The sequence below is a fragment of the Actinoplanes ianthinogenes genome (assembly GCF_018324205.1).
Taxonomy (GTDB): domain Bacteria; phylum Actinomycetota; class Actinomycetes; order Mycobacteriales; family Micromonosporaceae; genus Actinoplanes; species Actinoplanes ianthinogenes.
This window is the reverse complement of record NZ_AP023356.1, coordinates 2,471,726-2,585,143: the sequence shown is the minus strand read 5'-3', so window position 1 is coordinate 2,585,143 and position 113,418 is coordinate 2,471,726. Positions and strand designations below refer to the sequence as shown.

General features: G+C 70.8%; 122 protein-coding genes and 2 pseudogenes (2 of these 124 only partly in view). 42 read left to right on the top strand and 82 right to left on the bottom strand.

The genetic code is table 11. The features are described 5' to 3' along the window. On the top strand, positions 1-644 hold the 3' portion of the coding sequence (locus Aiant_RS11955; RefSeq protein ID WP_189335237.1) for a TolB family protein. 274 nt of this gene lie to the left of the window's left edge; the window shows 644 of its 918 coding nt (coding positions 275-918); its start codon lies off the left edge, out of view; it ends in the stop codon at positions 642-644. A gap of 18 nt (positions 645-662) precedes the next feature. Then, on the top strand, positions 663-1,355 hold the full coding sequence (trmB, locus tag Aiant_RS11950) for a tRNA (guanosine(46)-N7)-methyltransferase TrmB (RefSeq protein ID WP_189335236.1): 693 nt from the start codon (positions 663-665) through the stop codon (positions 1,353-1,355). Positions 1,356-1,398: 43 nt separating this feature from the next. Here trmB and Aiant_RS11945 read toward each other — a convergent pair whose 3' ends face one another. Next, complete coding sequence (locus Aiant_RS11945) at positions 1,399-1,851, bottom strand: hypothetical protein (protein WP_189335235.1); 453 nt, start codon at positions 1,849-1,851, stop codon at positions 1,399-1,401. A 604-nt stretch (positions 1,852-2,455) separates the two neighbouring features. Here Aiant_RS11945 and Aiant_RS11940 point away from each other — a divergent pair. Beyond that, positions 2,456-4,657 (top strand): sensor histidine kinase, encoded by a 2,202-nt coding sequence (locus tag Aiant_RS11940; protein WP_229831172.1) that lies wholly within the window; start codon positions 2,456-2,458, stop codon positions 4,655-4,657. Between the two features lie 7 nt (positions 4,658-4,664). On the opposite strand, the gene Aiant_RS11935 is transcribed toward Aiant_RS11940, so the two are convergent. Continuing rightward, positions 4,665-5,198: a hypothetical protein gene (locus Aiant_RS11935; RefSeq protein WP_189335233.1), complete on the bottom strand. Its 534-nt coding sequence runs from the start codon at positions 5,196-5,198 to the stop codon at positions 4,665-4,667. Between the two features lie 88 nt (positions 5,199-5,286). Between Aiant_RS11935 and Aiant_RS11930 the strand changes: the two genes are divergently transcribed. Together Aiant_RS11930 and Aiant_RS11925 are read left to right on the top strand one after the other, a co-directional pair. Then, positions 5,287-6,690, top strand: a complete 1,404-nt coding sequence (locus Aiant_RS11930; protein ID WP_189335232.1) for a selenium-binding protein SBP56-related protein — start codon at positions 5,287-5,289, stop codon at positions 6,688-6,690. Then, positions 6,687-7,322: a hypothetical protein gene (locus Aiant_RS11925; RefSeq protein ID WP_189335231.1), complete on the top strand. Its 636-nt coding sequence runs from the start codon at positions 6,687-6,689 to the stop codon at positions 7,320-7,322. The genes Aiant_RS11930 and Aiant_RS11925 overlap by 4 nt, the downstream gene beginning before the upstream one ends. A gap of 187 nt (positions 7,323-7,509) precedes the next feature. On the opposite strand, the gene Aiant_RS11920 is transcribed toward Aiant_RS11925, so the two are convergent. The 4 genes from Aiant_RS11920 to Aiant_RS11905 all read right to left on the bottom strand — a co-directional run bounded on the left by Aiant_RS11920 (position 7,510) and on the right by Aiant_RS11905 (position 10,329). Beyond that, entirely contained in the window at positions 7,510-7,857 is a 348-nt protein-coding gene (locus Aiant_RS11920) for a hypothetical protein (RefSeq protein WP_189335230.1), read from the bottom strand. Next, positions 7,791-8,132, bottom strand: a complete 342-nt coding sequence (locus tag Aiant_RS11915; RefSeq protein WP_189335229.1) for a hypothetical protein — start codon at positions 8,130-8,132, stop codon at positions 7,791-7,793. Before Aiant_RS11915 ends, Aiant_RS11920 begins: the two co-directional genes overlap by 67 nt. A 237-nt stretch (positions 8,133-8,369) precedes the next feature. Next, positions 8,370-9,296: a DMT family transporter gene (locus Aiant_RS11910; protein ID WP_189335228.1), complete on the bottom strand. Its 927-nt coding sequence runs from the start codon at positions 9,294-9,296 to the stop codon at positions 8,370-8,372. 370 nt (positions 9,297-9,666) lie between these two features. After that, positions 9,667-10,329, bottom strand: a complete 663-nt coding sequence (locus tag Aiant_RS11905) for a hypothetical protein (protein WP_189335359.1) — start codon at positions 10,327-10,329, stop codon at positions 9,667-9,669. A gap of 190 nt (positions 10,330-10,519) precedes the next feature. Here Aiant_RS11905 and Aiant_RS11900 point away from each other — a divergent pair, with 190 nt between their 5' ends. Continuing rightward, positions 10,520-11,266: an alpha/beta hydrolase gene (locus Aiant_RS11900; protein ID WP_189335227.1), complete on the top strand. Its 747-nt coding sequence runs from the start codon at positions 10,520-10,522 to the stop codon at positions 11,264-11,266. On the opposite strand, the gene Aiant_RS11895 is transcribed toward Aiant_RS11900, so the two are convergent. Then, positions 11,263-12,168, bottom strand: coding sequence for a proteasome assembly chaperone family protein (locus Aiant_RS11895; protein WP_189335226.1), 906 nt, complete (start codon positions 12,166-12,168; stop codon positions 11,263-11,265). The genes Aiant_RS11900 and Aiant_RS11895 overlap by 4 nt on opposite strands. Positions 12,169-12,406: 238 nt before the next feature. Between Aiant_RS11895 and Aiant_RS11890 the strand changes: the two genes are divergently transcribed. The 5 genes from Aiant_RS11890 to Aiant_RS11870 are packed head-to-tail and all read left to right on the top strand — an operon-like array spanning position 12,407 to position 16,486. Next, positions 12,407-13,081 (top strand): EcsC family protein, encoded by a 675-nt coding sequence (locus Aiant_RS11890; protein ID WP_229831170.1) that lies wholly within the window; start codon positions 12,407-12,409, stop codon positions 13,079-13,081. Positions 13,082-13,113: 32 nt separating this feature from the next. Beyond that, positions 13,114-13,710, top strand: a complete 597-nt coding sequence (locus Aiant_RS11885; protein ID WP_189335225.1) for a fibronectin type III domain-containing protein — start codon at positions 13,114-13,116, stop codon at positions 13,708-13,710. 33 nt (positions 13,711-13,743) lie between these two features. Further along, positions 13,744-15,321, top strand: a complete 1,578-nt coding sequence (locus tag Aiant_RS11880) for a Na+/H+ antiporter (protein ID WP_189335224.1) — start codon at positions 13,744-13,746, stop codon at positions 15,319-15,321. Next, positions 15,318-15,581 carry a UBP-type zinc finger domain-containing protein gene (locus Aiant_RS11875; RefSeq protein WP_189335223.1) on the top strand — a complete coding sequence of 88 codons (264 nt, stop codon included), beginning with the start codon at positions 15,318-15,320 and terminating at the stop codon, positions 15,579-15,581. The genes Aiant_RS11880 and Aiant_RS11875 overlap by 4 nt, the downstream gene beginning before the upstream one ends. Further along, positions 15,581-16,486 carry a ketopantoate reductase family protein gene (locus tag Aiant_RS11870; RefSeq protein ID WP_189335222.1) on the top strand — a complete coding sequence of 302 codons (906 nt, stop codon included), beginning with the start codon at positions 15,581-15,583 and terminating at the stop codon, positions 16,484-16,486. Before Aiant_RS11875 ends, Aiant_RS11870 begins: the two co-directional genes overlap by 1 nt. Here Aiant_RS11870 and Aiant_RS11865 read toward each other — a convergent pair. Both Aiant_RS11865 and Aiant_RS45625 read right to left on the bottom strand, forming a co-directional pair. After that, the gene (locus Aiant_RS11865) at positions 16,483-17,739 is read right to left on the bottom strand and encodes a glycosyltransferase family 4 protein (RefSeq protein WP_189335221.1); all 1,257 of its coding nucleotides are present in this window, start codon (positions 17,737-17,739) and stop codon (positions 16,483-16,485) included. The genes Aiant_RS11870 and Aiant_RS11865 overlap by 4 nt on opposite strands. After that, the gene (locus Aiant_RS45625) at positions 17,736-19,763 is read right to left on the bottom strand and encodes a glycogen debranching enzyme N-terminal domain-containing protein (protein WP_229831168.1); all 2,028 of its coding nucleotides are present in this window, start codon (positions 19,761-19,763) and stop codon (positions 17,736-17,738) included. Before Aiant_RS45625 ends, Aiant_RS11865 begins: the two co-directional genes overlap by 4 nt. Before the next feature lie 200 nt (positions 19,764-19,963). Between Aiant_RS45625 and glgX the strand changes: the two genes are divergently transcribed. From glgX to Aiant_RS11810, 9 genes are all read left to right on the top strand, one after another. Beyond that, positions 19,964-22,075, top strand: coding sequence for a glycogen debranching protein GlgX (gene glgX / locus Aiant_RS11850; protein ID WP_189335220.1), 2,112 nt, complete (start codon positions 19,964-19,966; stop codon positions 22,073-22,075). After that, positions 22,075-24,342 (top strand): malto-oligosyltrehalose synthase, encoded by a 2,268-nt coding sequence (gene treY / locus Aiant_RS11845; protein WP_189335219.1) that lies wholly within the window; start codon positions 22,075-22,077, stop codon positions 24,340-24,342. Before glgX ends, treY begins: the two co-directional genes overlap by 1 nt. Before the next feature lies 1 nt (position 24,343). Beyond that, complete coding sequence (treZ, locus tag Aiant_RS11840) at positions 24,344-26,077, top strand: malto-oligosyltrehalose trehalohydrolase (protein ID WP_189335218.1); 1,734 nt, start codon at positions 24,344-24,346, stop codon at positions 26,075-26,077. Positions 26,078-27,030: 953 nt separating this feature from the next. Then, entirely contained in the window at positions 27,031-28,020 is a 990-nt protein-coding gene (locus Aiant_RS11835; RefSeq protein ID WP_212846959.1) for an IS481 family transposase, read from the top strand. 850 nt (positions 28,021-28,870) lie between these two features. Beyond that, the gene (gene yidD, locus Aiant_RS11830) at positions 28,871-29,071 is read left to right on the top strand and encodes a membrane protein insertion efficiency factor YidD (protein WP_189333480.1); all 201 of its coding nucleotides are present in this window, start codon (positions 28,871-28,873) and stop codon (positions 29,069-29,071) included. A gap of 45 nt (positions 29,072-29,116) precedes the next feature. Then, on the top strand, positions 29,117-30,376 hold the full coding sequence (locus Aiant_RS11825; RefSeq protein WP_189333156.1) for a transporter substrate-binding domain-containing protein: 1,260 nt from the start codon (positions 29,117-29,119) through the stop codon (positions 30,374-30,376). After that, positions 30,373-31,398, top strand: a complete 1,026-nt coding sequence (locus Aiant_RS11820; protein ID WP_189333157.1) for a hypothetical protein — start codon at positions 30,373-30,375, stop codon at positions 31,396-31,398. The genes Aiant_RS11825 and Aiant_RS11820 overlap by 4 nt, the downstream gene beginning before the upstream one ends. Positions 31,399-31,479: 81 nt before the next feature. Beyond that, positions 31,480-32,202 (top strand): PP2C family protein-serine/threonine phosphatase, encoded by a 723-nt coding sequence (locus Aiant_RS11815; RefSeq protein ID WP_189333158.1) that lies wholly within the window; start codon positions 31,480-31,482, stop codon positions 32,200-32,202. A gap of 69 nt (positions 32,203-32,271) precedes the next feature. After that, the gene (locus tag Aiant_RS11810) at positions 32,272-35,193 is read left to right on the top strand and encodes an EAL domain-containing protein (protein WP_306415836.1); all 2,922 of its coding nucleotides are present in this window, start codon (positions 32,272-32,274) and stop codon (positions 35,191-35,193) included. 38 nt (positions 35,194-35,231) lie between these two features. Here Aiant_RS11810 and Aiant_RS11805 read toward each other — a convergent pair whose 3' ends face one another. Both Aiant_RS11805 and hrpB read right to left on the bottom strand, forming a co-directional pair. Further along, a complete protein-coding gene (locus Aiant_RS11805; protein ID WP_189333160.1) occupies positions 35,232-36,005 on the bottom strand; it encodes a methyltransferase domain-containing protein in 774 nt (257 codons plus the stop codon). Between the two features lie 25 nt (positions 36,006-36,030). Further along, a complete protein-coding gene (gene hrpB / locus Aiant_RS11800; protein WP_189333481.1) occupies positions 36,031-38,574 on the bottom strand; it encodes an ATP-dependent helicase HrpB in 2,544 nt (847 codons plus the stop codon). A 201-nt stretch (positions 38,575-38,775) separates the two neighbouring features. Between hrpB and uraD the strand changes: the two genes are divergently transcribed. From uraD to Aiant_RS45620, 7 genes are all read left to right on the top strand, one after another. Further along, positions 38,776-39,327, top strand: a complete 552-nt coding sequence (gene uraD, locus Aiant_RS11795) for a 2-oxo-4-hydroxy-4-carboxy-5-ureidoimidazoline decarboxylase (RefSeq protein ID WP_189333161.1) — start codon at positions 38,776-38,778, stop codon at positions 39,325-39,327. Continuing rightward, the gene (uraH, locus tag Aiant_RS11790; RefSeq protein ID WP_189333162.1) at positions 39,317-39,676 is read left to right on the top strand and encodes a hydroxyisourate hydrolase; all 360 of its coding nucleotides are present in this window, start codon (positions 39,317-39,319) and stop codon (positions 39,674-39,676) included. The genes uraD and uraH overlap by 11 nt, the downstream gene beginning before the upstream one ends. A gap of 14 nt (positions 39,677-39,690) precedes the next feature. Then, complete coding sequence (gene pucL / locus Aiant_RS11785) at positions 39,691-40,542, top strand: factor-independent urate hydroxylase (RefSeq protein WP_229830733.1); 852 nt, start codon at positions 39,691-39,693, stop codon at positions 40,540-40,542. Continuing rightward, a complete protein-coding gene (locus tag Aiant_RS11780) occupies positions 40,539-41,894 on the top strand; it encodes an 8-oxoguanine deaminase (protein ID WP_189333164.1) in 1,356 nt (451 codons plus the stop codon). Before pucL ends, Aiant_RS11780 begins: the two co-directional genes overlap by 4 nt. Before the next feature lie 124 nt (positions 41,895-42,018). Next, the gene (aceB, locus tag Aiant_RS11775; RefSeq protein WP_189333165.1) at positions 42,019-43,554 is read left to right on the top strand and encodes a malate synthase A; all 1,536 of its coding nucleotides are present in this window, start codon (positions 42,019-42,021) and stop codon (positions 43,552-43,554) included. Between the two features lie 62 nt (positions 43,555-43,616). Further along, on the top strand, positions 43,617-44,753 hold the full coding sequence (locus tag Aiant_RS11770) for a DUF6986 family protein (protein WP_189333166.1): 1,137 nt from the start codon (positions 43,617-43,619) through the stop codon (positions 44,751-44,753). 36 nt (positions 44,754-44,789) lie between these two features. Continuing rightward, complete coding sequence (locus Aiant_RS45620; protein ID WP_229830672.1) at positions 44,790-45,308, top strand: hypothetical protein; 519 nt, start codon at positions 44,790-44,792, stop codon at positions 45,306-45,308. Positions 45,309-45,392: 84 nt separating this feature from the next. Here Aiant_RS45620 and Aiant_RS11760 read toward each other — a convergent pair whose 3' ends face one another. Next, complete coding sequence (locus tag Aiant_RS11760) at positions 45,393-45,815, bottom strand: glutaredoxin domain-containing protein (protein ID WP_189333167.1); 423 nt, start codon at positions 45,813-45,815, stop codon at positions 45,393-45,395. Between the two features lie 108 nt (positions 45,816-45,923). Here Aiant_RS11760 and allB point away from each other — a divergent pair, with 108 nt between their 5' ends. The 4 genes from allB to Aiant_RS11740 are packed head-to-tail and all read left to right on the top strand — an operon-like array spanning position 45,924 to position 50,478. After that, positions 45,924-47,237 carry an allantoinase AllB gene (gene allB / locus Aiant_RS11755; RefSeq protein WP_189333168.1) on the top strand — a complete coding sequence of 438 codons (1,314 nt, stop codon included), beginning with the start codon at positions 45,924-45,926 and terminating at the stop codon, positions 47,235-47,237. Next, entirely contained in the window at positions 47,234-48,211 is a 978-nt protein-coding gene (gene alc / locus Aiant_RS11750) for an allantoicase (protein ID WP_189333169.1), read from the top strand. The genes allB and alc overlap by 4 nt, the downstream gene beginning before the upstream one ends. After that, complete coding sequence (locus tag Aiant_RS11745; RefSeq protein ID WP_189333170.1) at positions 48,196-49,344, top strand: phosphotransferase family protein; 1,149 nt, start codon at positions 48,196-48,198, stop codon at positions 49,342-49,344. The genes alc and Aiant_RS11745 overlap by 16 nt, the downstream gene beginning before the upstream one ends. A 15-nt stretch (positions 49,345-49,359) precedes the next feature. Next, positions 49,360-50,478 (top strand): protein-L-isoaspartate O-methyltransferase family protein, encoded by a 1,119-nt coding sequence (locus tag Aiant_RS11740; protein ID WP_189333171.1) that lies wholly within the window; start codon positions 49,360-49,362, stop codon positions 50,476-50,478. Between the two features lie 18 nt (positions 50,479-50,496). On the opposite strand, the gene Aiant_RS11735 is transcribed toward Aiant_RS11740, so the two are convergent. The 3 genes from Aiant_RS11735 to Aiant_RS11725 form a co-directional block, all read right to left on the bottom strand. Beyond that, positions 50,497-51,156 carry a response regulator transcription factor gene (locus Aiant_RS11735; protein ID WP_189333172.1) on the bottom strand — a complete coding sequence of 220 codons (660 nt, stop codon included), beginning with the start codon at positions 51,154-51,156 and terminating at the stop codon, positions 50,497-50,499. Further along, complete coding sequence (locus Aiant_RS11730; protein ID WP_189333173.1) at positions 51,144-52,418, bottom strand: sensor histidine kinase; 1,275 nt, start codon at positions 52,416-52,418, stop codon at positions 51,144-51,146. Before Aiant_RS11730 ends, Aiant_RS11735 begins: the two co-directional genes overlap by 13 nt. Positions 52,419-52,495: 77 nt before the next feature. Next, a complete protein-coding gene (locus tag Aiant_RS11725; protein ID WP_189333174.1) occupies positions 52,496-54,073 on the bottom strand; it encodes a phospholipase D family protein in 1,578 nt (525 codons plus the stop codon). 89 nt (positions 54,074-54,162) lie between these two features. Between Aiant_RS11725 and Aiant_RS46480 the strand changes: the two genes are divergently transcribed. After that, the gene (locus Aiant_RS46480) at positions 54,163-54,291 is read left to right on the top strand and encodes a hypothetical protein (RefSeq protein ID WP_268248819.1); all 129 of its coding nucleotides are present in this window, start codon (positions 54,163-54,165) and stop codon (positions 54,289-54,291) included. Here Aiant_RS46480 and Aiant_RS11720 read toward each other — a convergent pair. Both Aiant_RS11720 and Aiant_RS11715 read right to left on the bottom strand, forming a co-directional pair. Next, complete coding sequence (locus Aiant_RS11720) at positions 54,281-54,955, bottom strand: class I SAM-dependent methyltransferase (RefSeq protein ID WP_189333175.1); 675 nt, start codon at positions 54,953-54,955, stop codon at positions 54,281-54,283. The genes Aiant_RS46480 and Aiant_RS11720 overlap by 11 nt on opposite strands. After that, complete coding sequence (locus tag Aiant_RS11715) at positions 54,943-56,139, bottom strand: aminopeptidase (protein ID WP_189333176.1); 1,197 nt, start codon at positions 56,137-56,139, stop codon at positions 54,943-54,945. The genes Aiant_RS11720 and Aiant_RS11715 overlap by 13 nt, the downstream gene beginning before the upstream one ends. 85 nt (positions 56,140-56,224) lie before the next feature. On the opposite strand from Aiant_RS11715, the gene Aiant_RS11710 reads away from it, so the two are divergent. The 3 genes and pseudogenes from Aiant_RS11710 (at position 56,225) to Aiant_RS11705 (ending at position 57,077) form a co-directional block, all read left to right on the top strand. Further along, positions 56,225-56,461 (top strand): helix-turn-helix domain-containing protein, encoded by a 237-nt coding sequence (locus tag Aiant_RS11710; protein WP_189333177.1) that lies wholly within the window; start codon positions 56,225-56,227, stop codon positions 56,459-56,461. A 1-nt stretch (position 56,462) separates the two neighbouring features. Continuing rightward, a pseudogene (locus tag Aiant_RS47015) lies at positions 56,463-56,603 on the top strand (Clp protease N-terminal domain-containing protein); the annotation flags it as partial. Continuing rightward, positions 56,577-57,077, top strand: a complete 501-nt coding sequence (locus tag Aiant_RS11705; protein WP_425322691.1) for a Clp protease N-terminal domain-containing protein — start codon at positions 56,577-56,579, stop codon at positions 57,075-57,077. The pseudogene Aiant_RS47015 and the gene Aiant_RS11705, both read left to right, overlap by 27 nt. Here the strand turns inward: Aiant_RS11705 and Aiant_RS11700 are convergent. The 4 genes from Aiant_RS11700 to Aiant_RS11685 form a co-directional block, all read right to left on the bottom strand. Beyond that, positions 57,070-57,534 carry a GNAT family N-acetyltransferase gene (locus tag Aiant_RS11700; protein WP_189333483.1) on the bottom strand — a complete coding sequence of 155 codons (465 nt, stop codon included), beginning with the start codon at positions 57,532-57,534 and terminating at the stop codon, positions 57,070-57,072. The genes Aiant_RS11705 and Aiant_RS11700 overlap by 8 nt on opposite strands. A 21-nt stretch (positions 57,535-57,555) precedes the next feature. Next, positions 57,556-58,506 (bottom strand): pirin family protein, encoded by a 951-nt coding sequence (locus Aiant_RS11695; RefSeq protein WP_189333179.1) that lies wholly within the window; start codon positions 58,504-58,506, stop codon positions 57,556-57,558. Between the two features lie 191 nt (positions 58,507-58,697). Further along, positions 58,698-58,922, bottom strand: a complete 225-nt coding sequence (locus Aiant_RS11690; protein ID WP_189333180.1) for a DUF397 domain-containing protein — start codon at positions 58,920-58,922, stop codon at positions 58,698-58,700. After that, the gene (locus Aiant_RS11685) at positions 58,919-59,731 is read right to left on the bottom strand and encodes a helix-turn-helix domain-containing protein (protein ID WP_189333181.1); all 813 of its coding nucleotides are present in this window, start codon (positions 59,729-59,731) and stop codon (positions 58,919-58,921) included. The genes Aiant_RS11690 and Aiant_RS11685 overlap by 4 nt, the downstream gene beginning before the upstream one ends. A 518-nt stretch (positions 59,732-60,249) precedes the next feature. Here Aiant_RS11685 and Aiant_RS11680 point away from each other — a divergent pair. The 3 genes from Aiant_RS11680 (at position 60,250) to Aiant_RS11670 (ending at position 62,326) form a co-directional block, all read left to right on the top strand. Then, positions 60,250-60,504: a hypothetical protein gene (locus tag Aiant_RS11680; RefSeq protein ID WP_189333182.1), complete on the top strand. Its 255-nt coding sequence runs from the start codon at positions 60,250-60,252 to the stop codon at positions 60,502-60,504. After that, entirely contained in the window at positions 60,501-60,749 is a 249-nt protein-coding gene (locus Aiant_RS11675) for a hypothetical protein (protein WP_189333183.1), read from the top strand. Before Aiant_RS11680 ends, Aiant_RS11675 begins: the two co-directional genes overlap by 4 nt. A gap of 134 nt (positions 60,750-60,883) precedes the next feature. After that, a complete protein-coding gene (locus Aiant_RS11670; RefSeq protein WP_189333184.1) occupies positions 60,884-62,326 on the top strand; it encodes a UDP-N-acetylmuramate--L-alanine ligase in 1,443 nt (480 codons plus the stop codon). A gap of 69 nt (positions 62,327-62,395) precedes the next feature. On the opposite strand, the gene Aiant_RS11665 is transcribed toward Aiant_RS11670, so the two are convergent. The 30 genes from Aiant_RS11665 to Aiant_RS11525 all read right to left on the bottom strand — a co-directional run bounded on the left by Aiant_RS11665 (position 62,396) and on the right by Aiant_RS11525 (position 87,778). Further along, positions 62,396-63,775 carry a UDP-N-acetylmuramoyl-tripeptide--D-alanyl-D-alanine ligase gene (locus Aiant_RS11665; RefSeq protein WP_189333185.1) on the bottom strand — a complete coding sequence of 460 codons (1,380 nt, stop codon included), beginning with the start codon at positions 63,773-63,775 and terminating at the stop codon, positions 62,396-62,398. Positions 63,776-63,857: 82 nt separating this feature from the next. Next, on the bottom strand, positions 63,858-64,685 hold the full coding sequence (locus Aiant_RS11660) for a hypothetical protein (RefSeq protein WP_189333186.1): 828 nt from the start codon (positions 64,683-64,685) through the stop codon (positions 63,858-63,860). Beyond that, a complete protein-coding gene (locus tag Aiant_RS11655; RefSeq protein ID WP_189333187.1) occupies positions 64,682-65,218 on the bottom strand; it encodes a hypothetical protein in 537 nt (178 codons plus the stop codon). The genes Aiant_RS11660 and Aiant_RS11655 overlap by 4 nt, the downstream gene beginning before the upstream one ends. A 148-nt stretch (positions 65,219-65,366) precedes the next feature. Further along, positions 65,367-65,837, bottom strand: a complete 471-nt coding sequence (locus Aiant_RS11650) for a hypothetical protein (protein WP_189333188.1) — start codon at positions 65,835-65,837, stop codon at positions 65,367-65,369. Positions 65,838-65,861: 24 nt separating this feature from the next. Then, positions 65,862-66,443: a sigma factor gene (locus Aiant_RS11645; protein WP_189333189.1), complete on the bottom strand. Its 582-nt coding sequence runs from the start codon at positions 66,441-66,443 to the stop codon at positions 65,862-65,864. Further along, positions 66,433-66,585: a hypothetical protein gene (locus Aiant_RS11640; RefSeq protein ID WP_189333190.1), complete on the bottom strand. Its 153-nt coding sequence runs from the start codon at positions 66,583-66,585 to the stop codon at positions 66,433-66,435. The genes Aiant_RS11645 and Aiant_RS11640 overlap by 11 nt, the downstream gene beginning before the upstream one ends. A 164-nt stretch (positions 66,586-66,749) precedes the next feature. Beyond that, positions 66,750-66,899 carry a hypothetical protein gene (locus Aiant_RS11635; RefSeq protein WP_189333191.1) on the bottom strand — a complete coding sequence of 50 codons (150 nt, stop codon included), beginning with the start codon at positions 66,897-66,899 and terminating at the stop codon, positions 66,750-66,752. Between the two features lie 85 nt (positions 66,900-66,984). Next, entirely contained in the window at positions 66,985-67,743 is a 759-nt protein-coding gene (locus tag Aiant_RS11630; protein ID WP_189333192.1) for a sigma-70 family RNA polymerase sigma factor, read from the bottom strand. 223 nt (positions 67,744-67,966) lie between these two features. Beyond that, on the bottom strand, positions 67,967-68,287 hold the full coding sequence (locus tag Aiant_RS11625; RefSeq protein WP_189333193.1) for a DUF4406 domain-containing protein: 321 nt from the start codon (positions 68,285-68,287) through the stop codon (positions 67,967-67,969). Then, positions 68,280-68,633: a DUF7169 domain-containing protein gene (locus Aiant_RS11620; protein WP_189333194.1), complete on the bottom strand. Its 354-nt coding sequence runs from the start codon at positions 68,631-68,633 to the stop codon at positions 68,280-68,282. The genes Aiant_RS11625 and Aiant_RS11620 overlap by 8 nt, the downstream gene beginning before the upstream one ends. A 29-nt stretch (positions 68,634-68,662) precedes the next feature. Next, positions 68,663-70,513 (bottom strand): DNA polymerase, encoded by a 1,851-nt coding sequence (locus Aiant_RS11615; protein WP_189333195.1) that lies wholly within the window; start codon positions 70,511-70,513, stop codon positions 68,663-68,665. Positions 70,514-70,888: 375 nt separating this feature from the next. Then, entirely contained in the window at positions 70,889-73,369 is a 2,481-nt protein-coding gene (locus Aiant_RS11610) for a phage/plasmid primase, P4 family (protein WP_189333196.1), read from the bottom strand. A 505-nt stretch (positions 73,370-73,874) separates the two neighbouring features. Continuing rightward, a complete protein-coding gene (locus Aiant_RS47010) occupies positions 73,875-74,027 on the bottom strand; it encodes an Lsr2 family DNA-binding protein (RefSeq protein WP_229830673.1) in 153 nt (50 codons plus the stop codon). 233 nt (positions 74,028-74,260) lie between these two features. Next, the gene (locus tag Aiant_RS11600; protein WP_189333198.1) at positions 74,261-74,704 is read right to left on the bottom strand and encodes a hypothetical protein; all 444 of its coding nucleotides are present in this window, start codon (positions 74,702-74,704) and stop codon (positions 74,261-74,263) included. Beyond that, positions 74,701-75,135, bottom strand: a complete 435-nt coding sequence (locus Aiant_RS46850) for an XF1762 family protein (protein ID WP_342358077.1) — start codon at positions 75,133-75,135, stop codon at positions 74,701-74,703. Before Aiant_RS46850 ends, Aiant_RS11600 begins: the two co-directional genes overlap by 4 nt. Before the next feature lie 14 nt (positions 75,136-75,149). Beyond that, a complete protein-coding gene (locus Aiant_RS11595) occupies positions 75,150-75,335 on the bottom strand; it encodes a hypothetical protein (protein ID WP_189333199.1) in 186 nt (61 codons plus the stop codon). A gap of 79 nt (positions 75,336-75,414) precedes the next feature. Continuing rightward, a complete protein-coding gene (locus Aiant_RS11590) occupies positions 75,415-76,089 on the bottom strand; it encodes a recombination directionality factor (RefSeq protein ID WP_189333200.1) in 675 nt (224 codons plus the stop codon). A gap of 81 nt (positions 76,090-76,170) precedes the next feature. Continuing rightward, complete coding sequence (locus Aiant_RS11585) at positions 76,171-76,512, bottom strand: hypothetical protein (RefSeq protein WP_189333201.1); 342 nt, start codon at positions 76,510-76,512, stop codon at positions 76,171-76,173. After that, on the bottom strand, positions 76,509-77,324 hold the full coding sequence (locus tag Aiant_RS11580) for a hypothetical protein (RefSeq protein ID WP_189333202.1): 816 nt from the start codon (positions 77,322-77,324) through the stop codon (positions 76,509-76,511). Before Aiant_RS11580 ends, Aiant_RS11585 begins: the two co-directional genes overlap by 4 nt. 214 nt (positions 77,325-77,538) lie before the next feature. Continuing rightward, complete coding sequence (locus tag Aiant_RS11575) at positions 77,539-78,150, bottom strand: hypothetical protein (RefSeq protein ID WP_189333203.1); 612 nt, start codon at positions 78,148-78,150, stop codon at positions 77,539-77,541. Positions 78,151-78,372: 222 nt separating this feature from the next. Continuing rightward, positions 78,373-78,933 carry a deoxynucleotide monophosphate kinase family protein gene (locus Aiant_RS11570; protein ID WP_189333204.1) on the bottom strand — a complete coding sequence of 187 codons (561 nt, stop codon included), beginning with the start codon at positions 78,931-78,933 and terminating at the stop codon, positions 78,373-78,375. Continuing rightward, positions 78,930-79,388: a hypothetical protein gene (locus Aiant_RS11565; protein WP_189333205.1), complete on the bottom strand. Its 459-nt coding sequence runs from the start codon at positions 79,386-79,388 to the stop codon at positions 78,930-78,932. The genes Aiant_RS11570 and Aiant_RS11565 overlap by 4 nt, the downstream gene beginning before the upstream one ends. A gap of 161 nt (positions 79,389-79,549) precedes the next feature. Continuing rightward, positions 79,550-79,834, bottom strand: a complete 285-nt coding sequence (locus tag Aiant_RS11560; RefSeq protein ID WP_189333206.1) for a hypothetical protein — start codon at positions 79,832-79,834, stop codon at positions 79,550-79,552. A gap of 54 nt (positions 79,835-79,888) precedes the next feature. Continuing rightward, entirely contained in the window at positions 79,889-80,155 is a 267-nt protein-coding gene (locus tag Aiant_RS11555) for a hypothetical protein (protein WP_189333207.1), read from the bottom strand. Positions 80,156-80,159: 4 nt separating this feature from the next. After that, the gene (locus Aiant_RS45610; protein ID WP_189333208.1) at positions 80,160-80,993 is read right to left on the bottom strand and encodes a peptidoglycan-binding domain-containing protein; all 834 of its coding nucleotides are present in this window, start codon (positions 80,991-80,993) and stop codon (positions 80,160-80,162) included. A 63-nt stretch (positions 80,994-81,056) separates the two neighbouring features. Then, the gene (locus Aiant_RS11545) at positions 81,057-82,286 is read right to left on the bottom strand and encodes a hypothetical protein (protein ID WP_189333209.1); all 1,230 of its coding nucleotides are present in this window, start codon (positions 82,284-82,286) and stop codon (positions 81,057-81,059) included. Further along, positions 82,283-83,356, bottom strand: coding sequence for a hypothetical protein (locus Aiant_RS11540; protein WP_189333210.1), 1,074 nt, complete (start codon positions 83,354-83,356; stop codon positions 82,283-82,285). The genes Aiant_RS11545 and Aiant_RS11540 overlap by 4 nt, the downstream gene beginning before the upstream one ends. Continuing rightward, positions 83,353-84,333: a hypothetical protein gene (locus tag Aiant_RS11535; RefSeq protein ID WP_189333211.1), complete on the bottom strand. Its 981-nt coding sequence runs from the start codon at positions 84,331-84,333 to the stop codon at positions 83,353-83,355. The genes Aiant_RS11540 and Aiant_RS11535 overlap by 4 nt, the downstream gene beginning before the upstream one ends. Positions 84,334-84,342: 9 nt before the next feature. Further along, a complete protein-coding gene (locus Aiant_RS11530) occupies positions 84,343-85,227 on the bottom strand; it encodes a phage tail family protein (RefSeq protein ID WP_189333212.1) in 885 nt (294 codons plus the stop codon). Continuing rightward, positions 85,220-87,778 carry a phage tail family protein gene (locus Aiant_RS11525; RefSeq protein ID WP_189333213.1) on the bottom strand — a complete coding sequence of 853 codons (2,559 nt, stop codon included), beginning with the start codon at positions 87,776-87,778 and terminating at the stop codon, positions 85,220-85,222. Before Aiant_RS11525 ends, Aiant_RS11530 begins: the two co-directional genes overlap by 8 nt. 112 nt (positions 87,779-87,890) lie before the next feature. On the opposite strand from Aiant_RS11525, the gene Aiant_RS11520 reads away from it, so the two are divergent. Further along, positions 87,891-88,163: a hypothetical protein gene (locus Aiant_RS11520; protein ID WP_189333214.1), complete on the top strand. Its 273-nt coding sequence runs from the start codon at positions 87,891-87,893 to the stop codon at positions 88,161-88,163. A gap of 10 nt (positions 88,164-88,173) precedes the next feature. Here the strand turns inward: Aiant_RS11520 and Aiant_RS11515 are convergent, their stop codons facing one another. The 24 genes from Aiant_RS11515 to Aiant_RS11400 form a co-directional block, all read right to left on the bottom strand. Next, a complete protein-coding gene (locus Aiant_RS11515; protein WP_189333215.1) occupies positions 88,174-88,422 on the bottom strand; it encodes a hypothetical protein in 249 nt (82 codons plus the stop codon). Between the two features lie 113 nt (positions 88,423-88,535). Further along, entirely contained in the window at positions 88,536-88,808 is a 273-nt protein-coding gene (locus tag Aiant_RS11510) for a hypothetical protein (RefSeq protein ID WP_189333216.1), read from the bottom strand. Between the two features lie 94 nt (positions 88,809-88,902). Next, positions 88,903-89,448 carry a phage tail tube protein gene (locus Aiant_RS11505; RefSeq protein WP_189333217.1) on the bottom strand — a complete coding sequence of 182 codons (546 nt, stop codon included), beginning with the start codon at positions 89,446-89,448 and terminating at the stop codon, positions 88,903-88,905. A 12-nt stretch (positions 89,449-89,460) separates the two neighbouring features. Further along, on the bottom strand, positions 89,461-89,847 hold the full coding sequence (locus Aiant_RS11500; protein ID WP_189333218.1) for a hypothetical protein: 387 nt from the start codon (positions 89,845-89,847) through the stop codon (positions 89,461-89,463). Beyond that, positions 89,844-90,182, bottom strand: a complete 339-nt coding sequence (locus Aiant_RS11495; RefSeq protein WP_189333219.1) for a hypothetical protein — start codon at positions 90,180-90,182, stop codon at positions 89,844-89,846. The genes Aiant_RS11500 and Aiant_RS11495 overlap by 4 nt, the downstream gene beginning before the upstream one ends. Before the next feature lie 9 nt (positions 90,183-90,191). Next, positions 90,192-90,749 carry a DUF4082 domain-containing protein gene (locus tag Aiant_RS11490; RefSeq protein ID WP_189333220.1) on the bottom strand — a complete coding sequence of 186 codons (558 nt, stop codon included), beginning with the start codon at positions 90,747-90,749 and terminating at the stop codon, positions 90,192-90,194. Then, positions 90,746-91,375 carry a hypothetical protein gene (locus Aiant_RS11485; RefSeq protein ID WP_189333221.1) on the bottom strand — a complete coding sequence of 210 codons (630 nt, stop codon included), beginning with the start codon at positions 91,373-91,375 and terminating at the stop codon, positions 90,746-90,748. The genes Aiant_RS11490 and Aiant_RS11485 overlap by 4 nt, the downstream gene beginning before the upstream one ends. Next, positions 91,372-91,797: a hypothetical protein gene (locus tag Aiant_RS11480; protein WP_189333222.1), complete on the bottom strand. Its 426-nt coding sequence runs from the start codon at positions 91,795-91,797 to the stop codon at positions 91,372-91,374. Before Aiant_RS11480 ends, Aiant_RS11485 begins: the two co-directional genes overlap by 4 nt. Before the next feature lie 14 nt (positions 91,798-91,811). Next, positions 91,812-92,729, bottom strand: coding sequence for a major capsid protein (locus Aiant_RS11475; protein WP_189333223.1), 918 nt, complete (start codon positions 92,727-92,729; stop codon positions 91,812-91,814). A gap of 92 nt (positions 92,730-92,821) precedes the next feature. Continuing rightward, positions 92,822-93,340, bottom strand: a complete 519-nt coding sequence (locus tag Aiant_RS11470) for a hypothetical protein (RefSeq protein ID WP_189333224.1) — start codon at positions 93,338-93,340, stop codon at positions 92,822-92,824. Positions 93,341-93,510: 170 nt separating this feature from the next. Further along, positions 93,511-93,846, bottom strand: coding sequence for a hypothetical protein (locus Aiant_RS11465; protein ID WP_189333225.1), 336 nt, complete (start codon positions 93,844-93,846; stop codon positions 93,511-93,513). 36 nt (positions 93,847-93,882) lie between these two features. Beyond that, on the bottom strand, positions 93,883-96,789 hold the full coding sequence (locus tag Aiant_RS11460; RefSeq protein ID WP_189333226.1) for a VG15 protein: 2,907 nt from the start codon (positions 96,787-96,789) through the stop codon (positions 93,883-93,885). A gap of 3 nt (positions 96,790-96,792) precedes the next feature. Beyond that, the gene (locus tag Aiant_RS11455) at positions 96,793-98,211 is read right to left on the bottom strand and encodes a phage portal protein (RefSeq protein WP_189333227.1); all 1,419 of its coding nucleotides are present in this window, start codon (positions 98,209-98,211) and stop codon (positions 96,793-96,795) included. Between the two features lie 37 nt (positions 98,212-98,248). After that, a complete protein-coding gene (locus Aiant_RS11450; protein WP_212847049.1) occupies positions 98,249-99,991 on the bottom strand; it encodes a terminase in 1,743 nt (580 codons plus the stop codon). Beyond that, a complete protein-coding gene (locus Aiant_RS11445; RefSeq protein ID WP_189333228.1) occupies positions 99,988-100,362 on the bottom strand; it encodes a phage terminase small subunit in 375 nt (124 codons plus the stop codon). The genes Aiant_RS11450 and Aiant_RS11445 overlap by 4 nt, the downstream gene beginning before the upstream one ends. Positions 100,363-100,462: 100 nt before the next feature. After that, on the bottom strand, positions 100,463-100,804 hold the full coding sequence (locus Aiant_RS47005; protein WP_189333229.1) for an HNH endonuclease: 342 nt from the start codon (positions 100,802-100,804) through the stop codon (positions 100,463-100,465). A gap of 1,016 nt (positions 100,805-101,820) precedes the next feature. Next, complete coding sequence (locus Aiant_RS11435; RefSeq protein WP_189333230.1) at positions 101,821-102,078, bottom strand: hypothetical protein; 258 nt, start codon at positions 102,076-102,078, stop codon at positions 101,821-101,823. Beyond that, on the bottom strand, positions 102,075-102,344 hold the full coding sequence (locus Aiant_RS11430; RefSeq protein ID WP_189333231.1) for a hypothetical protein: 270 nt from the start codon (positions 102,342-102,344) through the stop codon (positions 102,075-102,077). The genes Aiant_RS11435 and Aiant_RS11430 overlap by 4 nt, the downstream gene beginning before the upstream one ends. Continuing rightward, a complete protein-coding gene (locus Aiant_RS11425) occupies positions 102,344-102,562 on the bottom strand; it encodes a hypothetical protein (protein WP_189333232.1) in 219 nt (72 codons plus the stop codon). Before Aiant_RS11425 ends, Aiant_RS11430 begins: the two co-directional genes overlap by 1 nt. Further along, complete coding sequence (locus Aiant_RS11420) at positions 102,562-103,002, bottom strand: hypothetical protein (protein WP_189333233.1); 441 nt, start codon at positions 103,000-103,002, stop codon at positions 102,562-102,564. Before Aiant_RS11420 ends, Aiant_RS11425 begins: the two co-directional genes overlap by 1 nt. Further along, entirely contained in the window at positions 102,999-103,247 is a 249-nt protein-coding gene (locus Aiant_RS11415) for a hypothetical protein (protein WP_189333234.1), read from the bottom strand. Before Aiant_RS11415 ends, Aiant_RS11420 begins: the two co-directional genes overlap by 4 nt. Then, entirely contained in the window at positions 103,244-103,576 is a 333-nt protein-coding gene (locus tag Aiant_RS11410; RefSeq protein WP_189333235.1) for a hypothetical protein, read from the bottom strand. The genes Aiant_RS11415 and Aiant_RS11410 overlap by 4 nt, the downstream gene beginning before the upstream one ends. Further along, a complete protein-coding gene (locus tag Aiant_RS11405) occupies positions 103,573-103,914 on the bottom strand; it encodes a hypothetical protein (RefSeq protein WP_189333236.1) in 342 nt (113 codons plus the stop codon). The genes Aiant_RS11410 and Aiant_RS11405 overlap by 4 nt, the downstream gene beginning before the upstream one ends. 252 nt (positions 103,915-104,166) lie before the next feature. Beyond that, a complete protein-coding gene (locus Aiant_RS11400) occupies positions 104,167-105,915 on the bottom strand; it encodes a recombinase family protein (RefSeq protein WP_189333237.1) in 1,749 nt (582 codons plus the stop codon). 93 nt (positions 105,916-106,008) lie between these two features. Here Aiant_RS11400 and Aiant_RS11395 point away from each other — a divergent pair, with 93 nt between their 5' ends. Continuing rightward, a complete protein-coding gene (locus Aiant_RS11395) occupies positions 106,009-106,197 on the top strand; it encodes a hypothetical protein (protein WP_189333238.1) in 189 nt (62 codons plus the stop codon). 143 nt (positions 106,198-106,340) lie between these two features. Here Aiant_RS11395 and Aiant_RS11390 read toward each other — a convergent pair whose 3' ends face one another. The 7 genes and pseudogenes from Aiant_RS11390 to Aiant_RS45605 all read right to left on the bottom strand — a co-directional run bounded on the left by Aiant_RS11390 (position 106,341) and on the right by Aiant_RS45605 (position 112,459). Next, complete coding sequence (locus Aiant_RS11390; RefSeq protein ID WP_189333501.1) at positions 106,341-106,547, bottom strand: hypothetical protein; 207 nt, start codon at positions 106,545-106,547, stop codon at positions 106,341-106,343. A 268-nt stretch (positions 106,548-106,815) separates the two neighbouring features. After that, entirely contained in the window at positions 106,816-107,433 is a 618-nt protein-coding gene (locus tag Aiant_RS11385; protein ID WP_189333239.1) for a PASTA domain-containing protein, read from the bottom strand. Positions 107,434-107,544: 111 nt separating this feature from the next. Continuing rightward, positions 107,545-107,772 (bottom strand): annotated as a pseudogene (locus Aiant_RS11380) (pirin family protein); the annotation flags it as partial. A gap of 101 nt (positions 107,773-107,873) precedes the next feature. Further along, positions 107,874-108,314, bottom strand: coding sequence for a MarR family winged helix-turn-helix transcriptional regulator (locus Aiant_RS11375; protein WP_189333240.1), 441 nt, complete (start codon positions 108,312-108,314; stop codon positions 107,874-107,876). Between the two features lie 281 nt (positions 108,315-108,595). Beyond that, positions 108,596-109,321 (bottom strand): VOC family protein, encoded by a 726-nt coding sequence (locus tag Aiant_RS11370; protein WP_229830676.1) that lies wholly within the window; start codon positions 109,319-109,321, stop codon positions 108,596-108,598. Between the two features lie 257 nt (positions 109,322-109,578). Beyond that, positions 109,579-111,702 (bottom strand): ATP-binding SpoIIE family protein phosphatase, encoded by a 2,124-nt coding sequence (locus Aiant_RS11365; protein WP_189333242.1) that lies wholly within the window; start codon positions 111,700-111,702, stop codon positions 109,579-109,581. Between the two features lie 514 nt (positions 111,703-112,216). Continuing rightward, positions 112,217-112,459 carry a hypothetical protein gene (locus tag Aiant_RS45605; RefSeq protein ID WP_245006653.1) on the bottom strand — a complete coding sequence of 81 codons (243 nt, stop codon included), beginning with the start codon at positions 112,457-112,459 and terminating at the stop codon, positions 112,217-112,219. Here Aiant_RS45605 and Aiant_RS47000 point away from each other — a divergent pair. Then, a complete protein-coding gene (locus Aiant_RS47000; RefSeq protein ID WP_425322690.1) occupies positions 112,446-112,826 on the top strand; it encodes a cellulose binding domain-containing protein in 381 nt (126 codons plus the stop codon). The two genes, Aiant_RS45605 and Aiant_RS47000, sit on opposite strands and share 14 nt — an antisense overlap. A gap of 90 nt (positions 112,827-112,916) precedes the next feature. Next, positions 112,917-113,418, top strand: partial view of a mechanosensitive ion channel family protein gene (locus Aiant_RS45595; protein WP_229830679.1) — the start only. It continues 1,691 nt past the right edge of the window; only the first 502 of its 2,193 coding nucleotides appear in the window; it begins with the start codon at positions 112,917-112,919; its stop codon lies beyond the right edge, outside the window.

The window sequence follows — 113,418 nt, the reverse complement described above, 5'->3', positions numbered from 1 at the left end:
CGCCGGACGGGAAGTGGCTGGCCTTCGGGTCGCTCTCATGCACCGGCGGCCCCGGCGTCTACCGGATCGCGGCCACCGGCACGGCGAAACCCGAGGTGCTGTTCCCCCGGGACTGCCGGGGCGAGGAGCTTCCCGGCGAGGAGGCGCCGCAGCCGGCGTCCGGGACGCTCACCGAGCGGCTGCGGGCCGACGACGCGGTCGCCTGGTCGCCGGACGGCAAGCAGATCGCGTTCCGGGGCGGGGAGTGCGACGCGATCTACGACGCCTGCGCGAGCATCGGCACGATCAGCTCGGGCGCGGAGCGGATGGTCGCGGCCTACGGCGGCGGCAGCCTGCAGAACCGGGGTTTCGCGGTGGCCCCCGCGTGGCGGCCGGACGGCGCCCGGCTGGCCTTCACCGCGTACCAGGAGGGCGAGACCGCCGCGCAGAACGAACCCTTGCACGTCACCGAGCTGGACCTGAAGACCGGGAAGAAGCGCACGGTCGGCGCGCCGGCGGACCGCGAGCCCAGTTACCGCGACGCCACCCACGTGCTGGTCACCGGCCAGTACCGGAACAGCTCGTGGATCATCTCGGTGGACCTCACGACCGGCGCCCGCACCCCGCTCCACCCCGGCTCGCAGCCGTCGGTCCGCCCCCGCTGACGTATCGTTGGCGCCGCCATGACTGACACCGCCACTCCCGCGACCCGGCCGATCCGGACCTTTCACCCGCGCCGCGGCCGGATGAGCGCCCGGCACGCCGACGCGCACGCCGCCCTCTGGCCCCGGCTCGGTCTCACCGTCGTCGACGGCGACCGCACCCCGATCGACCTGCGCGAGCTCTTCGGCCGCGAGGCCCCGGTGGTGCTGGAGATCGGCTTCGGGATGGGCGACGCGACGGCCGCGATGGCCGCCGCCGACCCGGACCGGGACTACCTCGGCATCGAGGTGCACACCCCGGGCATCGGCAACCTGCTGGCCCTGGTCGGCGAGCGGGAGCTGGGCAACGTGCGGGTGGCGCAGGGCGACGCCATGGAGCTGGTCCACCGGCTCGCGCCGGGCTCCCTGGCCGCTGTGCACGTCTTCTTCCCGGACCCGTGGCCGAAGGCCCGGCACCACAAGCGCCGCCTGATCCAGCCGGGTAACGTCGCCCTGCTCCGCGAGCGCCTGTGCCCGGGCGGGGTGCTGCACTGCGCCACCGACTGGCCGGAGTACGCGGAGGCGATGACCGAGACGCTCGACGCCGACCCGGGCCTGCGCCGCCTGCCGGCGACGCCGCACGCGCGGCCGGAGACGAAATTCGAACGGCGAGGTGCGGCGGCGGGCCGGCCGATCGCCGACCTCCGCTACGCCCGGATCCAAAACCCCATTTGAGTACGTGATGGGCCGCCGTGCCGGAGCACGACGGCCCCGTGGGTCACTTCTTCTTGCCCTTCTTGGCCTTCTTCGGGGCCTCCTCGGCGGGGGCTTCCTCAGCGGCGGGTTCCTCGGCGGCCGGCTCCTCCGCGGCGGGGGCTTCCTCAGCGGCGGGCTCCTCCGCGGCGGGCTCCTCGGCGGGGGCCTCCTCGGTGGCGGCTTCGGCCTTCTTGGCCTTCTTGCCCTTCTTCGCCTTCTTGGGGGCCTCCTCGGCGGGGGCTTCCTCAGCGGCCGGCTCCTCCGCGGCCGGCTCCTCCGCGGCGGCCTCCTCGGCCGGAGCCTCCTCGGCCGGAGCCTCCTCGGCCGGGGCCTCCTCGACGGCGGGCTCCGCGGCCTTCTTGTCCTTCTTGGACTTCTTCGGCTTCGCCGGCACAGCCTCGACGGTCTCTTGCACCGCAACGGTCTCCTCGACCGGCGCGGCTTCCTCGACCAGAGTGGACTTCTTCTTCCCCACGGGGTGTTCCCTTCGCCATGCCCTTGTTCCGCGGCCGGCGGCGCGCGTGACGAGACTTTAGAGACACCGATTCGATAGACGGAATTCATGTTATCGAAATGAAACTTCAATCGTTTCCTATTCGGTCACCGGTGATGCCGCGTCGATTCCCCGAACTATGCGCCGGCACGGGATGAACTGGGCGGCCGGTCAGTGGCAGGCACGTTCGTGACCAGCGGAAATGGCGTCACCCTGGTGACGGACCCGGCCGGAATCGGAATTCCCGTGCCGATGCTCGCACCCGGCGTTTTCCCGGCCGACCGGTGACGGGCGGGCACGACCTCTCCACTATCGGTTCTTCTGCCCTGAAATGGAAAATGGCCGCCATCGGAGGTGCCGCCCGCGCGCCGGGGCGGGGCAATGCCATCCGACCCGCAACCCGCAGGCCGAATTGCCGGTTTCCGCCCTTTCGTGCACCTAGGCTGGAACGCGGAGGTCGGCCATGCGGCGAGAAGGCCCCGGCTCTGGCGCCGGGCGGTCCAGCAGGACACGGGCGGCGGATGCCGCGGCGCTCGCACGCCCGGCCGAGCTTCACGGGGGGACGGCCGTCGACGAGCACCCAGGCTTGCCGGCGGCCGCCATCACCGACCGCCCGGCCGCGGTCAGCGACCGCCCGGCCCCGGTCAGCGACCGCCCGGCCGCCGGCAACGACCGTGGGGCGGCCGTCACCGACCGCCCGGCCGCCGTCAGCGACCGTGGGGCGGCCGTCACCGACCGCCCGGCCGCCGTCAGTGACCGTCCCGTGCCGGACTCCGGGTCCCACCTGCTGCGCGACGTGCTGGCCGGCGCGGCGGCCGGTCCGGCCCTCCAGCGCGGGGTGCTGAGCAGCGGCACCGCCGACCAGCTCGCCGCGCTGACCGCGCGCGGGGCGCAGACGCAGAGCGCCTGCATCCAGTTCGTCGAGGGGGACCGGCTGCGGCTGTACGGCAGCTGGGGCGTCTCCAGCGACTGGGATGCGATCAACGAGACCACCCTGCACGGCTCGCTCGGCGGCATGGTGGTGGCCAGCGGCGGCGCGGTGATCGTCGACGACGCGACCGCCGACGACCGGGTGCCGCCCGGGGTGGTACGCCAGCACGGCGGCGCCTACCTCGGCTACCCGGTGCACGACCGGCACGGGCAGGTGCTCGGCGTCTGCTGCGCGTACGACCCGCACCCGCGCGCCTGGTCACCGGAGCAGATCAGTGCCGTGGCCGAGGCGGCCGAGGTGGCCACCCTGCTGATCGGCGAGCAGTTGGCCCGGCACGAGCTGGAGCAGCAGCACCGGTTCCTGGACGCGGTGCTGGACAGCCTGCACGACGGGGTGACCGCGTGCGACGCCGACGGGCAGGTGGTCTTCGCCAACGAGCGGATGCGCCGGCTCTGGGCCGACGACCCGGACGGCACCGGCGAGCTCGGGCTGGTCCGGGCGCTGCGCGGCGAACGGCTCCGGGACGAGCCGCTGGCCCGGCCCGGACGGGTGCGGCGGACCCGGCACTACCTGATGGACGCGCAGCCGATCCTGGGACCGGACGCCCGGGTGGTCGGCGCGGTCCAGGCGGTGCAGGACGTCACCCGGCAGCGGCGCGCCGAGCGGTTCCGGTCGTGCGAGCTGGCGGTCACCACGGCGCTGGCCGAGGCGCCCAGCATCGAGGCGGCCGGCCCGCGGGTGCTGGAGGCGGTGGTCGCCACCCTGGACTGGGTGCACGCGGAGTTGTGGCTGGTGGACGCGCCGGCCGAGGTGATCCGCGCGGTGGCCCGGTGGAGCACGCCGGGCTGGCCGACCGGGATCACCGTGCCGGACGACCTGGCGTACGGGCAGGGCCTGGCCGGGCGCGCCTGGCAGGTCGACAAGCCGCTGTGGATCCGGGACGTGGGCCGCCCGCAGAGCCTGATCTCCCCGGGCACCGCGGCCGAGCGCCTGCACACCGCGCTGGCCATCCCGGTGCACGACGGCACCGGGACGATCGGGGTGCTGACCGTCTTCGCCGACGCGGTCGAGGACCCGGAGGACGAGCTGGTCGCGCTGATGTCCGGGATCGGCGCGCTGCTGGGCCAGTTCGTCGAGCGGCGGCGGGTCGACAATCTCCAGCGGCAGCTGGTCCGCAGCAAGAACGAGTACCTGGCGCTGATCGGGCACGAGCTGCGCACGCCGCTGACGTCGATCAGCGCGTACACCGAGCTGTTGCGCGAGGCGGACGAGGCGACGCTGCTGCGCGACGGCCAGCGGCTGATCGCGGTCGTCGAGCGCAACGCGGTCCAGCTCCGGGAGATCATCAACGAGCTGCTGGAGCTGTCGGCGCTCGACGCCGGGCACGCCGACGTACGGCGTACGCCGATGGACCTCGCCGCGGTGGTCCAGGACGTGGTGGACCGGACCCGGGCGGCGATCGGCGCGGCGCCCGTGGTGATCGACACCGACCTGCCGGGAGAGCTGATCGTGCCGGGCGACCGGGACCGGCTGCGGCACATCGTGGAGAACCTGGTGGGCAGCGCGGTCCGGTACAGCCCGGACGGCGGGCACGTCGAGGTCAGCCTGCGGCGCACCGGGCGGGCGGCCGAGCTGGCGATCTCCGACGCGGCGGCGGACGTGCCCCGGATCGAGCGGGAGGAGCTGTTCACCGGGCTGTACCGGACCAGCCGGGGGCACGACCGGGCGCTGCCGGGCAGTGGACTCGGGCTGACGCTGAGCCGGGCCGTGGTGGAACGCCACCACGGCAGCATCGAGCTGACCGGGGGCGAGGCCAAGACCACGGTCCTGGTGCGCCTGCCGTTGGACGTACGCTGAAGCGGTCCTATCCGGATCGCTGGGCGGTGAGCGAGTCGCGGACCAGGCGCCGCACCCGGGCCCGGCTGAGCAGCACGCCGCCGGTCGCGCCCAGGACGAGCACCGCCCGCAGGGCGAGGCCGAACACCGTGACGTTGTCGCCGTCGGTGCTGTCCCGGCCCATGGTGAGGATCGCGGTCAGCATCGGGACGAGGATCACCAGGCGCCAGCCCAGGCTCCAGACATAGGTGTTCTGATCCGCGCTGTAGGCCTCGGCCAGCTGCCTGGTCCGGTTGTTCCAGACGATCAGCGCGCCGATCGTCCCGGCCACCGCGGCGATCCAGAGCAGGCCGGTGGCCAGCAGGACCGGATAACCGGCGCCGGCCAGCCGCAGCGCGCCGTTGACCAGATCGGTCACCAGCACGGCGCCGAGCAGCCCGAGCAGGGCCCGGGTGGCGCGGGTCCAGGCCGCCGGCGGCCCGTCCGGGACGGCGGTCGCGGACCGGCAGACGTGGCCCTGTCCGGCGTGAGTCAGCTCGGTGTCGCAGGTGTCGCAGCGCATGGTGATCTCCCCGTGTCGCGAGGGAGGTTATCAAAGTTGACAGATGTAAACCTGGTGGTGGCCTGGTGCCGGGGTGACGATGAGCGGCATGACGCGATGGACACCGGACCCGACGTTCTACCCCTCGCCAGGCGCCGCGGCCGGCGCGCCACCGGAGAAGCTGGCCTATGTGGCCGCTTTCGATCGCGCGGCCGAGAAGCCCGACGCGATCGCGGTGATCGACACCGACCCCGCCTCGCCGGAGTACGGCCGTGTGGTCGGCTGGACCGACCTGCCGCACACCGGTGACGAGCTGCACCACTTCGGCTGGAACGCGTGCAGCAGCGCGCTCTGCCCCACCGCGCCGCACCCGCACGTGGAGCGCCGCTACCTGATCGTGCCCGGCCTGCGCTCGTCCCGGATCTACGTGCTGGACACCCTCGCGGACCCGCGGAACCCGCGACTGGTCAAGGAGATCAGCGCCGACGAGCTGGCGGAGAAGGCGAACTACTCGCGCCCGCACACGATCCACTGCGGCCCGGACGGGATCTACGTCTCGGCGCTGGGCGCGGGGCAGGGCGGCGACGGGCCGGGCGGCATCGCGATCCTCGACCACAAGACGTTCGACGTGCGTGGGCAGTGGGAGGCCGACCGCGGCGACCAGCATCTCGCCTACGACTTCTGGTGGCACCTGACCCAGGACGTGCTGGTCACCTCGGAGTGGGGCACGCCGGACATGATCGAGGACGGCATCGTGCCGGAGCTGCTGCTCGGGCGGAAGTACGGGCACCGGATCCACTTCTGGGACCTGGCCAAGCGCAGTCTGGTGCAGACCGTCGACCTCGGCGACCAGTACCAGATGACGCTGGAGCTGCGGCCCGCCCACGACCCGTCGGCCACCCACGGCTTCCTCGGTGTGGTGATCTCGGTGGAGGACCTGTCCGCCTCGATCTGGGCGTGGCACCGGTCCGACGGCTCGTTCGCGGTCCGCAAGATCATCGACATCCCGGCCGAACCGGCCGACCCGGACCTGCTGCCGCCCGCGCTCAAGCCGTTCGGCGCGGTGCCGCCGCTGGTCACCGACATCGACCTCAGCGTCGACGACCGCTTCCTGTACGTCTCCTGCTGGGGCACCGGTGAGCTGCGGCGATATGACGTCAGTGACCCGTTCAACCCGGTGTTCCTCGACTCGGTGCACCTGGGCGGGATCGTCCGGCGCACCCCGCACCCGGCGTTCCCCGAGGAGCGGCTGGCCGGCGGTCCGCAGATGGTCGAGGTGTCCCGGGACGGCAAGCGGGTCTACGTGACCAACTCGCTCTACGGCTCCTGGGACGACCAGTTCTACCCCGACGGCGTCGGCGCCTGGCTCGCCAAGATCGACGCCACGGACGAGGGGCTCACGCTCGACGACCGCTTCTTCCCGCACGGCGACGAGTTCCGCGGGCGGCGCGTGCACCAGACCCGGCTCCAGGGCGGCGACGCCTCGTCCGACTCGTACTGTTTCCCCTCGTGACCTGGGAATCCTATGCGGCGCTGGTGGCCCTGGGCGCGTTCCACGGGCTGAACCCGGCGATGGGCTGGCTGTTCGCGGTGGCCCGCGGCATGCAGGAGCGCAGCCGCTCGGTGCTGCTGCGCTCCCTGCCCCCGATCGCGGCCGGGCACCTCGCCTCGGTCGCGATCGTCGCCGCGGTCATCTCGGCGACCCGCTCGGTGGTCGCGGCCAACGTGGTCGGGATCGCCGGCGGGGTGCTGCTGGTCGGTTTCGGCCTGTGGCGGCTGCTCTCCGAACGCCACTTCCGCTGGGCCGGCATGCGCCTGTCGTCGGCCCAGCTGGCCGGCTGGTCGTTCCTGATGTCGTCCGCCCACGGCGCCGGCCTGATGCTGCTCCCGGTCCTGGCCACGACGCCGGTCCCGGTCACCCACGCCGGCCACGCGATGTCCGGCTCCCCGGGCGGCGCCCTGACCGGCCTGGCCGCGGCCGGCGTGCACACGGTGGCGATGTTCACGGTGATGGCCGGATGCGCCCTGCTCGTCTACGAGTTCCTCGGCGTGAACATCCTGCGCCGCGCCTGGTTCAACGTGGACCGCCTGTGGGCGGGCGTGCTGGTCGCCGCCGGAGCCCTCACCATCGCCCTGACCGCCTGACCCCTCCGCCCGCCCTGCCCGCCTCCGTCCTTCCCGCCGCCCTCCCGGCCGCTCCGGCCCCGGTCTCCCTCCCGGCTGTCCCCTATCGCTCGGGACCCGCTCTCCACCCCGGCTGTCGCCGATCGGTCCAGGCCGCTTTCCCTGATGTCCGCCGGTTTTCGGTACGACCGGAAGCCCCGCCCTCCGCTCAGCCCTCGTCCCACTCCTGCCAGTCGCCGGGAAGCGATCGGCGCAGCTCGGCGATCGCGTCCTCCGAGTCGGAGCGGGCCCACACCCAGGTCCCGGCATCCTCGCGGAGAACGACCCCGCCGACGGTGTACCACCGCGTGGGCCGGTCGCCGGGCAGCGCCCAGACCGGGTGGTCCGGCAGTGGCAGCCGTTGACCGAGCCGGGCCAGTCGCGGGATGTCGTCGGCGTCCAGTTCGCGGTTCGCGGCGAAGCCGGGGCCGCCGAGCAGCCACTCGGACATCACCATCTCCACCCAGGCCGGCGAGGTCCGCTCCAGGTAGGGCCGCCAGCGCTCCGGCGTCTCCACCGGTAGACCACCGGCGGGTCGGCCTCGGCCAGTGCGGACAGCGGGATGCCCCACTCGGTGACGCCCTGGCACTCCCGCCGGAAGACCAGGACCGCTCCGGTCCGGTCGACCTCGGTCTGGTGCGGGGTGAGCAGGTCGTCCTGGTTCCGGGTCAGGTCCGGGCGCTTGCCGAGGATCCGATACCCCGAGCGGAGCGCGGCCGGCAGGCGGAGTCCGAGCCGCTTCTCGGCCACGTCCAGCTCGTCCTCGGAGTATCCGTCCCCGTCCTCGATCACCTAGGTCAGCAGGCGGACCGCGAATCCGGCCAGGCTGGAGGGCGGCGACGAGCTCGGTATGGAGATCGAATCTCACTCACTCTCCTCGGCGTTTCGGCGTCACCACCCCGATGAGCGGACCGTGCGGGTCGGCGGGCCCGGCGGCGCTGGGGTCGCCGTGCGGGTGGGGCGGCCGTGCGCGGGCAGGGGTGCCGGCGGGACGGAAGCGTACAAAATTTGATTTTCCCGGAAAGCGGATCAGCGGGTGAGGCTGGGCTCCGGCGATGGGGCGGGTTTGAGGTAAAGCGTGGTGACCGCGCCGAACAGGAGCAGGCTGCCGATGATCGCGGTGGTGGTGAGGGGTTCGCCGAGGAGAAGGACCGCGAGCAGGGCGGCGGTCAGCGGTTCCAGCAGGGTGACGACGACCGCGACGCTGCCGGTGGTGCTGCGCAGGCCGGTGTAGAAGCAGGCGTAGGCGAGGGCGGTGGTGATCGCGCCCAGGTAGGCGAGCTGGGTGATCGACGGGAGGCTCGGGGTGAACGTCACCCCCTGTGCGACCGCGATCGGGGCGAGGGTGATCGCGCCCGCGGTGCAGGACAGGGTGGTCAGATGCAGTGGGCGAATGCCCTGGGTGGTGTGCCGGCTGAGGGCGGTCGAGGCCGCGTAGACGGTGCCGGACGCGATCGCGGCGAGAAGGCCGAGCGTGCCCGCACCGGCTCGGGCTCCGTCGAGCGTCGCTCCGGAGATGAGTACCAGGCCGATGACGGCCGCGGCGGAGGCGATCAGTTCGGCGTCGGCCGGGCGGCGCCGGGTGCGGATCGTCTCCGCGGCGCTGAGCAGAATCGGGGCCAAACCGAGGCTGATCACGGTTGCGATGCTGACGCCGGTCAGGCGGACGGCGACGAAGTAGAAGGCCTGATATGCCGCGAGGCCGGCCCCGGCGGCGACCACCGCGACCGGCGCGGTGCGGAACGCCGCCCAGATCCGGCGGCGGGCGGGGAGGCCGAGGATCAGCATCGTCGCGGCCGCGAACAGCAGCCGGTAGAAGCCGATCGCGACCGCGCCGAGGCCGGTCCGGGCCGCGACGAGCTGGACGACTACGCCGGCGGTGCCCCAGAGGATCCCGGCGATCGACAGGTGGAGAAGGCTCAGCCGTGCACCGGCCGAGGGCGAGGACGAGAACATGCGCGCTCCGCGAAGGGGGTGAGTCGGTTTCGGGCCGGCGGCGGAACGCATCGCAGAATCGCCGTCCGAGCAAGGCTCAGACGGCGCGGCTCACGCTCCGCTCAGGAGCGCGGCGGCGGCAGAACGCCGGGAAACGGACTCACCCCGCCACCCTAACCGATCCCGCGGGCCGCCTTCAGCGTCGCCACATGCCCCCGAACGGCCGTTCCCCGGCGCGGGCAGCGCGCCGGGGAACGGGATCGTGGTGAGGCCCGAGCTGGGCAGTCAGGCCCCGCGGGGGAGCGTCGGTGAAGGCGGACCGCTGGCCGGCCCGGCCGGGGGAGCGGCCAGGCCGGCCAGACGGAGCATCAGGCGGGAAGCAGCGAACCGATCACGCGGCCGGACTCGCCGTCGCCGACCACATCGCCGTGAAAGCCGCCGCCTCCCCGGCCAGCCAGCTCTCCACATCGGCCGCCCGAGTAGCCGGGTTCAGCCGATGCGTCACGCCGCGCCGCAGGTCGACCAGGACCGGGTCGGCGTCCGGCAGGATCTGCTCCATGTGCCGGGCCATCAGGTGCAGCATGGCGGTGACCAGCTCCGGGCTCGGCGGCTCCTCGTCGAAGTGCAGCCGCACCGCCTCCCGGTGCCCGTCGCCGAAGCGGAGCCCGAAGTGCGGATTGATCTTCACGGCGAGCGGGCCGACGCTGGCCAGCGCGTCCCGGGCCTGGATCAGGGTGATCTGCTCGGGGTCGCCGAGCGACGACAGATAGCTGCGGGCGCCGGCGCGCAGCGACTCGTAGAGCGGCTTCCACCGGTCTTTGACCAGGTCGACGACGCCACCGAGGTAGCTGCCGCCGGTGCGGAACGCGATGTCGGCCTTCAGCGCTTTCACCAGCTGGCTGTGCGGGTTGAACCCGCTGCGCCGCTCCCGCTGCTTGCGCAGCCCGCCGACGAACGTGGCCTTCGCGGGGCCGGTGCGGGAGACGTACCGCGTGAAGCCGAGCATCGTGGCGTAGGGCGGGATGACGGGCACGGGGGTGGTCGAGATGGACATGGTGGACGTGGTCACGTCGGTCTCCTCACTCGCCGCATGGCCTCGAACAGGTGTTCTAAACCCGCCGAAGATCAGCAGCTCAGGGCCCCTGTTTCGTACATACATTCTAATCGACGGGTACGACATTCCCAACCGCGCGAGACGTGGGACAGCCGGTGCCCGGCCCCGGAAAACCGCGAGAATGGGCGACGTGGCCCTGATCCGGTGTGACTTCGATTCCGAGGCGCTCGAGCTGAGCACCTCGATGAGCGTGATACTGCCCGACCGCGATGCCGGCGACCCGCCGCCGGTGCTCTACCTGCTGCACGGACTCACCGACGACCACTCCGCCTGGAGCCGCTTCACCTCGGTGGAACGCTATGCGGACGCGCACGGCCTGGCCGTGGTCATGCCCCAGGTGCATCGCAGCTTCTACGCCAACGAGGCGTACGGCATGCGGTTCTGGGACTTCCTCTCGGCCGAGCTGCCGGAGACCGTGCGGAAGTTCTTCCGGGTCTCGCAGCGGCGGGAGGACACGTTCGTCGCCGGGCTGTCGATGGGCGGCTACGGCGCGATGAAGTGGGCGCTGCGCGAGCCGGAGCGCTTCGCCGCCGCCGCGACGCTGTCCGGGGCGCTCGACCTGGCGTACATCCAGGAGCACGATCTGCGACCGCACATGCGTGCCCTGGTCGCGCGGGTCTTCGCCGACCGGGTCGTCGCCGGCGGCGACGAGGATCTGCTGCACCTGCTGCGCACCGCCGCCCCGGAGCGGCTGCCCCGGCTGATGCTGCGGTGCGGCACCGAGGACCACCTGCTCGCGCAGAACCGGCGGTTCGTCGCCGCCTGCAAGGCCGGCGGGGTGGAGCTGGACGCCGATTTCGGCCCGGGAGAGCACACCTGGGACTACTGGGACGCGCAGCTCCCGGCCGTCCTCGACTTCCTGATCAGCAAGCGCTAGCCGTCGTCGCGGGTCTGCTCGGCGAGGAAGCGCTCCAGCTCCGCGCCGAGCTCCTCGGCGGTCGGCAGCGGGGCGTCGGTGTCCACCAGCAGGTTGGCCTGCCGGCCGCGGACGAACGCGTCGTACTGCGCCTCCAGCGAGGTGACCAGCCGGGCCGCCTGCTCGTCCTCGGCGATCTGCTTGTCCACCTCCTCGCGGACCTGCTTGGCCGCCTCGCGCAGCTTCCCGGTCGGCAGCGCCAGCCCGGTGTTGCCGGAGACCGAGTCGAGCAGCAGCTCGGCGGCGGCCGGGTAACCGGTCTGGGCCAGGTAGTGCGGGACGTGCGCGGCGTACCCGAGCGCGTCGTGCCCGTTCTGCCCGAGCCGGAACTCCAGCAGGTTGCCGACGCTGGCCGGCACCTGCACCCGCTGCAACCAGGACTCGTGCTCGCCGATCAGTTTCCGGTCGGTGGCGTGCGCGGTGAGGCTGACCGGCCGGGTGTGCGGGACGGCCATCGGAATCGCGTTCAGCCCGATGGTGACCTTGACGCCGAGCCGCTCGATGAGCTCGGTCACCGCGGCGATGAACCGCTCCCACTGGAGGTCCGGCTCCGGGCCGGCGAGCAGCAGGAACGGCGTGCCGAGCTGGTCACGCACCAGGTGCAGGGCGAGGACCGGGTCCTCGTAGCTCTCGAAGTGGTCGGCCACGAAGATCATCGGAGGGCGGCGCGACCGGTAGTCGAGGAGCTGGTCCAGGTCGAAGGTGGCGACGACCTCGCTCTCCAGGTCCGCCAGGAGGTGCTCCCGGGCCAGCTGGATCGCGCTGCCCGCGTCGACGAACCCGGTGAGCGCCTGGATCAGCACCGGGCTGTCCAGGGCCGGCAGTTCTCCGGCCACCTCGTAGAGCCCGTGTGGGTCGAGCACGCTGCGGTCCTCCTCAAGACATCGCCCGCCGACGCGGGCTTTCCGCCGACAACAGCCGGACCGCGGCGAACATTCCGGCCCGCTGTGGTCCTTCTTCGAATCTTTGCGTACGCCGAGCAGCTCACCGAACGCAACGGTGTGACGGTCAACACCAAAACCTGGCATCGCCGGGCAACCGACGTGCACGCCGACGCCACTATGGGGGTAGATCGCCGTCTCGCCCCCTCGGGAGTGATCGTTGAGCAGCCACCCCGTACCCGTTCCCACCTCTTCCGGCGAAGCCGCCACCCCACCCGGCACCCTCTGGTCCCGGATGCGGGCCGACCCCCAGTACGCCCCGGAGCACCTGGCCCTGGAAGCCGTCCGCCGTCTCGGCCCGGAGGCCGCCGAGTGGGCCGCCCGGACCCGTGCCGGCCGTCCCGGCATCACCCCGGACGAGCTCGCCACCCTGGCCGTCAAGAACTTCACCACCCTGGCCCGCCTCTCCGGCGCCGTCTCCGGCGTCGCCGGCCTGCCCGGCGCGGTCCTCGACGTCGGCGTGCTCGCCTGGACCCAGGCCCGGATGGTGCTGCACATCGCCGCCGCCCACGGGGCCGACCCGACCGCCCCGGAACGCGCCACCGACCTGCTCGTCCTCCAGCGGGTGCACAAGGCCGCCGAGACCGCGCGGACCGCCCTCGGCGTGGCGGCCGGCCGGGAACGCGCCAGCCGGATCTTCACCGGCCCGGAGGGCGGCCCGCTCGGCGGCGCGCTGATCAAGCTCAGCGTCAAGCTCGCCCACATGGCTGGGGTGCGCGCGGCCCGCAAGGTCTTCGCCAAGATGGTCCCGGGCGCCGGCGTGGTCCTCGGCACCTGGGTCAACTCGGCCGCGACCAAGGACCTGGCCCGGCGCGCCCGGGAGCATTACCGCTAAGCAACCGGCGGCCCGGCCCGAACGTGAGGGACGTGCTGGGGATTCGGAAAGCTGCCGCCGTCGTTCTGCCGATGCTCGCCGGGCCGTTGCTGCTGGCCGCCTGCGCCTCCTCCGGGACCGCGCAGGCCGCGCCGAGCCCGTCCGGGACCAGCCCGTGGATCTGGTCGACCGCGGGCAGCGTCGCGCCGTCACCCACCACGAGCTTCGCGCCGCGGGCCCGGCCGGCCGCCGCCACGCTGCCGCCGGCCGTCTCGCCCTCGGCCACGCCGACGCCGAACCGCAGCCCGGCCTGCGACGCCGCCGCGTTCCGGGGCGGCGCGATCAACGGCGTGGACGTCACCCCGGGCACCACCAGCGCCATGGTCACGTGGTTCAACCCGGGCGGCGCCGACCTGGTCCAGTATCGGATCATCGCGGTCAGCCAGGACCTGGTGGCCGGCGCGCAGCCGGAGTCCCCGGGCTGGCTGACGGTCACCCCGGGCGGCTGCGGCTGGATGAGCGCCACGGTCACCGGGCTGGTCCCCGGCACGCCGTACGTCTTCTCGGTGGACGAGGTCCGCACCCGCGAGGGCATGGACGGCACCCGGGCCAAGACCGTCGCGCGATCGGGCGTGGTGAGCACCACCTGATGCCGGCATCCGGCGGGCAATAAGCTTCCCGCCATGGAGAGCATCGTCGAAACGGTCGTGTTCGTGGCGATCGCGGTCGTCGGCGCGGCCCTCGCCCGCAGGCTCGGCTTCGTGGCGCCGCTGGTGCTGCTGGTCGCCGGTCTCGGCCTGTCCTATGTTCCGGGCTTCCCCGAGGCGCACCTCGAGCCGGAGCTGGTGCTGATCGGCATCCTGCCGCCGTTGCTCTACGTGGCCGCCTTGCAGACCTCGGTGCCGGCGTTCCGCCACGCGCTGCGCCCGATCCTGCTGCTCGCCGTCGGGCTGGTGCTGGTCACCGCGTTCGCGGTCGGTTTCGTCGTGCACTGGATGGTCCCGCAGGCGCCGCTGGCCGCCTGCGTCGCGCTGGGCGCGATCGTCGCCCCGCCGGACGCGGTCTCCGCCACCGCGATCGCCCGCCGCGTGGGCCTGCCCCGCCGGGTGGTCACCATCCTGGAGGGCGAGAGCCTGCTCAACGACGCGTCCGCGCTGGTGCTGGTGCGGGTGTCGGTGGGCGCGCTGGCCGGCGCCGCGGTCGGGTTCTGGGAGATCGCCGCCGAGGTCGGGCTGAAAGCCGGCGGCGGCCTGATCATCGGCATGGTCGCCGCGATCGCCGCGGCCAAGCTGCACCGGTGGATCGAGGATCCGCTGCTGGACGACGCGGTGTCGCTGCTCACCCCGTTCGTCGTGGTGATCGTCGCCGAGGAGTTGCACACCTCCAGCGTGGTCGCCGTGGTGATCGCCGGGCTCTACCTCGGGCACCGGATGCCCTACCTGCTCTCGCCCACCTCCCGCCTCCAGATGGACGCGGTCTGGCGGCTCACCACGTTCCTCCTGGAGGGCGTGGTGTTCCTGCTGGTCGGCCTCCAGCTGCGGACGGTGGTGAGCAGCATCGAGACCGACATGGTCACCACCGTCTCGGTCACCGCCGCGGTCTTCGGCACCCTGGTCGCGGTCCGCTTCCTGTGGATGTACCCGGCGACCTATCTGGCCCGGCTGCTCCCGCGGGTCCGGGCCCGGGAGGCGCGGCCGCAGGCCGCCGCGGTCGCCGTGCTGGCCTGGGCCGGGATGCGCGGCGTGGTCACCCTGGCCGCCGCGCAGACCCTGCCCTCGTTCAGCCCTGAGGCCGAGGTGCCGGACTACCCCCGCGACCTGTTCATCTTCATCGCCTTCGCGGTCATCGTGCTGACCCTGCTGACCCAGGGCACCACGCTGCCGACGCTGGCCCGGCGGCTCGGGGTGCGCGAGGACACCAGCGCCCAGGACGCGCTCGCCGAGGCCGGGGTGCAGCACGCCGCCAGCCGCGCCGCCCTGGAAGCGCTGGAGGCGCATGCCGACGGCGCGCCCGCCTCGGTGGTCGACCGGCTGCGCGGCCTGGTCGAGAGCCGGTCCAACAACGCCTGGGAGCGGCTGGGCAGCCAGCAGCAGGAGACCCCCTCGGCTGCCTACGGCCGGCTGCGGCGCGAGATGATCAGTGCGGAGCGGCACGTCTTCAAGATCGCCCGGAACGAGGGGCGGATCCCGGAGGAGGTGCTGGTCCGCGCCCAGCGCGAGCTCGACCTGGAAGAGTCCCAGCTGCACCGGAGTGAAGAGTGATCTGCCAGCATCTCAAGGAGTCCGGCGACCCGGCTCCCCAGACCGCTTACGCCGACGGCTGCCCGCAGTGCGTGGCCGGCGGCTTCGACGACTGGGTGCACCTGCGCCTCTGCCTCACCTGCGGCGTGGTCGCCTGCTGCGACTCGTCGCCCCGCCGCCACATGTCCGCGCACCACGCCGAGACCGGGCACCCGGTGATGCGCTCGTTCGAGCCGGGCGAGACCTGGCGCTGGTGCTTCGACGACGAGCAGCTGGGCTGATGCGGATCCTGGTGGCCGGGGCCGGCGCGACCGGTGGCTACTTCGGCGGCCGGCTGGCGCAGGCCGGGCGCGACGTCACGTTCCTGGTCCGCGAGGGCCGGCAGGCCCGGCTCGCCGAGCGAGGCTTGCGGATCGTCTCGCCTTCGGGCGAGACCAAGCTGACGCCGCGCACGATCAACACCCTCGACGATGCTTATGACCTGGTCCTCATCGCGGTCAAGAGCTACGCGCTGGACGCCGTGATCGCGAGCCTGGCTCCCGCCGTCGGCGAGCGCACCGTGATCGTCCCGCTCCTCAACGGGATGCGCCACCTCGACACCCTGACCGGCGCCTTCGGCCCCGAGCACGTCTGGGGCGGCCTCTGCATGATCCACGGCACGCTGAACGAGCACGGTGACGTGGTCCAGATGAGCGACCTGCACCGCCTGGTCTTCGGCCCGCTCGGCGACGCGGCCGACGACCGGGTCGACGCGGTCGCCGCGGCTCTCGGCGACGCCGGCTTCGACTCCCGCCCGTCCCCGCACATCCGCGCCGAGATGTGGGAGAAATGGGTGCTGCTGGCCACTCTCGGCGCGGCCACCACCCTGCTGCGCGGCCCGATCGGCGCGATCAACGCGGCGCCCGGCGGCCCGGCGTTCCACCGTGCCCTCACCGCGGAGGCGATCGCGGTCGCCACCGCCGCCGGCTTCCCGCCCCGCCCGCAGGCCGTCGCGGTGCTCGGCGAGACGATGACCAGCACCGAGCCGCGGACCTCGTCCATGTACCGTGACCTGGTCGCCGGCCTGCCGGTCGAGGCCGACGCCATCGTCGGCGACCTGGTCGCCGAGGCCACCCGCCACGGCGTCGCCACGCCGCTGCTCTCCGCCGCCTACACCGCCCTGTCGATCTACCAGGCGGGCCGCTAGCCGACGCTCGCCACCAGCAGTTCCGCCGCCTGGTCCGGCGAGAAGGGCGAGGGCAGTTTCGCCGCGACGGATGGGCGGGCGCTGTCGTAGACGACGGCGGTCCGCGCGGCGATCGACGGCCAGTTGAACTCCTCGACCACCCGCTGCCGGGCCCGCGACGCCAGCGCCCGCGCGTGGTCCCGGTCGGCCAGCACCCCGGCCACCGCGTCGGCGAGGGCGTGCGGGTCGCCGGGCGGGAACCGCACCCCGGTCACCCCGTGCTCCACGATCTCGGCCAGCCCGCCGGTCGACGACACCGCCACCGGCGTCCCGGCCGCGGCCGCCTCCAGCGCGACCATCCCGAACGGCTCGTAGATGCTCGGCACCACGTAGCAGTCCGAGGCCGCCATCAGGGCGGTCAGATCATTGCCGACCAGGAAGCCGGCGAAGGTCACGGCAGGCCCGGCGAGGCGTTCCAGATCCTTGCGGTACGGCCCGTCGCCCGCCACCACCACCCGCAGCCCCGGGAACCGCTCGCGCAGCGGGGGCACCGCCGCGAGCAGGTGCTGCACGCCCTTCTCGTAGACCAGCCGCCCGGCCAGGCTGACCAGCGGCCCGTCCGCGCCGGCGTAGCGCTCCCGGGCCGCCGCGACCGCCCGTGGCCGGGCCCGCCAGCGCAGCGCGTCCACCCCGTTGTGCACCACCTCGGTGCGCTCGGACGGCACCCCGAACAGCCGGATCACCTCGGCGCGCATGTACTCCGAGCAGACGATCACCCGGTTCGCCTCGGCGCACAGCCAGCGCTCGATGTCGTCGATGGTCCGGTTGTGGGCGGCGGGCAGCCAGCCCTGGTGCCGCCCGGACTCGGTGGCGTGGATCGTGGCGACCAGCGGGACGTCCAGATGGTCGCGCAGGGTCACCGCGGTGTGCGCGACCAGCCAGTCGTGCGCGTGCACCAGGTCGAACCGCTGCCCGCGGACGGTGGCCGCCCGGATCGCGCCCAGGGCCGCCCGGGTGAGCGCGTGGTTGAACGCCAGCGCCCAGCCGAGCAGGTCGCCGCCGGTGACCTCGAAGGCGGGCGGGTCCTCGGCGGCGCGGATCACCCGGACGCCCTCGGTGTGTTCCACCGGTGGCGCGCCGGGCGCCTGCCGGGTCACCACGGTCACCTCGTGCCCGGCCGCCGCGAGCGCGCCGGCCAGCGCGTGCACGTGCCGGCCCAGACCGCCGACCAGCAGTGGCGGGTACTCCCACGAGAGCAGCAGAATCCGGCTCACGGCGCGTACCTCGTCTCCACTCGCAGCATCTCGGCGACGGCCAGGGCGTCGAACGGGCGGCCCAGCGCCCGGTGCGGGGCGTCGCCGTGGACGGCCTCGCTGACCGACCCGACGCCCCACTCGGCCAGGTGCGCGGCCAGCCCGTCGAGCAGCCCGTCGACCGGTCGTCCGGTGGCCGCGCAGGCGTCCGCGTACGGCCCGATCAGCCAGGGCTCGACCAGTCCCTGGCCCGGGCCGGCGCCGTCGTATCCGTACTCGTCCGGCGCCAGGGTGCGCAGCCCGAGCGGGGTGAGCAGTGCCTCCCCGGCGGCGCGGACGGTTCCGCCGGCGCCGCCCCGCATCGGCGCGTGCGGCAGCGACCAGCCCAGCAGCTGATACGGCCGCAACGTCGGATCGTCGTGCTGGGTGCCCGCCCCGAGCGGGTACGGCGCCGCCGGACCCTCGACCACGTCGTGCAGCCATCCCTCGGGCGCCGGGAACCGCCGCCGGAACGACTCCCGCGCCCGGGCGTGCCGGTCCCGCGGCTCCGCATCGTCCCGCCCGCCCTCGGCCAGCAGGTCCGCGAGCCCGGCCAGCGCGTTCACCCACAAGGCGTTGATCTCCACCAGCTTCCCGGCCCCCTGGCTGGCCCCCACGGCCCTATCGGGACCGCTGATGGGGCCGTGAGCGCCAGCCGTCAGATCGTGGCTGGTCCTCATGGCCCTGTCGGGACCGCTGATGGGGCCGTGAGCGCCAGCCGTCAGATCGTGGCTGGTCCTCATGGCCCTGTCGGGACCGCTGATGGGGCCGTGAGCGCCAGCCGTCAGATCGTGGCTGGTCCTCATGGCCCTGTCCGGACCGCTGATAGGGCCATGAGCGCCAGCCGGAGACAGGGTGAGCAAGCCGTCGGCGGGGTCGACGGTCAGGGGGCCGTCGCCGGTGAGGGACTGGCGCAGCAGCCGGCCCAGCGGGACGGCGAGCCGGCGGGCCAGGTCGGTGTCGCCGGTCCGGGTGACGTGCCGGTCGACCGCGTGCACCAGCCAGAGCGGGCAGTCCACCGCGCCGGCCGGCCGCTCCACCAGGGCACGGAGCAGTTCCCGCCCCTCGTCGGCCCGCCCGGTGTCCAGGAACAGCCCCTCGTACGCCGCGAGCGACGCCGCCCGCCCGCTCCACGGGTACCCGTCGGCCATCCGGGGACCGTCGGCGGCCTGGATGATGAACGTGTCGGCGGCGAGCGCGAGCGTTCCGGCGTACCCCTCAGCTTTTGCCGCGGTGACCAGGCGATGAGCCCGTTCGCGCGCCGCGGCCAGCACCACCGGCGGCGCCGGCGGGCGATCCGCGAGGTTCCCGGCCCACGCCGAGACCTCCAGGCTCTCCCCGGTCCCGGCCTGCCGGCCGAACGTGCCGGCCAGCCAGAGGTCCTCGACCTGCGCACCGGCCCGGGCGCCGAGGTGCCACTGCCCGGCGGGCTGCCAGCCGGGTCCGGCCAGCCGGTACGCCCCCTCGACGATCACCCCGTCGGCCACCCGCTCGATCCGCAGCTGAGGGCCGTCCGCCCGGCGGGCGGTGGCCGCCTCGCGCCAGGTGCACATCGCGGCGACCGACAGGTGCACCGGGCCGGGCGCGCTGAGCACCCGGTGGACCACCGCGAGGCCGGGACGCAGCGCCAGCTCGCGTTCGACCACCACGTCGCCGATCCGCCATCGCCACCGGGGCAGCCCGCCGGCGAGGGTGAACGTCTCCAGGAAGCGGTGGCCGGCCGGGTCCACGGTGCCGGACTCCCACGCATGGGTGTACAGCGGCACCCGCGTACCTGTGGGGAGGGTCACTGTCAGATCCAAGGCGGCCAGCGCGACGTGCGGCGCCCGGCCCGGCCCGGCGACGGTCAGCAGCGCGTGCTCGGGGCGGGTCCGCAGACCGCTCACGGTGCCACTGGCCCAGCCGCCGAGACCGTCGGTGACCAGCCATTCCCGGCCGGCGCCGGCGTCCTCGGCGAGAACGCCGCACACCTGGGGCCCGAAGGTCAGAGGTTCGATCCGCGGCACGTCGCCTCAATGCTCGTTCCGGCGAAGATTAAACCCCCGTAAGGGGATAAATCATCGCCTAATCGGACAGTCGGGCCGACGGTATCAGTCCTCTCCGGGAGAATGTGCGATGACGCGGCCGGGCAGGATTGAGGTACCCCGCGGACGGGCATGAACCGCGGGCCGGTCGCATCGACCACTGGCCGAGGGGAGCGCGAGAAATGCAGGTCTGGCCGGGCCACCGGTATCCGTTGGGGGCGACCTACGACGGGACGGGGACCAACTTCGCGATCTTCTCGGAGGTGGCCGAGGCGGTCGAACTGTGCCTCTTCGACGCCTCGGGGAACGAGCGGAAGGTCCTGCTCCACGAGCAGGACGCGTTCGTCTGGCACGCCTACCTACCCGGCGTCGAGCCCGGACAGCGCTACGGCTACCGGGTCTACGGCCCCTACGAGCCGCACCGCGGTCTCCGCTGCAACCCGCACAAGCTGCTGCTCGACCCGTACGCGCGGGCGGTCGACTCGGACATCGACTGGCACCCGTCGATGTACGCGTACGACATGAGCAACCCGGACCAGATGTCGGACCTCGACTCGGCGCCGTACATGCCCAAGGGCGTGGTGGTGAACCCGTACTTCGACTGGGGCAACGACCGGCGGCCGGACATTCCGTACCACCACTCGGTGATCTACGAGACGCACGTGAAGGGGCTGACCCAGCGGCACCCGGAGATCCCCCGGGACATGCGCGGGAGCTACTCGGCGATCGGCCACCCGGCGATCATCGAGCACCTGAAGAGCCTCGGCGTGACCGCGGTCGAGCTGATGCCGGTGCACCAGTTCGTCCACGACAACCGGCTGCACGACCTGGGCCTGCGCAACTACTGGGGTTACAACACGCTCGGCTTCTTCGCGCCGTACCACGGGTATTCGTCGACCGGCACGCTCGGCCAGCAGACCCAGGAGTTCCGGGGCATGGTCAAGGCGCTGCACGCGGCCGGGATGGAGGTCATCCTGGACGTGGTCTACAACCACACCGCCGAGGGCAACCATCTCGGGCCCACCCTGAGTCTCAAGGGCATCGACAACCGGACCTACTACCGGCTCGTCGACGACCAGCCGCAGTTCTACATGGACTACACCGGCACCGGGAACAGCCTGAACGTGCGTTCCCCGCAGAGCCTCCAGCTGATCATGGACTCGCTGCGGTACTGGGTCACCGAGATGCACGTGGACGGCTTCCGCTTCGACCTCGCCTCGACGCTGGCCCGCGAGTTCTACGACGTGGACCGGCTCTCCACCTTCTTCGAGGTGGTCCAGCAGGACCCGATCGTCGGCCAGGTGAAGCTGATCGCCGAGCCGTGGGACGTCGGCCCGGGTGGCTACCAGGTCGGCAACTTCCCGCCGAACTGGACCGAGTGGAACGGGAAGTACCGGGACACGGTCCGCGACTTCTGGCGCGGCGAGCCGGCCACCCTGGCCGAGTTCGCCAGCCGGATCACCGGCTCGGCCGACCTCTACCAGGACGACGGGCGCAAGCCGTTCCACTCGATCAACTTCGTCACCGCGCACGACGGGTTCACGCTCAACGACCTGGTGTCGTACAACGACAAGCACAACGAGGCCAACGGCGAGGAGAACCGGGACGGCGAGAGCCACAACCGCTCCTGGAACTGCGGCATCGAGGGCCCGACCACCGACGAGAAGGTGCTGGAGCTGCGCGCCAAGCAGCGCCGGAACTTCCTGGCCACGCTGATGCTCAGCCAGGGCGTGCCGATGATCTCGCACGGTGACGAGATGGGGCGGACCCAGCAGGGCAACAACAACGTGTACTGCCAGGACAACGAGATCAGCTGGATCGACTGGGAGAACGCGGACGAGCAGCTGCTGGAGTTCGCCCGCAAGCTGACCGCGTTCCGGCATCGGCACCAGGTGTTCCAGCGCCGCCGGTTCTTCACCGGCCTGCCGGTCACCGCCCGCGGTGGCGGCGACCCGCTGCCCGACCTGGAGTGGTTCACCCCGGACGGCCGGCAGATGGCCGGCGACGACTGGGGCAACGACTTCGGCCGGGCGGTCGCCCTGTTCGTCAACGGCGAGGGCATCCGCGAGCGTGGCCAGTACGGCCAGCGCCACGTCGACAGCTCGTTCCTGCTCTTCTTCAACGCGCACGACGCGCCCATCGAGTTCGCCACGCCCCCCGCCGAGTACGGGGAGAAGTGGGAGCGAGTCATCGAAACCGCCGCGCCGTCCCCGGATCGCCCGTCGGTCGTGGAGGCCGGCCACCGCATCTGGGTACCGGACCGGTCCCTCATCGTGCTCGACAGGACGGTGTGATGATCCCTAGCAGCACCTACCGAGTCCAGGTCCGCCCCGACTTCCCGCTCAAGGCCACCGCCGAGCTCGCCGATTACCTGGCCGACCTCGGCGTGAGCCACCTCTACTCGGCTCCGCTGCTCACCGCGGCGCCCGGCTCGCCGCACGGTTACGACGTCGTCGACCCGACCCGGATCAGCCCCGACCTGGGCGGCGCGGACGGCCTGCGCGGCCTCTCCGACGCGCTGCGCAAGGCCGGCCTTGGCCTGGTCCTCGACATCGTGCCGAACCACGCCGGCGTGGCCGTGCCCAAGGTCAACCCGACCTGGTGGGACGTGCTCAAGCACGGCCGCGAGTCGCGATACGCGAGCTTCTACGACATCGACTGGTCGCGCGGGCGGATCCTGCTCCCGGTGCTGGCCGACGAGCCCGACCCGCTGGAGAAGCTGACCGTCGACGGCGACGAGCTGGCCTACTTCGACAAGCGCTACCCGATCGCCGACGGGACCGGCGACGGCTCGCCCCGCGAGGTGCACGACCGGCAGCACTACGAGCTGGTCAACTGGACCCGCGGCGACTCGGAGATCAACTACCGGCGGTTCTTCGCGATCACCGACCTGGCCGCGCTGCGCGTCGAGGACCCCGAGGTGTTCGAGGCGACCCACGCCGAGATCCTGCGCTGGGTGCGCGAGGGCCTGGTGGACGGCCTGCGCGTCGACCACCCGGACGGCCTGCGCGACCCGGGCGCCTACCTGCACCGGCTGCGCGACGCCGCGCCGGAGGCCTGGCTGGTGATCGAGAAGATTCTGGAGCCGGGCGAGCAGCTGCCCCGCTGGCCGATCGCCGGCACCACCGGCTACGACGCGATGGCCGAGGTCAACGGCGTCTTCGTGGACACCGGCACGGAGGCCTTCTTCGACACCCTGGAACGCCACCTGACCGGCCACGAGGTGTCCTGGCAGAACCTCGTGCACGAGACCAAGCACCGGGTCGCCACCAAACTGTTCGCCGCCGAGCTGGCCCGGCTCACCCGGCTGGCCCCGGAGATCGACGGCGCCGAGGCGGCCCTGGCCGAGCTGGCCGCCTGCTTCCCGGTCTACCGCTCCTACCTGCCCGCCGGCGCCCGGCACCTGGCTCAGGCCCGCGCCGAGGCCGGCCGCCGCCGTCCGCAGATGATCAGCACACTGGACCGGCTCACCGCCCGGCTGCGCAACCCCGACGACGAGCTGGCGATCCGTTTCCAGCAGTACACCGGCGCGGTGATGGCCAAGGGCGTCGAGGACACCGCGTTCTACCGCTGGACCAGGTTCGCCGCCCGCAACGAGGTGGGCAACGACCCGGCGAAATTCGGCGTCTCCATCGACGAGTTCCACGACTACGCCGAGGGCCGGCAGCAGGACTGGCCGGCCACCATGACCGCGCTGAGCACCCACGACACCAAGCGTGGCGAGGACGTCCGGGCGCGGCTCGCGGTGCTGGCCGAGGTGCCCGGCGACTGGACCGAGGTGGTCCGCCGCTGGACCCGGATCGCTCCGCTCCCGGACCCGTCGCTGGCCCATCTGATCTGGCAGGTCGCGGTCGGCGCCTGGCCGATCGACAGGGACAGACTGCTTGCGTACGCGGTGAAGGCCGCCCGTGAGTCCGCCGCCGTCACCAGCTGGTACCGCCCCGACGAGGCGTTCGAGACGGCACTGCGGGAGATGGTCGACAAGATCTACGACGACCCGGCGCTGCACCGGGAGGTGACCGATTTCGCCGCCTCGATCACGCCGCCCGGCTGGGCCAACTCGCTCGGTCAGAAACTCGTGCAGCTGGCCATGCCCGGGGTGCCGGACGTCTACCAGGGCACCGAGCTGTGGGACTACTCGCTGGTCGACCCGGACAACCGGCGGCCGGTCGACTTCGCCGCCCGCCGCGAGCTGCTCGGCCGCCTCGAGGAGGGCTGGCAGCCCCCGATCGACGAGACCGGCGCGGCGAAGCTGCTGGTGGTGAGCCGTACCCTGCGGTTGCTCCGGCAGCGGCCGGAGCTGTTCAGCACGTACCGGCCGGTGTTCGCCGAGGGCCGGGTGGGCGAGCACGTGCTGGCCTTCGACCGCGGCGGCGTGGTGGTGGTGGCCACCCGGCTGCCGGTCGGATTGTCACGCCACGGCGGATGGCACGACACCACGTTGTCACTCGACGGACACAGTTGGACGGAAGTGTTCACGAACGCCAGCTACGGTGGAAATCGCCTGGCCGTTGCCGAGCTGCTGCACACCTATCCCGTCGCTCTTCTGGTGAAAGAGTGAGATGACGACCTTCGAGGTATGGGCGCCGGAGAAGTCGCCCAAGCTGCGCCTGGACGATCACGAACATCCGATGGAGCCGGGCGACGGTGGCTGGTGGCGCCTCGACGTGCCGTCGGCCGGCCCGGGCACCGACTACTCCTACGTGCTGCCCGATTTCGACACCCCGGTGCCGGACCCGCGGTCGGCCTGGCAGCCGCAGGGCGTGCACGGGCCCAGCCGGGTCTACGACCACGGCGCCTTCGGCTGGACCGATCAGGCGTGGACCGGGCGGCAGCTGCCCGGCTCGGTGCTCTACGAGCTGCACATCGGCACGTTCACCCCGGACGGCACGTTCGACGCCGCCATCGAGCGCCTCGATCACCTGGTCGAGCTCGGTGTCGACCTGGTCGAGCTGCTCCCGGTGAACGCGTTCAACGGCGAGCACAACTGGGGTTACGACGGGGTCTGCTGGTTCGCGCCGCACGAGGCGTACGGCGGGCCGGACGGCCTGAAACGGTTCGTCGACGCGGCCCACCGCAAGGGTCTGGGGGTGGTGCTCGACGTCGTCTACAACCACTTCGGCCCCTCCGGCGCGTACGCCCCGATGTTCGCGCCCTACCTCTCCACCGGCTCGAACTCGTGGGGCAGCTCGCTCAACCTGGACGGCCCGGACTCCGGCGAGGTCCGGCGCTACATCGCCGACTCGGTGCTGATGTGGCTGCGCGACTACCACGTCGACGGCCTGCGGCTGGACGCCGTGCACGCGCTGCACGACGAGGGCGCCGTGCACCTGCTGGAGCAGCTCGCGGTCGAGGTCGAGTCGCTCTCCACGGCGCTGCGCCGCCCGCTGTCGCTGATCGCCGAGTCGGACCTGAACGATCCGAAACTGATCACCCCGCGCGAGGCCGGTGGCTACGGCCTGCACGCGCAGTGGGACGACGACGTGCACCACGCGCTGCACACCCTGCTCACCGGGGAGCGGCAGGGCTATTACGGCGACTTCGGCTCGCTGGACTGCCTGCGCACCGTCCTCGAGGGCGCGTTCTTCCACGCCGGGACCTGGTCGTCGTTCCGCGGCCGGCGGCACGGGCGCCCGGTCGACCGGCAGCGTACCCCCGGACACCGGTTCGTCGCCTTCCTGCAGAACCACGACCAGATCGGCAACCGCGCGGTCGGCGACCGCCTCACCGCGACCCTCTCGCCCGGCCTGCTCAAGGTCGCGGCCACCCTGCTGCTCACCTCGCCGTTCACCCCGATGCTGTTCATGGGCGAGGAGTGGGCGGCCAGCAGCCCGTGGCAGTTCTTCACCAGCCACCCCGAGCCGGACCTGGCGGCCGCCGTGCAGAACGGCCGGCGGCGCGAGTTCGCCCGGCACGGCTGGGCCGAGGCCGAGGTCCCCGACCCGCAGGACCCGGCCACCTTCGAGCGCTCCAAGCTGGACTGGGCCGAGCTGGGCAAGCCCGGCCACGCCGAGATGCTGGCGCTCTACAAGAAACTGATCCGTCTCCGCCGCGAGACCCCCGACCTCACCGACCCCTGGCTCTCCCAGGTCGAGGTGTGGCACGGCGACCAGTTCGTGGTGATCCGCCGAGGCCGCCACGCGGTCGCCGCCAACCTGGCCGACGCCCCCCAGACGGTGAGCCTGCGAGCCGTCCCGTCCGCCGTCCTGCTCGCCACCGCCGAAGGCGTCGTGCTGGAACGCGACCGAGTGGTCCTCCCACCCGAAAGCGCCGTCGTGGTCCGAACCTCCCGCTGACCCCTCCTTCGCGTTTCCGCCTGACCGCTTCGTCCCGCCGCGTCGTCCGCGGCGGGACGTCGTCGACCGACCACGTGAGCACGTTCTTCCCGGCTCACCCACGGCTGCCGCCCGGGTTCTCCGTGCCCGGCCACAGATCTGCCGGGCCCGGTCACCGCCGCCGCCCGTGGTCCGTGCGGTCAGTCGCGGTCTGCGTGCCAGGCCACGGGTCCGTGGGTCCCGGCGGCCGCCGCCGCTAGCGGTCCGTGGTCGGTCGCGGTGTGGGTGCCAGGCCACGGGGTCTGTGGTTCCGGGTCGCGGCCGCCGCTCGCGGTCCGCTCCTTCGATGGCGTGCGGCCCGCGGTCCCGGTAGCGGCCGAGCGGATGCCCAGGGCGGTGCTGGTTCCCGATACGCCGATCGTGTGCTCACACCGCCCCATCCCGGTTCTCCGCCTGATGCTCACCACGGTTGTCCCGCCCTGGATCAGTCCCGGCAGCGCGGGCCAAGAACCCGGGCTGGTGCCCATAGCCCTATTCCGTCCCCGAATAGGGCTATGGGCGCCAGCCGTGATCGTCGGGCTGGTGTTCAGGGCCCTATCTCGGGTGCGGTTAGGGCCGTCAGGGCCAGCCGGGTTTGTTGGGCTGGTGTTCAGGGCCCTATCTCGGGTGCGGTTAGGGCCGTCAGGGCCAGCCGGGTTTGTTGGGCTGGTGTTCAGGGCCCTATCCCGGGTGCGGTTAGGGCCGTCAGGGCCAGCCGTGTTTGTTGGGCTGGTGTTCAGGGCCCTATCCCGGGTGCGGTTAGGGCCGTCAGGGCCAGCCGTGTTTGTTGGGCTGGCGTTCAGGGCCCTATCTCAGGCCGGGTTAGGTGTTCTGCTCACGGACGTTGGTAACGGGGCTGACTTGCTGAAATAGGTGAGGACCTCCGGGTGAGGTGGAGCTTGTCGAAGGTTCCACACCACACCCGGGAGGTCCTCGTGCCCCACGCTAACGCTCCGTTGACCGAACGCGGCCGATTGAGGCTGGCCCGGTGCGTCGTCGATGACGGCTGGTCGCTACGGCGGGCCGCGGATCGGTTCCAGGTCAGCCCGACGACAGCGAAACGCTGGGCCGACCGCTACCAGAGCGAGGGCGCCGCCGGCATGCGCGATCGGCCCAGCCGGCCGCGTCACAGTCCCCGCCGCACACCCCGGCCGATCGAACGACGAGTGTTGCATCTACGTCGCAGCCAGCGCCTGGGCCCGGTCCGGATCGGTTGGCGACTCGGCTTGCCCGCCTCGACCTGCCACGCGATCCTGCGCCGGGCCGGTGCTGTACCCCTGACGCATCTGGACCGGGCCACCGCCGAACCGGTCCGCCGCTACGAACACGAAGCGCCCGGCGATCTGATCCACGTCGACGTCAAGAAACTCGGCAACATCCCCGACGGCGGCGGCTGGCGCACCCAAGGCCGCGCCCAGGGCAAACTCAACCGCACCGCCACGACCGGGCACCGCACCGACAGGTTCGGCGGCGCCCGGCTCGGCTACGCCTACCTGCACACCGCCCTCGACGACCATTCCCGCCTGGCCTACACCGAAATCCTGGCCGACGAAACGAAAGAGACCGCCACCGCCTTCTGGCGACGCGCCCACACCTGGTTCGCCGGCCACGGCATCAGCATCGCCCGGGTACTGACCGACAACGGCTCCTGCTACATCTCCCGCCTCTGGCGCGAGACCTGCGCCGAGCTGGGCGTCACCGTGAAAAAGACGCGTCCTTACCGGCCGCAGACCAACGGCAAAGTGGAACGCTTCCACCGCACACTGGCCGATGAATGGGCCTACTCCAAGCCATACACCAGCGAAAACGCCCGCCGCAAAGCCCTACCCCGTTTCCTGCACACCTACAATCACCACCGCTACCACTCCGCCATCGGCGGCTCACCCGCCAGCCGCGTTCCTAACCTCTCTGGGCAGAACAGTTAGGGCCGCCAGGGCCAGCCGCGATTGTCGGGCTGGTGTTCAGGGCCCTATCGCAGGTCCGGTTAGGGCCGCCAGGGCCAGCCGGGATTGCGTGGGGCGGGGCAGTTGCGGGCTCGGGGGCTGCCGGCGTACCGGAAGTTGGACTGTGGGTCGGTGAGTGGGCGGCGGGCCGGGACCAGGGTCCGGACCGGATCTGACTGGATCATCGGCCGACCGTGACCCGGCGGCCGGGGCCGTGACCAGCAAGCCCGCGTGCCTGGCGCGCGAACGTAACGAGCTACCAGTCGGCAGCCGGCGGGCGGAGTCAGCCGCAGGGGTGTCGAGCGGCTTGGCCCGATCTCGCGTCTGCCTTGGGAGCTGAGGGCCAGCCGGAGATCAACCCCCGGGCTGGCTCCCAGCGCCCTATTCGGGCATGGGATAGGGCGGTGGAGGCCAGCCGGGGGTTGATCTCCGGAACCAGCCGCGGACAGTGAAGAGGGCGGCGATTGGTTTGGACGCGCCAGCGGCCAGATCGCCGCCCTCGGCCCGCGCGGGAGCATGCGGTCCGTACCCCGGCGGACGCGCGTCGATGAAGAATTTGATCTTGAATGGGGTTTTCCTTCGGTGACTGGGCGCGCTTGAGTTCATCCGGCACCATGTGCCGGTGGAAAACGTGCCGGATGATCCCCAGGAGCCCGAGAAGAAGGAGCCCTGGTATCACAACTGTGACTGCAATCCGGGGTGTGACCTGCCGGATTGCGACGTTCCCGGCTGTGATTGCGATGTGCCCGGATGTGACCTGTTCCGGCTCAGCACGTTGTTGACGATCGTGGCGTTGCTCGGGCACCGGCCGACCGCGCGGCCGGCTGAGCGGATGGTGACCGGCGCGATCCGTGGTTATCGGAAGGTCTCTCCGAAACTGCCGACCCGGTGTCGGTACCGGCCCACGTGCAGTGCATACGCATTGGCGGCGATCGAAAGGTATGGGCTGCGGAAAGGGCTCGGGCTGGCGGCGGCGCGGCTCCGCAGGTGTGGTCCGCGAGTCCCGTTCGGTACCGGGGACCCCGTTCCGTGACGTGATGGTGCACGATGGCCCGACCGGGAACAGTGGGGAGGGCCGATGGGGGAGAGTTCGACGGAGGGGACGCCGCTGGGTGACAGCGCGTCGAACGGGGACGCTTCGCGCCGCGGCCCCGACGTCCCGCGGGTGCCCGCGGAGCCGGCGAAACGGGATGCCGCCAGCCGGCTCAGCGACGCGCTGCGCGGGGACCTTCCGCCGCAGTTGAAGCGGGTCTGGCCGCTGAAGCGGCGGACCACCGTGGAGGACATCGCGGCGCGCGACATCGCGGTGCAGGAGGCGGTCGACGAGGGGCGGTTGCCGCCGCAGACCGAGCCGGTGCCGCTGGAGCAGCCGGAGGTGCTGCCGGATCGGCCGGAGCGGTTCAACATGGCGGCGTTGCGGCTGGCCGGGCTGGGGCTCGGGCTGGTGCTGGCGATCGGGCTGACCATGGTGCGGCTGTTCGTGGGCGGGCCGCCGTCGGTGGACGAGCTGCGTGCGCAGTCCGGGGTCGACTCGTGGACCACGCTGGCCATCGGGGTCAAGGACGATCAGTACGGGACGGCCTACTTCGACCCGGCGACCAAGATCTGGTCGGGGTTCGACATCGACGTGGCGTACATGATCGCGGAGGATCTCGGGTTCCGGCGGGACGAGGTCAAGTTCTACGGGATGGAGTCCGAGGACCGGGCCCGGATGCAGGCCGACGACCAGAACGGGAATCGGGTGCCGGTGCAGCTGGTGATCGCCAGTTACAGCATCACGCCCAAGCGCATCGCCGACGGCGTGAACTTCTCACAGTCCTATCTGTACACCGAGCAGTCGGTGATGACGCTGGCCGGGCACAAGCCGGTCGCCTCGCTGAACGAGTTCAAGGACAAGAAGGTCTGCACGCTGTCCACCTCGACGAGCGCGGTCGCCCCGACGAATGCCGGCGCCGAGCTGGTGTCGAAGAACCGGGTGCGGGAGTGCTTCGCGATGCTGGATCGGCACCAGGTCGACGCGGTGACCACGGACGCCGCGATCCTCGCCGGGTGGAAAGCGAAATTCCCGGAAAAGTATGACCACTGGGACCTCGGGCTGGACGCGACCGAGCGATGGGGCGTGAACGCGGGGGACAATCCGGCGCTGAAGAAGCTGGTCGACCTCACGCTGTGGCGGTCCTACGCGGACCCGCACGACGACCGGTGGGAGAAGGCCTTCGAGCGGAACTTCCAGACCGAGGTGCCGGCGAACGGGAAGGTGCCGATCGCGATCGCCCAGCAGCCCCGGGTCACCCGCCCCGACGTGCGGGAACTCCCCTGGGAGGACCTGCTGAAGTGACCGACGTCTTCATGAAGGGCCCGGTGATCGCGCCGCGCCGCCGGCGGTCGCAGCTGAACTGGCTGCTCACCGTCCTGCCCGCGTTCCCGCTGATGTTGCTGGTGCTGCGGCTGTGGTATCTGAGCCGGCAGGACCTGCCGACCATGCTGCTGCTGGTCCAGTACATCAGTCCGCTCGGCATGATCAGCGCCCTGTTCATCACGCTGACCTGGGCGGTCCCGGCAGTGATCCTGGCCACCCGGGTGCTCGGCGGGATCCTGCTGGTGAGCAAGCCGGAGGACGCGGGACGGTCGGTGATCGCGGTGGCCGCGCTGCGGATGCCGGACTGGGTGGTGCTGATCGCGGTGCTGATCGCCGGCTTCACCTGGCAGCTGCGGATGCTGCCCACACTGGAGATGCTGGTCGTCGCGGTGCTCGGGCTGACCGCGGTGCAGCGGCTGCGGGCCGGCCGCGGGGTGATGCTCTGGATCACGATCGGCGTCCCGGTGCTGGTCGGCCTGCTCACCTGGATCTTCGTCTGGCCGGGAGTGGTCACCGCGCTCGCGGAGGGTGAGCACGGCACCGCGCTGCTGCTCGCCGTGCCGCCGTTGCTCGGCCCGCTGCTCACCGGCCCGGTCCCGGCCCGCTGGGCGCGACTGGTCACCCACTGGCCGGCGATCGGCGCCGCGATGTCCCTGCCGATCGTGGTCGGCGTGGTCTTCCTGCGCGCACCGGTGCTGCCCAGCAGCGCCGTCGAGGTGGGACCGGAGGGTGGACCGGTCCGCGAGGTGGTGCGCGGTCAGCTGATTTCGGTCGACGACACCTCGACGACCATGCTGGACGGCGTCGGCGAGGTGCGGTTCATCCCCAACAACGAGGTACGGTCGAAGACACTCTGCCCCGAGCCGGTGCGACCGCCGGAGAGTGCCGTGGAGGTCCGCGGCTGGCCGGTCGAGACATCGGCGCTGGAGTGGATAGCACCGACACGGAAGGTGACCGAAATCGATCCTCGATGTCTGGGGCGGCCCCATGGCCAGGCCTGAGTGTATTTTCGTGGAGGACATGTGCGACATGCCGCCCACCACGTGCAGACAGCCAGCCATCGACCTGGCAGGCTGCACGCCATGACCTTGCACCTGCGGTGGGCGGCCGTCACCGACCAAGGACACGTCCGGAGCAACAACGAGGACTGTCACTACGCCGGTGATCGGCTTCTCGTCGTCGCGGACGGCATGGGCGGCATGGCCGCCGGGGATCTGGCCAGCCGGATCACCGTGGAGTCCATGGTCTCGCTCGACGCCCCGATCGACACCGAACATCAGATGGACGCGCTGCACCAGGCGCTGGAACTGGCAAACCGGCGGATCGCCGAGACGGTCGCCGCCGACCCCTCGTTGCAGGGGATGGGCACCACGCTGACCGCCGTGCTGTTCAACGGCGAGCGCGCCGCCATGGCGCACGTCGGCGACTCCCGGGCCTACCTGCTCCGCGACGGGCGGCTCAACCAGCTCACCAAGGACGACACGTACGTTCAGATGCTGGTCGACCAGGGCCTGATCAAGCCCGAGGAGGCGGCCGGCCACCCCCGCCGCGCGGTCGTCACCCGGGTGTTGCAGGGCGAGCCGGTCAGTCCGGCGTACGTGATCGTCGAGCCGCAGAGTGGCGACCGGTGGCTGCTGTGCAGCGACGGTCTCACCGGTGTGGTGACGGATGCGACCATCGAGGAAGAGATGCGGATCGTCCCCGACCCCAAGGCGTGCGCCGAGAGACTCGTCGATCTCGCGCTGCGCGGCGGGGGACCGGACAACGTCACGGTTGTCATCGCCGACGTGACCGACGGGGTCTGACCCGGTATTTTCATCCGGCCGTGGATCATGACCGCGGCCCGGACACTGGTGGTGATCACGACGGCGCGCTTGATCGGGACTCTGGCGCTCGCCCTCGCGGTGGTCGCGGTCGGTGAGCTCGTGGGTGCGCCCCGGCTCTACACCGACACCGCGCAACTCGCCGCGGGCGCGATCGCGGCCTGGGCCTGCCTGGTCGCGGCGCGTCGCCGCACCGGCATCCCGCGCAACTGGCGATGGCTCGCGGCCGGTGGCCTGACCGCCTGGTCCGCGGTCCGGCTCTGGTGGGTGGTCCAGGACCTCACCGGACCGGACCGGTCCACCGACCCGACGATCTTCGACATCGGGTTCGTGGTGCTGCCCGCCTGCATGCTGATCGGCCTGCTCGGGGTGACCCGGACCCGGCCCCGGCCGATACCCACCTCGCCGCGGCGCGACCAGATCGCGCTGCTCATCGACAGCGTGCTGATCACCGGCTCGGTGCTGGCGCTGGGCTGGTCCTCGTCCTTCCTCAGCCCGGTCACCGAGTGGGACTCGCTGACCTGGTGGACGGCCGCCTACCCGATCGCCGACCTGGTGCTGGTCACCATGGTGGTGCTGCTGCTGACCACCCGGCCCGACTCGCCCGCCGGGCGGCGGCCGCTGGCGCTGGTCGGGGCCGGGCTGCTGGCCTTCGGGGTGGCGGACACCATGCGGCTGTTCGCGCTCGGCCCGGTCTGGCTGGAGGTCGCCGGGCACCTGCTCGGTCCGGCCTGCATCGCGCTCGCCGCGCTCAGCCCACCGCGCCCGGCGCCGCCGCCGGTGGACGTGACGGCGTTGCCACGGGACTGGTTCCACCTGCTGCTGCCCTACGTGCCGGTGCTGGTGACCGGGGTGGTGCTGCTGGCTCGCACGGCGACCGGGCATCCGCTCACGTCGTTCCAGGCCTACCTCGGCTGGCTCGGCCTGGGCCTGGTGGTGACCCGGCAGATGATCACGATTCTGGACAACACGGTGCTGCTCGGGCGGGTGGCCGAGACGCAGCGGCGGCTGCACCATCAGGCGTACCACGATCCGCTGACCGGGCTGGCGAACCGGGCCCTCTTCCGGGAGCGCCTGGTGCTCGCGCTCGACTCGAACCGGCACCGGGGGACGCCGGTGGCGGTGATCTTCGCGGATCTGGACGACTTCAAGCTGATCAACGACACCTACGGGCACGCCATGGGTGACCGGGTGCTGCACGCGATCGGGGAGCGGCTGCGCGCCTCGGTGCGGCCGCAGGATCTGGTGGCGCGGCTCGGTGGGGACGAGTTCGCGGTGGTTCTCGATCAGAGCGACGCGGCGGTTTCACCGCCTGCGCCCGGTCCGCGCGGGGGTGCGGTCTCCGCGCTGCGGCGGGTGGTCGGCCGGCAGCGACGGTACGTGCTGTCCGCCGCCGGGGTCCGGGTCACCGACGATGTGCGTACGGCTGGGCGCTGGCCTCGAGGGAAGGCTCGTCCGGCGGCTCCGCGGTCTCCGTTGCGCCGGCGGACGGACTTCCTCGGGGGTGCCGTGCCGTCCGCTGCCGGGTTCGTTCCGGCGCCACGGTCGGCCTCGCCGTCCGTCAGCGATCATTCGTCCGGCGTGGTCGCGCCGGGGGCTGCCGCTTCGGCGGTCCATGGCCTTCCGCCCGGTGCGGCCGGTGTGCCTGCCGCGGGATACCCGGGGGTGCCGGGATCGCCGGCGCCGGGTTCGGCGGTTCCAGCGGTGCCGGGGTCGGCGGGGTCGGATGCGGCGCTGTCCGCGGTGTCTGGTTCGGCGGGGTCGGATGCGGCGCTGTCCGCGGTGTCCGGGTCGGCGGGATCGGATGCGGCTCTGTCCGCGGTGTCCGGCTCGGCGGGGTCGGATGCGGCGCTGTCTGCGGTGTCCGGGTCGGCGGTGGCGGGGCCGGCCGTTTCCGCGGCGGCCGGTTCGGTGGCGGCGGATCCGGCGGTTCCCGCGGTCGTGGCCTCATTCGACGAGCGGGAGTGGGTGGCCGAGGCGGAGGGGGTCGGACAGCGGGTGCTGGCCGCGCTCCGCGAGCCTTATCTGATCGACGGCCGTTCGGTCAGCGTCGGCGCCAGCATCGGCCTGGTCACCGCCGAGCCGGGCGACCAGCTCTCCGCCGACCTGCTGCTGCGCCGGGCCGACGCCGCGATGTACGCGGTCAAGCGCCGCGGCAAGGGCGCCCTGATCCGGTACACCGGCCCGGTCCACGGCCCGAACGCCGACCTCCCGCGGCTGCTGGCCGGCGCGCTCACCGGCGGCAGCCCGGCCGCGGCCGGCTTCGAGGTGCACTACCAGCCGATCGTCCGGCTCAGCGACCGCACGACCGTGGCCGTCGAGGCCCTCGCCCGCTGGACCGACCCGGTCGCCGGGCCGGTCCACCCCGACGTCTTCGTCACCATGGCCGAGCGCACCGGCCTGGTCGCCGCGATCGACGACTTCGTGCTGAACCAGGCCTGCGCCGACGCCCACGCGCTCGCCGAACGTTACGGCCGCCCGATCGACGTGCACGTCAACGTCTCCGCCGGCCGCCTCGGCCAGCAGGGTCTGGAGGACGCCGTCGACGGCGCCCTGACCCGGCACGCGATGCCCCCGGAACGCCTGGTCGTCGAGATCACCGAGACCCTCCGCATCCCGGACCTGCCCCGCGCCGCCGCGGTGGTCGAACGCCTCCGCGCCCGCGGCGTCCGGGTCGCCCTGGACGATTTCGGCAGTGGGTACAACGCGCTCGCCCAGTTGCACGGCCTCCCGGTCGACACGGTGAAACTGGACTCGACCCTGACCGACGTCGACACGGCGCCGGACCGGGCCGGTGAGCTGTGCCGCTCCGTCCTGGTGATCTGCGCCGACCTGGGAATCACGGTGGTCGGCGAGGGCATCGAGACCGAGGAGCGGGCGGCGGCGCTGGACGGTCTCGGATGCCCGCTGGGTCAGGGATACCTGTTCGGTCCACCGGCCCGTCTGACCGAGCTGAACCGCCCGCCCGCCTGACGCCCCGTGGTGGGCCGGCTGAGTGACCGGTCGCCCGGTCAGGGGCGGCGGGCGAAGACATGGGTCAGGGCCGCGACGCCGCGGTACGGATCGGTGGAGCCGGCGCGCGTCTCGCAGTCGAGGATGCGATGGAGTTCGGCGGCACTGGGCAGGGGCGCGTCGTCGGCCGCGGTGTCGGTGAAGACGCGGACGCCGTGCCAGGCGAACACCTCGAGACCGCGGCCGGCCAGGGCCGCGGTCAGGTCGGCCAGGCGGTCGGCGCGGGCCGCCACGCCCAGGCGATTCCCGTACGCCGTCGAGTCGAACGCCTCCAGCGCGGTCGCCCAGTCGCCGAGCAGGCCGGGGCGCATCGCCAAGCCGTCTCCGTTGCGGACCAGCAGCGACAGCGTGCCGCCGGGCGCCAGCATCCGGGCCAGGTCGGTGAGCAGCGGCCCCGGCTCGGCGAAATACATCAGCAGGCCGTGGCAGAGCACCACGTCGAAGCAGCCCGGCGAGAACGTCCCGGCGAGCCGGCTCGCGTCCGCCCGGACCACCCGCACCCGGTCGCGGACCCGGGCCGGCTCGCGCTCCAGCGAACGGTTGAGCTCCGCCAGCATCTCCTCGGAGGAGTCCAGGGCGGTGACCTCGAATCCGAGGCGGGCCAGCCGCAACGCCTGACTGCCCTGCCCGCAGCCGACGTCGAGGACGCGTAGCCCGTCCGGTCTCAGATGGTCGGCGAGCTGCCGGGCGACCACCTCCTGGCGCACCACCTGGCGCAGTGTGCCGAGCTGGGCCAGCCAGGTCTTCTCTCCGGGGGTGAAGGTGTTCGTCATGGTGTTCTCCTTGATGGTCGGAGGGTCAGCGGGCGCGGGGGTTGGCGCGGCGGGTGGGAACGGCGGTCAACGGGTCCTCGGGCCAGGGGTGGCGTGGGTAGCGACCCCGCATCTCGGCTCGGACCTGCGGATAGCCCTGCTGCCAGAACGACGCGAGATCGCTGGTGACCGCCACCGGGCGACCGGCCGGGGAGAGCAGGTGCAGCAGGACCGGGATGCGTCCGTCGGCCAGCCGGGGGGCGTCCCGCCAGCCGAACGCCTCCTGCACCTTCACCGCGAGCACCGGCGCAGCCGGGTCGGTGTAGTCGAGCCGGATCTGCGAGCCGCTCGGCACCGGTAGTCGCTCCGGGGCGACCTCGTCGAGCCGGCCCGCCACCGACCAGGGCAGCAGCCGGCGCAGGGCCGAGGCGACGTCGATTTTCGACAGGTCGGCGCGGCGGCGGGCGGAACCGAGGTCGAGCCACTCCTCGGCGTGGTCGAGCAGGGCGGTGTCGGACACGTCCGGCCAGGGGGCGCCGAGCGCCGCGTGCGCGAACGCCAGCCGGGCCCGCAGCTCCTCGGCGGCCCGGCTCCAGGTGAGCAGGCCGAGGCCGGTGGTGCGCAGGCCGGTCAGCAGGGCCTCGCGCAGGGCGGCCGGATCCGGGTCGGTCAACCGGACGCTGGACAGCGTGATCGCCCCGAGCCGCTGCACCCGGCGGCCCACCACGTCGCCGTCGATCCAGCCGATCTCGGTCTCCTCGCGGAGCAGCGTGCCGGCCACCTCCCGCGCGGTCTCCTCGTCGAGCGGAGCCGCGCTGCGGATCCGGGCGGTGCGCGCCCCCGGTGCCCGGTCGGCGGCGGCCACCGCCAGCCACGGTGTCCCGGCCAGGGAACTCGTCTGCGGCAGCTCGGCGGCGGTGCCGCCGGCCATCAGGTAGGCGTGGCCACCGGGCTCCCGGGCCAGCGCCACTCGCTCGGGATAGGCGAGCCCCACGACGAGCCCGGTCGCCAGGTCATCCGGAATCCGAGCCGGGCTGCCGGTCGTGCCCGCCCGCCCGGCGGCCGCGAAGGTGCCGACGGAGGGGGCGGGGGAAGGGGCTGCGGATGGGGCGGGTGTCGGGGGCTCGGCGGCGGCGGTCAGGCGGCGTACCTCGGCTCGCCAAGCTGGATCGGCGGCGGTCCGGGCGCGGCGGACGGCCGCGACCAGGTCGTCTCCCGCTGATCGGGGGTCGTCGAAGACGGCGATGATCTCCGCGGCTCGGCGGGCGCCGACCAGGGCGGCCCCGTCGAGCAGCGCCCGCGCCAGCCGCGGATGCAGGCCCGCCCCGGCGAGCGCCCGGCCCCGGGCGGTGACCTTGCCCGCGTCGTCGAGCGCGCCGAGGTCGTGCAGTGTCGACGCCGCCGCGCGCAGCGCGCCCGGCGGCGGGGGATCGGGGAGCATCAGGCCGCTGCCGTCCGGATCGCCCCACAGGGCCAGGTCGAGCGCGAAGCCGGTCAGGTCGGCCGCCGCGATCTCCGGCTCCGGCTGGGCGGGCAGCCGCTCGTGCTGCGCCTCGGCCCAGCACCGGTAGGCCCGGCCGGGCGCCTCGCGGCCGGCCCGACCGGCTCGCTGCACCGCGGACGAGCGGGACACCGGGACGGTCGCCAGCGCGCCCAGGCCCCGCGCGTGATCCATCCGGGGCACCCGGCTCAGGCCGCAGTCGACCACCGAGCGCACCCCGGGCACGGTCAGGCTGCTCTCCGCGATCGCGGTGGCCAGCACCACCCGGCGGCGCGGCCCGGGCCGCAACGCGGCGTCCTGGGTCGCACCGGACTGGCGGCCGTGCAGCGTCAGCACCTCGGCGTCCACCCCGCGGAGCCGGGCGGCGACGGTCTCGATCTCCCGGGCGCCGGGCAGGAAGACCAGCACGTCACCCTCACCCTCGGCGAGCGCGCGGCGAGTGGTGGCGGCGACGTGGTCGAGCAGTTTCGGATCGACGCGCAGGCCGTGCGGGGGCGCGACCGGGCCGGGCGGCGGTGTCCAGTGCGTCTCGACCGGAAAGGTGCGAGCGTACGCCGTGAGCACCGGCCCGCCGAGCACCTCGGCCAGGCGCTCCGCGTCGGCGGTGGCCGAGGTCGCCAGCAACCGAAGCTCGGGACGCAGCACCCCGCGCACCTCGACGAGGAAGGCGAGGGCGAGGTCGGAGTCGAGGTGGCGCTCGTGGCACTCGTCGAGGACCACCGTGCTCGTCCCGGAAAGCTCCTGATCCCGCTGCAAGCGGCGGACCAGCAACCCGGTGGTGACGACCTCGACGACGGTGCGCCCGGAGACGCGGCGCTCGCCGCGCACCGCATAACCCACCCGCTCACCGACCGGCTCGCCGAGCAGCGCGGCCATCCGGCGGGCGGCGGCCCGCGCCGCGACCCGGCGCGGCTCGGCGACGATGACGCGACCGGCGCCGGGTGCGCCGGCCAGGGCGAGCGGGACCAGCGTGGTCTTGCCGGTGCCCGGGGGCGCGACCAGCACCGCCGCGCCGGACTCGGCCAGCGTGGCGGTCACCTCCGGCAGCAGGTCGCGGACCGGGAGATCGGGGAGGGCGTCGGCGGGGATCAGCACGCGCTCAGTCTTGCCGATCCCACCGACAACTTCCTCCACGCCTGTGGACAGCCGGCGGTTGTCCACAGGCTCGCCGATCGGCCGTGTTTCCGTCAGAGGTTCGTGGCAGGGTGGCCCTGTTAATTCTTCGCACCGCCGGTGCACGGGGCGAAGTCCGCCTGCTTGACTGATCGACATCGAAGAGGGGGTGAGGCGATGAGCGAGCTCGCGAGCGAGTCACCGAGCACGGCCGGTGGCGCGACCGGCGCGGTGGACGCGTTCAACGCGCTGCCGGCCGAGCGCCTGCGGGAGCAGTTGCTCGCCTGCCTGGCCGTGCCGGCCTGGGGCGCCGGGATCGCCGCCAAGCGGCCGTTCCCCGACCGGGCCGCCGTCGTCGCCGCGGCCGACGCCGCGTCCCGCGCGCTGACCTGGGACGAGGTGGTGCAGGGCCTGTCCGCGCACCCGCGGATCGGGGAGCGCGCGGCCGGTGCCTCGCGGGAGGCGGCCTGGTCCCGCGCCGAGCAGTCGGCCGCGGCGCGCAGCGCCGACGACGCGACACGGGCCGCGCTGATCGAGGCCAACCGGGAGTATGAGGAGCGGTTCGGCCACGTGTTCCTGATCTTCGCGAGCGGCCGCAGCCAGGCCGAGATCCTGGCGGCCGCGCGCGAGCGGCTGGGCAACGACGAGGCCACCGAGCGGGCGATCGTCGCCGACGAGCTTCGCAAGATCGCCGGGCTGCGGCTGGAGCGGGTGCTCGATGCCCTCTGACGGCACCACCGCCGAGTTCCACGCGCGGATCTCCACACACATCCTGGACACCGTCACCGGCGATCCGGCCCGGGACGTCTACGTGCGGCTGGAGCGCCGCGACGCGGACGGCTGGCGGACCATCGCCGAGGGCCGCACCGACGACGACGGCCGCCTGCGTTATCAGGTGCCGGTCCGCGACTGGCAGGCCGGTGGTTACCGGCTGCTCTTCTACGTCGAGCCCTACCTCGGCAAGGAGTGTTTCTTCCCGGAGATCACGGTCGCCTTCCACGTCCACGACCCGGAGCGTCATTACCACGTGCCGCTGCTGCTCAGCCGGTACGGCTACACCACCTATCGAGGGAGCTGAACTCGTTGGCGATCGTGCTCGGACCGAATCGTTACGGCAAGGCGGAGACCCGGCTGGTCCGGGTGCACCGGGACGGTGACACGCACGGCCTGGTGGACCTCAACGTCAGCATCGCCCTGTCCGGCGACCTGTCGGCCACCCACCTGACCGGCGACAACTCCGGCGTGCTGCCGACCGACACGATGAAGAACACCGTGTACGCGTTCGCCAAGCAGCACGGCGTCGGCGAGCCGGAGGAGTTCGCCCTGCTCCTGGCCCGGCATTTCGTGCGCACCCAGGGCCAGGTCGACTCGGCGCGGGTGAGTGTGGAGTCCTTCGGGTGGGACCGGCTCGGCCCGCACTCGTTCCAGAGACGCGGCGACCACACCCGCACCACCGTGGTCACGGTGACCCGGGACGCCACCCAGGTCGTCTCCGGCATCACCGGCCTGGTGCTGATGAACACCACGGCGTCGGAGTTCCACGGTTTCGTGCGGGATCGGTACACCACGCTGCCGGAGACCACCGACCGGATCCTGGCCACCGCGGTGGACGCGAAATGGCGGCATCTGAGCGACGAGGCCGACTGGGGCAAGTCGTTCCAGGGCGCCGTGGACGCGATGACCACCGCGTTCGTGAACACGTACAGCTTCTCGTTGCAGCAGACGCTGATGTCGATGGGCACCCTGGTGCTCTCCGGCCGCCCGGAGATCGCCGAGATCCGGCTGACGCTGCCGAACAAGCACCACTACCTGGTCGATCTCTCCGTCTTTAACCTGGAGAACGAGAACGAGGTGTTCATCGCGGGCGATCGGCCCTACGGACTGATCGAGGGGACCGTGACCCGCGACGACGTGCCCCCGGCGACGACGGAGTGGTACCTGTGATCGTCATCGAGAACGCCACGATCGCGACTGTCGACGCGGAGGGCAGGGAGTATGCCGACGGCCACGTCGTGGTCGGCGACGACGGCCGGATCGCCGCGGTCGGACTCGGCAGAGCCGACATCTCCGGAGAAGCAACCCGGGTCGACGGGAAGCACCATCTGGTCACGCCGGGGCTGGTCAACACCCATCACCACCTGTACCAGTGGGCGACCAGGGGCCTGGCGCTGGACGAGACCCTGTTCGGCTGGCTGACCACCCTCTACCCGATCTGGGGCCGTCTCGACGCGGAGATCGTCGGCGCCGCGGCCGGGGCCGGCCTGGGCTGGCTGGCCCTCTCCGGCTGCACCACCAGCATGGACCACCACTACGTCTTCCCTCGCGACGGCGGCGACGTCCTCGAGGCGGAGATCGAGGCCGCACGCACGATCGGTGTCCGCTTCCACCCGACCCGCGGCTCGATGGACCTGAGCCGCAAGGACGGCGGCCTCCCGCCGGACCACGTGGTCGAGGACACCGACGAGGCGCTCGCCGCCACCGAGGCCGCGATCGACCGCTGGCACGACCCGTCGGCGGACGCGATGCTCCAGATCGCGGTCGCCCCCTGCTCGCCGTTCTCGGTCACCACCCGGCTGATGGAGGAGGCCGCGGTGCTGGCCCGGCGGCGTGGCGTGCGATTGCACACCCACCTCGCCGAGACCGACGACGAGGAGGAGTTCTGCCGCAAGCAGTTCAACTGCACCCCGGTCGAGTACGCGGAGCGGGTCGGCTGGCTCGGCGACGACGTGTGGCTGGCGCACGGCGTGCACCTGGACGACTCGGCGATCGCCAAGCTCGGCGCCACCGGGACCGGGGTGGCGCACTGCCCGAGTTCCAACGCCCGGCTCGGCGCGGGCATGGCCCGGGTGCGTGAGCTGGTCGACCACGGTGTCCCGGTCGGGCTGGGCGTCGACGGCGCGGCGTCGCAGGAGGTCTCGCACCTCGGCGCCGAGCTGCGCCAGGCGCTGTACACGGCACGCCAGCGCGGCGGGCCGGCGGCGATGGACGCCCGGGAGGCGCTGCGGCTCGGCACCATCGGCGGCGCCCGCTGCCTCGGCCGGCAGGACGACCTCGGGTCGATCGAGGTGGGCAAACTGGCCGACCTGGTCATGTGGGACCTGGGCGGGCTCGGGCACGACGGGATCGACGACAAGGTGGCCGCTCTGGTCTTCGGCCCGCCGGCCCGGGTCGGACTGTCGCTGGTGGGTGGCAGACCGGTGGTCGAGCGCGGCGAGTTGGTCAACGCCGACGAGGAGACGTTGACCGCGGCGGCGCGGCGGGCCCATCGTCGGCTGATGGCAGCGGAGCGTCAGTGATTGATGTCCATCGCGTAACCACCACATATCAAGTGTGATCTTCTTGGCTCTCCTGGCCACTGACGCGGGCCGGGACCACCACTACGCTACGCGGGAGTAACCACACCGAGAGGAGCCGTCAACGATGACCGAGATCCTGTCCGATGAGGCTGTGGCGTTCGTCGCCGATCTGAACCGGCGGTTCCGGCCGCGCCGGAACGAGCTCCTTGAGGCGCGCGCCGCCCGGCGGGCCGAGATCGCCGCGGGAGCCAGCCTCGGCTTCCTGGCGGAGACCGCCGACATCCGCGCCGCCGAATGGTCCGCCCCGCCGGCGCCCGCCGACCTCCAGGACCGCCGCGTCGAGATCACCGGCCCGACCGAGCGCAAGATGACCATCAACGCGCTCAACTCGGGCGCCAAGGTGTGGCTGGCCGACCTGGAGGACGCCAACACCCCGCACTGGTCCAATGTGGTCGACGGCCAGCAGAACCTGTACGACGCGATCCGGCGGACCATCTCGCTGGAGACCGAGAAGAAGACGTATGAGCTCAACGGTGGGCCGTACCCGACCATCGTGATGCGCCCGCGCGGCTGGCACCTCGACGAGCGGCACCTGCCGGTGGACGGGGAGCCGGCCGTCGGTGCCCTGGTCGACTTCGGCCTCTACTTCTTCCACAACGCCAAGGAGCTGCTCGAGCGCGGTTCCGGGCCGTACTTCTACCTGCCCAAGATGGAGTCGCACAAGGAAGCCGCGCTCTGGAACGACGTCTTCACGTACGCCCAGGAGCAGCTCGGCATCCCGGTCGGCACGATCCGCGCCACCGTGCTGATCGAGACCATCCCGGCCGCGTTCGAGATGGAGGAGATCCTCTACGCGCTGCGCCCGCACATCTCGGGCCTGAACGCCGGCCGCTGGGACTACCTGTTCAGCATCATCAAGTACTTCCGCGACAACCCGCGGATGATCCTGCCGGACCGCGCCGCCGTGACGATGACCGCGCCGTTCATGCGCGCCTACTCCGAGCTGCTGGTCTCCACCTGCCACCGGCGCGGCGCGTTCGCGATGGGTGGCATGGCCGCGTTCATCCCGAGCCGGCGTGACCCGCAGGTCAACGAGATCGCCCTGGCCAAGGTGAACGAGGACAAGGAGCGCGAGGCCGGCGACGGCTTCGACGGCTCCTGGGTGGCCCACCCCGACCTGGTCCCGGTCTGCCAGGCGATCTTCGACCGGGTGCTCGGCGACAAGCCGAACCAGCTGTCCAAGCTGCGCCCCGACGTCGCCGTCGACGCCCGTGACCTGCTCGACGTCGCGGCGCTGGACGCCCAGGTGACCGAGGCCGGCCTGCGCAACAACGTCAACGTGGCGCTGCAGTACCTGGAGGCGTGGCTGCGCGGGAACGGCGCGGTCGCGATCCACAACCTGATGGAGGACGCCGCCACCGCGGAGATCTCCCGCTCGCAGATCTGGCAGTGGATCCACAACGGGGTCAAGCTGCCCGACGGCACCCCGATCACCGCCGAGCTGGTCGCCCGGATCGAGGACGAGGAACTGGCGAAAATCACCGCGGCGGCCGGTGAAGGCGGTCGCTTCGAGGATGCCCGCAAGCTATTCGAGCGGGTCGCCCTCGCCGACGACTTCGCCGACTTCCTCACCACCGCGGCCTACGACGCGATCGACTGAGACCGCGTCCCTGCCGGCGCCGGCGAGGTCGCCGGCAGGGACGAGAACCGAGGAGCGAACCCGTGCGCCTGTCCGATCATGACTATGCCGAGATCGACGGGCGCCTCGCTGCCCACGACGCGTTCCTCCGGGCCCGTTACCCGGGGGAGCGCGCCGGGCGGCAACCCGTGCACACCGTCTACGTCCCCGCCGACAGGCTCGACGGGTTCCGCGACTGGGGCGCCCTCGCCCTCGCCGCGATGGACGAGCACGACTTCCCGTGGCCCGACCCGGCCGTGCGGGACAAGCTGACCCGGGAGCCGATCGAGGACCTGCGGGTCGACTTCGAGGACGGTTACGGCGTCCGCGACGACGACCAGGAGGACGCCGCCGTCCGCAAGGCCGCCGCGATCCTCCGCGACGGCCCGCGACCACCGTTCCTCGGCCTGCGGATCAAGTCGCTGGAGGCCGCGACCCGGCGCCGCTCGCTGCGCACCCTGGACCTCTTCCTCGAGTCCTTCCAGGACCGATTCACGATCACTCTGCCCAAGGTGAGCGGCACCGACCAGGTCGCGGCGATGGTCGCGGTTTGCGAGAAACTGGAGCTTGCGTACGGCTTGAGCACCGGCTTCCTGACCTTCGAGATCCAGGTCGAACTGCCCTCGGCGGTGCTCGCCGCGGACGGCTCCGCGACCGTCGCCCGGCTGATCACCGCGGCCGCCGGACGCTGCACCGGCCTGCACTACGGGACGTACGACTACAGCGCCGCCGCCGGGGTGGCCGCCGCCTACCAGTCGATGGAGCACCCGGCCGCCGACTACGCCAAGGCGGTGATGCAGGCGGCCGCCGCGCAGACCGGCGTCCGGCTCAGCGACGGCTCCACCAACATCCTGCCGGTCGGTGCCCGCGCCGAGGTGCACGCCGCCTGGCAGCTGCACCACCGGCTGGTCCGGCGCTCCCTGGAGCGCGGCTACTACCAGGGCTGGGACCTGCATCCGGCGCAGCTGCCGAGCCGCTACGCCGCGACGTACCAGTTCTTCCGCGACGGACGGGACGCGGCCGTCACCCGGCTGCACCGCTATCTGGACCGGCAGGACAGCGGGATCATGGACGAGCCGGCCACCGCCCGCGCGCTCGCCGGATACCTGCTGCGCGGCCTCGACTGCGGCGCCCTGACCGACGCCGGCTTCCCCCGGGAGCGACTTCTCACACTGGCCTGAAGCGGCAGCATCTGCGACATCAGGGCCCGTCGAATTGTGGATGACCTCGAACCGGGGCTCGCCGGATACGTACAACTGAGCATCAGCCGGCGACAGCAGCGCCGGGAGCGCCGGGAGGCGATGAAGGTGCGACACGAACCGGTACGGACCTGGTGGGCGCCATGGCGGAAACGATGTTCCTGCGGCTGCGGCTGGTACCCGTGCCCGGACGCGGCGACCATTCCGCCGCCGGCGGTCACCCGGAGCCTGCACCTGGGCGAGGAGGAGCGGGATGACGAGGGCCACGACGGCCGGGTCGAGCACACCTGGGAACGCCCCTCGTGGAAGTGCCGGTCGTGCGGGTGCGCGTGGCCGTGCGAGCCGGCCCGGGTGATCCTGGCGGCCGAGTCGGACCGGGTGTCGCTGGCGCTGTACATGTCCGGGCACCTGGAGCAGGCCGTGGTCGACCTGCCGCGGCGGCCGCCGAGCGAGATGTTCGACCGGTTCCTGCGCTGGACCCACGTGCGCGCGGTGCATCGGCAGCGATCGCGCGGGCTGGCCGGCCTGGCCGCCTGAGCCTGCGGCGAACAAACGGGCGGCACGCGACGGCGGGCCACGACGGCCCGGCGGAACAGTGGGCGGGACGCTCAGGTCGTACCGTCAAGCGGGTTGGAGTTTTTCCTTCAGCCAGCGTGGGCTCGGATTGACGAAGCCCTCCCCGTCGATGACCACCGTCGGCACGGTCTCGTTGCCGTCGGCGAAACCCCGGACGATCGCCGCGGCCTCGGGATCCTGCCAGATGTCGACCCACTGGACCTGGTCCGCGCGGGGGCCGAGGACGGTCCGCAGGCGCACACAATACGGACAACCGGGTCGCCAGTAGACCACCGGGCGGCTGTCGGCACGCGTCGCGGCGGCGGTGACCGGGCGCGGGAAGACCAGCGGTGACGTCGCCACCGCCAGGACCAGGAAGAACACCAGCAGGACCGCGGCGGCGCCGATCGAGCCGGTGGCCCACTTGCCCGCGGCGACGACCACACCGGCCACCGCGGTCACTGCGAACAACCGCCACCGTCGTGCCATGAGCGACAGGCTATGCCACGGCGTCGAGCCCAGGAAGGCGCGCGGGCCCGTTGCACCAAGAAGAAGACGGGGGTTCCGCTGAAACAAAGCGCGACTAGGGTCGAACCCATGGTTGATCTTGTGGTGCGCTCCCGCCGGGTGATCACCCCCGACGGCGAGACCCCGGCCGCGGTCGTGGTGGAGCACGGGCGGATCGTCGCGATCCGGCCCTACGACGCGACCGCTTCCGCGGCCTCCGACGTCGATCTCGGCGACACCGTGCTGGCCCCGGGCCTGGTGGACACGCACGTGCACGTCAACGAGCCGGGCCGCACCGAGTGGGAGGGCTTCGCCACCGCGACGCGGGCCGCGGCCGCCGGCGGCGTCACCACGATCATCGACATGCCGCTGAACAGCCTGCCGCCCACCGTCAACGCCGAGGCGCTGCGGATCAAGCAGGCCGCCGCGACCGGCCAGTGTCACGTCGACGTCGGCTTCTGGGGCGGCGCCATCCCCGGCAACGCCGCCGACCTGCCCGCGTTGCACGCCGCCGGGGTCTTCGGTTTCAAGGCCTTCCTCGCCGACTCCGGCGTCCCGGAGTTCCCCCCGGTCGACCGGGAGCAGCTCGCCGCCGCGATGGCCGCCGCCGACGCCCTGTTCGTGATCCACGCCGAGGACCCGGATCACCTGCACGACGCGGCCAGCTCGCCCGCCTACGCCGACTTCCTGTCGTCCCGCCCGGCCGACGCCGAGCACGCCGCGGTCGCCACCGCCATCGCGGTCGCCCGCGCCGCGAACCGCCGGGTGCACATCCTGCACCTGTCCGCCGCCTCCGCCCTGCCGCTGATCGCCCAGGCCAGGGCCGACGGGGTCCGGGTCACCGCGGAGACGTGCCCGCACTACCTCACCCTGGACGCCGGCCGGATCCCGGACGGCGCCACCGAGTTCAAGTGCTGCCCGCCGATCCGCGACGCGGCCAACGCGGACCGGCTGTGGGCGGCCCTGGCCGACGGCCTGATCACCTGCGTGGTCAGCGACCACTCGCCGTGCACGCCGGAGCTGAAACGCCAGGACACCGGTGACTTCGCCGCGGCCTGGGGCGGCATCGCGTCGGTGCAGCTCGGCCTGCCGGTGATCTGGACCGCGGCCCGTGACCGCGGGCATGCGCTCGCCGAGGTGGTGAGCTGGATGGCGACCCGTCCGGCCGACCTGGCCGGTCTGCCGGACAAGGGCCGGATCGCGGTCGGCGCCGACGCCGACCTGGTGGCGTTCGACCCGGACGCCACGTTCGTGGTCGACGCGCACGCGCTGCACCACAAGAACCCGGTGACGCCGTACGCCGGGAAGACCCTGCACGGCGTGGTCCGCACGACGTGGCTCCGCGGCAGGCCGGTCACCGGCGCCGAGAAACACGGACACTTCCTCACGAAGGGACACCGATGAAGGATCTGCCCGACCTCGCCTCCCGCGCCTTCGGCGGCGGCGTGGTGTACGCCAACGACGAGTTCTTCGCCGCCGCCGACCATCTGGTGCTGCCCGCCCCGGCCGGGCACGCGCCGAAGACCTTCGACCACAAGGGCCAGGTCTACGACGGCTGGGAGACTCGCCGGCGGCGCGTGGCGGGCCACGACTTCGCGGTGATCCGGCTCGGCGCGCCCGGCGTGATCCGCGGTGTCGACGTGGACACCTCGTTCTTCACCGGCAACTACCCGCCGTTCGCCTCCCTCGACGCGACCGCGCTGCCCGGCTATCCCGGCCCGGCCGAGCTGGCCGAGGCCGAGTGGACGGAGATCCTGCCGCGCGCCGAGCTCAAGGGGAACGGGAGCAACGAGTTCCCGGTCTCCGGCGAGCGGCGCTGGACCCACGTGCGGCTCAACATCTTCCCGGACGGCGGGGTGGCCCGGCTGCGCGTGCACGGCGAGGTGGTCCCCGACCCGGACCTGCTGCCGAAGGTCTTCGACGTGGCCGCCGCGGAGTACGGCGGCCGGGTCGTCGATTGCAGCAACATGTTCTACGGCAACCCGCAGCGGATGCTGATGCCCGGCCTGGCGCTGAACATGGGCGACGGCTGGGAGACCTCGCGCCGCCGCGACGACGCCAACGACTGGGTGCTCGTCCAGCTCGCCGCGCCGGCCCGGCTGCGCTTCGCCGACCTGGACACCAGCCACTTCAAGGGCAACGCACCCGGCTGGGCCACGCTGACCGGCATCACCGCCGACGGCGACCAGGTCGAGCTGCTGCCCCGGACGGCGTTGCGCCCCGACACCCCGCACCGGTTCCCGCTGCGCAAGGGCCCGGAGGTGACCCACGCCCGGCTGGACATCTTCCCGGACGGCGGAATGGCCCGGTTACGTCTGCTGGGGCGTGCCGATCGGGACCACCTGTGGGCGAGAATGAGGCAGTGCCTCGAACCGTGACCCTGGTGCTGGTCGACCCGGCCGGTGAGCTGCTCGGCGCGCTGCCGCCGTTCTCCGTCGCCAGCCCGTGGTGGCAGGAGGTGTCGGAGGTGGTCGCCGCGGCGAGCGCCGACGTCACCGTGCTGCGGCTGCTGCACGCGGACCGGCCGGCGCCGCCCGGCGGGCACGTCACCTATCTCGCCGAGACGCGGGACCGGCCGGAGGGCCTGATCCCGCTCGGCGCCGACCTGGTGCCGCACGCCCACCGCGCGCCGTGGGCCGAGCCGGGCGGGCCGGCCGCCACGCTGGCCTGGGCGTCCGGCGTGCTGGACCGGCTCGGGTTCGGCGAGCTGACCGCCCACCAGCAGCGCACCTGGAATCTGTCGGCGATCTGGCGGCTGGACGGCCCGGGCGGCACGATCGCCTGGCTCAAGCAGGTGCCGTCGTTCTTCGCGCACGAGCCGGCCGTGCTGGGCCTGGTCGCTTCGGTCGCGCCCGACCTGGTGCCTTATGTGATGGCGTCCGGCAAGGCGGGCCGGATGCTGCTCGCGCATGTGCCGGGCGAGGACCGGTACGGTGCGGGCGCCGACCTGTGCGGGCAGATCGTCGAGGCCTTCCACCCGGTGCAGGCACATTTCGCCGGTCGGCTCGGCGAGTTGACCGGGGTTCCGGACAAACGGCTCGACGCCGCGCGTTTCGTGCATGTGGCCACGCCCTACCTGGACGACATCCCCGGACTGGCGGAGCTGATCGACGGCCTGCCGGCCCGGTTCGCCGAGGTCGCGGCCTGCGGCCTGCCGGACACGCTGCTGCACGGTGACCTGCACCCGGGCAACGTGCGCACCGACGGGCAGGGCGGCCTGGTGATCGTCGACTGGGGCGACTCCGCGATCGGCAATCCCGCCTTCGACCTGCTGCGGCTGATCGACGGCCTGGAGTCGCCGGAGCCGGTGCTCGCCGCGTGGGCCCGGCGCTGGCGGGCGACCGTGCCGGGCTGCGATCCGGAACGGGCCGTGGCGCTGCTGCGGCCGGTCGCCGGGCTGCTGTCGGCCGCCACCTACGCCGGGTTCCTGGCCAGCATCGAGCAGTCGGAGTGGCCCTATCACGCGGGTGACGTGCCGGAATGCCTGACCGCCGCCGGGGCGGCCATCTAAACGTATCGTTGCGGGATGGCTGATCCTCGGCGGCTGTTCCTCGATCAGATCCGGCAGGACGGCGTCCCGCTGACGCCGGAGCTGGCCACGGCCTTCGCGACGGTGCCGCGGGAGCTGTTCGTGCCGGACGGGTTCCACCGGCGCGACGGCAGCCGGGTGGAGCCGGACGACCCAGGGTTCCTGGAAGCGGTCTACCGCAACGACGTGCTGGTCACCAAGCTGCACGGGGACGTGCCGGTCAGCTCGTCCAGCCAGCCGTCGCTGATGGCGGTCATGCTGGCGGCGCTGGAGCTGCGACCCGGGATGCGGGTGCTCGAGATCGGCGCCGGGACCGGGTACAACGCGGCGCTGATGGCGGCCCTCGGCGCCGCGGTGACCAGTGTGGACGTTCAGGAGGACGTCGCCGGGCGGGCGCGCGCCGCGCTGGCCCGGGCCGGGATCGCCGGGGTGCGGGTCGTCGCCGGCGACGGCTATCTCGGGCTTCAGGATCCTTTACCGTACGACCGGATCATCGTCACCGTGGGCATCGCCGGACTCTCGCCGCACTGGTTCGCCCAGCTCGCCCCGGACGGGTTCGTGCTGGCCCCGGTCGAGCACGCCGGTCACCACCCGGTGCTCGTGGCCCGTCCCGGCGACCCGGTGCCGGCGACCGTGGTCTGCCCGTCCGGCTTCATGAGCGCCGCCGGGCCGCTCGGCGCCCGGCACGCCGGCAGCCACCCGCCGTCGGCCGGGATCCTGTCCGACCTGGTCGAGACCGCCCCGCCGCGCTGGGCGTCACCGCTGGACACCACCGCGTTCCGCGACCTCTGGTACGCCGCCGGCGCCTGGCACCGGCGGGCCACCCTGGCCGGGCTGCCCGGCCGCGAGCAGGGCCACCTGGCCCTGCTCGACGAGAGCGGCACCGGGGGCGCGGTGGTGCTGCCGGACGGCGCGATCCTGGCCGCCGGCTCCGAGGCGGAGCGGTACACCGCGATCGCCGGCGCCCTGATCGACCGCTGGTGGCGGCTGGGCCGGCCGCCGATGCGCGCCTGGCAGGTCCGCCTCACCCTGGACGGCGACCCCGCCGCCCCCATCTGGGTCCCGCACACCTGGACCCTGCCCGTGGACTCGGAGGACGCGAAACGCCGCCGGTGAGCTGGTGTCACGGGCCGGTCAGCCCACCCTGGCGCCCAGGTAGGTCAGCACGGCCATGACCCTTCTGTTGGTGTCGTCCGTCGGCGGGAGGCCCAGCTTGGCCAGGATGTTGCCGACGTGCTTGCCGACAGCGGTCTCGGTGACGAACAGCGCGCCGGCGATCGACGAGTTCGACCGCCCCTCCGCGATCAGCCCGAGCACCTCCCGCTCCCGCGGGGACAGCATGCCGAGCGGATCCCGCGGCCGGTGCAGCAGCCGCCGCACCACCTCCGGGTCGACCACCGTCCCGCCGGCGAGCACGGTCCGCAGCGCCGCCACGAACTCCTCGATGTCGGCCACTCGGTCCTTGAGCAGGTAACCCACCCCGTCGCCGGTGCCGATCAGGTCGGCGGCGTACTCCTGCTGCACGTACTGGCTCAGCACCACCACCGGCAACCCGGGCCGCATCCGGCGCAGTTGCACCGCGGCCCGCAGCCCCTCGTCGTGGAAGGCCGGCGGCATCTTGATGTCGGTGATCACCAGGTCCGGCTCGTGCGTGCCGACCGAGGTGATCAGGTGCTCGGCGTCGCCCACGGCGTCCACCACCGTGAACCCGAACCGGCCCAGCACCTGGATCAGCCCCTCGCGCAGCAGCACCCCGTCCTCGGCGAGCACCACGCGTGCGGTCACCGCGGACATGGCAGCTCCACCCGCAGCAGGGTCGGCCCACCGGCCGGGCTGGCCAGCAACAACCGGCCACCGGCGGCCGCCACCCGGTCGGCCAGCCCGGTCAGCCCGCTGCCGCCGGCCGGGTCGGCCCCGCCCCGCCCGTTGTCCTCGATCTCCAGGTCCACCCGGGTGCCGTCGCCGGTCACCCGCACCCGCGCCTCGGTGGCCCGGGCATGCTTGGCGATGTTGGTGAGCGCCTCGGCCGCCACGAAGTACGCCGTGGTCTCGATCCCCTCCGGCGGTCGTGCCGCGATCTCCGTCTCGACCGTCACCGGCACCGGCGAGCCGGCCGCCAGTTCGCGCAGCGCGGCCGGCAGCCCGAGGTCGGTCAGCACCTGCGGCCGGATCCCGTGCACCAGGTCGCGCAGCACCACCATCAGCTCCTTGGCCTGGGTGTGCGCCAGCCCGAGCGGCTCGGCGGCCGGCGAGCCGGCCGGCAGGTCCAGCCGGGCCATGCCCAGGTGCAGGGTGAGGCTGGTGAGCCGGTGCTGGGCGCCGTCGTGCAGGTCACGCTCGATCCGCCGGCGTTCCGCGTCGAACGCGTCGGCCAACCGGGCCCGCGACTGGTGCACCTCGCCGAGCTGGTCCCGCAGCGGGTCCCCGGCGCCGAGCAGCCGCCGGGCCAGCATGGCGTGCCCGGCCGCGAGCACACCGGCCAGATAGAGCAGGACCGGCGCCAGGACGATCCCGGCCAGGCAGAGCGGTGCGCTGCGCAGCCCGCCGTGCACCTCGTACGTCCCGAAGTTCCAGGTGCCGATGCTGAACGGGCTGAGCAGCATCAGCACCTCGGCCATCAGCGCCAGGAACGCGCCGAAGAAGATCGGGGGCGCCAGCAGGCCGAGCAGCAGCGTGTAGAGCACCGCGCGCCAGGTGCCCTCGTCACGCAGCCGGGCGATCAGGTCGCCGCCCGGCCCGCCGTGCAGCGGGCGCGGGTCGACCAGCCGCAGCCGGCGGCGGTCGAGGGCGGCCACCGGCAGCGCGACCAGCGGGGCCGCGACGACCAGCAGGGCGGTGCCGGCCAGGGCGAGGAAGACGACCGCGCCGTCCGGCCCGCGGCCGTGCCCGACGTCGTTCGCCGCGACCAGCAGCGGCAGCAGGCCGAGCCACAGGCCGGAGGCGAGGGGCGCGGCGATGACCGCGGTGGTGGCCAGGAACAGCACGGATCGCCAGGGCCACGGGGTGAGCAGATAGCGGCGGTCGCGGAGGGCCACGTTCAACGTAGTGGTGGACACGAATTCACCGTAGGCAACCGATCACGCCCGGCCCATCCGGCTGGCCACCGCTACGACGGTGTGGCTGGATACACCCCTCACCACCGGCCCGCCCGCCGATCCCGCCACGGACGACCGTCCGGGTCGTAGATCAGCCGGTAGGCGGGAGTCGCCCAGGCCCGCTGGAACCAGGGCAGACGCTCGGTCGAGTGGGGGATCAGCCGCCCCGGCGGGCGGGGCCCTCGCCGGCCGTTCTCGGCCCAGTCACGTAATGCCTCGGCGGCCGCGCGCATCGTGCGTACGGAAGAAATCGGGTCCAGAAGGTCTTTGGTGTCGGCCGCGTCGAGGTGCTCGCGCATCAGCTCGAGCCGGAGATCGCGGGGGAAACGCCGCGCGCCGTCGCCCAGCCCGGCCGGGTCCCGCGGCTCCCGATCGTCCCGGGTGTCGTCGAGGACGGCGCAGGACAGCTCGCTGTCGTGCGTCCACGAACGACGGTTGAAGTTGTCGCTGCCCACGCTGCACCACACGTCGTCGACGACGCACACCTTGGCGTGCACATAGATCGGCGTGCCGGCGTGATTCTCCAGGTCGAAGATGTGTACCCGGTCGGACGCGGCGTGCCGGCACAGGTCGATCGCCTGCTCGCGGCCGACCTGGTTGGGTGGCAGCGCGAACGCGCCGTCCACGTCCGGATGACGCGGCACCACGGCGATCAGGTGCAGCTCGGGATTGTCGCGCAACGCCTCGGCGAACAGCTGCGCCACCTCGGTCGACCAGAGGTATTGATCCTCCAGGTAGATCAGCCGCCGGGCCCGCTTGATCGCCTTGGTGTAGCCGCGCGCCACGGTCTGCTCGCCGAGCGGGGCGAAACTGTAGCGCGGACGCATCGCCGGGTACGTCCGCAGCACCTGCACGGTCATCGGCCCGGACGCCGGCGGATCCGGTGGCTGCGGGGGCATCCGGTCGGCGTGCAGGTCGGCGTGCTTCAGCGTGTCCATCGCGGTGGAGATCGGCCCGTGCTGGTCCAGCGGCGCCGGATCGCACCAGCGCTCGCGGAAGGTCAGGTCCAGGGCGCCGACCACCGGACCGCGCAGCTCCAGCTGGATGTCGTGCCAGGGCGGCGTCGGCCCGTACGCCGACGCCATCCGCACCGCCTGCGGATCACCGTGGTGCTCGGCGTCGTCGCGCCGGCTGTGGCACAGGTCGATCCCGCCGACGAACGCCACGTCCCGCTCGGGCCGCCCCGGGTGCCGCAGCACCACGAGTTTCTGGTGGTGTGAGCCACCGCGGCGGACCCGCTGGTCGAGCAGCACCTCGCCGCCGGCCTCGCGGATCGCGTCGCCGAGGTTCCGGTTCTCCTCCTCGCTGTACGCCAGCTTGTCCAGATGTGACCGCCAGAGCAGGCCCTTGACCAGCACGCCGCGCCGGGCCGCTGCCGCGAACAGGTCGGCGATCGTCGGTCCGTCGTCGGCGAGCACCTCGTCCGGATCGCCCCGCCAGTCGGTGAACAGCAGGTGATCACCGGCCTCGAGCTGCTCCACCTCCGCCATCAATCGGGAAAAATACGTTTTTCCGTGAATAAGCGGTTCGACGGTGTTTCCAGTGGTCCAGGTGGGTATGTCAGAGTGCGGGTTGCCGCGCTCGGCGGCGGTCAACAGCCAGTCCTCCGATGGCACAGGTAACCCCTCTGAGGTCGATGACGCCCTCACCGTAAGCCCCCCGGCCGCCGCACGCACCTTCTCGCGACCTGCGGAGGAGTCTCGTCATGAGCAGTGAACCTTTGACCACCGCCCCAGTTTCTGAAACCTCCGAGACCGCCGCCGAGACGGGACTGCTCGTCGCGGTGTTGCTCCTGGTGCTGCTGGGCACCACCGCGATCCTGCTCATGTCCTGACCGTGCGCGCCCGGATCGCGAGCACCGTGGGGACCGGGGCGCCGCCCTCACCGAACCGCTCGAACGTCAGCCCGGCGTCGAGAAAGGCCTGCAACAGCTCCGGCAACGGCCAGTGACTGGCGCCGACCCGGGACCGGACGCCCTCGGTGGTCCAGGACTCGGTGGTCCAGTGACCGTCGAGATAGCCCGGGCGGATCACCACGGCGGCGGGATCGCCGCGATCGGCGAACCCGCCGCAGAACGCCGGATGCACACCGATGTGGACGAACACGCCCCCCGGGCGCAGCACCCGGGCGGCCTCCCGCAGCACCGCGGGATAGTCCGGCATGTCGGTGTGCGCCATCACGGTCACCGCCGCGTCCACCGAGGCGTCGCGGACCGGCAAGCGGGCCGCGTCGGCGCGGGCGACCGGCAACCGCCCCGCGGCGTGTCGCAGCATGCCGGCCGAGAGGTCCGCCCCGAGCGGGGTCCAGCCCAGGTCGCGGATCGGGGCCGCATAGGCCCCGGTGCCGCAACCGATCTCCAGGCAGCGCCCGGCGCCCGGCCCGAGCAGTGTCGTCAGCGACCGGCGGATGCCGATCGGGTCGCCGGGCGTGGACCGGGCCAGGAACTCGTGCTCGTACCAATCGGCGATCTCGTCGTAGGCCGCCGTCACAGCACCCACTCGTCGTCCCGGATGATGTCGACCGTCCCTTTCGGACCGGTGCCGGTGACGGTGATGCCCGCACCGCCGACCACCACGTCGGTGTGCACTCCCGAGACGTTCAGCCCCAGCTCGGCGCGCTGCTCCGGGGTCATGCCGACGCCGCCCGGCACGGCGAACGGGAAGCTCTGACCCCACGCGACGTGACAGCCCGCGTTCTCGTCGAAGAGCGTGCTGTGGAAGACGATGCCGGCCTGCGCGATCCGGCTGTCCCGGTCGACCAGCGACACCTCGCCCAGGTGACGCGCGCCGTCGTCGGTGGCCAGCTGGGCCTCGACGATGTCCTGCCCCTCCTCGGCGGTGGCCGCGACGATCCGGCCGCCCTCGAAGGTCAGCCGCAGCCCCCGGACCAGCCGGCCCTGCAACGCGAGCGGCTTGGTGATCCGCAGCGTGCCCTCGGCCCGGCGGCGGTCCGGGCTGGTGAAGACCTCCTCGGTCGGGATGTTCGGCATGTACGGCACACCGGCGTCGTCGATCATGCCGCCACCGGTCCAGTGGCAGCCCGGGATCAGGCCGACGGTGAGGTCGGTGCCCTCGCCGTGATAGCGGACCTCGGTGAGCTCCAGCGCGTCCAGCGTCGCGCCGCGCTCGGCGAGCGTGGCGGCCCGCTGCCGCCAGGCGGCGACCGGATCGTCCTGGTCGAGGCGCATCGCGGCGCCGACCGCGGCCCAGAGCCGGTCGACGTCCGGCTCGCCGAAGACCTGGGTGGCCCAGCCCGGGTTGGGCGCGCCGATCACGGTCCAGCGCAGCTTGCCCACCACCGCGGACCGATAGGCCAGCGACTCGTCGACCCGGACCGCGGCGGCCTTGGCCGGGTCGGCGCCGTCGAGCACGTGCGGGTCGGCGTCACCGACCAGCGTGATCCAGGCGGCGCCCTGCTCGGCCCACTCGCGGGTGCGCTGGATCGCCCATGGCCGGCTGGACCGCAGCTGGTCGAGGCTCGCGTGGTCGACCGCGGAGCGGTGCATCGGCCCGTCCCGCCAGACCGGCTCGACCCAGGCGGCGCCGGCCCGATAGGCGGCCTCGACCACCGCGCGGGCGATCTCCAGATGGGCGGTGTCGGTGTTCAGCACCACGCCCTGGCCGGGCTGGATGTTGACCCCGGCGCGGACCACCACGTCGGCGAAGCGTTCGATCCAATCCATGCCGGAAGCCTAGAACGGGCCTCCGGCAAAAACCTGCCCGTCAACCGAGGTTGACAGAGTGCCGTCGTCAACGTAGGTTGACAGCATGACCGAGGCAACCGACCTTGCCGCCGCCGCGAGCAGTGCCGACCCCCGGGTCGGGCTGCGCGCCGTGGTGGCGCTGCGCCGCCTGCTGGAGGGCCTGGAGCACTTGCAGGTGGCCAATGCGCGCCGCAAAGGCTGGTCCTGGCAGGAGATCGCCGACGCGCTCGAGGTGACCCGCCAGGGCGTCCACAAGAAGCACGCACGCCTGATGCCGATGCACGACCCGCGGGAGGGCTGAGATGTTCGAGCGATTCACCGACAGCGCGCGGACGGTCGTGACCGGCGCTCAGGAGCAGGCCCGGGAGCTGGGCCACACGCGGATCGGCACGGAGCATCTGCTGCTCTCGATGCTGATGGCCGACAACGGCGCGGCCGTGGTGCTGCGCGACGCCGGCATCGACCGGGCCGCGGTGCGCGAGGCGATCGTCCGGCACGTGGGCGACCGGAGCACCGAGCCGGACGCGGTCGCGGAGCGGGACGCCGAGGACGCCGCCGCGCTCAAGGCGATCGGCATCGACCTGGACGCGGTCCGCGCCGCGATCGAGGAGAATTTCGGCGCCGGGTCGCTGCGCCTGCCCCGCCCCGCCCCGAGGAAGCGGGGGATCTTCGGGAAGCAGTACTTCACCACCAGCGGGCACATCCCGTTCTCCGCGCGCAACAAGAAGGTGCTGGAGTTGTCGCTGCGCGAGGCGATCCGGCTGAAGCACAAGTTCATCGCGCCGGAGCACATCATGCTCGGGATGCTCCGCGAGGGCGAGGGCCTGGCGACGCTGATCCTCTCCGAGCGGCAGGTGGACTTCGACCGCCTGCGCGCCGGCCTGACCCGGTCCCTGGAGGCCCGCGCGATCAGCTGATCGTCAGCCGCATCCCGGGCTCGCGGGTCCTGCGGAACCCGAGCGACTCGTAAAGGGCCGCGCCGTCGGCCGACGCCCGCAGGTCGACGGCGCGCACCCCGCGCCCGCGGAACCACGCCAGCAGGGCCTCCATGCAGCCCCGCGAGTACCCCCGCCGCCGCATGTCCGGATCGGTCACCACGTTGTAGACGTAACCGACCCGGCCGTCCGGGTTGGACGGATTCCCCAGCCGCTGCTCGATCTGCCCGAGCGCGCACGCCGCCAGCCCGTCGCCGTCCGGGCGGTCCACGACGAACGCGCCGAGCGCCGGCTCGGCCTGCCCGAGCCGGTCCACCAGGGTCTGCCGGGCAGGCTCGCGCCACTCGTCGTTCCACCCCGGCACGTCGAAGGTGCGCAGCATCACGGCCCGGAGCCGGACGAGTTCGCCCGCGTCGGCGGGCACAGCCTGACGGATCATCACCGCCGCAGGCTAACGACCTCAGTCGGTGTGCGGCAGCCGGGTGGCCGGGACGGTGCCGAGCCGGCCCTTCTGGAAGTCGTCGAAGGCCTGCTGCAACTCCGCCTTGGTGTTCATCACGAACGGGCCGTAGTGCGCCACCGGCTCGCGGATCGGCCGGCCGCCCATGATGAACAGGTCGAGCTCGCTCTTGGCCTCGACCCGGATCGCGTCGCCCGCGCCGAAGGTGGCCAGCTGCCCGAGCTGGATCGGCCGCATGTCGGTGCCGGCCCAGCCCTCGCCGGAGAGCGCGTAGACCAGAGCGTTGTACTCCGGCTGCCACGGCAGGTCGAGCCGCGCGCCCGGCTGGAGCGTCACGTGCGCCAGGTTGATCGGCGTGAAGGTCGAGCCGGGGCCCTCGTGCCCGCCCACCGAGCCCGCGATGATCCGGATCAGCGCGCCGCCGTCCGGGGTCGTGACCAGGGCGGCGGCCTTGCCGCGAATGTCCTGGTACTTCGGGTCGATCATCTTGGCGGCGCGCGGCAGGTTCACCCAGAGCTGGAGGCCGTGGAACAGGCCGCCGCTGGTCACCAGGTGCTCCGGCGGCGCCTCGATGTGCAGGATGCCGGATCCGGCGGTCATCCACTGGGTGTCGCTGTTGGTGATCGAGCCACCGCCGCCCAGCGAGTCCTGGTGGTCCATGATCCCGTCGATCATGTAAGTGACCGTTTCGAATCCCCGGTGCGGGTGCCACGGCGTGCCCTTAGGTTCTCCCGCTTGGTACAACACTTCACCCATCTGATCCAGGTGGATGAACGGGTCCAGCTCACTGAGTGGCACGCCCGCGAATGCTCGCCGGACGGGGAATCCTTCGCCCTCGAATCCCTGCGGCGCAGTCGTCAGCCGGCGCACCGGGCGGTATTCCGTCGCCACCGGGTCCAGCTTCGGCAGCCGGGGCAGAACAAGCACGTCATCAACGGTGATCGCAGGCATTTCGAGCCCTCCTGACTTCGAGGGCTTCAGCGTAGCTCTTTCAAATCTGAAAGACCAGGACTTCGCTTCAAATCTGAAGAACTAGTGAGCCGCGTCATCGGTCAGAGGGCACGAAAAAGCCCGGTCCGCCTCAGCGGCCGGGCTCGTTCGTTGCTCGTCAGTGGTCAGATGTGACCTAGTGGGCGACCCCCTTAGAGGAGGTTCTCCTCCATCACGCCGGCCACGAAAGCGGCGCGCTCGGCCGGAGTGAAGAAGAGGATCGGCCCCTCTGGGTCCTTGCTGTCGCGAACGGCGAAGCCACCGTCGGGAAGGTCGGTCACCTCGACGCAGTTGCCGCCTCCGCCGTTGCTCCGGCTGCCCTTTCGCCAGGTCACGGCGTTGCGGTCAAAGGTCCTGCCGTACGTCTTCTCGGTCATTTCTCCATCTCCTCGGCTGCTGCCTTGATCATCGCGGCAGACTCCGTATGCGGCAACGCCTTTGTCAATACATCCTCCCAGGCGTCCCTGTACCTGCCGACTTCCGCTACATCGTCCAGGTACAGGTTCCGCGTGAGCAGGTCTATGCACACGATCGGGGCAGCCTCCGGATCCGCGAAGCGGAGCATCTGGAAGCCGCCTTCCATCGGCATGTATGCGCCGGCCGAGTACGGCACGATGTGCACCTGCACGTTCTGGCGCTCCGTCATCTTGGCCAAGAACGCGAGTTGATCCCGCATCACGTCTCGTCCGCCGACCTGCCGCCGCAGCGCGCTCTCGCCGAGAACCGCCTGCATGAACGGTGCCTCTTCGCCGCTCAAGATGTCCTGGCGCTCCATGCGTGCCTCGACACGCCGCTCCGTCTCGCCTTCATTGTGCTCTGCGCGATGAGCGACAACCAGGGCGCGGGCATATGCCGCGGTCTGGAGCAGGCCCGGGATGAGCAGCGGTTCCCAGGCGTGAATGCTGGCTGCCTCTGCCTCCAGCCCCAGGTATGTCCCGAACTGCTTCGGCAAGACGTCGTTGTATGCGTGCCACCAGTCGCGTTGACGACTACCTCGGGCCAGACGGCGCAACGTCTGGAGTTCCGTCTCGTCATCGACGCCGTAGTAAATCGCCAGGTCACGGGCGTCTCGGGTAGTGACGGCAACTCGACCAAGCTCGATGCGGGACACCTTGGCGGGTGACCAGTCGAAGTGCTTGGCGACATCCTCAAGAGTGAGGCCCTTGCTTTTGCGCAGTTTGCGCAAAGCGATACCGAGGCTTCGGCCGCTTACTGAGCCCATCTGCCACCTCCAAGCGCTCGTGACCACCAGTGTTACAAACGCCCCTCCGCCCCCGAGCCTTGCACCCACCCCCAAATTTGCACGGCGCGAGGTGTTTGCACGGCGAGTCTTGCACGCCGTACGGTCTTTGCACGGATCAGTGATTTGCAGCACGCAAGCACTCATCCGTACGTGAAAGCTCGTCGGATACCTGACTCGCAGGGGGCCATGATGCACACAAGGGGCAGACGTAGGTGGTGGATCTTCGGCCGGCGTCGGTGTACTTGCGGCTTGCCCTGGCCCTGCATCGAGTCTTGGATCGCCCGGCGGCGGGAAGGCGAAGAACTCCGCACACTGACGGCTGTCAGCGACCCCGGAAAGATCACAGACGGCCGCCGCCCTGATATCCCGAGCTGGCAGACCAACACGATGCCGCTTTTCCAGGTTGCGCGGGCTGGCTCTCTGACTCCCGGCCAGGAGCGCCGCTCGCGAGGGGGTGCGCCGTGCTAGTTCCACGCACGGAACACCAAGGTGAGCGTCCCACCTGGGACTGCCGGGTCTGCGGCGAGCCGTGGCCGTGCGCCACCGCCAAGGTGGAGCTCGCCGAGCAGTACCAGAAGTTCCCGCACGGCCTCGCGCTCTTTCTCGGCTCATGTATGACCGAGGCGATCGACGACTGGGCCACGGGCTCGGGCAAGACGCCACCCGACCTGTACGACCGGTTCCTCGGTTGGTCCGAGCCGGAGGTCACGGCATGACGGACCAGGAGCCGCCGAAGAAGCGGACTGGGCTCCTCGGCCTGCTGCTAGACGCCTTCGATGTGCCGCCCGTGGTGAGGGTCGGCACCACGTTGGTCAAGGTCGACTGGATCTATATGCACGAAGGCCGCGCCGTCATCGAACTGGAGGCTGAGGACATGGCGGTTGCGGTTGAGCAGCTCGTCCTGGACAGCAAGACAGCCGCAAAGGCGCGAATGGCGACCTCGGGCGACGAGCCCTCCTAAACCCCGGCGGGGTGCGGCGCGTGACCCCCCCCGTGCACCTTCGCACCCCGCCGGCCAAGCACAACTTTCTGATGGTCGATCTCCGGCACCCCGCCGGCATCGATAAGAGTCCCGGTCCAACGAGAGGAACAGTCATGGGTGACACCGTCACTGGCAACCCCACCTCGCACCCGTACACCGGCCCCATCGACCTGACCCGCCCCCACTTCGTCGGCATCGGCGGCCTCGCCATGTCGGGTCTCGCGAAACTCTGCGCGGAGCGCGGCAGTGAGGTCACGGGCACCGACTCCGCCGATTCGGAGCGCCTGGAAGCCCTGCGCGCGCTGGGCTGCAAGGTCACCGTCGGGCACAGCGCCGAGGCCGTGGTCGGCGCATCGTGCGTCGTCTACACGACCGCGGCGGCTCAGGCCGCCGACGTGGCGGCGGCGCGGGATGCGGGCATCCCGATCGTTCATCGGGCCCAGGTCCTCCAGGAGATCGTGGGCGACCGGCGGCTGATCGCGGTCACCGGCTCGCACGGCAAGTCGACCACCACGGGTGTCCTCGCGACCGCGCTGACGGCGCTGAATGAGGACCCGACCTACCTGATCGGCGCAGACCTCAACGAGCCTGGCTCCGGAGCGCGCACCGGCAAGGGCGACCTGTTCGTGGTCGAGGCGGACGAGTCCGACCGCTCCTTCCACTTCCTCACACCGGCTGTGGTCGTGGTGACCAACATCGAGCACGACCACCCGGAGAACTACACCAGCCTCGACGACGTCCTGTCGGCCTACGTCACGTTCGCCCTGCGGCTGCGTCATCAGGGCGTCCTCGTGGTCAACGCCGACTCGCCGGTCACCGAGCGGCTGGTCAAGCAGGTACGCCGGGCGCGGCCGGACGTCCAGGTCGTCACGTTCGGCAAGGACAAGTCCTCGGTCGTGCAGCTCACGCGCATCAAGGTCCTCGGCTGGAACGCGACGGCTCAGGTCGACCTCCAGAACGGGGAGCCCGTCGCGCTGCGGCTCAAGACGCCGTCGCGGGAGCATCTGCACGACGCGGTGGCGGCGCTGGCCGTGCTCGTGCAGCTCGGCGCCAACTCGGTCGAGGCCGCGGAGGCGATCAACACCTTCGCCGAAATGCCGCGCCGCTTCGCTCGATACGGCAAGGCGGGAGGCGTCACGGTCGTGGATTGCTTCTCCGACCACCACAACGAGATCGCGGCGGACCTCCGGGCGGCGCGCTCGATCGCCGGGTCGCGCAAGGTCATCGCAGTGTTCCAGCCGACCGGCTTCGCTCGCGTCAAGGCGTTCGGAAAGGAGATGGGCGCCGCTCTGGCGGACGGCGCGGACGTCGTGATCCTGCTCGACATCCGGGGGTATGTGCCCGAGGAGGGCGTCTCCTCGGTTCTCGTCGGGGACTCGGTCGTGATGAACGACAGTCAGGTCCGTTACGCCTCCGAGGGCGGCCCGGTGGATCTCGTCGCGGCACACGCCCACCCCGGGGACGTCGTCGTACTGATGGGGACGGGCGACGTGACCGACCTGGCCGAGCCGATCCTCGCCACGCTGGAGGTCAACGCGGGGCACTCGGTCAGGTAGGCGGCTACACCCGCGGGGTGACGCTGCATTGAGATGAAGGGGGCGCTCTTGCCGGAGCGCCCCCTTTCCCTATGCCTTGAGGCCAGCAGCTAGCTCGGACCCGAGCGCCATCAGGCCAACACCGTTTGAGCCCTTGAGAAGGACGACGTCGCCCGGGATGAGCGTGTCTCGGAGCAGCTCGCGCGCTGACTCACGGTCGGGCACATGGAGAGCGTTGATCCCTTGCTGCGCAGCCGTCTCGCCGAGCTGGGCCGCGTCGTCGTTTCCTACGGTGACGAGAAGGTCAACTCCGATCCGCCCCACCTCCTCGCCGACGCCCGCGTGGTCGGCTGAAGAGGTCTCGCCAAGCTCGTTCATCTGCCCGAGCACCGCGACGCTTCGCCGGCCCTTGGCGAGAGTCTTCAGCGTCTTCAGCGCGGCGATCATCGAGACCGGGCTCGCGTTATAGGCGTCGTTGATGACCGTGATTCCATCCGGCGCCTCCGACACGGCCATCCGCCCGCCGGAGACCGGCTCGGCCGAGCTGAGCACTCGCGCGACCAGCGCCACGTCATCGGTGAAGTGGAGGACAGCCGCCGCCGCTGCCAGAGCGTTCGAGACCAGGTGCTCGCCGTGGAGACGCAGCGACACCCGCGCGGAGCCCTGCGGTGCCTGCAAGGTGAAGGACGCCCGCCCGAATTCGTCGACCACGATCGACTCGCCCCGCACCGTCGCTTCCGGGGCCAGCCCGAATGTGACCACGTTCGCGACGGTCCGACTTGCCATCGCCGAGACGAGCGGGTCGTCCGCGTTGATCACTGCCCTGCCATCGGCCGGCAAGGACTCGATGATCTCGCCCTTGGCCTTGGCGATGTTCTCCCGCGAGCCAAACTCGCCCAGGTGGGCGCTGCCGACGTTGAGCACGATGCCGACCTGCGGCCGGACGAGCGACGTCAGGTAGGCGATGTCGCCGACGTGACGGGCGCCCATCTCCAGGACGAGGAACCTCGATTCCGGCGTGAGGCGCGAGACGTTCTCGGGCATCCCGGATTCGCTATTGCGGTTGCCGGGCGGGGCGGTGGTCGGACCAAGCGCGGAGAGGAGTTGGCCGAGCAAGTCCTTGGTCGTGGTCTTGCCGACGGAGCCGGTCACGGCGACCACGCCGAGACCCGGAATGCGTTCCGCGATGGCGGTAGCAAGTCGGCCGTAAGCCGCGAGCACGTCGCTTACGACGATGGCCGGCACGCCGACCGGCCGGGCCGCCAAGACGACCGTCGCGCCTGAGCGGATGGCCTGCTCGGCGAAGTCGTGCCCGTCGACTCGTGCGCCGGGAAGAGCGGCATAGAGACTGCCCTGTTCCACCGTGCGGGAGTCGAACGTGCAGAGTCCGGTTACCTGTGCCTCCGGGTCTGCGTTGTCAATGACACCGCCTACGGCGGCGGCGATCTCGGCAATAGTCAAAGGCAGCACCCAGGCACATTACCGCCGAACAGGCCGAAGGCCCGACCCCGGTAGCTCGCGAGGAGCAGCCAGGGCCGGGCCTTCTGGTAGTTCACGCCTCGATGGCCTCGGTCGCCTCCAGCGCTGACCGCAGCGTCCAGCGGGAGATCTTGAGTAGCTCGGCGGCCTTCGTCTGAGTGAGCTTCTCGCCCCGAGCCTCGGCTTGCGCCGCGAGCTTGTCGTAGAGCCGCCGGGTTTCGGCCGCCGGGCGCCCATTGGGCGGAGGCGGCAGGATGATCAGCTCACCCTCTGAGAATTCCTCTGCGGGCTCGACCTCGTCCGGCCCAGCCAGGGGCTTGCCCTTGGCCTCCGGATTCGCCTGCGAATTGCTGAGCGCCACCAGCGGCAGCGTTCGCGCGCCTGCCGGGACGACCACCGGAGTCGGACGCGGCGTGAAGGTCGGTAGAGCCGCGGGTACGGCGGGGGACACGCTCTCGGGGATGCGCGTTGCCGCTACCTGGCCGGTGACGATGATTGCCACGGTCGAGATCAGCATGAGGCCGTCTACGGCGATCGGCCCGAACCGCACCGCGATCGGGTCTTCGCCGTAGTAGCTCAGCAGGCCGGAGAGGTGCCGGTACGAAACGACCGCGGCAACGGCAGCGACCGGGGCCAGACCGAGGACACGGACGAGCCAGGCCCACCAGGTACGGGGCCACGGCACGCGGGCGAAGACCTCGACCACAACGGCCAGCGCGACCGGCCAGAAGATCGAGATCAGCACCGCGCCAACCTTCGGCGTCCAGTCGGCCGGAGCGCCCTCGGGCGGGATGAAGGTGTGCGCGATGTTGGCGGCGATCGAGACGACCGCACCGAGCGCGGTGCCGACATAGGCGGCGCCGCGGCCCGGTTTGGTGGATCGGCGAGACCGGAACTTCACAGCGCGCCTCCGTGGTTCTGGTGGCCGCAGAGACCCGCGACGCATTCGGGGCTGAGCGAAGAGCCGGGCGGGACGGTCCAGTCGCAGGCGATGCGGACCGTCGAGGCCGGGCGCCGGCCTCGACGAGGGGTGGGCAACTCGACTGAGCCTCGGCAGATCCAGGCCGTCGGCGTGAGTCGCGCGGGCTTGCCGCAGTGGAAGGGCACGCGGTCGGGGTGCGGGTAGTGCGACGTTGCTAGCGGGTGGTGCATGATCCCGGACTGGCACAGGCAGGCGAAGTCGTGGCCGCTGAGAGTCAGCGGGTCGATGCCGTGAAGGCGGTAGCTCGCCCAGCGGCACTCCGCACCGCGGTTCTCGGGGGTACAGATCCCTCGGCCGGTCTCGGTGCTGACCCAGAGGTCGCCTTTGGCGTCGAGTGTGCAGAGTTGGTCGCACCACGCACAGCGGCCGACGGATGGGACGAAGGGGCCTGGCTCGATCAGGATGCCGTCGTGGTTCGGGGCCAGCGAGATCGGGGTGATTGCGGTGGTCAACCGGACTCCTCGGTGAAGTCGCATTCGCGCAGGGGTGAAAGAAAGAGGCCGGGTGCGATGCGTCAGCTCCTCGGTTCGGAGGCGGAGCACCCGGCGCCCCTCAAGATAGTTGCGCAAGTGAACTTGCGCAAGTTGCCTTGCGCAACGACTACGGCAGCGGCTCGACCGGTGCCGATGCAACGCCGGGCGCCTGATCGACCCACGGGCCGACCGTGCGGAAGCCCAACTCGCGCAGCGCACGGGCGACTCGCAGCGGGCCGAGGCCGCCAATCCGGTCGACCTTTGCAGGGACGGGGGCGGTTGTGTCGCCGACCGCGACGGTGCTGTCCGGCGTGAGCCGGCCGCCCTCGTCGACCGTAACGACCGCGGTCAGCGGCGCGGCTTCGGAGGCGGTCGGCTCGGTCTCCTCGGTGGTTGCGAGCAGGACGCGGGCCGTCGGTCCGGCCTCAATCGAGCCGATGTCGGTCAGCACTCGGCGCCGTCGGCCGACGCGCTCGATGTTGAGCACCTCGGCGGCGCGGGCATCGGCATCGGTGGCGGCGAAGATGTTCGAGTCGTGCGGGTCCAGGAGGACGCGGTCGCCGACACTGAGCGCGCTGACGGTGATGGGTGCGGACAAAGGATCTCCTCGCGGGTTGGTCGCCTAGGCGGCGAAGTGCTGAAGGTGTGCGAGCTGCGCGCGGAGCCGGGTCCGCGCGCCGTAGTTCGGAGACCCCCACCAGCCGCCCGCGAGCGGGACCGACTCGTCGAGCCAGAACTTGCGGAAGAGCCGGTCGCGATGCGAGGGCGGCAGGAAGGCGAGGGCGTCGCGGACCTGGCTACGCACGTCCGCCAGCTCGGCAGCGCAATAGCCGGCGGCGTCGGCCGCGGCCTCGTCCCAGTTCGCCATGACGTGATCGGGATGGAGCTGCTCGACCTGGTCAGCGTGGATGACATGACCAGGAGAGTTGCGCCCACGCGGTGCTCGCGTCTTGTCCTGGCCGGTCCACTTGCGCCGGTCGAGCACCTGCAAGATCTGCCACTTCGCGGCCTGGATCAGGTAGGAGTCGAGGTTGCGCCCGTCGTTGCCGCGCTTCTCGTATGCCTGCCACATCGCAATAAGTCCCTCGGCTTCGAGGTCATCCGCGCTGATGGTGGACGGGGCGATTCGCCTGGAGAAGCCTTTCAGCCAGGCTCGCGCTTGGCCGATGTCGACCTGGGCGAACGGCGTGAGATCAACGGTCACGGTCACCGCCCGGAAGCCGGTACGGGCGCCAGCCGTCGGTGTCCCAGTAGGTCGCCGGGACGCGATGCGTCTGGGTGACGATCTCCTGGGTACCGTCGTGCCGCGCCAGGTGGTCGCGTGCAGCGGCCTCGCTGCCGGGCACGTGCCGAGGGACTGAGGGGCCGGGTACGACCGGCACTGCGCCTGACTCGGCGCGGGCCTCTTCGACTAGACGTCGCAGCTCGGCAACGCCCTCGTCCGTTTCCCAGCCAGGCGAGATCTGCGCGGCGAGGCGGCGCTCGCGGAGGAGACTGCGGAGGCGGCGGATCATCGGCGCGTCCCGGGGCGGGTCGGGACCTCGTAGACGGCGGCGCGGACGAGATCGGTGACCTGCGCGTCGCGCTCGTCGCGCTCCTCGAAGTCCGTGAAGTCGTAAGGGGTCCGCGTGACGTGGTCACGGGTGAGGGGCTGGGCCACTGAATTTCCCTTCTTTTTGGATTCGGGGAGGGAGTGGGCCAGCGGGGGCCGAGGTGTTCGCCTCGACCCCAACGATTTGCGCAAGTTAGCTTGCGCAAATGATCTTACGCATCTTGTCCAGAGCGCGAGACCGGGTGCGCAGTACGGAAAGCCGCGAGTAGCCGAGGCGGTGGCCGATCTCGGCGTCGGGAATCGGGTTGAACTCGGCGAAGCCGTAGGCGAGCCGGCAGACCTCCGCCTCCAGGCCGTCGACAGCCCGGAAGGCCGCCTCGACCAGAATGCGGTCCTCGACGTCCGTGACCTCATGTGGCGTGGTGGTGGCGTCGAAGAAGCTGGCGTCACCGTGGATCTCGATCTCGAAGTCGAGCGACTCGTCGGCTCGCACGGCGGCGATGACGGCCAGGAAGGTCTCCTCCGTCATCTCGTGCAGAGGCGCGATGCGCGCCCCCTCGGCGACGTCCCCGTTGGCCTTCTTCAAGATGCCGAAGGCGCGCTTGAGCGTCCGGCTGGGCACCGTCAAGCCGCCGTTGCCGTTGGCGACGGCGCCGCTGAGCGCTTCGTGCACGTGCTGACGGATCGCCCCGGCGAGACGCTCCGACCGAGCGGCCTCGTGCTCCCGGATTGCGTTCATGAAACCGACGAACGCCGCCTGTCGGGCGTCGTCGATCGGCAGGACGGCGGTGTACGTCCCCATCGCGGCCTTGAGTGCCGGGACGTAGGCGGCGAAGAGCCGCAGGATCGCGCCCTCGTCGCCGGTCTGCGCCTCCTTGATCGCGGCAGTCTCCTCAGCGGCGTCCTCGATCTTGATGGCCGGGGTATCCCAAATCTGGGCGTACATGGACATGCGAAGGCCCTCCTAGGGCATGAGGTGTCCGGCCGACGTCATCGGCCCTTTGTGGACAGGTGTTCGATCGCGCAGGTCAGGGGACAGGAAGCGTCAAGGCTTGCGCAAGATCACTTGCGCAACAAGAAATCTCCGAGAGGCGTGCGCAAGGTCACTTGCGCAACGGGTTTAGGGAACGACGAAGCCCCCGAGTGCTCCCGGGGGCTTCGTCGAAAAGGGGTAGTCAGGCGCCGAGGATGTCGGCTGCCTCCGGCAGCGTGCAGACCTTGAGGCCCAGCAGCTCGGCGTACGTGGCCTCCCATGAGGTCTCGAAGCCGGGCGGGATGACGACGTAGTCCGCGGACCGGAGTAGGTCCAGTGAGGACGTGACGGCCTGGGCTTGATCCTGGTACGGGGCCGCGTCGGGATGGTCGACACCGGGGGCGATGACCTCGTGGCCTGTGGCAGCGAGAGCGGCCAGGAGCGGGGCTAAGTTCTCCTCCCGCTTCGCTGGCGTGTCGCCGGCCGAGCCGGGCACGTACACGCGCAGCGCGCGTTCAGTCATCCAGGACCTCCCCCGTCCATGTGTCCACCGCCGACCCGAGCCCCCGGCGGACGTCTTCCAGCGCCCGGTGCACGCGCTGCAAAACGTGTTCGGATCTTACTAGCTGGTCGCGGACCTTAAGGCGCTTGGCGCATGTGGCGGCGTCGCCTGTCGGGTCCGAAATCGAACCGCTTGCCCGCTCTGTAGTGTCCTCGCGCGGGCGGGCGACCGGTGCCGCAGTCCACTGGGCCTCGGTCGCAATCGGGATAATGGTCCCCAATTCTTTCAGCTCCATTTGGACCGCCCGGAGAAGCGACGGCAGATCAGGCGCTTCGGTCGCCGGGAACAAATCGACGTCCGTGGACATTTTCCTGCTTTCCTCAGTGGGGTATCTCACTAGCTGGTGGCGCCGTAGCCGTGGCCCCAGCTCGGGCCGTAGACCGACGCATCGGACTCGATGCGGACGCCGTAGAAGTCGCTCTCCATCACGCGGCCGATCTCGCGGATCACCTCCTCCGCGTCCTCAGCCTGCGCCTGGGCGATCAGCTCGTCGTGCACGGGTAGGAGCAGGTGGTCGCCGAGCCCGGCGTCGAATACGTCCACAATGGCCTGTGCGAGCAGGTCGCGAGCCGTGCTCTGGACGACGTAGTTTGTGGCTGCATAGAGCCGGTCACGGTCCAGCGGGAGGTGTCGGCCACTGGGCGTGATGACCTCGCGCTTGCCCCATTCGGCTCGTGTCATGAGCCGTCGCGAGTACCGCTTGATCTCCGGGTAAACACCGTCATAGGCCGCGATGGCGGCCTTGACCGCGCCGAGGTCGGCACCGGTCTGCCTAGCGAGAGTCTGCGCTCCGCCGCCGTAAACCTTGCCGAAGCCGACGCCCTTATAGAGCTTCCGGTACCGCTTGCGCTGGCCCGGGGCCATCGGCTCCCAGGCGTCGCCGAGCACGAGCTTCGCCGTGAACTCGTGCAAGTCCTCGCCCGCCGCGATGGCCGCCTTCATCTTCGGCACATCGGCCAGGGCCGCCAGGACGCGCATTTCGACCGCGCTGTAGTCGGCCGCGATGATGCTTTGGCCAGGGTCGGCGATGATTGCGCGCCGCACGCGCCAATCGGACGACGGGAGTTGCTGGAGCGGCGGATGCGAGATTGACATTCGGGCCGTTCGAGCCTGAAGCCCGCCAATCGATGCGTGCAAACGGTCGTTGTCGTCCCTCAATTCGAGGAACGCCTCGGCATAACTGCCCGACCATTTGCGGGCACGCTTCGAGCGAATGACCGCATCAGCGAGTGGATTCGGTTCGCGGGCCTCGATTCGCTGCCACTGGAGATCGAGGTCGGCCAGCGGGAGTAGGACGCCCTTGTCGACCTTCGGCGCCCCGGCCGCGGTCCGCTCGGTCAACTCCTCGCCCATCGCGGTTAGCGCGGCGGCGACCTGTGCTGTGCTGTTGACGTTGGCCACGCCGTATCGAGCCGCAACCTGCTCGAACTGCTCCGCCTCGGCCAGAAGCTCGGTCCGCAGCGTCTCGATGTACGGCACGTCGAGCTTCATTCCGCGCCGTTGGAGGACGGCGAGCAGGACCTGGAGGTGGTGCTCAAACTGCGAGAGGTTGCCGAGCCCGATGTCCCGGACCATCGGGGCGATCTCGTCGAAGAGTCGCCGACCGAGAAGCACATCGAGGCCGGCGTACCGGAGATACGTCTCGTTGTCCCAGGGGATGCGCGCCCATCCGGTCGCCTTGGTAAGGCCGAGCGACCGGAAGACTGCGGTGAGGCCCGCCTGAGTGTCAGGCGCATCCGGGTCGACGTAGACCGCCGAGAGTGGCTTCAGCCCGAGTCCGATACCGCCCTCGGAGTCGGTCCGGGGGTCGAGTAGGTGAGCCAGGATGCGCGTGTCGAAGACCTTGCCGCCCAGCTCCTCGACTGCCACGCCGAGGTGCCGATCGAGGACCAGCAGGTCATACGCCGCGTTGTGGACGACAAAGGTCCGCGGCTGGCGCAACGCCCGGCGGATGTCCTGCGCGAAGCGGTCGGCGCGGAGGACCCAAGCCGTCCGGCGGTCGCCGAGCTGGACAAGACGGAGGCCGTGGCTGCGCGAGTAGATGTCGAGGCCAGTGGTCTCGGTATCCAGGGCGAGCCGACGGTCCGCCTGGGAAAGCCAGGAGTCGAAGGCCGTGAGGTCGGCATCGCACTCGGGCACGTTGATCACGCAGACCTCCCCTCCGACGAAGTGGTTCAGGGTGATCACGGGCGATCACCCCGGCCGAAAGCATGGGGGAAGCGAAACCAGTTGCAGCTCCTGATTTCCGGCACCTGTGGACAGCTTGTCCACAGCGGAACTACACGCTCGTTCAGGGTGACGACTCCTTGAATGCGCCGAGGGCCGCCTCCGCGTGGGAGAACGGCCCTCGGTGGGCGGGAAGAGATCAGGCGGAGCAGGAGCCGCCGCAACAGCCAGCGCCCTCGGGCCGCGGCTCGGCCGGGTCCATGTCAGGCACGTCCGGGTGGGAGACCGCGGCCGGGGCCGGGTCGCCGCAGACGTTCGCCTTGAAAAGCGGACAGCCGCCGCAGCCGCCGGAAACGCCGCAGTCGTCAGCCGGGGTGCTGCCAGGAGCGAGGATCATCAGACCTCCGAAAGTTCGTCGCTGAGCGACGGAGCCGAGATGGTTGCGACCGGTGAGTGGGCCAGCGCCCCGGCAGGTGTTCGCTCCTCGGCGACTTTTTCTTCGGCGATGTGATCCGAGCTGCGTGCGAGCCGGATGCCGGTGAAGTAGACGCCCGCCCGGTCCTTCCGCTTGCCCGCGCCGCGCTCCTCCAGCGCCGCGAAGAAGGTCCGGCGCGTCCAGACCTCCTTGCTCGGAAGGTTCTCCTCTTCGACCCAGCCGAGATACGCCTCGAAGGCCACCTTGCCGGTGATCTTCGCGTCGTCATCGAAGACCAGGACGCCGGGCAGGACGCCCGCGAGCGCATCGCTCGTCTGCCGGTACTCCCGTGTTGCGTCCACGATCGGCAGCGGGTCGGCCAGACCCTCGCGGAACCACTCGACCGCACCGCGGACGGCCCAGGCGAGGATGCCCTGAGCCTCGGCGAGGAGCTTGTCGCCGAGCTTGTGGTCGCGCTCCTCCGGGGCGAAGTACCGCTCGAACGGGATGAGCTTCACCCGCCGCCAGAGACCCTCATCCTGGCCGCGGAACTGCGGCCGGAAGTTGGTCGCGAGCATGAGCAGGAAGGTCGGCTTGAACTCGAAGAACTCCTTGCGCATGAAGCGGGCGGAGATCGAGTCGCGGCCGGTGACGCGCTTGAGCACCGCCTCGGCCATCGGCCGGCCCTGCTCGCCCTCGCTGGCCATGACGAGTCGGGAGCCCTTGAGCGCAGCGAGATCATTCGGGATGCCGCCGGACGGCTTCTCCTCGAAGGTGGAGAACGGCGTCGTCACCACAATCTCGCGGAAGACCTCGGTCAGCGTGTCGGTGAAGACGCTCTTTCCGTTGGCGCCCTTGCCCCAGAAGACCGCGAAGCACTGTTCGGTGGTCAGGCCAGTGATGCCGTAGCCGACAAGCCGCCGCATGTACGCCGGGAGCCCCGCGTGCCGGATCGGGTCCGGGAAGATCTCGTCCATGAACCTCTCCCAGCGCGGAGCGGTCGCGGCCGGGTCGAAGTCCAGGTCGATGCGCCGCGTGAGCAGGTAGGCCGGGTCGTGCGGGAGCAGTTCGCCGGTTCGCAGGTCGACGACGCCGTTCCGGCAGGCGAGAAGGTGCGGGTCCTTGTCGAAGTCGGCCAGGTCGGCGGCAACGCCCCGAAGGGCCTGAAGCTCGCGGACCATCGCGTCGATGCCCTTCTTGCTGTTTGCGGCCTTGGCGAACTGCTTGACCGCGACGACTCGCCCACGCAGCTTCTTCGCCTCGCCGGACGGATCGCCCGCGGCCTCGATTGCTTCCAGCTCGGCGACCAACTCGGCGGCCTCGTTCCAGAGGTCACCCGCGACGTCTTGTGCGGCCGTGCGGACCTCGTCGAGCCGGTCGGGACGCCAGACGCCGTGACGCAGGAGGAAGAAGCCCGCCTCGGGGCTGTACCGCACGCCAGAGCCGAGCGACTCGAAGTGCGTCTTCAGCCGGCGGGCCGAGGCGACCTCGGTCAGGTCCGCGTCGGAGAAGGCATCTACCCGTGCGGCCACGCCGCCGAGCGCTGGGGCGGTCGACACGGCGCGCGTGAGGTCGGTGGCGAAGGTGGCCGGGTTGTGCTCGCGCCAGGCCGTAAGGTCGTCGCCGTCTCGAGGCGGCCGGACTCGCCGGACGTGCTCGCCGCGCTTCGCCAGCTCGGCCGTGAGGGTCCGGCTGAAGGCGTCGCCCGAGCTGTCGGCGTCGCCGCAGACCACAATCGGTCGCCCGCCCGCCATGCGGACGATGTCGGCGGCCACGCTGCCGGCCAGGCCGGCGCCGCGCACGAGGATCACGTCGTAGCCGACCGCGCAGGCGGTCAGGCCGTCGCCGGGGCCTTCGGTGACGAGCACCTCGGCCCAGCCGGATTCGCCCGGGAGCCATCCGACCTTGGCCCAGCTTGCGCCCTCCGGCGACTTCGCGCCGAGCCAGCGGACGCGGGCCTTCGGGTCGAGCGCGCGGGCCTGGTAGCCACGCGGGACGCCCAGCTCGTCGCGGAACGGGACGACCAGGCGGGGGCCGCCGCCCAGGCCGACGGCATACCCGAGGCCGAGCCGGTGGCAGTCCGCGGCGTCCAGGCCGAAGCGGTCGCGGGCGTAGGCGTACGCCTCCTCCTCGCCGCCGCTGATCAGGTTGGCCGCCCAGCGGTCGAGGTCGGCGGCGAGCGCCGCGATCTCCGCTGGACCGGCCGGGGTGGCGGTCGACGTCGCGCGAGCTCGGATCTCACCCGGTTCGACAGCCGCCAGCTCGGCCCAGGTCAGCCCGAGTGACTCGACGACCTTCGCGGAGTGGCATCCAGCGCGGCACTTCAGGAGCACGCGGCCGGTCTCAGAGACGGCGATGCGCAGGGAAGGTCGAGAGTCGGAGTGCGCCGGGCACGGAACTACCCAGCCGTCGCGCTCCTCGACGACCTCGGCGAAGCGGCCGAGGAGGTCATCCAGGGTCACAGAGTTTCCTCTCGTCAAAGGGACGAGAGGGGAGTGGGCCAGAGAGGGGCGCGGTGTTCGCTCGAAATCTGCGACGCAGGATCAGCCGGATACCTCGATAGAGTGAAACCTGTCACTGCTCCCGCGACTACTAGTCTTTAGACTAGCGCTATCGCTGCACGTCAACAGCGGTTTACACCGACTGCCGGAAAATCCACTACACCCTGACGGTTATTTTTGCTGGTCAGAGCCTCGGTATGGTGCTTTGTGGATGGAGACGGCAACGCCGGGATTGCGGCCCGGCGCCGCCTCCGGAAGCCCATCGCGTAGGAAGGAACCCCGTTGAGGCAGAAGGTACCCCGCCAACGTGACCGCCGCGTAGTGCTCGCACTGATCGCCGCTACGCCTCCGACCCTTTTGGCGGTCGCGGCGGTCTTGCAAGCCTGGCCGAAGTAGCCAGAAATGCCAAAGGCCCCGACTCGGCGCAATGCCGGGCCGGGGCCTTTCGGTTCGTGCGGTTGCGGGTCTACTCGGCCAGCCGACCGGTCGCTGCGGCGAAGGCGTCCTTGACGTCCTTGGCGATCCGACCCCGGTCGCCGACCTGGTGGCCGTTCTCCTTCGCCCAGGCCCGGATCTCGGAGGTGGAGGCGGTCAGGGTCGGGGTGGAGATCTCGGTCATGTGCGCTCCTTCGTTGTGTGGCGAGGTTGCCCGGCGGGCTCGTTGAGAAAGTGGGCCAACAACGCGGGGGTGTTCAGGCGGTTTCGCCTTGCGCCGGGCCAGCATCCGGGCCAGCCGGACGGCATCGGTCGGCGCGACGTAGCGCTTCCGCCCATCGCCGAGGTGGCCGGCGAAGAAGTGCCAGCAGTGTTCGCGCTCCAGAACGCCGCAGAGCGCACATCCGTTTGGCGGCGTCACGGCGACAACTCCTTGCCGAACGCCTCGCCTGCCTCCGCCTCGGCCTGGCGGATGTGCGCGTCGTAGACGGCGATCGGAACGTGGTCGCGAAGCAGTTCCTCCGCGCGGCGGAGCCGGATCAGGACCCGCGCCCAGGTGGCGACCGTGGTCACGGCGTAGCCGGCGCCCGCGCCGCGCCGAGCCCGCTTGATGAACGCGACGCCGTACAGCTGTCCCGCGTGGAGCTTCTGCTTCTCCGCTCCGTCCAGGCCCTCCCGGATGGCGTCTTGCCAGGATTTATAGTCCTTAGCCTGCCCTACGAACGGGTCGAGGCCGTGAAGGTCTCCAACGTCACGAAAGCCCGCCTGAGCTGGGCGGTAGGCTCCGATGCCAGCTGTACGAAAGAACGCGGCGAGGGCCGTCTCCCAGCGGGTGCCTTTCGCCTTCGCGGCATTGCTCACGCCGAGATCTCCCAACGGACGCGCAAGACGCCATCGGTGCCACGGTCTCCTCGGCGCCGGCTCGGCGAATCCCAGCCGGACCGCGGCGGCAGGACGGCCGCCCGAGTCCAGCCGACCGCGCGCAAAGACGCACCCGACTCGTCAGCCTGCGTGTACGTCACCGCATGGGTGTATCCGAGGGCACGGGCAGCCCGCCAACACGCCCCGTACAGCATTGAACAGGCGTTGTAGGTGCCGTCGGTAGCTACGCGAGTGACCTCGATGGTGCGGCCGTCGTCCAGGGCTCGCGCGACTGGGCGCCCGGCCATTGCCACACCAACGAGATCCGTTTCATTCGCTACCCCCACGGCAAATCGGTATCCCTGCGGGCGTCGGTGGTGACGATGAACATGGTCAACGAAAGCAACTGCGGCATCGCGAGTGATGGGCACCAACCGAAGTCGGGTCACGCGCGCTCGATCCGGACGCCTCGGATGACGGCGTCGCCGACGGCTGCGGCCCAGCGGCTTCGATCGGTCGAGCTGGCTTCCCCGGTGATCACGACGTAGTCGGCCGCGGTGAGATCGGCCAGCTCGCCGATGCGGGTCAGCTCGCGGTCGTGGCCCTGCTTCGCGAGAAGGTTCAGGATCAAGCAGTCCTCCTATGGAAGCGGCCCCGGGCCGGGGGAAGATCCCGCCGACCCGAGGCCGTTGCTAGTTGCGAAAGATCACTTACGCAGCTGGGCCGAGAATGTCGATCACCGGCTTGGTGAACTTCCTGCGCTGGCCGCCCGCGTCGAACTCGACGACCTCCAGGCCGAGCCAGGCGTACGCCGGCCCGTTGATGGTGGCGAGCTTCTTCTCGACAGAGACGATGTCCTTCACCAGCGACCAGGAGCCGGAGACGAACTTGAAGCGCCCGATCGTCTCGTCGTCGACCAGGCGGAAGAAGATGGAGATCGACGGCTGGCACCCGGTGCCGCGCTTGGCGGCCTCCTTGCGCTCGGTGAAGCTCGCCGGGCATTCGCACGGCTTGCCCTTCGCTTCGTCGCCGGTCTGCTCGACGCCGTCGCAGCGACGGATCGCGCCCGCGCGGCCCCAGAGGACCATCTCCTGACGGATTGACTCGGGGCCGTCGAGCAGGATCTTGACCTTCTCGGCCTTGGTGAAGACCTCCAGGGTGTCCTCACCCTTGGTGTCCCAGGTCTGCGGGGCGTCGCCGCCGTAGAGACCCACGATCGCATCGGCGACGTCGGGGTCTCCGGTGGTGACTCGCCACTCGGTCAGGCTGGCTGGCCGTCCGTTGATGGAGTAGCCGGAGCGAAAGCGACCGACGAGGTCATCAGCGAAACGCTTGCGCTCCTTCGGCGCGGCCTCGGGGTCGGTCTCGAAAATACGCAGGCCCAAACGGTGCCTCCTGAGTACAGCGCGGGAGCGACCCGCGCGGATTCTTGGTAACGAGCAAGTGGGCCAGCGGCCCGGACCTGTTCAGGCGAGGTCTGGGGCGGCCTTGCTCGTCTTTGGCGCGTGGGCCAGGACTGAGGCGATACGGCTGGAACGCCGGGCGCCCATGTGCGGGAGGATCGCCCGCATGACCGCCTCGGCGCGTGGGCCGGAGATCTCGGCGTGCCAGAGCGCGGTCTGCGGCGGCGGTCGAAGAGAAACGCGGACGTTCGCGCCGACCAGCTCGGCCGCGCGTGTAACGATGTCCCGGTCCGTCATCCCCAGACGTACGCGCGGGTAGCGCTGCCGGTGGAGGTCAAAGGCGCCCTCGCCTTCGAGCAGGCCGGCCAGCCAAGCCAAGTCGACCGGGCTGGCATCCTCGATCACGCAGACCGCCGGGCGCGCGGAGCTGGAGTCCGTCGAGTTGGCTTCGCGCCCTCGTTCAGCGGGTCGCCGATAACCGTCTCCTTGAACTCTTTCTCCCAGCGGAAGACCTCGCGGAGGTGGAGGAAGAACTCGAAGCTCTCCGGTCCACAGTTGACCGGGACGAGCTTCCAACCCTCCGGGCGGACGTGCAGCACGGCGCCGCCTTCGGCCTTCGGCAGCGGGACGCGGCTGCCGTCCGGGCGGATGATGTAGTCGGCGTGGCGGTACGCGGCGAGCTGGAGTGCCACCTCGGCATGAACGCCGGAGCGAGTCGTCTTCCAGTCGAGCCAGACCGCCTCACCCTGGATAGTCGCGAAGGCGTCGAACGAGCCGGCGTAGTCGTGTGCTTCCGACCAGACCGTCTCCTCTGTGAAAACGATCTCAGGCTGGAACTCGTCGAGGAACGTGCCGAAGTGCTCGACGAAGGGCTTCAGTTCGGGGTGCACACGCCCCACAGCCTGGCCTTTTGCCATGCGCTCGAAGTAGTCGTGCGCCTCGCTGCCGACGTCGGCGGCCTTCTTCGTCTCGCGGTCGGGTGCCCGCTTGAGGTAGTCGATCGCACCGTCGGCATCGCCGCGGAGCGCAATTCCGACGATGTCGCCGAGGTTCTGAACCGCGTATTCCGCGACAACCTTCGAGGCCCAGAACTTGAGGAAGGGCTTCGGAAGCATTCCGACGACGCTCGTCACGCCGGGGGCTTTAGCGCCGGACTCGGGATTGACATAGAAGCGCGAGTCGCCGCGCGTGATGGTGTTGATCTTTGGAACAGTCATGCGTGCGTGTCCGGCCTTTCATCGGCGATTAGGACACACAGCAAGTGGGCCAACGCGGAAAGGCTGTTCACGCGAACGCGAGAAACCCCACGCCGGGGGTGGCGGCTTGGGGGTGTGACGGAGTGACGGAAGTATCGTCACTTCGTATTGGTGCTATAGGGGGAGGAGAAGACCTATAGAGAGGAAGCTAGGTGACGGAACTTCCGTCACTTCGTCACGCGCGGCCGGCGCCCTGCCCCGCGAGCAGCTCGCGCAGCTCGGCGACGCGGGCTGCTAGCTTGTCTAGCGCCTCTATGGCCTGGTTCTGCTGGACAGTATCTAGGCTGATCAGGGACTTCTCGGTCGTCTGGTCCACGATGACCTGTGCTGCGATTAGACCGCGCAGGGTATCGGTCGTGCCTGGCACGTTTAGTTTCTTGGCAGCCTGCACTAGGGACGACCGCTGCTTATCGCGTTCGTGCCCGCGCTCGCGTAGCGATGCCTTTTGAAGGCCGGCATCATCCAGTTGTTCCTCTGTCAGCGTTTCACGCTGAATCGTCGACAAGTGATAACGCACTGCGGATTGCGTGCTGTTAATCAGCTCGGGCGGGAATGCAGCATCACTATAAAGTTCCCGCATGGCTAGCCGATACGTGCCGTTGGTTCCAGCCCAATCCGGCTCGCCTTCAGGGGTCAAAAAGTGCTGACGTAGTTCAAGCACAAGATGCGCAACCCGCTTTAAAATCGGACTGCGCTGATCCTTGCCATCCGCGAGTCGCAACTTTTTTAGCTCCTCGCGCAATTCATCTTTCACTGCATCTAATTGGCGCATGGTGCTGTGCGTCATGTCTTCCGAGACTCCTTGTCGTGCCGGAGTTGATACCGAGTCAGGATACTTGCGCAAGGGCGTTTGCGCTCATCCGACTTCCGGCGAGTGTGGCGATGCGCGCGTGGGCGCGTACGCAACGCGGTGACACTAGCGGAAGCTAAGACACAGAAAGGCCCCGCATGGGCGGTTTACACCGCTCACACGGGGCCTTTCTTAACCTTCTTCTAAGGTGGACTGTGACTAAGTCGTGATCAGCGCCTCGAACAGTCGATCGCATTTCTCGAACATGTGTTCGATAGAGCTGACGTTTGCAATGGTGAAGGCCGTTGTGCGGTCCCCGAGCGCCACCTCGCTCTCATGCGTGTCCGACTCGTCCAGACCGGGCCGAATCACCCGGACCAGCACGCCGCCGGCCGCCTCGACCGCGTCCGCCTCGTTCGGGAAGCGGACATCGGTGATGACCGCTGGGCTGTCGCGTGCCGCGACCGCGGACATGACCGGTCGGACCCAGAAGTCCGGGTCGACTTGGCGGATGGCGACGCCGTAGTTCTGGAGCGTCCGCCTGACTTCCGGCAGCTCCTTTGCAACCTCCCAGCCGTCTCGGGTGACGACCTCGGAGAGTCGGTAGGACAGCCAGGCGGGCTCGGCCGGGACGACGATCGGGTCCAGCCCGAGGGCCGCCTCGCGGAGGAGATCGGCGAAGGCGAAGCGCCGGAAGCCGTGCTTCTCGACGAGGCGTGATGCGATGGTGTCCTTGCCGACCCGCTTGCGGCCGACGAGGCCGATCAGCGGGGTGCTCACGCGAGCCGATCCGTCGCGAACGCCGTGCCTCCCGCTTGGAGGACGGGTGTCGCCTTGCCCTCGAAGTAGAGCTTCGTCATCAGCGCGTCGGTCTTTGCCGCGCGGGCCTCGCCTGGCCAGGAGTGCGCGCCGCGGACGTACGTGTACGGCGTTGAGTCCGGGCCGGAGTAGCGGACGATCACGACGTCGCCCGCCTTCCACTTCATCGCCTGGCGGATCGCGGCGGTGCCGAGCGCGACGACCTTGCCGCCGGGCAGCTCGACGGAGAGCGCCTCGCCGGTCGGGTCGACGTTCTTCACGGTGGCGAGTGCGCCGCCCAGCTCGGGGATGAGGTGGACGCGGTCGCCCACCTTCGGTCCGTTAAAGACGACGCGCTGAGGAGCGCCGAAGTAGGTGTCGAGGACGTGTCGATCCCAGCCGTTCATGCGTGCCCTTTCGATATCCGTTTCGGACACCGGGCCAGTGGGCCAGGGCGGTCGGAGGTGTTCAACAAAAAAGGAGCCCCGCCCCAGAACGAATCCAGGGCGGGGCGATGGCGGTCAGCGTGGCGGCGTCAGGCGGGAACCGGGCGGCGGCGTGGCGGTGCCGCGGGCGGACACGTGGCGGGACGTGGCGGTCAGGCGGGCGGTGCCGCCACCAGATCGGGCGTCTCCGCCTCGGACTCGGGCGTCTCCCCGCCCTCGTCGCCGCCAGCGGTGGCGTCCTGGCTGGCGGTCGTCGGGGCGGGCACGAGAGGGCGGCCGTCTGCGTCACGCGGGTCCGCAGTCGGGGTCACGTGCCGGCGAGCCCAGTAGGCCGCCACTAGCGGGCCGACGATGGCGATCACTTCGACCGAAGCATCCCGAATGTCGTCGGGAATGGCGACGCCGTACCGCCCGAGAACGGCGACGATCAGGCCCACGACCGCCACGATGGCAGCGCGGGTCACGAGGGGCTGGCGGGACAAGGGCGGCTCCTACTGATAGAGGCGGGAGATGATCGGGGTCAGGGCGGCCACGATGGCGGAGAGCGTGCCGAGGGCGGTCCACATCGCCCGGGGCGAAACGGTGGGCGTCGCCTCGACCGCCCGGAGGCGGACCTCAAGGTCGGCGAGGCGGCGGTCGTGTTCGTCGACCTGGGCGGCCTGGCGGGCGAGGGCGGCGTCGACCTTGCCCTCCAGGCGGGCGAGGGCGATCAGGACGGCGGCGCCGCCATCGTCGGGCGGCGGGATGGCGGAGGTCACGGGCTCACTTCTTCCGCAGGGCGGCGAGGGTGTGCGGGCCGATGATGCCGTCGTCGTCGAGCTTCTTGGCTCGCTGGAAGGCGCGGACGGCCTTCTCGGTGGCGGGGCCGAAGTCGCCGTCGGTTGTGAGCTTGGCGCCCTTGGCGTTCAGGAGCCGCTGGGCCTCCCAGACGTCCGTGCCCTTCGAGCCCTTTTTGAGCTGGCGCGAGCCGAGGGTGCGCTTCGGCAGCCCGGCGGGCGGCTTCGGTGCGGACGGCTTGGCCGGTGCCGGGGCTGGGGCGGGCTTCGGGCCGGCGATGAGGCCGATCGAGATCAGGTACCGCTTGAAGAGCGCGGTCAGGTCGCGGCCGGCCTTCGTGGCGTCGCGGAAGAAAGAGATGTGCGTGTGGAAGGTGTGCGAGCTGTCGCCGCTGGTCCGCCGGCCGAGCCGGTCCCAGCGGTGCACGGTGCGCCCGTCGAGGCTGTAGATCACCTCGCGGATGTCGAGGGTGTCGCTGGCGCCCTTCTTGCACTCGGCGACGAGCCAGGCGCTGAAGGTCCGGAGGGTGTGGGTCTTGCCCTTGACGGTGATCGAGAAGTAGCCGACGTCGAGGGCCGAGGCGTACGCGCTGAGACTGGCCTTGTCCCGGCTGGACTCGGTTGCGGCGTAGCCGGTCTTGGCCTGCTCGGGCAGGCCGAGGTGGTAGCTGTTGCCGTTCTTGACGTGCGCGGTGTCGCCGACGATGCCGACTTCCAGCGGGTCGAGGTCGGTCGGGTAGGCCGAGCTGTTCTCGTGGATGTCGAGGTGATCGAGCAGGAGCGAGCGGACGGCCTTGAGGTTCGCGGGAGCGGTGGTCAACGGGTCCTTCCCGGGCATGAGAAAGGGCGCCCCCGTGTTGGGGACGCCCGTGGAGGGAGAAGGTCAGACGGAGGTGGCGAAGGAGTAGTCCGCGGCGAGGCCGACGTCGTGCAGGACGAAGCCTCTCGGCTGGCCCGTGTTGGCGTAGGCGGTGACCGTTCCGGCGCTGGCCTGGAGGCGGATCTCCAGGGCGGCGGTCACGTCGGCGGCGGTGTTGTTGCGGATGTACCGGGTGAAGCTGCCGTCCATGACCGGGCTCGCTTCGGTGCGGAAGCGGAAGCCCTCGCCGAGGATCTTGCTTCCGTGGTAGACGGCGAAGAAGGCGAGGTTGCCGGCCGCCGAGCTGGACAGGCCGGTGACGAAGTCCAGGCGGTAGGCGCGGCCCGCCTTGAGCGTGACGGACGTGGAGTTGACCACGGTCGCGGTCGTGCCGATCGCGGCGGACGAGGAGGTCGCCATCGCCGAGGCGACCAGGCCCTTACCGACGTCGCGGCCGGACACGACGAGGCGGCCGTAGACATCGACGATGTTGGTGACGAGGCTGATCTTCGGGTCGCCGCCCTCGTCGTCGCCTGATTCGAGGAGCATCAGCGAGTACGCGATGCCGGTCGGCGGTTTCGGGTACTGCCACACGTAGGGCGCGGCGATGCGCAGCGTCGGGGAGTACCGGCCGTCCGGGTCATCGGTGTAGTCGCCGGTGACCGTGGCGTGGATCGCTGCGGCCTGGGCGTACAGCGGGGAAGGGAATTCGCCGCTGTGTTCCAGGCCGGGACCGAGGTTGATGCCGACGCCCATCTCGGAGTCGGTGTAGGACAGGCCGATGTACTGGGCGTTGTCGTCCGGGTTGGTGATGAACAGCCCGTCAGCGTCGAGGACGATCTCGCCGCCCGTCCCGGCCGTGACGGTGCTGCCGGTGATCTGCGCGCCGATGATCGTGTTGCCGCGGATCGTTCGCGCGTCCAGGGCGTCGGCCGAGATCTTGTCGGCGGTGATGGCGTTCGCGGCGAGCTTGGGTGTGCTGATCGAGCCGTCCTGGATGTCGGTCGCCGTGATCGAGCCCTCGGGCAGGTCGAGGGTGTTGGCGATGACCTGGCCGCCTTCGAGCGCGGCGACCGCGTAGGTGCCGCTGGCCTGCCGGCCGACGGTGAGGACCGGTGAGCCGGCGTCGTCGTTGACCACGAGCGCGCCGCCCTCGATCGAGGTCCGGGACATCTGGGCCGAGCGTTCCAGGGCCTCCAGGCGTCGGCGCATGTCGGCCAGCTCGGTTGCGAGCGCGTCGGCGCTCACGGTCATGCGGTACCTCCGTAGGTGAAGGAGTCGGAGCGCTGGAGGGTGAGGGAGGCGCGGGTCTCGGAGATCAGCGACCAGCCGACGACGCGCTCCCAGACGGCGATGTCGCCGAGCCAGGGCAGCGACGCTTGGATCAGGACGTCGTCGCCGAGTGCCCAGGAGCCGATCGGGGCGTTGGGGTGGTCGTCGACCTCGACCGTGCGCAGCTCCAGCACGTCGCGCCGCGCGTCGAGCTCGCGCCGGATGACGGCGTCGAGCCGGTCGGAGTCGCTGATCGTCTTGTCGGTGTAGATCGCCGGGCGCCGTAGCCGGCCGTCGCGGATCGGGGCACGGCGCTGGAGGATCGCCCGGCCGGAGCCTGCGCCGATGCCGACGACCTCGTTGGCGTAGTTGTCGCCGGAGCGTTCCGCAGTGACCACGTTCGTCACGTTGTCGCCCTGGACGAAGGCGAGGTCGTCGCGCTTGCGGCCGAGGCGGGGATAGCCGAGGCGGATGCGGTGGGCGACCGTGTTGCCGTTCCAGGTGTGCTCTTCGGCGTAGTCGAACGGTCCGGCCTTGGCCAGCTCGTCGAGCGCCGAGCCGCAGTCCGGTGCCTCCCACCACGACAGGGCGTAGGGGGAGCCTGCGGTGCCGACGCGCGCCGGGGTGCTGATCGCCTCGACCGTGACGCCGAGGTTGCTGTCCGGCTGCGCCTGGACGTAGGCCCAGACGTCGCGGTAGACGGCTGCGGGGTCGGCGTCGATCTGGCTGTATTCGCCGAGGTAGGGGATGCCGTTCGGGTAGGTCGACATCCCGGCGGCCTCGACGGTCCAGGCCGGGCCGTCCCAGGAGGAGCCGACGACGATGCCGCCCCAGCGGATCTCGCCGTCGGCCTCGGCGTAGAGCAGCGTGCCCCACTCCTGGAGCACGAGACTGCCGTCGCTGGCACGCAGATGGCCGACGTCCGGGGAGACGGTGCCCCGCAGCGCGCCGGGACCGGACAGTGCCCAGGTCAGCTCGTCGCGGTCGATGGGCAGGTCCCAGCTCAGCCACTCCCCGGTGAGGGCTCGCTGGGCCAGATAGCGCCAGCTCACTCGGCGACCTCAAGGAATTCGATGTCGGCGACGAGCGTGGTCCCGGTGGTGGCGTCGAGCCGGCCGAGCCCGGAGGGTCCTCGGTACTTGAGCCGGCCTTGGAGAGCGACAGCCGTCGAGGTGCCGCGCAGTGCCGAGGGCACGGTCAGCACGTCCGCGGTCATCAGCGTCTTGTCGAGGCCGTTGCCGCCGCTGACGCCGTTGGTGTCGAAGTAGGTCTCCTGGCCGTACACCGTTCCGAAGCGGTTGCGGACCCAGCCGTCGACCACGTCGCCGACGGCCACGACGCCCGCAGCGGTGATCACGATCTTCGCCTGGACCGCCCACGGCGGCACCGTGACCGACTTGACGGCGGCGGCAGGCCAGTCGGCCGGCGTGGTGGCGGTGCTGGTGAGTGACTGTGACGCCGTCGGCGAGGTGACGAGGAGCTGCCGGGACCGGCGGGGGTTGGCGATCTTGCGCAGGTCGACGATCATCGCCTGCGTGATCGTGGCGGTGGACGCCGGAATGTCGATGCGCGCGAGCGGGATCGCCGAGTACCCCAGGTTGAGGCCGGTCACGGTGGTCGTGGTGTTCGGGACGTTGGGGATGACCCGGGTGTAGATGTACGGGCCGACCTTCGGGTTGGCCGGGTCGTCCCAGGGTTCGCCGGAGAGCCAGGGGTCCTCGACCCGCGCGACGATCAGGTCCGAGCGGCCGGAGCCCGAGCCGGTCGCCGAGATGGCGACGGTGTCCTGTGTGGCCATGCGGCCCGCGTACATCTGGTACTGCTGGCTCGTGGCGCGGCAGAGGATGCCGCAGGCGCCCGGGGCGACGGTTACGGACGAGCCGGGTGTTGCGAGCGCGGCGACCCGCAGGTCCGCCGAGCCGATGATGCCCTCGTTGCCGGCCATCGCGGCGTACGCGAGCAGCCGGCCGACTTCGGGGCTGTGCTCGGCGCCGCCGCCCACGAGCCACGGGACGGAGTCCCAGCCCAAGATTTCCTCCTAGAGAGATACGTAGACGGGGCGCCAGGCGAGGCGCATCGAGGCCGTGCCGGTCGCGTCGATGCCGCGAAGGGCGATCTCGTAGCTGCCGGGGGCCAGCGCGGCGCGGGCCAGGCGCACGGAGTCGCGGGTGAGCGCGCCGGCCAGCGAACCGCCGCCCGCGCGCAGGATGGTCCGTGCCCACGGCCGGGTGTCGACGGTGACGGAGTCGCCCGCGGCGATGCTCGCGGACAGCGTCATGCGCCACCGGCCGACGACCTCGATCACCGGCGTGGTGATCGGTCCGTAGACGGTGATGACCGGCCAGGCGGACAGCTCGCCGCCGACCGAGATGACCGTCGAGCGGTCCGACTTCGCCGTGGTGGTCAGGGGCGTGGTCAACGGGGTGATCAGGCCGCCGCTCGGGGCCGGGACGAGCGCGACCGAGCCGGACTCGTCCGCCGGGCCGTAGAAGACGTCATCGGCCGTCACGAAGTCGGCCGCGACCGCGACGAAACCCTCGCCGATCTCCTCCTCGGAGACCGCGAAGCGGCGCGGGCGGCCGTAGATCACCCGTTCCCGGCCGGCGTGCTGGACGCGCAGCTCGGCCATCGACCCGCGACCGGAACGCACAGCCCTCGCGCGCCAGGCGTTCGCCAGGCCGGCGAGCAGCGCGCGGGCCTGCGCCTCGGTGTCGGCGAGGACGCCCAGGTCGAAGGTGATGGTGCGCGAGCCGGTGAAGTCGACGCCGAAGGCGATGCCGTCCTGGCGCGGTCGGTCGGTGTCGTCGGTGCGGAACTCCGGCTCGGAGATCTCCGGGGCGCTGAGGTGGAAGATCGGGGCATCGGCCGGGCCGAAGCTCTGGTCGACGCCCGAGTAGCTGAGTCGCCACTCACGATCACGCATACACGCCACCTCGCCGGATGCGCCGCAGCGTCCAGGTGACCTCGTCGAGCTGGTCGCGGACGGTCTCCTTCGAGGCCGCGAGCGTCAGCGACCCGATCAGCGGGCCGCTGGAGGCCGCGGTCGTCGCGCCCGCGTGCGGCGCCTGGACGTCCGGGAGCGTGGTCAGCGCCGAGTACGCCTTGGTGACCTTGCGACCGGACTTCTGCAGGCCCTTCGCGTAGCCCTCGCCGGAGAAGCTGCCGAGCTTCATCAGCACCCGCGACGGGCTCTTGATCCCGAGCTGCTTCTTGATGGTCTTGACCATCGACTTCGCGATCTTCTCCATGATCTTCTCGATCGCGGCCTGCTGGGACTCCAGGCCCTTGACCAGGCCACGCGCGGCGTTCACGCCGCTGTCGTAGAGCGCCGCCGATGCCTGGCCGCCGACCGAGCTGGCCACGCTCGCGAGCTGCTTCTGAACGGTGTTGACCTCGCCGATCGCAGACTTGCCGCCCTTGAGCAGCGTCTCGGCGATCTCCAGGCTGTCGGGTCCGGCCTCGACGAGCTGGCGATACGTCGTGTCGTTGAGGCCCTGCTTGCGGAGCTGCCCGAGGACGCTCGCCCACTTCTGCGCCCGGACGAGCTGGGCGCGCATCGAGGCGATGATCCCGCTGGAGTTGCCCGCGTCGATGCTGGTGATCGAGCCGGTGTCGATGACCGAGCTGCGCACGGCGGCGCTGAAGTCGGAGCGGGCCTGGATCGCGTCGGCGAGCTTCTGCTTCGCGTCGGAGATCTTCGCGGCCAGCGCATCCCATTTCTTCGCCAGCGCGTCGATCTGCTTCTGCTTCGGCGCGAGCGCCTTGGTCAGGGCGTTGACGCGCTTGTTCGCGGCCGACTCGCTGAGGCCCTTGGCCCGCAGCGCGGAGAGCGCCTTCTCGGCGAGCCTCTCGGCGGTCTTCTTGACCTCGTCGAGGCCGCCGACCATGCCGACGACGAAGCCCTTCGTCGCCCAGGTGCCCAGCTCGGCCATCTTCCGTGACGGCGAGTTGATGTCGAGGGCGTTCTTCGCGGCGTTGAGCGCCATCCGGCCGAGAGACGTGCCGGCGCCGATCAAGCCGCCCGCGTCGGAGAGCAGGCCCCGGACGAAACCGGCGACGGCCTGCTTACCGGCGTCGTAGAGCTGGCCCGGAAGCCCGGTTAGTGCCCCGACGATCTTCGCGGGGAGGCCCTGGACGGCCGCGATGGCTTGGGCGATGTGCGTCTTGACGGCCGACTTGAAACGACCGAACGCGGCGCCAGCGGATCGCAGCGGATCGGCGATGCGCTTGACCTGGTCGACGATGCCGCTGATGGTGCTGCGAGCGATGGCGAGAGCTGCGCCCAGCGCGATCGAGACGCGCCGCTTGAAGTCATCCCACTTCTGGCCCCAGCCTGCGACCTTGTCCATCCACTTGCCGACCTCGGAAAAGAAGTTCGCGACGGCAGGAATCCACTCCGTCACGGCCTTCTTCGCGAAGTCCTTGATCTTGTCGATCATGTTCTGGATCGCGGCGACGTTCTTCGGGTCGCTGAGCCAGGTGTGAATGTCTTCGAGCGTGGTGCGGACGCCGCCGAGCACGCTGCCCGAAGCGGACTTCGCCGACGGGAACAGGATGCGGACGATGTCGCCGATGATCTTGAAGCTGAGGCCGCCGATCGCCCAGATGTCGCGGAGCGCCTGAGCGGCGTCGGTGAAGAAGCCCGTGAGCTTGCCGCTCTTGTCGGCCGTTGCGACCCAGGCGGAGAAGCGGTCGATCACGCCGCCGATCAGGTCGCCGAGCTGGGTCAGGAAGGGGACCGCTGCCGCGGCCAGCCGACCGAAGGTGTCGATCAGTGGCCCAGCGCTCTTGCCGAGGCGGGCGAGGAAGACGTCGAAGCCCGCGGTCGCCTTCGTGATGTTGCTGATGAAGCTCTTCTTGCTGAGCCCGGCGCCGATCTGCCGGATGACGCCGTTGATCGTGTTTCCGACGCCGCCGAGGATCTTGAAAAGTGGCTTCTGCCAGCGCTTCCAGAGCTTGTCCAGGACGCCGGCCAGGTCGCGGAAGACGCGGCTCTGGACGTACTTCGTCAGCTCGCCGAACGGCTTCTTGATCTCGGCGACCTTCTGGACGAACTTCGCCGCCGCAGGCGCGAGCTTGTCGAGCGTTTCCCGGCTGACCTTGCCCTTCTCGCCCAGCTCCTTGAAGGCGTCGCCGAGCCCGTGCGTCGCCATGCCGAGGACGACCATCGTGGCGATACCGCCCGTGGCCAGGGTGAACAGCGAACCGGCCGCACCCCCGACGAGGTAGATCGCCGGGGCCAGGGCGAGGAATCCGCCGATGGCGATGGGGAGCGCGGCGCTGATGGCGATCAGCGCTCCGAGCAGGAGGTTTAGACCGCCGGTCGCAGCTGTACCGGCGGCGGTGCTGATCAGGCCGGTCACGGCCGACAGCGCGACCTTGCCGCCCTCGCGCAGGGCTTCGCTGACGTTGGTCGCGAACTCGCCCGCGAGCTTGCCGGCCGCGCTGAACGCGCTGGACAGCCCGCTCAGCACTCCGCCCGCGAGACCGCGGACGAGCGAGCGGCGGAAGCCGTCGCCTTCGGCCTGGGCGGACGAGCGGAAGAACCGGAAGCCGGCGCTGAAGCCGCCGCGCAGCGCCTTGCCGATGCTGGTCCGGAGCGGCTTCTTCCAGGTCTCGGCGCCGTCCTTGACGCCGTCGCGGATGCCCTGCGAGGTGGAGGAGCGCGTCGAGTCGCCGACCCGCTGGCCGAACGCCTGGGCGTTGGCCTTGCTCAGGCCCTCGCCGACGGCGGTGGCGACCTGGTCGGAGAGGGCCTTGCCGACTTCCTTGCTGTACGCCTCAAGCGGTGACTTCGTCTCGGCCTGGAGCTTCTTCAGGAAGCCCTTCGCGCTCGGGATGATCGAGAGGGTGGCGTAGCCGACGTTGCTTATGACGCCTCCTTCGGGCGCTGTGCGGCCACGCGGGCACGCTGGGCGCGGAGGCGGGCGGCGGTTGATTCGTGCTGCTCGACGGCCGCGCGGTCTTTCGGCTGCGGACGGAGCGGGTGCGGCTGGCCGGTGACGGCCTGGAAGATGTCCGCGAGCAGCACGTCCGCGCGGGACGCGCCGAGGGCCTCGCCGTTCTCCGCGGCCCAGGTCGCGGACTCAGGGGGAAGGTTGGTGACCAGCGCGCTCACGCGCCGCAGCGACAGCTCGCCGCGCCAGAGGCCGCCGAGGTCGACGCCGTAGAAGCGCTGGAAATCAGCCTCTACGGCGTCGTAGTGATCTCGGAGCAGGCCGGCGAGCGCGATCAGTTTCCCGCGAGCCCCGCGGCGGTCTGGAGCGCCTCGAACATCGCGTTGAGGTCGCCGATCGTGCGGCGCTTGGTCTTGAACGTCGCCCACTGCTCGGCGCCGAGGATCAGCTTGACCGGCTTGACGATCTGGCCCTCCTCCATCGCGTCCAGGGCGTCGAGGTCCCAGTCCTTCGACGGGGCGATGGTGTAGGTCTCGCCGTCGAACGAGAAGGTGGTCGGCTGGTCGGCCGCCTCGGCACGGGCGGCAGCGGTCTTACTCGCAGGCAACGAAAGTCCTTTCAGGAGGGCAGAGAGCGCAGAAAGAAGGCCCCGAGACCGCCTCTGCGCGGGACGGCCTCGGGACCGGGAGAAAGCGAGGGAGTTACTCGACCTCGCCGGAGATTTCGGTGTAGAGGGTGCCGTCGGCCTCGGGGTAGAGCACGACCGTGATCGCGTAGACCGTGACCTCGGACTCGGACTCCTTGATCTCGTCGACCGTGTCGACCTCGGCCCGCTTGACGGTGCGCCGGACGACCTTGTCGCCCTCGCGCAGCTCCATCCCGAGCGCGAACTCGTGCCCCTTCGGGACCTTGATCTTCGAGCTGGTCACGCCGGCCGTGGTGGTCCGCGTCGAACCCGGGTTGATCAGCTTGAAGACGGTGTCGTTGTCCTCCAGCGCGACGAACTTCAGCGTCCGCTTGTGCTTGGACTTGGTCCGCTTCACGAGGATGCCGCCCCAGGCGTACTTCTCCGAGGACTCCTCGTCACGCTCCCAGGTCGCGCCTTCCTCGCCGTCGAGCAGGCCGACGACGGTCCAGCCGGTGCCCCATGCGGTCGTCAGGTCCGTCGGACCGGCCGTCCCGATGGTGTCGTGGATGTAGATGTCGGCGCCCTCCCACTGGGACGCCTTGGTCGGGTCGCCCGACAAGGGGCAGCTCCTTTATTGCTGGGGGCGCAGACGCGCCAGAACGGAGAAGGAACAGAGCGGGCGACCCGTGTCCGGGTCGGCCGCCGGGAGCGGGCCGAGCTCCGGCGCGAAGCTCCGGATGTCCCGGCCGTGCCGGAAGTCCAGGAGCACGCCGTGGAGCTGCCAGGCGAGCGCCGTGGCGGCGGCCTCGGTGTCGGCCCAGGCCACGACGCGCAGCGGCGCGACAGCGGCGACCGGCCAGCGGACAGCGGCGACGCCCGCGCGGACTTGGACGTACGGCAGACCGGGCGCCGCGCCTTCGGGATAGTCGTCGACCGCCTTGGTCCCAAAGGTCACACCCGGTGCAGCGGCACGCAGAACGGTCAGGGCGGCGAGCTGCGGATCAGCGAAACGAGTCACGAGGCGCCCTGATCCTTCTTCGCCTTGCGGCGGCGCCGTGTCGCCTGCTGCCGGGCGGTGGTGACCTGCAAGGCGACCGCGCGGGCCGCGTCGGCGAGGACGCCGTACTTCGCTTCGACAGCCAGCCCGCCGGCGTGCTCGATCGTGACGTCTTCGCCGGCCCGGTCGGAGGTGTAGGCGTGCCGCTCGACCGGCATCTCGTGCCGCACGATCGACTGGTGCTCGGACACCGCCCGCTCGACCTCGGCGGCCCGCAGAGCGATGGTCGCGGCGACCTCGCCCGAGCGCAGCATCTCGCCCATGCCCCTGTGATCGAGCCGGATTCGGGCAGGCACGCGGGCTCCTTAGAAGAGGACGAGGGGGGTGACGTGGTAATTCGCCTGCGAGCCGTTCACCGGGAAGGCGATCTCATCGCTCGCGATCCAGCGGCTTCCGGCGTCGGAGGTCATGTGCGCGCTGGTCGCCGGCAACGTGTCGAAGGAGGCCACGTAAAAGCGGGCGTGGTAGTTCGCCAGGTACGGCACGCCGGGCGAGACCGGGACGGCCTTGGCGAACATGACGCGCGCCGACTGCAACTCCGCAGTCGGGGCCGACGCCGCTCGGGACAGCTCGACCTGGGTGTCCGCGTGGTACGCCGCGACGGTCAGGGGCAGGCCGCTCATGTAGCGCGCGACCCAGACCGCACATCCGATCCAGAGGCCCGGCGAGCTGGCGGTCCAGCGCAGCCCGAGCGCGACCGCGCGGCCGTCGTCGTAGGTTCCGGCGAGCGTGCCGTCGAAGGCGAACGACTCCTCGGTCTTCAGCCGGGAGAAGCGCGTCCAGGCGCCGCCGAGCCGGGCCGCGCCGGTCAGCTCGGCCTCGGCCCAGGCGCCGCCGGATCGGACTTTCGCGGCCGGGCTCATGCGCTCGTGTCGATCCAGACGGAGCCGTCCGGCACGTCGCCGGGGTCGGCTGGGCCGACGTAGATCGCCGCGGTGCTGTCCGTGACGTACGCGGTGCCATTCCATCGCCTGATCGCGGGAGCGAGCGCAGCGAGAGTAGCGGCCAGGCCCGCCACCTCGGCGAGCGGGTGCCCGTGCTGGACCGGCGGGAAGGCTGCGGGCTTGTCGAGCACGTTGGCCCAGGCCACCGTCTCGCCGCCCTCGACCGCGTGCGCGAGGACGTACGCCTCGGATGCAGCGGGAGACCCGTCGACCAACACGAGCGCGCCGGTCATCGTGTCGCCGGAGCGCTTCACGGCGAAGGTGGCCGGCGGCGGTGAGCCGATCACCTTGACGGTCACGGTCACAAGGACCGTGCGGCTCGGGGAGCGGGCCTGGCCCGGATCGTCGGCGACGGTGTATGTCCGCTCGCCGATCAGGAGTCGGTCGCCCTTCAGGACGTCCGTCCCGGGCGGCAGATAGACCGTGTCGCCGGAAAGAAAGCCGACCGTCTCGGTCGCGAGTGGGTTAGCCCAGGAGTGATCAGGGTTGCCGTACTCATCAACGCCAGTGGGCCGGAGCACCGTGACGGCGTCGGGGAATCTCACGGCGCCTCCCAAGGGGCGCGGGGCTGCGTGGGCCACTCATACGCCGGAGGCGTGCGGATGGAGTAGGCACGCGCCCGCCCGGTCGCGGCGGCCTTGACGATGCGGATCTCGGCGTCGCTGAGGTACGCGGACGTCGAGCCCTGGGCGTACTGGTAGGAGTAGGAGCCGACGGATTCGCTCTGGAAGCCGTCCGGGTTGCGGTAGCCGCGCAGGGCCGCCGCCAGGACGACAGCAACGACCGCCGCCGGAGCGGTGATCGTGGCTGCGTCAGCGGCGACCCAATCGACGCCCGCCTCCAGCCGGACGAGGGCCGAGACGTCGTCGAGCGCTGCGCGAGCTCGCGCAAGGTCGGCTCCGGCCAGGGCCTCGCCGCCGAGGCGCACGGTAAGCGCCTCGACGGTGGCCAGCGGGGGCAGACTCACGCTCGGCCCTCCGATCAGGCCGGGACGGTCGAGGTCCGCACGCGGATCGCCGGGGTCACCAGCGAGGTCGTGCCGTCCTTCGCGAGCCGCTTGACCTGCATGGACTGGCAGCCCGCGTAGGTCTGGAAGATGCTGCGGTCCTTCAGGACGTTGGAGTCGTAGTCCTTGATCCAGGTCATCGCGAAGCCGTTGTCGCTCTGCGAAGCGGTGAAGGCCGCACCGTCCGGCGGGTAGGGCGCGCGGATCGCCAGGGTGAAGGCGTCGCGGCCGTAGAAGACGATCTCGTCGTCCTCGAAGCGGTTGTTCTCCACGACGGTGAAGCCGCGCAGCCGGCCGATGTTCGCGTTGCGCAGCGCTTCGGTCGAGCCGGACTGCGAGGCGTCGGTCAGCGCGTTCGCGTCGACCAGCTCGGCGTACACGCCGGTGCCGACCGCGGCCCACAGGCCCTCGGCCGGGAGGCCCAGGTCGCGCAGCATCTTCCGCGCCTTGGTGAAGGTCAGGTGCGGCTTGGTGGCGTCGTAGGGGATGGTCAGGCTCTCCGGGAGGGCCTGCATGGTCTCGACGACCAGGTTCTCCAGGTCCTCGACGATGCCCCGGACCTGCGGGACGGTGATCTGCTTGGTGAAGTCGGTGATCTCCATCCGCATCTGCACGTCGGAGACGTCGACCGCGCTGTAGACGTGCTCGGTGATGGTCACCGGAACCGTCGACTCGCTGATGGTGTCGGTGGTGATCGCGGTACCGTCGGCGGTCAGTTTCCGGCGCCGGGCCTTGAGGGTGTTCGGGGTGCGGACGTTGACGACGGTGCCCTTGCCGCCGCCGAAGTTGTCCTCGTAGTCGCGGTTGACGGTCGCGGCCAGGGCGAGGTCATCCCGGACGAGCGCGATGGCGGTGGAGAGCACCTGCTCGGGAATGACGAGGGAGTGCGGCACTAATTACCTTCCGATCGGATGCTGCGAAAGATCACTTGCGCATCTCGGGAAATGGGAAGGCCCCGACCGATTGGCGGACGGGGCCTGAGAGGTCAGTGCCCGCGCGCCGCGCGAGCGACGGCAGCGGGGTCGAATGAGTGGGCGGAGTCGCCCGTGGTGTGGCCGGGGGTGAGGCGCGGTCGCGGTCGGCCCGGGATCGGGTCCGGCTCGGCGGAGACGCCGAAGTCGGCGGCGACCTTCTCGGCGCTGGCCTTGATCTCGTCCGGCGTCGAGCCGGTGACGTACGCGGCAAGGTGCGCCGGGATGCGCGCGGTCGCGACGGCGTCGGCCTTTGCGGCGTCGAGGCGGGACTGAGTCAGCTCGCCCTTGATCGCGTCGAGCTGCGACTTCAGCTCCGCGACCTCGGAAGCCGGGGTCTTTGCCTTCGCGCGGGCCTCGGCCAGGTCGCGGCGGAGGTTCTCGACCAGGCGCGCAGCGCGCTCAGGGTCGAAGTCGCCCTCCCACTGCGGCGCCTGGCCGGACGAGGGCGGGGTGGTGCTGGGCGCGTCCCCGGTCGTGCCGCCGTCGTTGGCGGGCTCGGTCGAGGGCGCGGTGGTCGGGTTATCCGACAAGGGGGTGTCCTCCTGGGACGTAGGCGCGCGAGACCTGCTCGCGTTGGGATGGGGCGTCCGGCCGCCCAGAAATGCGCAAGGCGCCTCACGCATCGGGATCGGACGTGACAGAGGCCCCCAGACCGTCGGGCGGTCTGAGGGCCTCTCAGGGGGTTCGAGTGTGGAGCTGCTTAGTCGCCGCGGAGCCCGTCAAGCGGTGCGGTGACCGGGCCGTCGTTCTGCGTCACGTCGAGGATGTGGGCGAAGGCGTCAACCATCGGCCGGCCATCGGCGGCGTAGCGGCGGAGGATGTCGTACACCATGACGCGCACGGTGTCGGCGTTATCGGAGAGGTCTGGGCGGGGTAGGAAGCCGACGCGCTCGTAGTCGCCGGTCTTGTGCGACAAGAAGCCGACGGTCTCCTCGCCGAGGCGGACCGTGTAGATCACGCCTTCGCCGGAGTAATCGTGCGAGGGGTAGGCCAGCGGTGCGGCAGCGAGCGACGCGGGCGACGGGCGAAACGGCACTTCGGCTCCTCCTCTCGTCTCTTCCATCGTACCTGGTCAGTACGTAGGAAGGATCTTCTTATCTGCGGGCGTCGGGATGGGCGCCAGGCCGTTGTAGTCCGCCGGGTCGGCGTCCATCGGGATGACTTCGACTTCGACCCACCACTTGCCGTCCTTCTGGAAGACGTCGTGCACGAAGTAGGACGTCTGGCGCTGGACGAGCATTTCGTACTCCCCAGGGTGCTTGGAGTACGGCTCGACGTAGGCGCCGCCGTGTCCGGCAGGAAGCCGGATGAGCATCTGGACGGGCTTGGAGAAGAACGCCGAGCGGTGGCCGACAGAGGTCGACATGTATCCGGCCTGAGTCTGGACGGTACCGATCAGCGTCCGAGGGTCGGGTGGTGGCAGGTATGCCGTCCGGGTGCCGTCGGGGAAGGCGAACTCGTCGAAGCCGGTGCCACGGTGGACGATCACGTCGGTCGGCACCGGCGAGAAACCGGCGTCGGCCTCCTTGGTCGGCGTCTCCCATGAGCCAGCCGGTGCGTCCTTGCTGTTCTTCGCCCGTAGCGTCCCGTTCCACGGCGTGTAGTCGCTGCCGGAGTACCGCGTGAGCGCGGCCTTGGCGGTGCCCGTCGGGGTCGAGACGTTGGCTCGTGCCCAGGCGTCGCCGTCGGCGAAGCTGAAGTGTCGGAGGACATCGTCGACCAGGCCGCGCAACGCGGGGAGCGCCCCGTTGATCTGCTGCCATTCGGCGAGGTAGCGCTTATACCGGGTACTGCGGTTTTTGAAGGACTTGAGGGCCTTCAGATAGTCGGCATCGGTGAGGGCGTTGGCCTTGGCCGACTTGACCGCAGCGAAGAGGTCGAGGGCCTCGTCGCGAAGCGCGTCGTCGATGTACTTACGGGTGAGCAGAGCATCCAGCTCGACGGCGTCCAGGTCGTCGATGACGGCCTGAATGCGCTTCCAGTTGTGGGAGTCTTCGAGCTTCTTGCCAGTGCCGAGTGCGTCGTATCGGGCCTTGACCTTGAACAGCCAGCCAGCGAAGAAGCTCTCGTGAGTGACCTTCGGCGGTGCCGGCTCGACGGGCGGCGTCGGCTTGGGCTTGCCCTTCCACTTCTTTTCGAGCTTGGCGAGCTTCTCGGCTTCCGCCTTGGCCTTCTCGACCTTGATCCGCTCCGTCTGGGCGCGGTGGAAGAGGCCAGCGAAGTCGGCGTCGAGGCTGTTCTTGCGCTTCACGAGCGCGTCGAGGAACGCATCGACATCGTTCGTCGGGAGCTTCTGCGGCTCCAGGGCGCCCGACTTCCAGTGGCTCCCGGCTAGGAGCCAGCCCCGCGCGGCGGCGGCCTCGGCGTACGGCCGGAACATGGCCTTCAGGTCGTCATCCGGCAGGTTCATGACCGAGCGGATGAAGATCGAAAGCTCGTCCTGACTCGGGTCGAGGAGCGTGACTTCTTTGCCCTCGGCAAACGCCTTGTAGATCGTGTTGTAGATCGGCTCGTGCTGGTTCGGAAAGAAATTCCAGTCGAGCTTGTCGCGGCCGAAGAACTTGAGTGCCTGACCCTTGTCGATCCCGGCGAGGTGGCCGTCGGCGTCGCGCACGAAGTTCGCCTTGTGGGCGTCGTGGTTCGCGAAGAGCCAGTCGAGGACGTGCTCCTTCTGGAGCGCAAGGAGGTCCGCGGCCGAGAGCTTCTCGGGGTCGACCTTCTCGTGGTCCGGACCGGGGAAGGCGTCGCCGCCGGTCAGCATGAGCTGGATCGAGCCCTTGGCCGAGCCGTATCCGTGCGGGTCCGGCATCTCGAACGGATAGGTATCCGCAGCGGGCCGACCGAGCCGCTTCGCGAGCTTGGCGGTCGCGACGTCGACATCGACCATGACGTCGACCTGGGCTTTGAAGACCCACTTGCGGCCGGTTTCGGTGTCCTCGTAGATCGCTGCGCCGTGCGATCCGCCTGCGGAGCCGACGAGCTTGAGGTTCTCGGGCTTCGGCTTCGGGACGTCCATGCCGGCCGCCTTGGTGGCGATCCGCTCGGCCTCGGCCGCAGCTTCGGCGGCGGCCTTGGCGATCTTCTCGGCCTCTCGCGCAGCCTTCTCGGCTTCGTCGGCGAGCTGCGCTTCGAGCGCGCTGCGGTTCGCCGCAGCCTCGGCCTTGGCGGCGTCGAGCTGGGCCTGAGCGATGGCCGCCGAGGGGTTCGAGCCCTCCGGGTACTTCGCGTTGTAAGCCGCCCGGAAAGCGGCGAACGGGGAGACGCCCGGGTCTTTCTCCCTCTGTGCCTGCTCCCAGAGCCGCTCCAGCTCGGGACCGAGGCCGGGGATCGGGTCGTCGTGCGAGTAGATCGGGACGACGAAGCAGCCGCAGTTGTCGTGATAGGAGCTGCCAGTCTTTGCCGAGATGCCCGCCGTGGTGGCGGACTTGTAGACGACTCCGCGGCTGCACAGCATCGCGCAGAACGGGCAGGGCCGGCCGTCGCTCACGCGCGCCCAGCCGAGCGCCGCCTCGTCGCGGTGAAGGGTGCCCTTGATCGTCACCCGGCCGCCGTTGGCGGTGTGCCTGTACGCGGCGGCAGCGGTCTTGACCTCCGCCGTGTGGAGCGCCTGCTCGATCGTCGAGCCCATCGAGAGTGCCCGCTTGACCGCGACCGGGCCGGTCACGAGGAGCGAGGTCTTCAAGAGCGCGGGATTGACCTGCGGCGCCCAGGCGATCTCGGGCATGGCTGCCAGGACGCCGGATGCCTCGCGGTGCTGGAGGTAGAAGGCTCCGCCCAGGGCTGCGGCATTGGCCCGCGAAGCGTTGATGATCTTCGCGGCGACCGTCGCGTAGTGCGTGAAGCCCTTGTTGAGGTCGGCCTTGTTGAGCATCACCTTGTGGGCCAGCGCCACGGCGGCGGCTGCGTCGGCGGCGATCTTCGCCTGACCGACGCGGTACGCCTCGGCCGCCGCGTGCGCCGGGAGAACCGGCGCGGTCACGGCTTACGCCGCCTGCGCCGTGGTGGTGCTCGCCGTGGTGGTGCTCGCCGTGGTGGCGTTCGTTGGGGTGGCGGACTGTCGCTCGATCGCAGCGGCGAGCTGGGCCAGGCCGTCGCTGCTCGTGGCCATGCCGCGCCAGCGCTCGATGTCCTGGTCGGTCACGCCCGGGATGCGCTCCCAGGCGCCCTCGGCCGGGACGCCGAGCATCTGGACCATCTTGCCGAGGGCATCGACGGCGGCGGCCAGGCTGCGGGCCTCGGTGTCACGCCAGCGGACCTGTGCGGCGGTGTCCTGTGCGCCGGCCGAGTCGTTGGCTGCGTGCGCGGCGAGCCGGAGGAGCTGCTCGTGGGCTTCGCCGAAGGTGGTCTCGTACTCGCCGATCTTGCGCTGCGTTGCGGCCTCGGCGGCGGCGAGCGCGTCGGCGCTGAGGTTGACCAGGTCGCCGAGGAGCACATGGGGCGAGAGCTGGGCGATTGCGGCGAGCGAGCGGACGCCGGAGCCGTAGGTCTCCAGGTGGCCGCCGACCTCGGTCTGTGCGAAGTCGCCGAACTTGGCCTCGGGGCTGTCGGTGACCCACAGCCGGTCGACCGCGGCCTCGAAGGGCTCGACGGGCTTGCCGTAGTTCGGATTCTCCGAGCCGTCCGGGAGGGTCTTCTCCTCCTCGAGCGGGATCGCAAGGCCGGTTGCCCACCGCTGGCGGAAACTCGCGAACTGCAAGGCAACGAGCAGGGAAAACACGGCTTCGTTAATGCGATCCTGCAAAACGATCAGCGGCCGGATGATGCCGACCGAGCCCTCCAGGCGCTCGCGGTAGCGCACGAGCGGGACATAGCCGAGGTTGTGCTCGTCGGTGCCGCGAAGGACGGGCTTCGAGGCATCGCGGGAGACGGCGATCGTGTGCACGGCGGTCGCGGTGAACAGCTCGTAGAGCTTGGCGCCGTCGGTGGCCGTGCCCTTGTACCGAAGGGCGTGCCGCGCCCACTCGTCATCGTCGTCCTCGTAGAAGGCGACGGCGCGCATGGCGTGCACGGGGCGGATCAGCGGGCTCGGGGTGCCCGGCAGGACGAGGGCGTAGCCGACGCCGTACTCCAGGGTCGACCGGTGGATGATCGACTGCCGGGCATCCATGCGGTTCGCCTGCCAGTGCTTCCAGGCGGCCGAGTTGGTCGTCGAACGAGCCGGCCGGTAGCCGTCCACGAAGAGGCCCTTGACGTACGTGTCGCTGATCAGCGGGAGCCAGTTCGTAATCGCCTTGTCGGCGAGCTTCTTGTACTCCTGGCGGGCGCCGCGCGGGGTGTATGGCCGGTCGTGGTCGCCGTCGAGGTAGCGCTTGACGGTGCCGAAGTTGGAGCGGGGATTCGTTGCGGTGTTCAGTTCGCCGATTAGCTCCTCGGCGAGGCCAACGATCGAGCCGTCGGGCACGCTGGCGGGGCCTCCTTCCGAGGCTCGGGGGAATCGATCAAAAGCCGACGAGGCGGCCGACTCGACCGCGGCGCTTCGCGAGGACGCCGTCGGCGAGCACTCGGGAGCGGGCCATGCGGGCGAGCAGGAGGGCGGCGAGCGCGTCGACCTTCTTGGGGCTCTCGCGGGTCTCCTTGCCGAAGCTCACGCCCCAGCGGTTCGGCCGGCGGCGGGCGTTGAGCACGTGCCGGCGAAGGCGCGGGTCGCCGTCGTGCGGGACCTCGCCGTCCAGGAAGGCCCGGTGAAGGCCCTCGACGGCGCGGACGGTGTCGCCCTGGTGGGAGCGCATGTCCCAGGCGATCGTGTGGCGGGTCGTGGCCTTGACGAGTAGGCGTTCCTGGTAGTCGTCGCGCCAGTGGTCGACGTCGGTCTCCCAGTAGGCGACATCGCTCATGAAGCCGACGACGTCGAGCGTGGCGAAGGCGTGATCGACGGCCTCGCGGACCTGGTCGTGATCGACCTCCCAGCCCGCGCCCTGCGGACCGGAGGGCTTCTCCCAGAGGCCGAGGAGCCAGGCAGAGCCGTCGGAGACGCGCGTCGCAACGAGCGCCGAGCTGTCGTCGGTCCGGCCGCCGTCGAAGCCCAGGCAGACCGTGTCTCCGTCGCGCCACTTGCCCGGCTCGGCCCGCTTCAGCGGCGCCAGGTTCGGGAGCTGGTTCGCGTCGTACTCGTGCGGTGCGAGCCAGGAGTCCGCGGCGGCGACGATCTGGTTCAGGTAGAAGCGCCTGGCCTCCTCGGGCGAGGTGGCAGGGTCGTAGACCTCCTCGGCGATGCGCTCCAGGTCGACCCAATGGCTATCGCCGTACGCAGCGCGTAGGCCGGCGAAGAGGGCCTCGCGGTCGGCGAGGTCGACATGACCGGGGGCCTCGCGCGAGTCGTAGAGGATGCCCTTCGCCTTCGCTCGGCCCTCCATGACGGCCAGGTAAGCGAGGTAGGAGATCTCGGCGACGGTGTCCTCGCCGGGGCCGTGCGCGTTGGTGGTCTCGATCGCGCGGGCAGCGCCGTCGCGGGACTTCGCGAGGTTGCGCCGGATGACGCGGGCGAGCGCGTGGCCGCCGTTCGTGGCGGTCCAGTGGTGCGTCTCGTCCAGGACGGCGAAGCTGGGCCGGGCGCCTTCCTGGGAGGAACTGGCGGCCGTGATCGGCATGAGCTTGCCGCCGGTCGGCGTGAAGATCCGCGTCTTGCCGACGTCGAGGCCCAGCTCGGCGACAAGGTCGGACTCCTCGACCATCGACCGGATGGCCGCCATCGTGTTCTCGGTCTGCGTCTCTGAGACGCCCGCGATCACGACCCATGGCATCGGGTGCGGCTTGCCGACGGCCTCGTGGTCGAGGCGCGGGTCGGCGTGACCGCCTTCGGTCGCTTCCCAGTGGGAGAAGCGGACCGGGCCGCACAGCTCGGCCAGGCAGAGCGCGCCGAGGAACGGTGACTTGCCCCAGCCCTTCGCGCGGCGCAGGACCGCACGGCGGTACAGGAAGCGTCCGCGCTGGTCTACCGCGTAGAACCAGAGGACGAAGTTGATTTGCTCCGGCGTGAGCCGGTACGGCGTGCCCGCGTCGTCGCCGTCGGGCTGGAGGAGCTTCTCCTCGATCCACTCGATGACGCCCCAGCCGAGCGTCTTCACGGAGCCGTCCGTCGGGAAGGCGTCGAGGGTCTTCAGTGCAGCGATGGCGACCGCTTGGCGGGCCGCCGTGGCGCTGTCGGCGAGGAGAGCTGAGTCGCGGGCTTCGGCCGCCGTCACCCGCCGGACGCGAGGCGGGCGCGCAGGTCGGCGCGGTCAGCCAGGCGCAGCACGGGAGCAGGGGCGGCGTCGTCGGCGTCCTCGATACGCATCCGGGCACGCATCCGGTCGACGACCGTGGCGCCGAGGCGCTCCTCGTTGAGTCGGATCTCCTCGAAGGCCGCCTTAGACGGGCGACGGAAGTAGGAGTCGACGAGCGGCGCGAGCATCCGAAGCCGCTGCCAGTCGGTGTCCTCGAAGATGGCGGCCTGCGGGCTACGACGCCATGTCTCGTACCACTCGACGGTCTCGTCTGTGTACTGCCGACTGCCGCCGAGGTCGGGGCCTCGAACCTCGCCATCACGGGGAAGGACGATCTGTTGGTCGGTCACACGGCGCCGGGTATCGCGCTCGCGCTGATGCTGAGCTTTCGGGGCGGGGCCTCGGCCGGCCATCTCTCCTCCTTCCGGTCGTAGAAGCGCCAAGGGCGCCTCACGCGACTGCGCGGGCGCCCTTAGAGGTATTGCAAGTCAGGTGTGCAGCCTGGAGGTTGTCCAGGGTGTGCGACCCGCCGCGAGCAAGCGGCACGACGTGGTCAATGGACGCGCTCCAGCGGTCCGGGAAGCGGAGATCGGGGTTGATCGGCTCGTCGCAGAGCCCGCAAGTCCATGCATCACGCTCGAAGACGACTGCGCGGACGACCGGCTCGGCCTCGGAGGCCCCGCGCTGAAGTGCGCGTCGAGCCTCGGCGTACGCCCTGCGCTTCGCTGGGTCTCGCTTCCAGCGGTACGGGTGACCATGGCAGGACTCATAGCGGCGCAAGAAGCCGCGCATCCGCTCGCGGTTGTGGCGGCGCTGACACTCGTCGGCGTAGCAGGTGGACGACGTTGGGGCCTTGGCGAGAAAGCCAGTACCGCAGAACTGGCAGTCACGCTCGCCGCTCCACGGACCCTTTAGCGGGGGCGCTGTGTGGCGGCCCTCTCGACGACCAGCTTGACGGCGGCGGCGTTCGTGCTCGCGGTGGCACGCGCCGGGATGGCGACGCTGCCACGTTCGGGCAGGTGCGAAGGGCGACATGCAAACGTCGCAAACAACCGTGACCATGCGTGGGAAGTGGGCCAGCGGATGCCGCGCTGTTCAGTTACAGAGCGTGCGGAGGGCAGATCCAACATCGACCCTCAGACCTGCGCGCGGCCCGGGATGCTATGCCGCTTCGGTGGCGGGGCGAACCGGGCGGGGGCCACCCCCCAGGGGGCTCACCCTGCGTAACGCCACGCTGAGTCACGCGAGGCCGGGATGACGCTCGGGCTCGCGGCGTGCGGTGGGGCGTGGGCGGCGTGCGGCTGCGCCTTCGGCTGCGGTCTTGCGGCCGTGGTGCCAGCGACAGATCGCCTGAAGATTCTCGGGTCGATGATCGTCGCCTGCGTTGATGTGATCGACCTCGTTGGCCGGCTCACCACACGGGCGGGCGTCCTCGTCCTTGACCTGGCATCGGTAGGCCGCGGCCCTGAGCACCCGTAGGCGCCGGACTGCCCAGTCACTCGGCAACCGGGAGCGCCGGTCGCTCGTGCCCTCCCATGCCAAGGTTTACCCCCAAAGACAGAGACGCCCTGGGGTGGCGCTCAATCCCGCAGGCCAGGTCCATCGGCGGGGAGAGCGGCACGCCCCAGGGCGTCGATCAACCCTCCGGCGGCGTGCCCTTGGGCAGAGGCGGACCGGAGGCTCATGAAGTCGTCACGCACAACGGCCCCGCACACGCTCGTCCCAGAAGGGCTCACGAGTCGGTGGCGGGGCCTGAAGGCGGGATCTGAGGCGAGCACCTCGCCTCGTGATCAGGTAGTGGGCCAGGGTTACGTGACGCTGCGGCGCTTGCGGGCGCGGCTGACGTCACAGCTGCGGCATCGGGCCTGGAGGCCGTCGGCCGAGCGGCTGTCCTCGGCGAAGGCGAGCGCCGGCTTGTCGAGCTGGCAGCCTGAGCAGCGCTTCGCGGGGAGCTTGCCGCGCTCGATGCGGCGGTCGCGCTGGGCGTGGACGCGGGCGATCAGGTCGTCCGGGTCGAGGCCGAAGGCGACCGCGTAGGCGGTTGCGATCTCCTCGATGGCGGTCACCCGACGCGCTCCCAGACGGGCATGATGCGCTCGACTCGGGCGTCCATCGAGTAGCCATCGCCGTACCGCTCCCGGCGCCCGATGCCTGCCTGCTCCTCCCGCCGCTTGGCGGCCGTAGCTGGTCCGCGCGAGGTGTACGGGCCGTAGCTGTAGGTCTGGGTGAAGCCTTCGCGGACCTTGTCGTTCCAGCCATCCGGGTTGGGCGGGAAGGTCTCGGTGATGGTGGCGCGGAAGAGGTCGTCTCCGGCCCGCATGGTGCGCGCCATCAGTTGCTTTCCTTCGAGCTGGAGCCGAGCCCCAGGGCGCCGGCCATGACGCTCAGCATGGTCGAGACGCCGAGTGAGGCGACGTAGCCGATGGTCGGCAACTCGGTCAGCCACTGCGTTCGGATGATCGCGACGCCGATCATGAAGACCCAGGCGACGATGAGGATGCGGATGATGACCGCGACGATGAACGTGACGATGGTGCCGACGGTCTTCATCAGGCGTGCCCTCCGTTGTCGATGAAGTTGAGCGGGGTAGTGCCGTCGGCCTCGTCGGCGGCGTCCAGGACGCCAGCGGCGAAGGTGCGGGCTCGGGCCGGGGAGACGATGACCTCGACGCTGTCTCCGGCCTGTGCGGTCGCTCTGAAGGCGACGCAGGGGCGCGAGCGGCTATCGGGCGCCTTCACGCCGACGACGCGGAGCGAGTCGCCCGGGTCGACCTCGCAGGCGATCTCGCGCACCGGTCCGGCCGGCTCGACAGGGCCAGGCTCGGGCTCCCTGTTGCCTTCGTTGCCGCCGTGCTCGTCGAGCAGGAACTCGGCCACGGCCAGGGCGGCGAAGGTACGTTCGGGCGCGGTGCCGCGCTGGCGGCGCGGGAACATCGCACCCATCGTGTCGACGAACCGCATCCCCGCGGTCAGGGCTTCGTCTCGGGTCACGCCCAACCTCCCGTGAGGAAGTGGATCGAGAGCCAGGCCATGAAGGCGAGCAGGAGCACGCGGCGGAGCTGGGTCCAACCGGACCGGGGGCGCTCGGGCTCCCCGGGCTTACGGCGCTGGGTGCCGAACCAGGTCCAGACGTGCTCGCTGAGGGTGTCGCCGGGGCGGGAGTTGAAGAGGGCGACGCCCTCCAAGACGAGGAAGTACGCCAGCCAGAGCAGCCAGCCGATCGTGAAGGGGCTCACGCAGCGCCTCCCCGCGTCAGGTAGTCAGCGATGCGGAGGATGGCGTCCAGCCGCTCACGGAGCGGCGTGGTGCCGTCCGTGTAGCCCCGCCCGTTGGTCGCCGGGGCGAGCCGGGTGATCATCTCCTCCGCGGCCTTGAGCGCTTCGTCACGCGGAACCGGAGGCGCGCTGGGGCCGGTCGAAATGGTGGTCGGTGTGCCGCCGAGAAGCGCGGTTAGGTGGTCGCGCAGCCGGACGACGTCATCGCTCTTGAGGTACTCGCCGCCGATGTACAGGTCGCCGTCGTTGTCGAACTTGTCATCGACGGAAAGGCCGCTGAAGCTATTCACGCCGCCTCCTCGTCCAGCAGGAAGGCGGCCAGCTTGGCAATGCCGTCAGCGCTCCGGCTGCCAAGGAGACCTGCGCCCAGCAGCGCGGCAGCAGCGGATGCGGCGGCCACGCGGCGCGGGTCAAGCTGGCCGAGTACCGCGGCCGGGGCGGTGCCGTACGGCGCGAGAACGGCGGCGATGCGGTCGACGTCCTTGGCGGAGACGTAGGCAACGCGGCCGTTGACGCCGAGTAGGAGGACGGCGCGCTCGCCGTCGGCGGCCTGGTGGTTCTCGGTCAGGGTGTCGGAGACGGTGAAGGCGTCGCCGTCTTGGTCAACGACTTCAAGTAGATCGCTCATCGGCCCTCCGGGCTCGTCGGTGTCGGACGAGTCGCAAGTGGGCCGGGGCTGCCAGGGGTGTTCAGGTAGGCGAGGAGTTGTGCGGTCGGGGTCGGTGTGACGGAGTGACGGAAGTTGCGTCACTCTTCTTCCTGCTTATAGAGACGACGACGACCCTATAGAGAGGATGGAGAGTGACGTTCGTTCCGTCACTGCGTCACACGCAAAAGCGGGGCGGAGCCTCCTCGGCGCCCGCCCCGCGTACCAGCGTATTTAGACTTCTTCGTCGGCCTTCGGAGTAATCCACTCGATCGTCACCCGAGACTCCATGCTCGGTCGCGTGGCACCATCGGGAGACTTTCGGACCGTGATCCGCTTGATGAAGAGCGCGACCATAGCTCGCCGCTCGGGCAGAGGTGCGCTGGCCCACCAGGAGCCGGGACCGATCGGATCAGAGCCAGGCTCGCCGAGCCACTGCTCGATCGGTAGCGCAGTGCTCACCGTGGCGTCCAGCTCGCCGAGCTTCTGAGCGAGCGCCTCCATCTGTTCGGAGAGTCCGTGCTCGGCCTCCAGGAAGTGACGCCGACCGACCGCGGTCTTGTATCCACCGGCCGCCCGGTCAGCGTAAAGCTCTTCGAGCCGCTGCTCTGCATCCGCCAGTTCCCCCTCCAGCGCCGCTCGCTGGCCTGCGGTGGCGGGGTCGAGAGCAGCGAGCCCGAATAGGCGGGTGGCCTCTGCTAGCACCGCGAGCGTCTCTGGGTCGTCGCCCGCGTCGGCCGTCGAGATGAGCGCGTAGATTCGCCGGGCGACGTAGTCATCGAGGCCCCGCTTCGAGATCGTGCAGTCTCCGGTGTGCTCGCCGGGGCGACGCCGGCCAGCCGGGCGCGCGCACCGGTAGCTGGAGCGCATGGCGACCTTCGAGTTGCTGTTCGACTTCATGCGCGTGCCGCATTCGCAGAACAGCCGATTCATCGACGAGAGCAAGGAGGGCGCGTTCGGCGCCGCAGCCACGATGGTCGGCTTCCGATCGAGGATCTGCTGAATTTCCCACCACTCGGCAGGCGGCAGAATCGAGGGGTAGGCGACGATCGGAAGCAGCGTTTCCGGGTCGCGCAGGATGCGGTACCCCTTGATGCTCTTGGCCTTACGCCCTTCCTTCGGCTCCCGGTAGATGACCTCGGCTGCGTACCCCGCGATCCGCGGGTCACGGAGAATGCGTTCCAGCGTGCGGGGATGCCACGAGCTGTCGGCTGTCTTCTTTCCCGTCGTTGCACCTCGGGTCGGCACTCCGCGCTCGTTCAGGTTGCGACAGACGAAACCGAGCGTGCCGGGGCGTCCCCGCTGACCACCCCGCACGTTGGGATCGTCGGGTAGGAGGGTCGGATGCCGCAGCTCGTTTGCCGCCTCCTGGATGTTGGCGATCTCAGTTGGGTTCAGCGTCAGCAAGTTGATCGTGACCGGCTTGCCGTCTGAGGTGAAGCGGGTCTCGCTGACCATCGACATGCCGTAAGGCGGCTTCCCGCCGACGTATCCTCCCAGTTCACGGGCGATGTCCTTTGCGCCCTTGATCGCAGTGCTCTTGTTCTTGCTTTCGGTGTGGGCCGCGTCGAGGCGCATGATCAGGTGGAGCAAGTCCATGACGTTGCCCTCGCGGAAGATCCCTTCCGTCACGCTGATGATGACGACGCCTCGGTTCAGAAGGTCCGTGACGATCGGGATGATCTCCATCGGCTTCATCCGAGAGAGCCGCGAGATGTAGTAAACGATGATCACGTTGACTCGGCCGGCCTTGCAGTCCGCGATGAGCCGCTCGAATTCGGGCCGCTCCTCGCCGCTGAATGCGCTGATGCCGATGTCTTCGTAACTCCCGACCCATGTCCCGTTGAGGCTGTCGGCGCGCTTGCGGTTCTCGGCGCGCTGGGTCGCGGGGGAGGCTTCGGAGTTGTTTTCCTTGGCGCTGGACTGGCGGACGTAGCCAGCGATCAGCGCCGGGGTGGGCAGCAAATCAGCGAACGTGAACATGCGGCCGACGGTACTTGCGCAAGTTCGCTTGCGCAAGTGCACTTGCGCAACTAGGGTGGGATCTACACACACCCCTTCCGGAAGGAGCCAGAAATGGCGACCCTCACCAGCGCCGACCTCCGCGAGATGGACCGCACGACTCTCCACCGTCTGTCGGACACCCTCGTCAACCTGAAGGCCCGCGGCCTGGTCTCCGACGAGGCCCTTCACGGCCGCGTCGCTGCCGAGCTGGAGCGTCGCCTCGTCGTCGGCCTCCGCCGTCGCCGGATCTACGCCGTCTGACCAACGCAAAACGCCCGCCTCGGAGATCTCCGGGGCGGGCCATTCGGCGTATCGCGGTCAGGGGATCTCGCCGAGGAGGTGCGTAAGATGGCCGGAGCCCGGCTCCCTGGGGTGTGTGTCTCGGGGGCCGGGCTCCTTGCTGTTCAGGGCTTAGCCTTGCTGCCGCTCGTCGCGAAATGGAAGACCGCGAGCAGTAGAAGCAGCGTCGCGGCGAAGGCGCCGCCACCCTTCAGCACTGCGGCGAAAGGGTTGCTCCCGCTCGCCCAATCCAGCAGGCCGGCGACCGCGCCAAGCGCGAGGCTGAAGAAGATCATCAAGGCGAGCCAGAGGGCTCGGGCGGTGGAGTCCAACGCGGGGCCTTTCTCGGACAGTCCTCCCCTTTGGAGGAACCGTCGAAGGCTGACTCCGCCCTGCTCCGCAGGATTCCGAGACTTCGGTGGCTTGTCAAACAGCGGTCAAGACCGCATATCTATGCGCGGGTCGGATGCATAGGTATACGCACCGGCTGTCACGCCAGCTCACGGGCCAGACGTGCCAGACTTCGGCTCAGCCCCTGCCGAGGGTGTTTCGGACGAACTTTGCAGCGCCTCGATCCGCATTTCTGCGGCCCGCCTCGGATCAACACCACTTGGTGTGTCGGCAGACATTCGGCAGGTCCACGTTTGGCATGTCGATCGAGGCGCCAGGGCCGCCGTCCTCCGGCCAGTCGACCACCGTGACGCGCATGGTCTGGCCAAACTTCAGCTTCGCGCCGACCTTCGGGTCCTGGGCGACGACTGTGCCGGCCTTCTCGTTGCCCTTTGGCTTCCGCGAGGTGACCTCGAAGTAGAGGTTGACATCCTCGGTCGCGCCCGACGGGGCGCCGTCCCACTGCGTGCCGATCAGGTTGGGCATCGCCTTCGCGAAGAAGACGATCTCGCCCTTCCGGGCTTCCAGGATCTTGACCGTTGTGCCGGGCTTGACCTGAGTGCCGGCGGCCGGAGTCGTGCTCACGGCCACCGCTTCAGCCGACCAGTCGCTATCCCCGATCGGGGTCGTGGCCTCTGCGGCGAGGCCCGCCTTGTCGAGTTGGCCGAGGACCGTATCCATCGTGTCGCCGACGAGGTCCGGCACCGCGACCGTCTCGTTGGCGCTTGCCTTGGTGGCGTCGTCCGCGTCCGCGGCGCCTGAGCCGCATCCGGTGATCATGAGGGTTACTGCGGCGACGAGAGCGAGGCTCGTCCATGAGCGCGTCATGGCGTGCGAGCCTAGTTTCCGCGCGCTAGTCGACCGCTATGGACAGCAAAGAGCCCCCTGACCTGCGAGGGGGCGGCGTCGCGGACTACTGCACTAGTGGTGAGACCTATTCGGCTCGCCCGGCGCGTAGTCGATCTCGCCCATCTGGTCCAGGTGGATGAACGGGTCCAGCTCGGTGAGCGGCACGCCGGCGAACGCCCGCCGGACCGGGAAACCCTCACCCTCGAAACCCTTGGGCGCGGTCGTCAGGCGGCGAACCGGGCGGTACTCCGTCGCGATCGGGTCGAGTTTCGGCAGACGGGGCAGAACGAGGACGTCATCAACGGTGATCGCAGGCATTTCGAGCCCTCCTGACTTCGAGGCCTTCAGCGTAGCTCTTTCAAATCTGAAACACTAGGGTTTAGCTTCAAATCTGAAGAACTAGTGAGCGCCGTCTCGTGTCAGGCCTTCCGGATCTTGGCGAAGACGCGGCCGACGATGGCCAGTTCCTCGTCGTCCAGGTGGTCGATGAAGCTGCGGCGGACGGTCTCCAGGTGCGCCGGCGCGGCCTCGCGCAGCGCGGTCAGGCCCTGCTCGGTGAGCACGGCCTCGAAGCCACGCTTGTCGTCGGGGCAGCTCTGTTTCTCGACCAGGCCGCGCTTGACCATGGAACTGATCTGGTAGGTGACCCGGCTCGGGGACAGCACCAGCCGGCTGGCCAGCTCGCCCATCCGGATCCGCCGCCCGGGCGCCTCGGCGAGCGCGACCAGGACGTGGTAGTCGTTCATGCTCAGTCCGGTCGCCGCGCGCAGCTCGTCCTCGAGCGTCGTGTGCAGCGCCCACGAGCTCTCCACGAATGTGCGCCAGTGCTGCAACTGACTCTCACTGAGCGGTTCGGCCATGCCGGAAAGCATACTTCTTCAAATCAAAACTATTTTGTACGGCTGGGCACAGTCCCGTGGCTCGACGCGACGTCCGCTGTCCCGCACGACCGCGAGGCAGTGCCGGGCTGATGCGGCCCGTTGCGGAGGATCGCGGCGGCGAGCGGCCGATGCCGCACGCGCGGTGGCCGGTGGCGCTCTACGCGTACCGGAAATCGCCGGTCCGGCGTGGCTGGTCCGTCAGCCGGCCGCATGCGAAAGGCCGGCCCCGGAGGGCCGGCCTTTCCGCGATGAAACCGCCGTCACTCGAAAGCGGGCAGCCCGCCGAGCGAACCGAGCGAAACGGTCAACTCGACCGGGTGGTGCACCGGCGCCGCGACCGTGAAGCGCGCGCCGAACGGGTCCCGCAACTCGGCGAACTCGGACAGCCCCGCCTCGGCCGGCTCCGCGATGAGCGCACCGCCCAGGCGCTCGCAGAGTTCCGCCGTCGCCTCGATGTCCTCGACCTGGAAAGCCGCCCGCCACCAGGCGCCGCGGTAACCCGAGGCCAGACCGGCGATGGCGTCGTGCGCCTGGTTCAGCCACTCGCCGACGCCGAAGTCGTGACGCAGCAGCCAGCCGAACGCGGAGCCGTAGAACAGGGCCGCGGCGCTCGGGTCGTCGGTGAGCAGTTCCGGCCACGACATGGTGCCCGGCTCGCCGCCCGCCTGCGCCCCCGCGAAGTCGGCCGGCTCCCAGAGCCCGATGACCGCGCCCGCCGGGTCGGCCACGATCGCCCGGCGCCCCCCGTGCGCGTCGGCGGGGTGGCTCAGGCAGGTGCCGCCGGAGAGCGCCACCTGCTCCAATGTCTCCTCGAGATCGGGTGTGCTCAGGTGCGTGAGCCACCCGTCGGGACGGTTCGCCCCGCTGCGGGTGAGCCCCGCCACGGCCCGCCCGTTGAGCTTGAAGCGGTCACCGGCTGACTCCCAGCCGAACAACTCTCCGTAGAACTGCGCCGCTCGCGCAGGATCCGCACTCGCCAACTCCACCCAACAGGGTGTTAGTGGTGCATACCCTCTGATCCGCATGTGCCGCTCCATCATGGACGTCCCCAGTTGCTGAGCACTCTACGGCACTGATAACGCTTCGTGAACACCGCACGGTTCATTGTCCGGTTTAGAGCAGTATTAAGTTACCTAGCGTAAGTGGGTGAGTGATCCAGGTGATCCTGACCGTGGTTGTGGAAGAACGTTCACGTTAGGAACTGTCAGTAACTGGATCGAAAATCGTCTTCGCGTGCGCGTCGTCACTCTCTGTTGAGCAACATCTCGAACCAGACCGTGGAACCACGGACCGTGGGATCGGTGCCCCACGAGTCGCTCAACTCCTCGATCAGGCCGAGCCCGCGGCCCCGGCTGGCGAGCGCGTCGGTGCGCGCCCGGATCACGCTGCCCCGGGTGCCGGTGTCGGCCACCGAGACCAGCAGCCGCTCCGCGTTCAGGTCGATGTGCACCTGTGCCGGGGTGCCGGCGTGCAGCAGCGCGTTGGTGGTCAGCTCGCTGGTGCACAGGATCGCCGCGCCGATCACCGGCTCCGGCACCAGCCACTCGCGCAACCGGGTCGTCATCCACTGCCGGACCCGGCTCGGGCCGGTCGGCTCGGCGGCCACCTGCATGGTCGCCGACCGGCTCATCGCCAGGGCGTGCTCGACCGCGAGCACCGCCACGTCGTCGTCGGTGGTGCCCTCGACCGCGGCGGTGGCCAGCGAGCACATGTTGCGCGGGTCGCCGCTGGGTGACCCGGCGGCGGCCGTGACCAGGGCGTCCAGGCCGGCGTTCAGCGGGCGGCCGCGGCGCTCCACCACGCCGTCGCTGTACATCAGGATCGTGTCGCCCGGCTCCAGCGTCAGCGAGCCGGTCTGCCAGCGGCCACCCAGGCCGAGCGGGGCGCCGGGCGGCACCTTCACCAGCTCGGCGGTGGCCGGCTCACCGGCCAGGCCGGCCCGGCGCAGCACCGGCGGCGGGTGCCCGGCGCTGGCCAGGGTGATCGAGCCGTCCGCGGGGTCCAGCACGCCGTAGACGACGGTCACGAAGATCTCCTCGTTCCGTGACTCGGCGCCCAGGGAGCCGACCAGGCGGTCCAGGCCGGCCAGCACGCTCGGCGGGGCCGGATCGGTCAGCGCCAGCGCCCGCAGCGCCGCCCGGACCTGGCCCATCACCGCGGCGGCGCGCACGTCGTGCCCGGCCACGTCGCCGAGCACCATGGCCAGCCGGCCGTCGGTGAGCCGGAACGCGTCGTAGAAGTCCCCGCCGGCGGCGTTGCCGTCCACCCCGACGTCGTAGCGCGCGGCGATCCGGAAGGTGTCCAGCTCGGGCAGGTGCTCCGGGAGCATGCTGCGCTGGAGCAGCTGGGCCGTGCCGTGCTGGGCCTCGAAGCGGCGGGCGCGCTCGGCCGCCTGGGCCACCAGCTCGGCGGCGGCCCGCAGGAGGGCGCGCTCGGCCGGGAGCCAGGCGTGTGCCCGGCGGAAACCCATGGTGAGGGCACCGCGTACCGAAGGGGTGCGCAACGGGAGAGCGGCCAGCGAGCGGACCCGCCGCTCGTGCCGGTCCTGCGCGATGGCGCGCAGCGGCTCGCCGTCGGCGACGAACGTGGCCCGGCCCGACTCGGCCGCCGCCACCAGCGGCGCCGCCGGGTCGGCGCCGACCTGCCGCCAGACCGGTGGCAGGCGCTCGTCCGCCTCGTCCAGCATCTCGCCGCGGATCCGGCGGACATAGCGGTAGGAGCTGCCGTCGTCGACCGCGAGGGCGCAGTGGTCGAGATCGAAGGAGGCCATCGCGTAGGTCAGGACGACGCGCGTGACGTCGTCGATGGTGAGTGCTCCGGCCAGTCGTGCGGTCAGCTCACCGAGGCTCTGCAATCGGTGGATCACCTGGGTCGTCTCGGCGGCCACCGTGAGCACCCCTGCGATCGCCCCGTGCGAGTCGCGGACCACCGAGTGCCCGCGGGTGTAGAAGGCCGGCTCCGCGCCGCCCGGGCGCACCGTCATCTGGCTCTCCGGCTCCAGCACCGGATGACCGGTCCGGAACACCCGGCCGATCACGTCGCCCATGCCCGGCTGGTCCCACGCCTCGCCGAAGGCCGCCACGGCCGGCCGGCCGAGCGCGCCCGGATGCAGGCCGCCCAGCACCTCGGCGTAGGCGTCGTTGTAGAGCACCACGCAGTCCGGCCCGCAGACCAGCATCATCGGCACCGGGGACTCGAGCAGCAGGTCGACGGCCGCGCGCACGGCCGGATCCCACCGATCGACAGGGCCCAGCGAGGTGCCGGACCAGTCGTGGGCGTGCACCAGGGACGCGCAGCCCTTGGCTCCCGTGGACTGCACGGGCAGCGTGGAGATCGCTGGCGGGCGAGCCGCTCCCGAGCCGACCATGCAGAAAGACTATCCCGAGTGGGCCGTTTGTACGATGTCGCACCGGCCGACCGTCCGATTCTTGACGGAGTGCCGGGACTTGCCCCCGCAGTGCGTCACACTGCGTGACTACTCGATCTGACCTGCGTGTTTATTGATCATTTATAGTCGCGCCCGTGATCGAACGAGGGGAGCCGCTGCCGGTCCGGGTGCCGGGGCCGGGATCAGGCGCGCCGGTGGAGGACGCGCTGACGCGGCGGCGGTGGGCCGAGCTGGACGGCTGGTCGCAGGCGGCCGAGACTCGCACCATGCCGGCGGTGCCGGATTCGTACCCCGGGTCGCCCGGGCGGCCGGTGGTGGCTGCGTCATCTGTGGCTTTGGATCCCGGGCCTGCTTCCGATATTCCGGATATAGCTTCTTCGCGGCCCGCGCCTTCTCCGCGACGTGCGTTTTTCTGGCGTGCGCCCTTTTCGCGGCGCCGCCGGCTGGTGGTGGTCGCCGGTGCCGGGCTGGCCGTGCTCCTGTCGGCCGGCGCCTACGCGATGACCGGCGACGACCCCGCCACCACGGCCTCCGCCGGGCCCGTTCCGACCGCCGGCGCGGCGATCGCGGTGCCCGACGAGCACCCGGTCAACGACATCGTCCCCGCCGCCACGGCGGCCACCTCGGTCTCCGCCTCGCCGACGCGCAGCCGGTCGGCGTCCGCCTCGCCGTCGGCGTCCGTCTCGACCTCGCCCTCGCCCTCACCCTCCGCCTCGGCACGGGTGCGGATCGGCAAGCCCACTCCCACCGGCGGCCACGGGGGCCAGCCGACCAGTGCGGCGCCGATCACCGGCACGCCATCGCTGTCCGCTCGGTACAGCTATGCCCTGGACGACTCCGGGTACCGGGGGAGCGTGCAGGTGGTGAACAGCGGGACCGGGGCGGCCGTGGACTGGACGGTGGCGTTGACCGTACCGGGCGGGGAGGCGGTCTCGGTGACCTCCGGGTCGGTGTCGATGTCGCAGGCCGGGTCGAGCGTGACGTTCCGCCCGTCGGCCGGGTCGGTGCGGGCCGGCGGCTCGGTGAGCTTCGGGTTCACCCTGGACACCGTGCCGGCGATCGTCCCGGGCGGTTGCGCGATCGATGGAGTCGCCTGCTCCTGAGAGTTCTTGTCGGGGGCTGGTGGTACACCCGAGTCCTAGAGTTTCGACAGAGGCGCCGACCGGCGTGCTGCGCGGAGCGAGGGAGGGCGGATGACCGGCGACGGGTTGAGCCGTGGACTGAGCGACATGTGGCGGTCCCTGGTGCTTTACCTTCCGGTGGCACTGGCGTTCGTCGCCGTGCTGCTGATCGGCTGGCTGCTGGCCCGGCTGGCCCGCACGATCACGGCGAAGGCGCTGCGCCGGGTCGGCCTGGACCGGGCCGCCCAGCACGGGCTCGCCGGTCGCCTGCTGCGCGGCACCGACCCGGTGGCACTCTGCGCCCGCTTGGCATATTGGCTGGTGCTGCTGATCACCCTGCAGCTCGCCTTCGGCCTGTGGGGGCCGAACCAGGTGAGCACCCTGCTCAACACCCTGATCGCCTGGCTGCCACAGCTCTTCGTGGCGATCGTGATCGTGGTGGCCGCCATCGCCGTGGCCGGCGCCGCCCACGACCTGATCGGCAACGCCCTCGGCGAGTTGGGCTATGCGCGGGTGCTGGCCAAAGCGGTCGCCGCCGTGATCATCACGCTCGGCGTGATCGCCGGGCTGGACC

Coding starts and splice junctions, on each gene's coding strand:
- trmB (WP_189335236.1), top strand. CDS start 663: ATGACTGACACCGCCACTCCCGCGACCCGGCCGATCCGGACCTTTCAC.
- Aiant_RS11935 (WP_189335233.1), bottom strand. CDS start 5,198: ATGCGCTGCGACACCTGCGACACCGAGCTGACTCACGCCGGACAGGGC.
- Aiant_RS11930 (WP_189335232.1), top strand. CDS start 5,287: ATGACGCGATGGACACCGGACCCGACGTTCTACCCCTCGCCAGGCGCC.
- Aiant_RS11910 (WP_189335228.1), bottom strand. CDS start 9,296: ATGTTCTCGTCCTCGCCCTCGGCCGGTGCACGGCTGAGCCTTCTCCAC.
- Aiant_RS11905 (WP_189335359.1), bottom strand. CDS start 10,329: ATGTCCATCTCGACCACCCCCGTGCCCGTCATCCCGCCCTACGCCACG.
- Aiant_RS11880 (WP_189335224.1), top strand. CDS start 13,744: ATGGAGAGCATCGTCGAAACGGTCGTGTTCGTGGCGATCGCGGTCGTC.
- Aiant_RS11870 (WP_189335222.1), top strand. CDS start 15,581: ATGCGGATCCTGGTGGCCGGGGCCGGCGCGACCGGTGGCTACTTCGGC.
- glgX (WP_189335220.1), top strand. CDS start 19,964: ATGCAGGTCTGGCCGGGCCACCGGTATCCGTTGGGGGCGACCTACGAC.
- treY (WP_189335219.1), top strand. CDS start 22,075: ATGATCCCTAGCAGCACCTACCGAGTCCAGGTCCGCCCCGACTTCCCG.
- treZ (WP_189335218.1), top strand. CDS start 24,344: ATGACGACCTTCGAGGTATGGGCGCCGGAGAAGTCGCCCAAGCTGCGC.
- yidD (WP_189333480.1), top strand. CDS start 28,871: ATGGTGACCGGCGCGATCCGTGGTTATCGGAAGGTCTCTCCGAAACTG.
- Aiant_RS11825 (WP_189333156.1), top strand. CDS start 29,117: ATGGGGGAGAGTTCGACGGAGGGGACGCCGCTGGGTGACAGCGCGTCG.
- Aiant_RS11815 (WP_189333158.1), top strand. CDS start 31,480: ATGACCTTGCACCTGCGGTGGGCGGCCGTCACCGACCAAGGACACGTC.
- Aiant_RS11805 (WP_189333160.1), bottom strand. CDS start 36,005: ATGACGAACACCTTCACCCCCGGAGAGAAGACCTGGCTGGCCCAGCTC.
- uraD (WP_189333161.1), top strand. CDS start 38,776: ATGAGCGAGCTCGCGAGCGAGTCACCGAGCACGGCCGGTGGCGCGACC.
- uraH (WP_189333162.1), top strand. CDS start 39,317: ATGCCCTCTGACGGCACCACCGCCGAGTTCCACGCGCGGATCTCCACA.
- aceB (WP_189333165.1), top strand. CDS start 42,019: ATGACCGAGATCCTGTCCGATGAGGCTGTGGCGTTCGTCGCCGATCTG.
- Aiant_RS11760 (WP_189333167.1), bottom strand. CDS start 45,815: ATGGCACGACGGTGGCGGTTGTTCGCAGTGACCGCGGTGGCCGGTGTG.
- allB (WP_189333168.1), top strand. CDS start 45,924: ATGGTTGATCTTGTGGTGCGCTCCCGCCGGGTGATCACCCCCGACGGC.
- alc (WP_189333169.1), top strand. CDS start 47,234: ATGAAGGATCTGCCCGACCTCGCCTCCCGCGCCTTCGGCGGCGGCGTG.
- Aiant_RS11740 (WP_189333171.1), top strand. CDS start 49,360: ATGGCTGATCCTCGGCGGCTGTTCCTCGATCAGATCCGGCAGGACGGC.
- Aiant_RS11735 (WP_189333172.1), bottom strand. CDS start 51,156: ATGTCCGCGGTGACCGCACGCGTGGTGCTCGCCGAGGACGGGGTGCTG.
- Aiant_RS46480 (WP_268248819.1), top strand. CDS start 54,163: ATGAGCAGTGAACCTTTGACCACCGCCCCAGTTTCTGAAACCTCCGAG.
- Aiant_RS11715 (WP_189333176.1), bottom strand. CDS start 56,139: ATGGATTGGATCGAACGCTTCGCCGACGTGGTGGTCCGCGCCGGGGTC.
- Aiant_RS11710 (WP_189333177.1), top strand. CDS start 56,225: ATGACCGAGGCAACCGACCTTGCCGCCGCCGCGAGCAGTGCCGACCCC.
- Aiant_RS11705 (WP_425322691.1), top strand. CDS start 56,577: ATGGCCGACAACGGCGCGGCCGTGGTGCTGCGCGACGCCGGCATCGAC.
- Aiant_RS11700 (WP_189333483.1), bottom strand. CDS start 57,534: ATGATCCGTCAGGCTGTGCCCGCCGACGCGGGCGAACTCGTCCGGCTC.
- Aiant_RS11695 (WP_189333179.1), bottom strand. CDS start 58,506: ATGCCTGCGATCACCGTTGATGACGTGCTTGTTCTGCCCCGGCTGCCG.
- Aiant_RS11690 (WP_189333180.1), bottom strand. CDS start 58,922: ATGACCGAGAAGACGTACGGCAGGACCTTTGACCGCAACGCCGTGACC.
- Aiant_RS11675 (WP_189333183.1), top strand. CDS start 60,501: ATGACGGACCAGGAGCCGCCGAAGAAGCGGACTGGGCTCCTCGGCCTG.
- Aiant_RS11670 (WP_189333184.1), top strand. CDS start 60,884: ATGGGTGACACCGTCACTGGCAACCCCACCTCGCACCCGTACACCGGC.
- Aiant_RS11630 (WP_189333192.1), bottom strand. CDS start 67,743: ATGTCCATGTACGCCCAGATTTGGGATACCCCGGCCATCAAGATCGAG.
- Aiant_RS11625 (WP_189333193.1), bottom strand. CDS start 68,287: ATGACTGAACGCGCGCTGCGCGTGTACGTGCCCGGCTCGGCCGGCGAC.
- Aiant_RS11620 (WP_189333194.1), bottom strand. CDS start 68,633: ATGTCCACGGACGTCGATTTGTTCCCGGCGACCGAAGCGCCTGATCTG.
- Aiant_RS47010 (WP_229830673.1), bottom strand. CDS start 74,027: ATGACCGAGATCTCCACCCCGACCCTGACCGCCTCCACCTCCGAGATC.
- Aiant_RS11580 (WP_189333202.1), bottom strand. CDS start 77,324: ATGACTGTTCCAAAGATCAACACCATCACGCGCGGCGACTCGCGCTTC.
- Aiant_RS11575 (WP_189333203.1), bottom strand. CDS start 78,150: ATGACGCACAGCACCATGCGCCAATTAGATGCAGTGAAAGATGAATTG.
- Aiant_RS11545 (WP_189333209.1), bottom strand. CDS start 82,286: ATGACCGTGAGCGCCGACGCGCTCGCAACCGAGCTGGCCGACATGCGC.
- Aiant_RS11530 (WP_189333212.1), bottom strand. CDS start 85,227: ATGCGTGATCGTGAGTGGCGACTCAGCTACTCGGGCGTCGACCAGAGC.
- Aiant_RS11520 (WP_189333214.1), top strand. CDS start 87,891: ATGCTGGTCCGGAGCGGCTTCTTCCAGGTCTCGGCGCCGTCCTTGACG.
- Aiant_RS11490 (WP_189333220.1), bottom strand. CDS start 90,749: ATGAGCCCGGCCGCGAAAGTCCGATCCGGCGGCGCCTGGGCCGAGGCC.
- Aiant_RS47005 (WP_189333229.1), bottom strand. CDS start 100,804: ATGCGCGGCTTCTTGCGCCGCTATGAGTCCTGCCATGGTCACCCGTAC.
- Aiant_RS11430 (WP_189333231.1), bottom strand. CDS start 102,344: ATGGCGCGCACCATGCGGGCCGGAGACGACCTCTTCCGCGCCACCATC.
- Aiant_RS11425 (WP_189333232.1), bottom strand. CDS start 102,562: ATGAAGACCGTCGGCACCATCGTCACGTTCATCGTCGCGGTCATCATC.
- Aiant_RS11405 (WP_189333236.1), bottom strand. CDS start 103,914: ATGAGCGATCTACTTGAAGTCGTTGACCAAGACGGCGACGCCTTCACC.
- Aiant_RS11400 (WP_189333237.1), bottom strand. CDS start 105,915: ATGTTCACGTTCGCTGATTTGCTGCCCACCCCGGCGCTGATCGCTGGC.
- Aiant_RS11395 (WP_189333238.1), top strand. CDS start 106,009: ATGGCGACCCTCACCAGCGCCGACCTCCGCGAGATGGACCGCACGACT.
- Aiant_RS11385 (WP_189333239.1), bottom strand. CDS start 107,433: ATGACGCGCTCATGGACGAGCCTCGCTCTCGTCGCCGCAGTAACCCTC.
- Aiant_RS11375 (WP_189333240.1), bottom strand. CDS start 108,314: ATGGCCGAACCGCTCAGTGAGAGTCAGTTGCAGCACTGGCGCACATTC.
- Aiant_RS11365 (WP_189333242.1), bottom strand. CDS start 111,702: ATGGTCGGCTCGGGAGCGGCTCGCCCGCCAGCGATCTCCACGCTGCCC.